This window comes from Rheinheimera aquimaris, from assembly GCF_020531985.1.
Taxonomy (GTDB): Bacteria; Pseudomonadota; Gammaproteobacteria; order Enterobacterales; family Alteromonadaceae; genus Alishewanella; species Alishewanella aquimaris.
On sequence record NZ_JAJAVQ010000002.1, the window covers coordinates 230,686 to 346,028 of the forward strand.

A 115,343-nucleotide genomic window follows, 5' to 3' on the forward strand; every position below is an offset into this window, starting at 1 on the left:
GCGCAGTTTCAAAGCCGCAATAATCAGCTGGCGGCGCTGGCGTATCAGCAAATTGCTGCCGAGGTTGCAGCACTGCGCCAGCAGATGGGCAGTGACAGGATAGCGGTGATTATCGGCAGCAGTACGTCAGGTATTGCTGAGGGTGAGCAGGCGATGCAGCATTATGTGCAGCAGCAGCGCTTTCCGGCAGGTTTTCACTATCAGATGCAGGAGATGATAGCGCCGGCGGAGTTTATTGCGCAGCTGGCTAATGTCAGCGGGCCTTGCTATGCCATTTCAACCGCGTGCTCTTCCAGCGCCAGAGCGCTGATGAGCGCGCGTAACTTAATACTAGCTGATATGGCAGACGCTGTTATTGTGGGCGGTGTCGACTCGCTGTGCCGCTTAACGCTAAATGGCTTTAAAGCGCTGGAGTCCGTATCTGCCGGCTTTTGCCAGCCTTTTAGTGTCAACCGTGACGGCATTAATATCGGTGAAGGTGCAGCACTGTTTGTCATGCAGAAACACCAGCCTGGCATTGCGTTGTTGGGCGCTGCAGCCTCTTCTGATGCGCATCATATGTCTGCACCTCATCCGCAGGGCCGCGGCGCGGTGGACGCTATTTTACGGGCATGCGAAGACGCTGCTATAAAACCGGCCCAGCTCGATTACATAAACCTGCATGGTACAGCAACACCTTTAAATGACAGCATGGAAAGTCAGGCGCTGGTGCAGCTGGCCTTAACGCAGGTTGCCGCCAGTTCCAGCAAAGCAATGACCGGCCATACACTTGGCGCCGCCGGGGCAATAGAAGCGGCGCTTTGCTGGCTTACATTGTCGCCTTATAATAGCGACAACCATTTGATCCCACATTGCTGGGATGAACAGCAAGACCCCGATTTACCTGCGTTGCAACTGGTGCAACCCAAACAGAGGCATAAGGTAACGCACTGCCTGTCTAACTCGTTTGCGTTTGGCGGTAATAACGTGGCATTAATATTAGGTAAAACGCTATGATCACGGGTTACAGCATCGAGCAGGTATTGCCACACAGGTCACCGATGATTCTGCTGGATAATTTTATTGAAGCGGGTGCAGATTACGCTGTTTGCAAAGTAACGATCTCAGAGCACAGCCAGTTTTATGATGCCGCTAGTCAAACGGTACCCGCTTACGTTGGTATTGAATATATGGCACAAACGATTGCCGCCTATGCTGGTGCAAGTAATCTGGCCAAAGGCGGCGCGGTTAAAATTGGCTTTTTGCTTGGTTGTCGTAAGTATCAGCCAGAAGTAACCGCTTTTACGCTTGGTACCGAGCTGACTATTACCGCGACGGAGCTGGTAACCGAAGATAATGGTTTAAGCGTGTTTGACTGCAGTATCATGCAGCAACAACAGTTATTAGTCAGCGCCAGATTAAATGTGTTTCAACCTGACAATCATCAGGCATGGCTAACGGAGTAGTAATGAAAAGAGTATTGGTCACAGGTTCTGGCCGTGGTATCGGAAAAGCCATTGCACTGCAACTGGCGGCACAGGGTTTTGATATCGCCGTACATTGCCGTTCAGACCGCGCCAGCGCAGATGCGGTTGTTGCCGCCATCACTGCACTTGGCCGTCAGGCCAGTTTACTGCAGTTTGATGTCGCCGACCGCAGTGGTGCAAAAGCGGCGCTGGAGCAGGATATTGCGCAGCATGGTGCTTATTACGGTGTGGTATGCAACGCTGGCATTACCCGTGACGGCGCTTTTCCTGCGCTGACTGAGCAGGACTGGGATCAGGTGATCCATACCAACCTTGACGGCTTTTATAATGTGTTGCACCCGGCGGTTATGCCGATGATCCAGCTACGCAGTGGTGGCCGCATTGTCACTATTGCCTCAGTATCAGGTGTTGCCGGTAACCGTGGTCAGGTTAATTACAGCGCGTCAAAAGCAGGTTTAATCGGTGCTACCAAGGCGTTAGCGCTGGAACTGGCAAAGCGTAAAATCACGGTTAACTGCGTGGCGCCGGGCCTTATTGATACCGACATGGTGCAGGATATCGCCACTGAAGAGCTGATGAAAATGATCCCACTGCGACGTGCCGGCACGGCAGATGAGGTTGCAGCAACAGTGGCATTCTTATTTTCTGAACCGGCGGCCTACATTACCCGGCAGGTTATCTCTGTAAACGGCGGGATGGTGTAATGAAGCGGGTGGTTGTCACAGGCATGTCGGTTATTACCGCACTGGGAGATTCCTGGGCTGATTTTAAGCAGCAGTTGTGTCAGGGGAAAAATGCCGTTCGTGTTATGCCGCAGTGGGATAAATTCAGCAGCATGAGCACCCGGCTTGCCGCGCCTGTTCAGCATTTTCAGCGGCCAGAGCATTACTCGCGTAAAATGGTGCGTTCAATGGGCCGGGTATCTCTGATGGCAACGCGCACCACTGAGCTGGCACTGGAGGCGGCAGGTTTGCTCGGCCATCCGGCGCTCAGCGATGGCCGCTGCGGTATAGCTTATGGCTCATCCACCGGCAGTACCGACCCTATTCTTGCCTTTGGCCGCATGATGGATACCGGTGATATGACCGGTGTCACGGCAACCAGTTATATTCAGATGATGGCGCATACTACAGCGGTAAACGTAGGGGTATTTTTTGGTATAAAAGGCCGGGTCTATACCACCAGTTCGGCCTGTACATCCGGCTCGCAAGGTATTGGCTATGCCTATGAAGCCATAAAATACGGCAAGCAAACCCTGATGGTCGCCGGTGGCGCCGAAGAGTTGTGTGCCACCGAAGCCGCTGTTTTTGACACTTTGTATGCTACCAGTACTAAAAATGACACGCCGGATTTAACCCCCCGGCCTTTTGATCAGGCCCGTGATGGTCTGGTAATCGGCGAAGGCGCCGGCACACTGATCCTGGAAGAACTGGAGCATGCGCTGGCGCGTGGCGCCACTATTTACGCCGAAGTAGTAGGTTTTGGCACTAACTCTGATGGGGTGCATGTTACCCAGCCGACAGACAGCACGATGGAAACTGCGATGCGTCTGGCACTGGACGATGCAGCCGTGACTGCGGCAGATATCGGCTACATCAATGCTCATGGCACAGCCACCGACAGAGGGGATGTTGCTGAGAGTCAGGCTACAGCGCGGATATTTGGCAGTAACACGCCTATCAGTTCATTAAAAAGCTATCTGGGTCATACCCTGGGTGCCTGTGGTGCAATTGAAAGCTGGGCCAGCATCCACATGATGCAGGACGACTGGTATGCGCCGACATTAAACCTGACGCAACCTGATATGGCCTGTGGCGAGCTGGATTATATTATGCAGCATGGGCGAGAGCTGCGGGCTGACTATGTGATGAGCAATAACTTCGCATTTGGCGGCATCAATACCTCACTGATTTTTAAACGGTGGCTTGGTTAAATGCGGTTGATTGCGGCAGTAATGCTTTTGTGCCTTGGATTGGCAATCCCGGTATTAGCAGAGGACGTTTCGTGGCAGCTGGGGGCCGGAGTGGCATACAGCCAGCTACCTGATTACCCGGGCGCCTCACAGCGGCAACATTATTTGCTGCCCTTTCCGTACTTTACCTACCGTAGTGACAAAATTACGCTTAACCGTTCAGAAGCCTTAGGTCAGCTTTTTGCCAATGGCAATTTTACGTTGAACCTCAGCCTGGCTGCGGCATTACCAGTGAATAGTGACGACAATGCTGCCCGGCAAGATATGCCAGATCTGCTGTGGTTGACGGAAATTGGGCCCACAGCCGATTATCAGCTATTTCAAAGCGACACCAGCCGGTTGCAGTTGAGGTTGCCTGTGCGCAAAGCAATTGCGACCGATATTCAGCACTGGCAAGATGCCGGCTGGCGCGTTGAGCCGCAACTGCGCTGGCAGCAGAACTTAGTGAGCAATGTGCACTGGACCAGCCAATTCGCGATAAACTGGAGTAACAAGCGCTACCACCAGTATCTGTATGGCGTGGCACCAGTTTATGCGACTGCTGAACGACCGCAATACGATGCCAGCTCCGGTTATGCCGGCTGGCGCTGGTCAAATGGCGTAACCTGGCAGCGCAAGCGTTGGTGGCTGGGCGCTTTTATTCGTTACGATAATTTGCAGGGGGCCAGCTTCGAGCACAGCCCACTGCTGCAACGTGAACACAATGTCAGTTTTGGTGTAGCGCTGGCATGGATATTTAAACAACAAGGACATTACTATGAATAAAGTTATGACGATACTGGCGTTATCTGCAGCTGTGATAAGTGGTGCAGCCCAGGCTCGTAACGATGTACTGACATTACCGCTGGACAGCATTATTGGCACTGAGAAAGCAAAACAGGCGTTGCACGAAGTACCAGTGTACTTCGCTGGTCAGAACCACCCGGCCATCAGCAAAAACTGGGGCGAAGTATCAACCAGCCGGAAAACCAATGCTTTTGGTAAGTCAGACGAAGAAGCTTGCCAGTGGGTATTGTTGTCGGCATTAAAAGTGTTGCAGGAAGCAGCACAACAGCGTGGTTACGATGCGGTAGTGAATATCCGTTCAAACTATCAGAATAAAGAATTTACCAGCGCAACTGAATTTCAGTGTGGCGCCGGCGCCATCATGGCCGGTGTGGCCTTGAAAGGTGATTTAGTTAAGTTCTGAAAAAGGCGCCGTTAAGGCGCCTTTCTTATAACTTCTTATCTGGAGTTACATAGCTGCCACAGTGGCAGCTTTACTATCATTTATAAAGTCGCGCAGAATTTCATCAATCGCAAACTTTGTTGATTGTTGCGTAGCATTTTTCATTGCAAAAGGGCCACCAAAAAACATCTTTCCACCCTGAGACTTTCCTTTGGCGTGGTATGTTTTGTTTAACACTGTTTTACCATTTTGCTCCAGACTGATGTTCAATGAAACATGAGCCATATGATCTTTAAACTCGTAGTTTTCCAGGTTAAAGCGCAGAAGCCCCGGATTTTGTTGAGAGCCATTTGACTTACTTAACTTGCCAAATGCTGCCTGTACATCATCTGACTTTAATGTCGCATCGAGCATATCGCCAAATTCAACTATCCATAAATGAGCATAACCTACTGTAGCTGCGCGAAATTCATATTTATGAGTTTCTGTCGCACTGGCAATCTCGTAGTCTGCTTCAATAGTTGTTTTTGGTAAAACAAACTCGCCTTTATTATTTGCCAGATATTGGGAATAGTCTTTGGCTACCGGGTGTTTAATTGTACAGCCGGTTACCAGGCTTAATGTAAGTAAAACTGCTGACAGGTATATTTTATTCAACTTGATGTCCTTGTTTTTATAGTTCATACAGATACTGTCCTGCTGATACGTAGCAGGTAGTTAGAAGAAAGGCATAAGCTCAGCAATCCTTGCTTTAACAAGTTGTATCCGCTATGCGGCAAGCGCTGTAGAAATGTACTTGAATAACAATATTGTTTCAAGCTGTAGAAAATGGATAAAATTATTGTTTTTCAGGTGTTTCGGCGAAGTCTATTGTTCCAGCACAGTGGCGTAAGGCTGCTGATACTGCGGCAATACTTTCTCCAACCCGGTAAAGGTTTTGAACAGCGCTTTCAGCGCGACTTTGTCGGCAATAAATCGCGGTAATTTGCCGGCGGGGTCTGCCTGGCCCTGATATTGGATCTGCAGTAAACCATTTTCGAGAGGTGTGAGTGTCCAGCTGCCCTGTACCTGCTGCATCCGCACATAGCCCTGTTCAGGCGGGAAGTGCTGGCCCATATCAGACACCGTCATCGTCAGCACACCTGTTGTTGGGTCTTGCTGCCAGCTCGATTGTGTAATCATATCGCGTTTAGATACCGGCCAAATCGCAGTGAAATAAGTGTGTACAACATGGGTTTGACTATCCGGTTGGGCGAGTAACAAGGCTTTTTCAGTGTTCTGCGCCCAGCTACTGATACTCTCCGTATCCTCCAGCAAATGCAAAAATGCGCCGGTCAGTGACGGTACTTTTGTGGTAGCCCGCAGTTGCAACAGGCCGCTTTCACTATGGCGATACTCCACCGTGGTAACGCCGTCAGTTTTGTACTCTTGCCAGTCAGCGGCTTGGGCCACGACAACAAAGCAGAGTAAAACAGACCACAGTAGGGCACGCACCGGTTATACCTTCAGCATCGCCAGCTCAGCCGGCTCCAACTCGCGATATTCACCTTCTGCTAAGTCTTCGGGCAGTTGCAGTTCGCCGATTTTCTCCCGGTGCAACTGCACTACTTTATTGCCGATAGCAGCAAACATGCGTTTTACCTGATGGTAGCGGCCTTCGTGGATGGTCAATAAGGCTTCGTTGTCGGCCACAATTTCCAGCTCGGCGGGCAGGGTGGCGGTTTTCTCGTTACGCAGCATCACGCCTTCGGCAAACTGCGTGATTGCTGACGCCGGTATAGGATCAGCCGTCCAGACGCGGTAGGTTTTCGCAACGTGATGTTTCGGGCTGCTGATGCGGTGTGACCACTGACCGTCGTCAGTTATCAGCACCAGGCCTGTGGTGTCCAAATCCAATCTGCCAACGGTATGCAGGCGCTCGACCAAAGGTTCATCCATCAGTGTGAATACGGTAGGGTGATCGGGATCGTCGGTTGAGCAAACATAACCATCAGGCTTGTGCATGATGAAATAGCGCAGGCCTATCAGCTGCAACTCTTCGTCGTCCAGGCAGACGGTATCGCTGTCCTTTACCTGCAGCGCGGCTTGTTTTACTTTGTCACCGTTTAACGTCACCAGGCCCTGGCGGATCACTTTGCCAGCCTGGCTTCGGGTCAGGCCGGTGCAGTCGCATATAAATTTGTCTAAACGCATAAGTCTTTCATCACCTGTAGTTATGCGCTTTAGTGTAACGAATTTTGCCGGTTTAGTCGCTAGCTCAATCTGGCAGTGCAGAAACGATAAAGTTAGGGTTAAGAAGGTTTTCGCGCTGATACACCTGGCGGCTAATACCGTCAAAGCTGACAGTGGCGCCGGCTTCCTGTGCAATAATGTGGCCGGCACCGGTGTCCCATTGCATGGTCGGGCCAAAGCGCGGGTATACATCGGCACTGCCTTCTGCCACTAAACAGAACTTTAGTGAACTGCCGACCGGCACCATATCATGCTTAACAAATTGCGCCAGATAACCGGCTAACTCGGGGCTGGGGTGGCTGCGGCTGCCAACTACCCGCACGCTAGAGCCGGGCTTAGCAACCTGTATCGGCTTAGTGGTATCAGCGGTTTTTACAAAGGCGCCTTCACTCTTAGCGGCAAAATAGGTTTTGTTCAGCACGGGGGCATATATTACGCCCAGCACCGGTTCACCATCTTCGATAAGCGCGATATTAACGGTGAATTCGCCATTACGCTTAATAAACTCTTTGGTGCCATCTAACGGATCAACCAGCCAGTAGCGTTGCCAGGTTTTACGGATATCCCAGCTGATATCAGCGGCTTCCTCTGACAGGATCGGCAGCTCCGGCGTGAGCGCCTGCAATGCGCTGACAATCAGTTGATGTGAGGCCAGATCGGCGGCGGTCAGCGGTGAGTTATCGGCCTTATCAGTAACATTAAAAGCAGCACTATCTTGTTGATAAATATCAAAAATGGCAGCGCCGGCCTGTTCGGCAATGCTAATTACGGCGTTTAGCAATATCATTTAACTGATAATCCCTTTTAACGTCAGCAGTTGTAATAGCTGTTTCACGCTGTCTTCCAGCGATGTGACAGAGGTGTCCAGCACTAAATCAGCGTGCTCCGGTGCTTCGTATGGGTCGGAAATACCGGTAAAATTACTTATTTCACCGGCACGGGCTTTTTTGTACAGGCCCTTAACGTCACGCTGCTCGCATACCTCTAATGGTGTCGAGATATGTATTTCAATAAAACGGTCTGCCGGGATAAAGCTCTTCACCAGCTCGCGCTGGTTACGGTAAGGTGAAATAAAGGCACTTAACACCAACAGGCCAGCGTCGACCATCAGGCCCGCCACCGCGCCTACGCGGCGCAGGTTTTCGGTTCTGTCCTCGGCGCTAAAGCCCAGGTCCGCGCACAGGCCGTGGCGCACATTGTCGCCATCGAGCAGGTAGGTATGTTTACCCTGCTCGACCAGCGCCTGCTCCAGTGCATTGGCCACCGTTGATTTGCCTGAACCCGACAAACCGGTAAACCAAATCACCGCACTTTTGTGGCCGAACAAGGCTTCACGCTGGGCGGCGTCAGTGGTATGTTGCTGCCATTTAATATCGTTATGTGTCATTGCTCTTAATCACTTAAAACGGATAAATCAGCGGTAAAAAAATCAATACTACCGCACTGTACGCCAGCGCCATAGGTACGCCAAGGCGGATATAGTCGCGCAACTGATAATTACCGGCCGAATACACCATTAAATTAGTCTGATAACCAAAGGGTGAGATAAAACTGGCTGAGGCGCCAAAGGCCACCGCCATAAAAAACGGTACCGGATCAGCGCCAAGGTTTTGTGCAATAGCGTAGGCAATTGGAAATGTCAGTGCCGCGGCAGCATTGTTGGTCACCAGTTCAGTAAACAGCCAGGTGGCGACAAACACGGCGACAAGTGCACCATAAGCCCCCGAGCCGTCAACCAATGCGATTAAAGCATCGGCTACGGTGCCGGCAACGCCGGTTTGGATCATCAGCTGCGCCAGGCCGATGGCTGAGCCGACAATTAACCACAGCTCAAGCGGAAAGCGGTTTTTTAGCTCTTTTATCGTCACCGCACCCATTGCAACATACGCCAGCAGCAGCACCGGCAGGCTTTTGACCAAAGGCACCAGGTTAAACACCGATAATGCCAGTGCGGCAACAAAACCCAGTAATACCCAGTTGCTGGCTTGTTTCGCCAGGGGGGTGGCGATAGACAGACCATTTACATAAATAAATTCCTGGCTTAGTTGGTGCTGGCCGGGAAAGTGTTTGCCGACCGACAGAATCAGTACATCGCCGGCATGCAAAATCAAATCGCCGAGGCCACCCTGCAGACGCTCGTGGCCACGACGCACTGCGATAACCACAGCATCATACTCGTGCCGGAAACGCAGTTGTTTCAGGCTCTTGCCGACCAGACGCGAGCTGTAGCTGATTACCGCTTCCAGCAGCTCGCCTTGTTGCTGATCCTGGCGTAATAACTCTAACCCGGGGAACTGCTGTAAACGTGATACGGCAGCGATATCGCCAACAAAGCGCAGTTCATCGCCTGCTTCGATCACCGTTTCCGGCGTTACCGGGCAAATACGTTCAGGGCCGCGCTGAATTTCAGCCAGAAACAACGCCTGCAGTTCACGCAGCTGGTTTTGTTCGACGCTTTTGCCAATTAACTGGCTGTCATCACGCACATGGGCAGTTAGGTAATACGGTGTGGCATCGGTATCCTGTTCGCGGTTATCCGGCAGCCAGCGGCTGCCAATCACCAGCACAATAATGCCGGCCGTCAGCACCAGCGCGCCTAACAAGGTAAAGTCGAAAAAGCCCAGTACCGGCTCACCGGTTTGCTCAACAAAGCCGTTGACGATAAGGTTGGTTGAGGTGCCGATCAACGTCAGCATGCCACCGAGAATGGCACTGTAAGACAGCGGCAACAGCAGCTTGGACGGCGCAAAGTGGTTATGGTGCCTAAGCGACGACATCAGCGTTGATACCACAGCGGTATTGTTGATAAAGGCCGACATAAAAGCAGTTGATAAGCTTAAACGGGCTATAACGCTGCCTAAACGTTTACCGGCAAAACCACGGCTTAACCAGCTGACCAGCTGCGATTTTTCAATAGCGATAGACACCAACAGTAACAGCAGCAGCGTCACCAGAGACGGGTTAGCGAAGTTTTGCAGCGCCTTTTCCAGTGGCAACCAGCCTACCAGATAACTCAGCAGCAGGGCGCCGCCAAACCACAGCGCCGGTGAGCGTTTACTGAAAATCAGCGCCGCTACCAGCGCCAGCAGCAGCGCTATCACACCATACTGCTGATAGGCCATTACTGCTCTGCCTTCGGCGGTTGTGTATTAAACAGTTCACGCACATCGCGCGCACCCCAGTGCGGGAAATGTTTGCGGATCAGTGCATTCAGCTCCAGCTCAAAAGCGCTGATGTTTGTTGTCGCTTTTTCCTCGGCCAGCACGTTCTGAATTAAACCGGCCGCAACGGTCGCGTTGGTTAAGCGGTCAATCAGAATAAAGTTGCCGGTACCGGGCTGATTTTTAAAAGTATCCAGCGGCAGAGTTTCAGTCAGCTCCAGCTCGACCAGCGCAATGTCGTTCATCGCTACCTGCTCGGCAGCTTCCTGCGCCAGCGTGTTTACGTTCACTTTATGGTTCAGGCGGTTAATGCTGACACTGGTTTTACGTGTCGCCAGCTTTAAATCGTACAAACGGCCTGCTTCTAATGGCTGATCGTTAAACCAGACCACATAGGCCAGTGCACGGTTGGTCAGCGTGACGTTTTCATCTGACGGCACCAGCCAATCGCCACGGCTGATATCAATTTCGTCATTCAGTGTCACTGTAATCGCCTGGCCGGCAATGGCTGAGGCGTGCTCACCTTCAAAGCTAACCAGTTGCTTAATGGTACTTTTTTTACCTGACGGGTAAGCCGTAACGGCCTGGCCTACTGCTAAACGGCCGCTGACCAGGGTGCCGGCAAAACCACGGAAGTTCAGATCCGGCCGGTTAACATACTGCACCGGAAAGCGGGTCGCCGCGCCACCGCGTTGCGGAATAGGTAAGGTTTCCAGTAATGGCAGCAGTGCGGTACCGGTGTACCACGGCATATTGGCCGATAACGTCAGAATATTTTCGCCTTTCAGTGCGCTGATGGGCACGACATCGACAGTAGGCACCTGCAGCTGTGCCATCAGCGCCTGCACATCTTGCTTGATCGCCTGATATGTTTGCTCGCTGTAGCTGACGATATCCATTTTATTCACCGCTACAATTAAATGCCTAATACCCAACAGCGAGCAGATAAAGCTGTGGCGGCGGGTTTGGGTTTGCACACCATAACGCGCGTCAATCAGCAGTATGGCAACATCAGAGGTAGACGCACCGGTGGCCATATTGCGGGTATATTGCTCGTGGCCCGGCGTATCGGCCAGAATAAATTTACGCTCTGTGGTCGAGAAATAACGGTAGGCGACATCAATGGTAATGCCTTGCTCGCGCTCAGCCTGCAAGCCGTCGACCAACATAGCCAATTCCAGCTCGCCTTCACTGTTACGGCCTTTGTGGTCGCGTTTTAACGCATCCAGCTGATCATCATACAGCTGCTGGCTGTCGTGCAGTAAGCGGCCGATTAAGGTGCTTTTACCATCATCGACACTGCCGCAGGTCAGTACGCGCAGCAGGCCTTTGTCCTGATGCTGTTGCAGGTAACCGCGAATACCAAGGGTGTTTAATTGCTCGTTTAACGAGGTAACATTTGCAGCTGACATTAGAAATAACCCTCGCGTTTTTTCAGTTCCATACCGGACTGATCCTGATCGATAACCCGGCCCTGACGCTCAGAAGTGCGGGCGCGTAACATCTCTTCTACTATGCCCTCAAGCGTATCGGCGGTGGACTCAATCGCCCCGGTCAGCGGGTAGCAACCCAGTGTTCTGAAGCGTACCGACTTCATTTGCGGCACTTCACCGCTTTCCAGTGGCATCCGATCATCATCGACCATGATCAGGGTGCCGCTGCGCTCTACCACCGGCCGCGGTTTGGCCAAATACAGCGGGACTATGTCGATATTTTCCTGCAGGATGTACAGCCAGATATCCAGCTCAGTCCAGTTCGATAGTGGGAACACGCGGATACTTTCGCCTTCGTTAATGGCACCGTTGTACAGGTTCCACAGCTCTGGCCGCTGGTTTTTCGGATCCCAACGGTGGTGTTTATCACGGAATGAATATACCCGCTCTTTGGCGCGCGATTTTTCCTCATCGCGGCGTGCGCCACCAAAGGCGGCATCAAAACCATACTTGTTCAGTGCCTGCTTTAAGCCCTGGGTTTTCATAATATCGGTATGCTTGGCGCTGCCGTGTACGAAAGGGTTGATATTCATCGCCAGGCCTTCCGGGTTCTTATGTACCAGCAGCTCAAAGTTGTACTCTTTGGCCAAGCGATCGCGAAATTCAATCATCTCGCGAAACTTCCAATTGGTATCAACATGCAACAGCGGAAACGGGATTTTACCCGGCGCAAAGGCTTTACGCGCCAGATGCAGCAGTACCGAAGAATCCTTACCGATGGAATACAGCATCACCGGCTTTTTAAATTCGGCCGCTACTTCGCGAAAGATATGAATACTTTCTGCTTCCAGTTGCTGTAAGTGCGATAACGCACTGGCTAATTCAGACATCTGTTAATCCTCACTCCATCCGGGTCAGAGCCTGGCCGAATACCGCGCTCTGCGGTTTCTGGCCAAACCAATGTAAATCTTGCTGTAAACTTACTACTTCACCTATCACCAAAAGCGCTGGCGAGCTTACCTGATGCTGTTGCACCAATGCTGCCAGGTTATCCAGCTGGCCGGTGACAATACGCTGCTCACGCCGGGTGCCGTTCTCAATAATGGCGACTGGTGTCTTACCACTGCGACCGGCAATGGTAAGTTGTTGCTGAATATGTGCGGCTTTCATCAAGCCCATATAGATCACCAGGGTCTGATTGCTTTTGCTCATGCTATGCCAGTCGGGCTCGGTACCATCGGGCCGGCAATGGCCGGTAACAAACTGCACGCTTTGTGCATAGTCACGGTGTGTCAGTGGTATACCGGCATAGGCGGCACAACCTGCGGCAGCCGTAACGCCAGGTACCACCTGAAACGCAATGTTATGTGGCAGCAGCGCCTGGATCTCTTCGCCGCCGCGGCCGAAGATAAAAGGGTCGCCACCTTTTAAACGGCAGACTTTTTTACCTGCCAATGCCAGCGCAATTAATAGCTGATTCGTATCCTGCTGTGGCACGGAATGGTCGCCAGCACGTTTACCCACGCAAATCCGCTCGGCGTCGCGGCGCACCAGCTGCATAATCTCATCTGATACCAGGTAGTCATACACCACCACATCGGCCTGCTGCATCAGCTGCAGTGCTTTTAGCGTCAGCAATTCCGGGTCGCCAGGGCCAGCGCCAACTACGTACACTTCACCTGCTTGTTGCTGCGGCTGGGCTAAAAGTTGTTCCAGCCGCTGCTCTGCCTGTTGCAGCTGGTTTGCCTGGACGTCACGTACTACGTCTGAGTCGAACACCTGCTCCCAGAACTGACGGCGGGCGGCAAAACCACTGATTTTGGCTTTTACCTTGCTGCGAAAGCGGCCAACCAGCTGCGCCAGCGGGCCTAAATGCTGCGGCAGCAAAGCTTCCAGTTTCTCACGTAAACGCCTCGCCAGCACGGGGGCTGTACCAAAGCTGGAAATCGCGATAAGAATAGGGCTACGGTCGATAATCGATGGGAAAATAAAGCTGCACTTGGGTTGGTCATCAACGGTATTTACGAGCATATTGCGCGCCGTTGCGGCCTGGTACACGGTATCGTTTAGCTGGTCATCATCGGTTGCCGCTATCACCAGTAACATACCGTCTAGCTGCACCGGGTCAAAACTGCCGTGGATCAGCGTGGCTTTGCCTTGCTGTTGCCACTGCACAAAATCATTGGTGAATTGTTTGGCGACAACGGTTAGCCTGGCACCGGCACCAAGCAAGGTGCCCGCTTTACGCAGTGCCACCGAACCGCCGCCGATAATCAGCACCGGTTTATCGGTTAACTTCACGAAAAGAGGTAAATACTGCACGCTGGCTCCTGCTGTCGGGTCGCTGGCAATTAAGCTTATTGTTCAGTGCGCAGAATAGCCGTCTGTATGGCTTTTATAAAATAGTTAATTACGCTCAGATATAACTAAAAGGAATTAACGGTTAGATTGGAATAAGGCGGTCTGGCCCGGCTATTGCCGGAGCATAAAAAAACGGCAACCGAAGTTGCCGTAAAAGCTCAGAGAGGAGAATGAAAACTAAAATTAAACAGCCTGGCTGTTAATGGCGGATCATATAGTCAAAGGCGCCAAGGGCCGCGTTAGCACCAGACCCCATCGCAATAATGATTTGCTTGTACGGTGCTGTTGTCGCATCGCCAGCGGCAAATACACCCGGCACTGACGTCTGGCCACGTTCATCAACAATGATTTCACCGCGTGGCGATAATTCCACTGCGCCGCGTAACCATTCCGTATTTGGTACCAGGCCGATTTGGACAAAGATACCTGCCAGTTCAATATGGTGCGCGTCGCCGGTTTTACGGTCGGTATAGTTAATACCGGTTACACGGGTACCGTCGCCTGTTACTTCAGTGCTTTGTGCTTCAGTAATAATGGTGATATTGACCATAGAGTTGGCTTTTTTCACCAGTACTGCATCGGCGCGCAGCTCGGCAGCGAACTCCAGTACGGTAACGTGTTCGACAATACCGGCCAGGTCGATTGCGGCCTCGATACCCGAGTTACCACCACCAATAACGGCAACTTTTTTACCTTTAAACAGTGGACCGTCGCAGTGCGGGCAGTATGCTACGCCTTTACCACGGTATTCCTGCTCGCCCGGTACGTTCATTTCACGCCAGCGCGCACCCGGGCTTAAGATCAGGGTTTTACTTTTCAGAACAGCACCGTTTTGCAATTCAAGCTGGATTTTATCCGCTTTGCTCAACTTCACCGCGCGCTGGTTATTCATAATATCAACGTTATATTCGCGGACATGTGCCTCTAAGCTGTTTACCAGTTTTGGCCCTTCGGTGTACTGCACAGAGATAAAGTTCTCAATACCAACAGTGTCAGCCACCTGGCCGCCAAAGCGCTCAGCGACTATACCGGTGTTCAAACCTTTACGGGCTGCATAGATTGATGCTGCTGCACCGGCCGGGCCGCCGCCTACGACTAATACGTCAAAGTCTGCTTTGCTTTTCAGCGCTTCGGCCTGGCGTTTTTCGGCGTTAACGTCAATTTTCTGGATAATTTTCTCAAGCGTAATAGCACCTTGCGAGAACAGCTCGCCATTCAGGTACACACTCGGTACTGCCATAATGTTTTTCGCTGCCACTTCATCCTGGAACATAGCGCCATCGATCATCACGTTGGTAATGTTCGGGTTTATCGCGGACATAATATTCAGCGCCTGGACTACTTCAGGGCAGGTCTGGCAGCTTAATGAAACATAGGTTTCAAATTCAAACTTGCCAGGTAACTGGCGGATTTGCTCAATGGTGTCGGCCTCAACCTTGATTGGGTGGCCACCAGAGTGCAACAGCGCTAAAACCAGAGAGGTGAACTCGTGGCCCAGCGGTACACCGGCAAAAGTAATATTGGTGTCATTGGCGACAGAGCGCACCAGCATAGCCGGTTTACGTGCCATGGCATTGTCATCGCGGCGCAATGACACTAAATCAGATAATTCGGCAATCTCGTTTGCCAGCGTATTTACTTCATTGGCTTTGGCGCTATCGTCTAAAGATACCACCAGCTCAACTTGTGTTTTCAGGTTCTGCAAATAAGTTTTAAGTGTTTGCTTCAGGTTAGTATCTAACATAAAAACTCCATATAACGTAAGACGATGCTTAATCCGATAAGAAAGTTCGGGCGTCAAAAAGCCGCAGCCTGTGGTGTCAGACTGTTCAAAATTACATTTTGGATATACCGGACAGGCACATGCCTGCCCGGTGACCAAACTAGCTTGTTTGGCTGAGGGAAGCTGAGTTACAGCTTCTTATATGAGGGCTGTAATCAGGTTCCGCTGCAGTAAACTGCAGAGCAAAGCACTGCTTAGATTTTACCAACCAGGTCCAGTGAAGGCGCTAAAGTCGCTTCACCCGGAGTCCATTTAGCTGGGCATACTTCGCCGTCGTGGTTAGCAACGTACTGAGCTGCCTGTACTTTACGGAACAGTTCAGCTGCACTGCGGCCGATACCTAAGTCGTGAATTTCAGCAACTTTGATTTCGCCTTCAGGGTTGATTACGAAAGTACCGCGCAGAGCCAGACCTTCTTCTTCAATCATCACACCGAAGTTACGGGTGATAGTGCCTGTTGGGTCGCCGATCATCGGGTAGTTGATTTTCTTGATAGTTTCAGACGCATCGTGCCACGCTTTGTGCGTGAAGTGTGTGTCAGTTGATACTGAATACACTTCTACACCGATTTCCTGGAACTTAGCATAGAAATCAGCCAGGTCGCCCAGCTCAGTTGGACATACGAAAGTGAAGTCAGCTGGGTAGAACACAACAACAGACCATTTACCTGCTAAATCCTGGTCAGAAACTGGTACGAATTTACCCTGATGAAATGCAGTAGCTTTGAACGGCTTGATTTTGGTATTGATAATAGAAGACATAGTCTTACTCCTTTAGGTTAGTTCACACGTCATGTTTCAACTGCGGCTATGTTACCGCGCTCACTTCAATTGTCAAAACGAATAAAACAAATCGGTTTAATCGCTTTAATTGATTATTGCGTTGTTTAACTGTTATTCAGCGGGCATTAGGGTGCTCTGTGTCACGCTGCCGGGCATTGTTACCGCTTTGGAGTGCTGAAATGCCGACTAAATCCCTTATACCCTTATGTTTATTACCTTTGCTGGTTGCCTGTCAGCAGCCGGTGTCTGTGCAGGGTGAATACACACAGCTCACTACTGCAACCGCACAAAAACCACTGCGGCTAAAACTGGAAGACGGCCGCCTGTCTGGCTTTACCGGCTGTAATAATGCCATGGGCAACTACAGCCTAGATAGGGGCGAGCTGGTGGTTTCTCAACTGGCCAGCACCATGATGGCGTGTTCGCCTGAAATTATGCAGCGCGAGCAGCAGTTCAGTCAGCTACTACAACAGCGCCCCCGGGTCAGTGTCGACGGTAAAATACTGACATTAAGTAAAGATGACACCGTGTATCAGTTTAGCCTGCTACCGGATCTGAGTAATGCCAGCACCCGGTTGATTTATGTCGCGCCCGAACGCAAGGCATGCACCGGTGTTGGTAAAATGCAGTGTCTGCAGGTGCGCGACAGCGCTAGCGACGATTGGCAGCTGCATTATGGCGAAATTGAAGGTTTTACGCCTGAGCCGGGTATTGAATACCGGGTGCGGATTAAAGAGTTGCCGGTAGCCAACCCGCCAGCCGATGCGCCGGCAAAACGCTGGATCCTTGATATGGTGGTAGAGCAGAAATTGGTTAAGACAGAATAAACCCGTGTTTATTCTGTCTTCGGGCGGTTAAATACCGTCACCGTCCATATGCAGGCCGCATTCGCGGCCGAAGCCGTTAAAGCGGGTGTCTTCTTCGCTCATGCCCAGCTCCAGTTTGCGGGTGGAATGGGTATCGCCGACAGAGACATAGCCTTGTTCCCACAGCGGATGATAGCTTAAGCCATGTTCTTTTAAGTAATAAAACACGTCTTTGTTGCTCCAGTCGATAATCGGCTGGATTTTCACTACACCACGGCTGATCTCGACAATGGCTTTGTCGGCACGGGTGCTGCTTTGGCTGCGGCGCAAGCCGGTAAACCAAGTGCCCACATTCAGCTCTTTGAGTGCGCGTTGCATCGGCTCAACTTTATTCAGCTGGTTATATTGCTTAATACCCTCTGCGGTTTGCCACAATTTACCAAAACGTGCTTCCTGCCAGGCCGGGCTTAACGGCGAGCTGTATACTTTCAGGTTGAGCTTCAACTGCTCAGTCAGCGTATCGATAAACTGATAGGTTTCCGGGAATAAATAACCGGTATCCGTTAACACCACCGGGATATCCGGCTGTTGCTGCGTGACCAGATGCAGCATCACCGCCGCCTGAATACCAAAGCTGGAACTTAGCATTGGATTTAACGGCAGATGCTGCAGTGCCCAGCGCACACGTTCACTTGCTGACAGTGGCGCCAGCAGCGCATTGGCTTCAGCCAGCCACGCCTGTTGCGTGGCATTGTCCTGCTGCAGAATCGTTTGATACTTACTGTCTGCGGCCGGGTTAAGGGTTTGCTTAGCTGTGGAAGTCATCTTTTGGTACCACTACCGGTGCAACAACACCGGCCCTTATCACAAAATCACCAAAACCTTCGCTGCTGTCGCTACGCTCACTGGCCCAGCGGCCAATTAAGCCATCCAGTGTGGAGAGGATCTCGCTTTCACCAACGTTATCCAGCAGCAGGCGTGGAATACGGGTGCCTTCACGGTTGCCACCCAGGTACAGGTTATACTTGCCAGGCCCGCGGCCAACTAAACCCACTTCCGCCAGCATGGCGCGGCCACAGCCGTTAGGGCAACCGGTAACGCGCAGCACTATATGTTCATCAGCAACATCGTGCTTGCCCAATAAGCCTTCTACTTTAGTAACCAGCTCGGGCAGGTAACGTTCAGCTTCGGCCATCGCCAGCGGGCAGGTCGGGAACGATACACAGGCCATTGAGTTTTTGCGCTGTTCGCTGTGGCTGTCGTCAATCAGGCCGTGAGCGCGGGCAATGGCGTCTATTTCCGCTTTTTGCTCGGCCGGTACACCGGCAATGATCAGGTTCTGGTTTGCCGTCATGCGCAAGTCGCCCTGGTGTATGGCAGCGATTTTGGCCAGGCCGGTTTTCAGCGGCTTACCGGGGAAGTCGAGCACCCGGCCATTTTCAATAAACAGTGTTAAGTGCTGTTTGCCGTCGATGCCATCAACCCAGCCAATACGGTCGCCACGGCTGCTGAAGCTGTAAGGTTTTACCGGTTCAAATGCGACGCCGGTGCGGGCTTCAACTTCCGCGCGAAAGGCATCAATACCGATACGGTCGATGGTGTATTTAGTCTTGGCATTTTTGCGGTTCGAGCGGTTACCGTAATCACGTTGCACAGTCACCACATGTTCGGCCACTTTCAGCACATGCTCAAGCGGTATATACCCCAGGTCGTCTGCCATACGCGGATAAGTGGCGGTATCGCCCCAGGTCATTGCCAGGCCGGCACCCACCAGGACGTTAAAGCCCACCAACTGACCGTTTTCGGCCACGGCAACAAAGCTTAAATCGTTGGCGTGTACATCAATATCGTTATGTGGCGGAATAACCACAGCCGTTTTAAATTTGCGCGGCAGGTAGCTGTCGCCTAATACCGGTTCGGTTTCGGTGGTTTCAACTTTTTCTTCGTCCAGCCAGATTTCAGCATAAGCGCGGGTTTTTGGCAGTAAATGCTCACTGATCTTTGCTGCCCACTGATAGGCCTGCTGGTGCAGCTCAGACTCTACCGGGTTAGAGGTACACAACACGTTACGGTTAACGTCACCGGCGGTGGCGATAGAATCGATACCGATCTGGTTTAAAAACTGGTGCATCGGCTTAATATTGGGCTTTAACACGCCATGAAACTGAAAGGTCTGGCGTGTGGTTAAGCGGATACTGCCATACAAGGTGCTGTCGGCGGCAAATTTATCAATCGCCAGCCACTGCTGCGGGGTAATAATGCCGCCCGGCATCCGCGCGCGCAGCATTACATTGTGCAGTGGTTCCAGTTTTTGCGCGGTGCGCTCGGCGCGGATATCACGGTCGTCCTGCTGATACATGCCGTGAAAGCGGATCAGCATAAAGTTATCGCCGTTAAAGCCGCCGGTAATTTCATCTTTAAGATCGTTGGCAATGGTGCCGCGCAGATGATCACTCTCAGCCTTTAAGCGCTCGTTATCAGACAGGGCACCCGGTGCCACTAAATCTGGATTAATTGGATACTGGCTCATTAATAGACATCCTTCTGATAACGTTTTGCGACGCGTAATTCATCTAAATAGTGTTGTGCTTCATCGGCGGTTTTGCCACCGTACTGCTGTACGATATCAATCAGCGCCTGCTGTACATCTTTGGCCATACGGTTGGCATCACCACAGATATACAGGTGTGCACCTTCCTGCAACCACTGCCATACCTCGGCACCGTGTTTACGCAGCTTATCCTGCACATATACCTTTGCCGCCTGATCGCGGCTGAAAGCCACATCCAGCTTGCTTAGCACGCCACGTTTTAAATAGCTCTGCAGTTCCAGCTGGTATAAAAAGTCCTGGGTGAAATGTGGGTTGCCGAAGAATAGCCAGTTTTTACCGCTGGCACCGCGGGCATCACGCTCCTGCAAAAAGGCACGGAACGGTGCTATGCCGGTGCCCGGGCCAATCATAATAACCGGCGTGTCGTCACTCTGTGGCAGGCGGAAGTTATTGTTGTGCTCAACAAAGACTTTAACCTTTTCACCTTCGGCTAAACGCTCGGCCAAAAAGCCAGACGCGCCGCCCAAATGTGGCTGGCCGTAGGCGTCGTAACGTACCACCGCCACTGTTAAGTGCACTTCGTCTTCTACTTCCGCCTGTGATGACGCTATAGAATACAGCCGTGGTTGCTGCTTGCGCAGTGCATCCGCCAGTTGCTGGGCGCTTAGCAGGCCGGGGTGATCGCGAACAATATCAATAATCTGCCGCTCGTTTAAATAAGCCCGTAGCGCGGTTTTATCAGCAGCCAGGTCGGCTAAGGCAGTGTTGCCGGTAGCAGCGGCATATTTCTCGGCAAAGGCCGGGTAAGACTGCGTCAGTTCCAGCTGCTCGGTCAGTGCCTGTTCAATGGTGAGCGTAGCGCTGCCAACCGCAACCGGTGTGTCGCGGGCAATCGCCGTCAGTAACAACAGTTCACGCACCAAAGCTGCATCATTAGAGAAATATACGCCCAGTGCATCACCCGGCTGATAGCTTAAGCCTGATCCCGCCAGTGAAATTTCGATATGACGTACATCTTTAGTCGAGTCGCGGCCGGTAATTTTTTGATTGGTGTACAGCTCTGCGGCAAACGGGTTTTGCTTATTGTACTGGCTGACACTGCCTGCCGTAGTATCACTGCCCGGCCAGGCAATAACCTGGGCCGAAGGGGCGGCGGATGCTTTTAGCTCCGGCTCCAGTTTAGTAATAACCTCGGTACTCCAGCTGTCTGCCTGCGCCTGATAATCAACGTCTAAATCGGCGCGTGCTTGCACTGATACGGCGCCAAGCTCGGTAAGGCGGCTATCAAAATCCTGTGCAGTTTTACAGAAAAACTCATAGCTGGTGTCTCCCAGCCCCAGCACAGCATATTTTAAGCCCGTCAGTTTTGGTGCTTTTTTACTGAATAAAAAGTTATGCAGGCCAATGGCATTTTCCGGTGGTTCACCTTCACCGTAGGTTGAGGTAACAATCACCAGATACTGCTCGTTTTTCAGTTGGCTGGTTTTGTACTCCGCCATATCAACCACTTTGGCTGTAATACCTTTCCCCTGAGCCTGCTTAGCCAGGGCTTCTGCGACATGACGGGCATTGCCAGTTTGTGAACCGAACAAAATAGTCAGGCTGGCTGCAGCGGCTGCTTGTGCAGGAACCACGCTACCTTGGGCTGCCAGCTGCGCACTTGCTGCCAGATAGCCACTCACCCAGGCTTGCTGAATAGGGTTTAACTGGCTGATCAGCCCCTGCAACTGGCTAACTTGCTGCTCGGACAAAGGGCTGGCCTGCGCAACTAATGACGATAAAAGCATAAAAGATCCTGCACACTAAGATTTCAGCCATTTTAGCCATCTATATGTATATCGGTAAAAGAATGGATCTCTCTTCTTTATTCCAATAAGTAATTAAAAACACCCTTTGGTATCAGCCTGGCTGCACTCAAAAACCTAATAAAAAAGCTAATAAGTGGTCAAAAACACTAATCGGCGAAAATTATATTTTATTGCCATTCAAACTTTTTAATAAATAACAGCAACTTAAATATTGGCATTAAGTTTGTAACGCTACTGGTGTCATGAACACAGGCCATTGCCCAAAGGATAGCAAAATGAAAACTCTACTTATCGCGACCGGTTTTGCATTAACCAGCATCAGCAGCGCAGTAATGGCGCACGAAGGCCAAAGCTGCAATATAAACTTCGATAAAGATTTAGTGATCAACAGCGAGTTAGTCAGCATGAAAGATGCCGGTACTGAGTTGTGGCGCATCAATAATGACGGGCAGCTGTGGCTGGACGGTAAAGTTATCAGCACTGACAGCAATACCCGCGCTTTGCTGCGCGACTATCAGGCCGGTGTCCGTACCCAAACACTGGAAACGGTAGCGCTGGTAGAAGATGCGCTGGTGCTGGCTGCTGATGCGGTAAATTCTGTGTTGACTGAGTTGACCGGCGACTCGCTGGACAGTCATCCGGCATTGCAAAACGCAATGGATAAAATCAAAACCGGTTCAGAGCGTGTTGTTGTGCGCAATGGCGACACTATAGAGTTGTACGGCAGCCGCTTCGACAGCATGGATGATGCGTTTGGTGAAGAATTTGAACAGGCGATTGAAGAAGCTGTTACCAGCTCGATGGGCAGCATTCTGATGTTGGTCGGCCAGGCTATCAGCAGTGGCGAAGGCAATTTTGAACAGCGCATGGAAGCCTTTGGCGAACGTATGGAGCGTTTCGGTGAAGATCTGGAGGCACGTATGGATGTTCAAAGCCAGGCTTTGGAGCAACGTGGCGAAAGTATGTGCGCTAACCTGCAACAACTGGATGTACTGGAGTCGCAAATCCAGCAGGCCATTCCGCAAATGCAAAAGTATGACCTGATTGAAGTCAGCAGTGACAACACTACGGCGTTTTATCTGTACAACTAAATTTTAACCCTATTCGTGTACTATCCCAACCACGACTTTGGCGCGCTGATCTCATCCTGACAGCGCGTCTTTTTTTATGCGTTTTCTGACATGAGTTGTTGCCCGGCTGGCTGGTTATCTGCAGTGGTTCAGGGTAGCCTGTGGCTTTTTAGCTATTCAGGACATGATGTATGACCATGCAACGTATTTTACCTGCTGCCCGCTACTCTGAAGCGGTTATTGTTAACGGACTGATTTTTTGTGCCGGCATGGTGCCGGAAAACAGCAGCGTTGACGCCACGCTGCAAACCGAAGATGTGCTAAAGCAGATTGATGCTTTGCTGGCGCAATGTGGTAGTGCCAAAACCCGGCTGGTTGATGCGACTATTTATCTGGCTGACATGGCCGACTACGCGGCGATGAACCTGGCCTGGGATAACTGGGTTGCGCCGGGCTGTGCCCCGGCACGTGCTACCGTTGAAGCAAAATTGGCTGACCCGGCCTGGAAAGTTGAGATTAAAATCGTCGCAGCCCAGTAACTAACTGTTGGCATTAAAGCCGGCGCGGCGCAACCTGTCGTGCACGGCTAACCAGTCTTCGCTTTGTGGCGGTAGTTCACACCATATCTGACTAACTCCGGCTTTGTCGGCCAGATACAAACTGCGATACAGTGCACTGGCATAGTCTGCTGCGTTCTGTGCCATTGGCATACTCTGTACCTTGCAAGCTTGCGGCAACGGGCTGTAATGCAGCACGGCAATATCAGCTGTGGCGTTGCCAATGCTCTCTGCCAATTGCTTACTATCCAGGCAAATAAGAGGCGCCTCAGGCTGATAATGCGCCTCTACATTCCCGGCAACTTTCACCTGATGCTGTGCTGGCTGAGCGATCTCCCGCTGCAGTATTGCAGCCAGTTGCGATGCCTTAACAGGTCCGGCGCGAACAATTGTCGGCGTATCGCCGGTCAAATCAACAATAGTTGATTCTACACCATGCTGACAAAAACCACCGTCCAGCACTGCAGCTATGCGGCCTTGTAAGCTGGCAAGCACTTGTTCACAACTGGTTGGGCTGAGTTTTTTGTAACGGTTGGCAGAAGGTGCGGCCACTGCCAGCTGATGCTGTCTGAGCAAACTAAGCAAGGCCGGATGCGCTGGCATGCGCAGCCCGATACTATCCAGGCCTCCGGTAATAATGTTACTGACATGATTGGCCTTCTTGAGCAATAGTGTCAGCGGGCCGGGCCAGAATGCCCGGGCCAGTTGCCAGGCACTGTCGGGGATATCACAGGCCCAATCTGTCATAGCTTTCGTACTGTGTAGATGCACAATCAGCGGGTGATCCGCCGGCCGGCCTTTAGCCGCAAAAATGGCGCTGACGGCGTCAGGCTGAGATGCATCTGCGGCCAGGCCGTATACGGTTTCAGTGGGGACCGCGACCAGTTTGCCCCGGCGCAGAAGCTGCCCGGCAAGTGTAATGTCGTTGCTGTGTTGCGCATCGAGTATCAAGGTGTTCATGGGTTACATACCTGACAATATAGGGCAGCGGCGTAACGCTGCTCTGAACCATATGTTTCTGTATAACCGCAGCGCTGACAACATGCCTGGCGCGCCTGAGTCAAGGTGCTGGGCGTGCCGCATTCTTCGCAGGGTAGCCCGCTAATTGGTTTATCCGGCCAAAAGCCGGGCGTGCTGCACCTTGCACACTGATGTTTTATCCGCTGCACCAGATCGGCAGCAGCCAGGCGAATATGTTGCTGTCGCTCCGGGCAACAGTGGGCGCGCAAGTCAAAGCCCAATATGAACTCGCCTCCATTTATCAGCAGACTGCCTGCCTGCTGCCGTGCTTCTGCGGGACTCAGCCCTTTGCGAATGTAGCGATGTTGTTGCACCAGCAGTTTTTGACCTTCAGGCACGCTAGCCAACGCTTGATCCAGTGCTTCATTGTTACTGATAGTCCATTGCTGCACGTTGGTTGGGCCATAAAAACGGCCAGTGACAGCCCAACCGGCACTGATATTGACACAGCAAATGAGCTCGAGATTAAAGGTACCTATACCATAGGGGCCTGGCGCAAAACTGCCCTCGCTGCCGATGCCGGTATCATAGCCACTTAACTCCGCCGCTATTGCAGCTTTGCGTAATGCGCACTCATCAGGCGACATAAAACGTGGCCGTTCACCGGCAAAGCTGCCGAGGCTATCGGTGTCAAAGCTGTCTAGCTCAGTCAGCTGCCAGCCAAGTTCAAGCAACGCCTGGCTGATAAGGCGGCCTTTGTTGTGGCGTGTCAGCACGGCGACGCGGCGCATCATAGTTTGACTTGTTGCCAATGTTGCTGCTGCCAGCAATGTACGCTACCGTCACTGTCGAGCTGATAAAGCCAAAGCCAGTGGTTATTTGCCAGCGCTGCGACATCAGGGGCGCGGTTGATAATATTGGTGATTGCCTGACGCGGCGCCGCGATAATGACGCTCAAACGCACAGGTTGATGCATTAACCTGCTGCCATCGTGCACTGACTGCCAGGCCAGACCGGTGCGTAAATCACCACCATTACCTTCAAATACGCCAACATGGCCCGCGACTACGTTATGCAATAGTTTGTTGCCACTGCCGTACTTCTGCGGTGCCACAACCGATGCGTAATACTGCAGGTTAATCCAGTTTGTGACGATCATCGGCGCAGTCATAATGCTGTATAGCTGGCTGAAATCATCGTCATTTTGCGTGTCATAATCGTGCAGAAAACAACGCCCCTGTAAATCCAGCGCTTTGGTAAGTTGTCTTGGTGCAACAATAAAGGCCGCGTTATTGGCCAAGCCCCACTCCGGTCGCAGCTGAGCCCAGTCGGTGCTGCGCCGGCGGAAAAAGCGCACCAGTGCCTTATCTGACATGTTCTTCTGTGCAAACTGGCCTGCACGTTGCTGCCGTGCATCGCAAGCCGCTGCAGTTAACCAGTTTAGCCAGTCAGCCTGCCTTGGCGGTTGGTACACTTCAAGTTCATCCGTTGTCGTGTGGTGCATGGCGGCAAAAAATTGTGTGTCGGTGGGTACGACTATCTGATGATCGTCCGCTAACAGTTGTCGCACTGCGCTGTTGTTCAGTATCTGAGCCAGTACTTTGACATTAACCTCACCGGTTTGGCCGCCACAGGCACCGCAATCTAAGCCGGCAGCATGTGGGTTGTTACAGCTTTTGCTGCCATGGCCAAACAAAAGTACAACCGGAGCCAGCTGGGTTTTCAGCCCCATTGCCCGGAGGGTAGCCGCTGCCAGTTGCGCCTGCTCGCTGTCTGTCAGTGGTTGGTTATCGCGGCTAAGTTGCCAGGGCTGTGAGTCAATATGTTTATTTAGCGCATGGCGGGCTTGCGGACGCAGAAAAGCGCGTTTTATTAAGCTAATCAATTTAGTTGTACCTGCAGCCTCTACCATACCTAGGCTGGATGATGCCAGGTCAAAGCTCTGTTTCCAGCCTAAGCCAGGCTGGCGGCTAAAGGTACCCTGTTCCGGCCGGATCTGTTGTACCTGTAACACCGGTGCCAGCAAGCCGGGCAACTGTGGCCGGCTGACTTTGCTGTGAGGTGCCTGGTAAGCAATAGGCAAGCCGAAAAAGCCGGCAAATCCGAGGGTCTGAATATGATCATGTTGCCGCTCTAAAGCACGGCGCATTGGTTCTGAGCGCACATCGATGCAAAATGCTGCCTGTAACACCGGCCGGAGAGTCGCTGCTGATTGAGTGCAGCATTGCTGCAGCTTACGTAGTAGCGGCTGCTGTACACTAAGCTCCAGCGCCCTTTGCCATACCTGGCGCAAACTGAGCGCTGCCTGAGTGTGTACCAGTGTCGCGTCGTAGCTACTGGCTTGTTGCTGTAAGGTGGCCAGTATCCCGGTATGTTGGTTGTTATGGCGTTTTGTATGCTGCCATAACACCCAATCCCAGCCGAGCAGCATATACAGCAACTGGCAGACTGCCTGATGAGTGCTGTGCCCCTGCAGTGATTGCTGCCAGTCCAACCAGGCTTGCCAACCGGCCCAGCCGGAAATGCTTTGCAGCAGATTTTCAAAATATGCCTGACGTTGGGCCGGTTTGGGGCACCAGCTATCGAGCCAGGGCAGCATGTGTGCAATTAACGTCTGGGGTGAGTCGGGTAAGGTGCTAAACAAGGTGTTCAGATTGGTACTGGCTAACACCTGCAAGCCCTTATCCTGACGTACGACAGTTAACCAGCAGTGATAGGCATGGTCATCACTGCCTGCATCCGCACTGAAGCGTTCCGGATACTGATAATACAGTGCAAAAAATTGGCTAAGTTGCTGTAACACCAATTGTGGCCAGGGCAATGTGTCGTGCTGGCTGTTCTGTTCCGCCAGCAACTGCGTCAGGCTGTTCCAGCTACGTAACACCACTTGTTGCTCAAGGCCCGCTACTGCCTGCTCTGTGCTGAGCGGTAATTCTGCTTCTGTTAATGCCTGTTCTAGCTGTGCTGGCATAATCTGTGTTTGCCATTGTGACAGATACCAGCGCGCACTCATCAGGCAGTCAGTACCGGCGAGTAGTTGTTGCTCTGCGGCAATTTCTGCAAACGGACGGCTGCGTTTTGGCCACCAGGGGTTTACTGCAATCATCTGATCCAGTGGCCACTGTGGTGCTATCTGGCTTGCTGCTGCCTGCAACAGCTGACAGGTGTCAGCCATTGACAGCGAGGTGTCTGCACTCAGTGCGCTCATGCTTGCGTCTCCTGCTTGGCTAAGGTGGCAATGGTTTTGGCTGCCGGTGGGTTGTACGGCCAGATTTTTAGCGTGATGCGGGTAGCCCATTCATCTAGGTATCCCCCCGCATTCAGCCAGATAAATACCCGGTTTAGCAGCGGTTTGCTGGCGTGATAACGCAATAACACGGCCACAATAAATAAGGTGGCGAACATAGCGCTGGCGAACAGATCTGCTGTGAATGACAGGCTTCCGGTGTCTGGTATCACCTTTACCAGCAGCGTTTTGCCGGCGAGGTAGAGTGCCAGCAGACCTGCAGCATACAGTAGAGCCAGCATCACGCGCAGCCAGCGCAGGTTATCGTTGCGGCCTACAGAAGGCAGTAGCACCACAGTGACGGCCATCATTAACAACATACTGCTGGCCAGACTGGTAAAAGGCAGTAGCAGATGAGTTGAGCCAACCAATACTGCTGCCAGTAAAGCCGCAGCACTCCAGTGCGAAACCGTTGGCTCTGTCGGTTCGGCCAGTTGCGCAGCCAGATAATGGTTAACAGCGTTGCCGCTGTGCAGGAAGGCATATGCTTTGTAGCAAGAGTGTGCCAGCAGGTGCAGCAGAGCCAGCGTATACAGGCCAAGCGCAATTTCAACCAGCATCAAGCCCATTTGTGCAACCGTTGACCATGCCAGCCGGACTTTAATGCTGACACGGGTTGTCATTATCAGTGCGGCCAGTACTGTACTGAACAGCGCTGCAACTAACAGCAATGCACTGGCAATGCCGCTTATTGCCATCAAGGGTGCAAAAAGCAACAGCAGTATGCCTCCAAGATTAATAATACCGGCGTGCAGCAACGCTGAAACCGGCGTCGGTGCCTCGACCACCTGGATCAGCCAGCCATGCAGAGGCAGCTGAGCGCATTTGAGCAGTGCCACTAAGGCCAGTAAGACCGCCGCACCATGCACTAAGGGTGATGCTGTGGTGGTGCCAGCAAGGTGCTGGATGATGTGCTGAATATTGGCGCTATCAAATTGCAGGTACAGCAGTGTAAAAGCGACCGCCAGCAGTGCTTCACCCAAGCGGGCGCTGAGCGCCTTTTTATGTGCCGCCAGCTGAGCCCTTGGCCGGTCGGGATAAAACAGCAATAACTGCTGTAAGCTTAAGCTTATTGCTATCCAACCCAACCAGAACAACACCAAATGATTAGCCAGCAATGTAACGACTACTGCGGCAATAGTGGCGGCTAATGCGCGCATAAAACGTGGTTTGTCAGTTTCACCTGCCAGTGCAACGGCGCTGTAGCGCCAAATCACTACTGCCAACAGCGTTACCAGCGCCAGTAATATTACTTTAACAGCTGAAATATGAAGTAAAGCCTGCATTTGCCACCCCGCCAGATTGAAGTGGTGCTATTGTGCGTAGTGACTTAATATAAGTAAAATACATAATAAATCAGATATCGTTCACTAAAAGAGAACTATGGGCCGGTTAAACTATCATCATCTGTATTATTTCTGGCAGGTCGCCCGGGGCGCAAACCTGACTGAAACGGCGCAACGGCTGCATGTTTCCCAGTCGGCGTTATCTGCACAAATCAAACAGCTGGAGCAGAGTATGCAGGTGCAGCTGTTTCAGCGGCAGGGGCGGCGTTTAGTGCTGACCGACAGCGGCTATCAGACACTGAAATACGCTGAAGACATTTTCAGCCGCGGCCAGGAGCTGGAGCAATTACTGCTAAATGGCATGCAATCGCAGCACAGCCCGCTGCGCATTGGTACCCTGGCGACGATGTCACGTAACTTTATTGAAAGTTTTATCGCCCCGCTTTTGGGTAACCCGGCCAGCCGGTACAGTTTATTTTCGATGACACAGACTGCACTGTTAAATGCGTTGGCTGCGCACCAACTGGATCTGGTGTTGAGTAATATTGCTGTGCAGGGCAATGATAGCCAGCTTTGGCAGTGTCGGCTGCTGGCGCGGCAGCCCGTAGCGGTAATAGGGCCACCAAATAAAGCCGCCGGCAGTGCATTGCCGGCCTATCAGCAGCAGCGCTGGGTATTGCCGCCGGTGCAAAGCCCGGTTCGCACGGCGTTTGATGCGCTAGCGGCTCAGTATCAGTTGCAACCGGAGGTAATAGCTGAAGCAGACGATATGGCGATGTTACGTCTGCTGGCGCGTGATAGCGGCGCCCTAACTGTTATGCCTGCGGTAGTGGTAAAAGACGAGTTAAATAGCGGCCGCTTGCAACAATATTTAACGCTGCCTGAGGTGCATGAAAACTTTTATATTATTACGACTCAGCGGGAACTGGTGCATCCGCAGTTGCAGCATCTGTTACACGCTTTTAGTTAATTTAGCCGGGTGCCCGGCGCTGGCTCTGCAGCCAACTACCGGTGGCGGGCACACCAATAAATAGTGAAAAGCGCTTATTAATGCGGTTTTCTTAATGAAAAAATGGGTAGCGTAAAAATAACATTATGATTTTAAAAGATTATAAAGTTGGCATTAATACTGCTTTATGAGCCTTGCTTATACCAACAATAACGACTGCACAGGACGATGCGATGGCAAATCCGCTTTCTACCATACAACAATGCCGGTTATATGCCGGCTTTGAACTACAACGTTTATGGCTTACCCGCCGTGGCCTGATGACCCTGGCCGCTACCGCTGTTATCTGGTTTTTTCTGCTGCGTTATGCCATAGCGCCTGCCAGCGATCTTATAAGCGCTGACGGTTTTCAGCAGTTTTTCCGTGATGTGTTTGGCAGCGGTGGGCTGACGCAGTTATTTTCCTGGCCGGCACCAGAGCTGGCGGTGTATTGGGTGCTGAGTTTGCTTATTCTGCCGACATTTTGCTTATTCTTTACTGCCAATCAGCTATGTAGTGATTTAGAGCGCGGCACTTTGCGCTTTCTGGCTTTACGTTCCAGCCGCGCCGGTATCGTGCTGGGGCGTTTTTGCGGACAAATGCTGGTACAGGGCAGCTTAATTTTGCTAACCCTGGCGGCCACCTTATCGCTGGCTGCCTGGCGTGAAGGTGGTATCAGCCTGGCGATGCTTACTGCTGCTATCGTTATTGCGGTCAACCTGCTGCTGGTGTTACTGCCCTTTACTGCGCTGATGAGCTGTTTTTCTGCCATGGTGCGCTCAGCCAGGCTGGCAGTCAGTCTGGCTATTGTTAGCCTGGGTTTAGTTTTTGCGCTGCTTAGCTGGTTTATTTTTTACTTCCCTGACTACCTGTTTGTCATGGGCTATCTGCCCGGTACCCAGGTGCTGCAGTTAATCCAGCTGCAGGGGTGGATCACCTTGCAACATGCACTGTTACCGCTGGCGCAAACCGCCGTACTGCTAACGGCAGCAACCTTACTGCTGAAACGGAGAATGTTATGAACACTATTATTCAGTGTCAGGGTGTCAGCCAGGCTTTTGGTAGTAAAAAGGTATTGCAGCAACTTGATTTTACGCTGCAGCAAGGTGAAGTGGCAGCATTGATAGGCCCCAATGGTGCAGGCAAAACCACTCTATTCAGTATTCTGTGTGGTTACTTAAAGCCAGATAGTGGCAATGTGCTGTTGTTCGGCCATAAGCCTGGCAGCGCCGCGCTGTTTGGTAAGGTTGCCGCGCTGCCACAGGATGCCCAGTTCGATCCGGCATTTAGTATAGGCGAGCAGCTGGACTTTTATGGCCGCTTGCAAGGGCTGAGTAGCAAAGCTGCCAGGGCAGAAACCGAGCGGGTGCTGGCACTGGTTGGACTGAGTGAACAGCGCCAGCATAAAGCCGGCGCACTGAGCCATGGTATGCGTAAAAGGGCCGCTATAGCCCAGGCATTTATTGGCGCACCGCAGCTGATTTTACTCGATGAACCTACCGCCGGGCTCGACCCGGTAAATGCGTTGCAAATCCGCCAGCTTATCAGCCGTTTAAGTGCTGAAGTCAGTTTTGTTATCAGCTCGCACAATATTTTCGAGCTGGAGCAACTGTGCAACAAAGTGCTGTATCTGGAGCAGGGGCGATTAAAGACAGAAACGAACAGTAATGCCGACAGTCAGCAGCAATACCTGACACTGCAGCTGGAGCAAGACGACAGTGCCGCTGTGACTCAGGCACTGAGCGCATTGCCCGGCGTGATTAGCATCGAAGCGGTGCAGCAAAAAACACTGTTACTCTGCTATCAGGCCCAGCAAAACGCTGATTTCGATCTGGCGGTATTGCAGTGTCTGGCTGCCAATGGCTGGCGTTACCGCAACCTGACTAAAGGTAAAACCTTAGAGCAGAAACTGTTCAGCAGCGTTTAAAGGCCGCACTGTGCTTTAAGTGCCTGAATATCGTCAGCGGTCAGCCGGCTTTGTTGGGTATTAAGCGCAGCGTGCATTACTGACGCCGGGTTGTCGGTATGGCCGACACCCAGCGCATGGCCAAATTCGTGCGCGATGGTCAGTTGTAAATCGGTCAGTGTTTTATAAGCGAAAATGGTCATCACACGCTGCTTGCCGCGTATTTCCATCAGGCCGACTTCTGTTTTGGCAACTTCAGTAGTTTGCTGCGGTAGCAGGGCATTGCGGTCCGCCACAGTGTCGTTAATGTATTGCTGTTCACGCTGTAATCTTTGTTGTTCAGTATTAAGGTTGTCGGCCTGCTGCTGCAATTGTTGCTGACGCTGGTTCAGCTGCTGCTGCTCGCGTTGCAAGGCGCTGCGATCGAGTGAGGCTTGCTGCACTTTGCGTTCAAAGGCGGCGACGTCGGCGGCAAATTGCTGGTTTTGTGCCTCAAATTGCTGCTGTTGCTGTTGCAGCCGTGCGCTTTGCTGCTGCAAACCGGCTACGCGCTGGTTAATGTTGGTGTCGTACCTGTCTAGATTGCGCTGCAGCAACGCTTGTTGCAGTACCTGTTGCTGACGCTCATCGTAGGCAAAATTTATCGCAAAACCATCAAGGCTGTCGTAACGAAACAGCTCAACACCAAAGGCCTGGTTCCATTGCATAGCGGCACTGTGAGCGGCTTGTTCTGCCTGCTCCAGCGTTAAATCAAATGCCGGGTCCAGCTGGCCTATACGCCAGCTTACCGGGGCTTTACACAGATACTGCTGCATCGCATTGTCGGCGTAGTCCTGCAACACCTTCGGCAGCTGCGGCTTTTTCTGCATCAACCCCGCCAGCAGCTGATAACTGGCGTACACCAATACGGTATAAAACAGCACACGCAATAACAGTTTCATTTACACCTCAATCGACAAGCTGCTGCCTAACATAGCTTGTTACAAAGCCATTTACCGGTTCAGATTGACCACTTTGTATGCCTTAAGTTAATGTGCAGCATAACAATTGTTAAGGAGCAAATTAAGTGAATATTGCTACCCTGTGGATCATTGCCGGTATTGTATTGATCCTGACAGAGTTAATGGCGACCAGTATAGTGGCTGTATTTTTTGGTATTGCAGCGATAGCCGTGGGGTTATTGCTGAATTTTGGCCTGATTGACAGCTACAGCATGCAGTTCTTATTGTTTGGCGTTTTGTCATTGCTGCTGCTGTTTACCGTGCGCGGCCATTTTAAACGCTGGTTTGTCGGTTACACCGCCGACAGCAATGAGCAACCCTCCCGTTTTGCTGATGACATCGGCCGCCGAGTCACTGTGCATACCGATTTTAACCAGGGCGCAGGTCGCGTCGTACTAAACGGCGTGCAATGGGATGCAGAGTCGGCTGATAATCTGCATGCCGGCGATGTTGCCTGGGTAGTGGCCAACCATGGCATTAAGCTGGTGGTATCAGCGGTTAAGCCTGACTAATTTTATCCAACCTGCCATCTGTTTAAGGAGTAAATCTGATGGGTCCAATTGATATTAATACTATTTTAATGGCCGGCTTTGCACTGGCGGTCGTCATTACCATTGTTAAAACCGCCCGGGTGGTACCGCAGAAAAGTAATTATGTAATAGAGCGGCTGGGTAAATATTCGCGCACGCTGGATTCGGGCTTTCATATTCTGATCCCTTTTATCGACAAAGTAGCCTATGTACATAGCTTAAAAGAAGAAGTCATCGACGTGCAGCGCCAGACCTGTGTAACCCGGGACAATATCCAGGTAGGAATAGATGGCATTTTATATCTGCAGGTGATCGATCCCCATAAAGCCAGCTACGGCATTAACGACTACCGTTACGCTTCCGCCCAGTTGGCTCAAACAACGATGCGTTCTGTGATTGGCCAGACTGATCTGGATAAAACCTTTGAAGAACGCGCCAAAATTAATGAAGAAGTGGTAAAAGCATTAGATGAAGCCGCAGCCCCCTGGGGCGTGAAAGTACTGCGCTACGAGATTGCCGACATTGAACTGCCTATCAGCATTAAAGATGCGTTAGAGCAACAAATGCGGGCTGAACGTGAGCGCCGTGCTGCTATCGCCAAATCAGAAGGTGAGCGCCAGTCGATGATTAACGTGTCCGAAGGCCAGAAGCAGGAAGTGATTAACCTGTCTGAAGGTGACAAGATGCGTCAAATCAACGAAGCCGAAGGCCGCGCCCGAGAGATTGAACTTATCGCGATTGCCACGGCAGAAGGCATACGCAAAATTGCTGAGGCCATTAATCAACCCGGTGGCTCTGAGGCGGTAAGCCTGCGGGTTGCAGAGCAATACGTAAAAGAGTTCGGTAACCTGGCAAAAACCAATAACACCATGATAGTGCCGGCAGAGCTGGCCAATATCGGCGGTGCGGTAGCCGGTTTAACGGAAATCTTAAAAGTGGCACAGCCAAAAACGAAGTAGATATCTGTTTTAGTTTGCAGAGCCGGCAGCATGCCGGCTTTTTGTTTATTTTTGCAGGTTACAGTTTAAAGCGGGTCAATAGCTCGTTTAGATCAACTGCCAGTCTGGACAATTCGTGTGCTGAGGCGCTGGTTTGGTTGGCGCCGGCAGCTGATTGCGTTGCTAAATCGCTGATATTGACTATGTTGCGGTCTATATCGCGTGCTACTTTTGCTTGTTGCTCTGCCGCACTGGCGACAACCAAATTACTGTCGCTGATGCGGTTAATCTGATCGCTTATCGTCGCCAGTGCCTGACCTGCCGCCGTCGAGACTTTTAGGGCTTCCTCTGCTGTCATAGTGCTTTGGTGCATCGCATCAACGGCATTCCCTGTCTCGGTGCGTATCTGTGTAATGATTTGCTCAATTTCCCGGGTGGAAAGTTGAGTGCGATGTGCCAGCGCTCTTACTTCGTCGGCGACGACAGCAAAACCTCTGCCGGCTTCGCCGGCTCTGGCAGCTTCAATAGCAGCATTTAATGCCAACAGGTTGGTTTGTTCAGCGATGGCGCGAATCACATCCAGTACAGTACCAATTTGCTGTGATTGGCTGGCCAGGTTTTGCACCAGCTCTGATGTGGTGGCTATCTGTTCATTCATGCGGTGAATAGAGCTTACGGTATTCTCAACCTGGCGTCTGCCTTCATGGGTCACTCTGGCTGATTCTGCAGAGGCCTCTGAGGTTGATGAAGCCGTATGAGCAACTTCATCTACTGCAGAGCTCATTTCTGTTATTGCGGTGGCGGCTTGCTGAATTTCATCATTCTGTCGCTGAATGCCCCGTGATGCATCTTCCGTGACTGAGTTTAACTCTTCTGCGGCAGACGCCAGCTGGGTTGAAGAGTTAGCGATATGACTCAGCGCATCGCGCAGGCTTTGCTGCATCTTAAGTAAAGCCGAGGATAAACGCGCAGCTTCATCGGCACCCGTTACGCTGACAGTGCGGGTCAGATCGCCACCGGCAACCGTTTCAGCCAGCGCAACGGCCTCAGATATAGGCACAGTAATACTGGTTGTAAGCAGCATAGCAATGCCGATACTTGTTGCAGCGACAATAACAATTACAGCGACCACCCACACTTTACCACTTTGGTAGGTAGAAAAAGATCGCCCGCTGATATCTGCGGATATTTTCTGATTAAGTTCGGCCAGACTAACCAGTTCTTGGGTCATTTCGTTGGAGAAGCTGTTCAGGCTGTCCAGTTGCTGCAAAGCGCTGGGTTTGTCGGACAGTAGCAGGAAGTTGACTACCTGCTGCTGGCCGCCTTCATAATTGGCTTTGGCTCGCAAAAATGCATTATATATCTGCTGTTCCTGGTCTGAGCTTATCAGTTGCTCATATTCATGCTGGTAGCGGTTAACGTCTTGTTTAACCTGCTCTAACCGGGCCAGCGTGTCCGTTTCTGCCCGGGCATCCTCTGCTGCCAGTAAACGCAGGGTAAATACCCGTATCCGCATCATGTTCAGGTTAAGGTTCGACAGGGTATTCAGGCTGGGAATGACATTGCCCTCAATCACACCGGCGACCTGCCGCATTGAAGACATACTGTTTAGTGAAAACAGCCCCAGTATCAATACCAGCACAGTTGTCAGAGCAAACCCACTTAGCAAACGGTTACGAATTCCTATCTGGCGTATCATCATATATCCCTCATGTGTCATTGTTTTTATACGAAAGCGGGTTTGTGTCGACGGTCTGCCGTTTTACTTTGTGTGTATTGAGCAAGGCGACAGTAAACCCCAACAGTGATATCGCGACACCCAGGTATTGCGTCAGGCCTGGCAGCTGGCTGTTAAACGGCAGACCGACGCCTAGCGCTATGGTGGGTGACAGCGCCGGAAACATCGCTGCACGACGGGTGCCCAGGTACTGAGCTGCTTTAGAAAAGGCAAAGATGGCAACTACACCAGACAACACACCCTGTACCAGTACTTGTTGCCATAATAGGGTAGAGTCCAGCATCATTAAGGCCCATGGGCCTTTAAAGAATAAATAAAGCGGTATATAAAACAGTGCGGAGTATACCGACACCAGAATAAGTGCTGTCAGTGCGCTGATACGCCACAGTCGCAGCAGTAAAATAAATACGGCCAGCATGGCGCCCGACGTGGCAAACATCAGATCTGAGTTTACTTGGTGCGCCAAAGTGTCAGAGCGGGGTTCGACCACCAGCATCAGGCCAGCGATTAAAATGCCCACGCCCAGCCCCCATTGCCAGCTAAACCATTCTTTTAAAATAAGTACCGATAATATAATACTGCACACAATCAGCGTGACTAACTGAATAAAGGCGCCGTGTACCAGAGGAGAATAATGGTAACCACCCAGTGCAAACCATAACAGCAGCGGCCCGGCCAGCACAGACAAAACCAGGCGCTTTTGCCAGCCAACACGCACGGCAGGTTTGTGTATAACCAGCAGCGGGCTCAGCAGTAAGCCAGAAGTACTGTAGCGGATAAAAGCGATATCCCAGGCCGACATTCCCGCAGCGATACCATGAAATGACATCGCTAACCAGCCACCCCATAACAGCGCCACAATAAAGCCATAATAAACCCCCTCAACCAACATGCTCTGGCTGTTCTCACCGGCAAATCTGTTGTGTGGCATAGTACTTCCCTGCTCCAATCAACATAGTTCCCGAAACCGTAGATCTCGATCAATATTCACAAGTACGATTTTCGTTTGAAATTTACAGAAAAGAGTATCGTAAGTTATTGAAACAGATCAACTTTTTTATATTTTTATAGCTGGTTTTTTGTTTTATTACTACAGCAATTGCATTTGGTCGTGAATTAGGTACTTGCTGGCGCAAAATGGTGCTGGCTGGCATGAAAAAAATTCGTCGCACCAAAATGGTTATTCATGCTTTTTTTCTGTGGGTTGGTCGGTGTCATGGTAGAAACCCAGCAATAATCCCGCCGCAACTATAATGAAACCAAGCCACTGGCTGAGAGCCGGTACCCGGTGAAATAACAACATACCCAGCAACATAGTGATCGCCGGAGCAAAGGCCGGAAATAACACGGCTTTGCGAAGCCCCAGATACTGTACCGCCTTGTTAAAGGCATGCAGGGCGAATACTCCAGATAACACGCCCTGAAACAGCACTTGCTCAACTACCTGATCAAAGTCCAGCATTGAAAGGTATAAAGGGCTGTGCAGCATCAGGTACATCGGGCAATAGAGCAAGGCGGATAACACGGCCACGACGACAGTGGCAGCCAATGCATCGACCCGCCAATACCAGAGCAGTGCCATAAACAGCGCCCACATCACTCCGGCCAGCATAAATAGCAGGTCGCCTTTCCAGACCGCGCTGATTTCTTGCTGCAATGGTTGTAACGGTCCTGCCACTGCCGCCAGGCCGACAAGCAGTACCAGCAATGCCGCCAGATAACTAAACCGTGGCTCAGATTTGCTGCGCCACCATATTAGCAGCAAGCCAGACAAAATCAGCGTTGCGGCTTGCACCACAGTGCCATGAACGAGTGGCGCATATAAAAAGCCATGCGCTGCAAGTACAGCAAACACTGGGCCGGCCAGTAAGGTGAGCAATAGTGCGCGGGTCCAACCCACCTGACGGAAAAGATTACTGAGCGCCAGCAACGGCAGCAACAACAACCCAGACGTCAGATAGCGCAGAAATACCAGATCTTCTGCGCTGAAGCCATCGGCTATACCCTCACTGGATACCGCCATGCAGGCACCCCAGATACAAGAACCCAGCAAGCCGTAAGCCACGCCGCTAAACTCATGGTGCTCAGTGTCAGGTGTTAAGCTAAACCCGCGTGTCATCTGGTTTTCTCCTCTATGCAGGCTATTCAGCTTTGTCCGGATTTCAACTGCACAACCTGTGAGGTTGTCTTCTGATTTGAAAGGGAAAAGTCAAGAAAGGCATCAGGATCCAGAGCCTTGGCATAACAGTAACCCTGTACTTCGTCGCAGCTTCGTGCCAGCAGAATATCTGCAGTGGCGTAGTCTTCGACGCCTTCTGCAATGGCTTTGAGATTAAAGCTGTGCGCCAGCGTGATAATAGATTGCACTATGGCTTCGTCGTCAGCGTTACGGGCTATGCCTTTTACAAAAGACTGATCAATTTTCAGCTTGTCAACGGCAAAACGTTTCAGATACGCCATATTGGAATAGCCGGTGCCGAAATCGTCGATGGATAATTTAACGCCCAACGCTTTTAACCGGCTGATAATTTGCATTACCCGTTCTGAGTCCTGCAATAACATCGACTCTGTCAGCTCCAGCTCCAACAAGTGAGCGGGCAAACCAGAGTCGGCCAGCGCCTGTGTCACTTCTGCCACTAAATCGCCCTGGCGAAATTGCAGTGCAGAACAATTTACCGCCACCACCAGCGGTGCCATCCCCTGTTTACGCCATGCCATAGCTTGCTGACATACGGTCCGTAATAACCAGTTGCTGATGGGAATAATCATGCCGTTGGCTTCGGCTGCCGGAATGAATTCCGCCGGAGAGATTAGCCCCTCTGTCGGATGCCGCCAGCGTAATAAGGCTTCGGCACCTACTACACGACCGGTACGCAAATCCAACTGGGGTTGATACTGAATAAAAAGTTGTTGTTTAACCAACGCCTGGCGTAGCTCTGTTTGCAGTGTCAGACGACGTAAGCCCTGCTCCCCCATAGTATTGTGATAAAACCGGTAGGTATTGCGGCCATCTTCTTTCGCTTTATATAGCGCCATATCAGCTGCTTTAAGTAACGACTCAAAGTCAGTACCGTGCAGTACGTGAACCGCCACGCCTATTGACGGTGTCACCGCAACCTGCTGTGCTTCCAGTTGCAGCGGTTGCTGAATTTCGGTGATGATGTCCTGTAACAGCTGTGTTAATTGCTCATGTTGCTGTGCCATCGGTACCAATAGCAAATATTCGTCGCCACCTAGTCGCGCAACAGTGTCAATACGCTTTTTAAAGCTTAGTAAGCGTTTGGCTACAGCATGTAGCACAGCATCACCGGCGTAATGCCCCAGCGAATCGTTAATGTTTTTGAAATTGTCCAAATCCAGGTATAACAACGCGATATGGCCGTTTTTTCTTTCAGTGTCTGCCATTAGCTGTTCAAACCTGTCTTTTAGAAACCAGCGGTTTGGCAGACCGGTTAGCGCATCGTGATACGCCATGTAACTGATGCGTTGTTCTTGATCTTTCCGTTCAGAAATATCCTGTAATGTCACCACAGCACCTATTAGTTGCTGATTTTTCACATTCGGATAGGCCCTGATCTCTATTTGGATTTGCTGCTGGCGCGCGTCAATAAAACGGTGATCATCGCAGTAAAATTCTTCGCCCTGATGGACTTGATTAAGCAAGCGGGTTATCAAATCTGTATGTTTACCTTGTGGATCAACAAAATGCTTATCCAGCGCGGTGGAGGATAAATCTGTATCTGCGGTATAACCAAACAGCCGTACACAACTCTGGTTGCTGAAAGTGCAAACCCCCTGAAAATTCAAACCAAAAATCGGATGTCCGACGGAATGCAGCAGCAAACGGATATACTCTTCTTTGGCTTTTAATTCTCTGGCAGAGCGCTGTTCCTTATGTCTGGTTTTTTGTAGCCGGCGGCTGAATATCGCACTTAAGGCACAAATCAATAACGACAATATTACCGCCAGGGCTGAGCTTAAGTACCATTCTGCCAAATAATCTGCAGTGGCATAGCCTGTTACCAGTATAAAAGGGTAGGCACCGACTCTTTTGTAGCTATATAGCCGCTTTACCGCATCTACCCTGGACTGCATAAAAAGCGCGCCTTCATTGTGGCCTTGAGCCAGCTGCTGATCGATCAAATCTGCGGCATAGCTTGGTGTTTGGGTGCCGGGTAATTGTGGCTGACGCACCACTGTGGTTGGTGGGTCTATACGACGCAGCGTCAACACGCCAGCCTTACCTAGTTCTACCTGAGCAAATAATTGCTGCACGGTGTCCAGTGGCACCGATGTGGCAATCCAGCCGGTCAGCTCACGCTGGTGATTAATCACAGGCACTGCCAGAGCCAGTTGATTATCTGCAGTTTGCTCAAACAGCAAGCCCGGGAGGTTGTGTTGCTGGATCTGCAATGGAATTTGCGAAAAGTATAGGGCCTGATTGCCTGCTGCAGTGCTGAACAGCGCCGAACCATATTTACTCAGTAGTATTAATGGCGGTAATTCGGGAAATCGGCTCGCCAGATTTTGTAACTGCTGACGCAGTTGCTCCTGCTGCAGCTGACTTTTATCCAGTAAGGCCGGGTCCAGCATTTGTGCCACGCTGTTAAGCTGCATCTGTAGTGGCTGGAGCAACCCGGCATTTAGCCGGGATTCCAGCGTCAGATTTAAATTGTGTAAATCTGTTTTGGCCTGACGCTCGGTCTGCATATAGGAGATTAGCAAAAAGCCCGCCAGTAACACTGCAATACTCAGGCATAATACCGGCCAAAGCACTGCTTTGCTGGGGGGGCGGATGTCAGGTTGCTGGTCTGCCAACTGCCTTAGCTGTGGGCCGGCGTCTAATGTCACGGGAAAGTGAATACTGTTCATAGCAATGTCCTGCTGAGCTGGTGCAGACGCTTGCTGCAAAGCAAGTCTGCCGATCCGGTTCTGAAGTTAAAATGCAAAGCGGTCAACTAACCCCGCTAGGTTGACCGCGAGTTTGGACAACTCCTGGCTGGCTTGTGATGTCTGGCTGGCGCCGGCAGCCGTTTGAGTTGATAGATCGCGAATTTTCAGCAGGCTCAGGTCTACTTCTCTGGCTACCAGCGCCTGTTGTTCCGTTGCCCCGGCTATTGTCAGATTACGTTCATTAATCTGCGATATTGCCCGGGTAATTTGCTGTAGCGCCTGATCGGCAGCTTTAGCCTGTTGCAATGTGGTTTCGGCTTGCTGTGCGCTGAACTGCAATGAATGCACTGTATCAGCAGTTTGCTGCTGTACAGTGTTAATCATGTTTTCAATTTCCAGTGTTGACTGCTGAGTACGTTGCGCCAGGGAACGTACTTCATCTGCGACAACAGCAAAACCGCGGCCACTTTCGCCCGCTCTGGCAGCTTCAATAGCGGCATTTAACGCCAGCAGATTAGTCTGATCAGCTATAGTGCGAATCACTTCCAATACTTTGCTGATATTTTGAGTATCAGTGGCCAGACTTTCGGCTTTGTGTGAAACCGACATGACATTGGTAACTAAGTCTGCAATCAGACTGATAGATTGCGCTACCCGCTGATTACCATCTTTGGCTTCACGGTCAGACAATTGCGATAACTCTGATGTCGAAACGGCATTGCCAGCAACTTCATTTACTGCTGAGGTCATTTGCGACATAGCAGTTGCTGTCAGCTCAATTTCATTACTTTGCTGTTGTAAATCATTGGTACTGGCCCAGATCACGGTATTCATTTCTTCGGTCGCTGATGCCAGTTGCACTGCAGAATCCCGAATATTCTCAATCACATCTTTCAGGTTTTTTCGCATCACATTCATCGCGTGTAGCAGTAATGCCGGCTCGTCTTTGCCAGTGCAATCTATGTTCTGGCTTAAATTGCCGCTGGCAATCGTTTCTGCTGCAAATAGTGCTTTGCGAACAGGTAAAACAATACTGCGGGTTAAAATAATAGCCAGAACTATTGTCATCAACATGGCCAGAAACAAGGTGAACTGCACCAGCTGCGTCGATTGCTGATAGCTTTGCTCATTATCGGCAGCGGCCTGAGCAGAACCTGCTTTGTTAAAAGCGATCAGTTGTTGTAGATGCTGGCTGATACTGGCTCCGCCCTGACTAAGCTGCAAGCTTAATGACTCTGCCTCTGCATCCGTCAGATTGTGTTGCTCAGCCAGGCTAATGAGTTGGTTTAAATCGTCGAAGTATAATGTCAGTCTGCGTTCCAACGCTGTTAGCATTGCTTGTTCAGCGTCGCTCAGATGTCGCTGGTGATATTGTTGTTCAAGTTGCAGAATGTCTGCTGTCGCCTGATTAATCAGAGCTTTGCTTTTTGCTCTTACATTAGTGTCTCTGCTGGCTCTGAAGCGTTGTCCTTCCAGCCTTACAGTGCCAATTCTATTATTCAGCTCCAGCAAGGTGGTGATACCAGCTAGCCAGTGCTGGTCAATCTCTTTGGTAGCCTGATTCAGCTTTTCCAGCTGCGACAAGCTGAAACAGCCTAAAAACAGCATTACAGCGGTGAGTAAGGCAAAACTACTGGCAGCTCTTTTACCGATAGTTATTTTTCTTAGTAGCATAGAAAACTCCTTCATAACATTACACTCCTGGTACCAGTGCCGTCATCGCTTATGGTGAATGGTGGGCCGGCATAGTGAGCCTTGTGACTTTGAGTTAATGTTAGGGTAAGAGGGGAGGCGAAACACTTCTACCAGGGGTAAGGAAAACTAGGGAAATGGTGTTAGCAATTAAAACCTTGGTATAGATGACGGCCGGAATAAGGCCGTCGACATGACGTTACAGCACTGCCTCCAGTGCTTTGAGCATTTCAGCCGAACTGAAAGGTTTGCTGAGAAAGGCAGTAGCACCGAGCGCAAGCGCTTTGCGCTTCAAACAATCTTCAAAAAATGCGGTAAGCAGAATAACCGGCACAGGCGGCTGCATCTGTTGTAACGCAGCCAGCACGTCAAAGCCATTCATCGCGGGCATCTGCACGTCTGAGATAACACAACTGACTTCAACTAAATGCGCAGAGGCCAGTAATTGCCGGCCGCTGGAAAAGGTTTCAACGTTAAAGCCAAGGCAGCGAATATAACTGTCCAAAGCGATACGTACTGAATCGTCGTCATCAAGCACATAGATCAAAGGCGGTTTCACTGCACGCTCCAAACCCGGTAACTAAGCTATACAGGGTTTTATATTTTGACTGACGGGCAGTGTAACTGACTAAACAAAAGAGGGACATTATACCGGGGTATTAGGCTTTATTCAGGCTCAGCTGCTCAGCCATCCGAACCAATTCAGCAAAATTTCGCGCCTGCATTTTTTTCATCATATTGCCACGATGAATTTTTACTGTGATCAGGCTTAAATTCAGCTGATCGGCAATCTGCTTATTGAGCAGCCCGGACACGGCCATCCGCATGACTTGTTGTTCTCTGTTGGTTAGCGAAGCGAAGCAGTTACGTAATGCATCAGAGACAGAACTGGCCGCTAAACGTTGCTCGGCTTTTTGTAATGCTAGCGCAATAGCGTCGAGTAAATCCTGTTCACGAAAAGGTTTGGCGAGAAAATCTACAGCACCAGACTTCATCGCTTTTACCGTCATCGGAATATCACCATGGCCGGTAATAAAAATGACCGGCAGATCAATGCCTTCTGCCACTAGTTGACGATGAAAGTCCAGACCATTGGCAAATTGCAGACGTACATCGAGGATCAGACAACTGGGTACTGCGGCCAGGCTGGTTTGTTGAAACTCCGTAACACTGGCGAACACGCTCGCCTGTAAACCAACAGAACGTAGTAAGCTGCTTAGCGAGTCCCGCACGGCCGGGTCATCATCCAATATATAGACAATGGGTTGTTTAACGCCAGGCATTGACTTAATCACAGCACTATCTCTGTTAGTTGCGGCAACTGTAAGCAGAATGCTGCACCGGGTTCTGCCCGCTGTTCTGCCCACAAGCTACCATGATGTGCCTCTGCTATGCTGCGGCAAATGGATAAACCCATGCCCATTCCCTCTGCTTTGGTGCTGTAAAATGCATCGAATAATAATGGATGGTCGGCCGGTGTAATACCAGTGCCTGAGTCGGTTACTGTTACCTGCCAGCTTTTTAGCACCGCAGTTAAGCTAATGCTTAATTGTCGCTGTGTTAAAGCGCTGTGCTCCATCGCCTGTATGGCATTGACCAGCAAATTAATCAGGATTTGCTGCAGCTGAATTTTATCTCCGGCAATCCAGGCTGGTTCTTGAGGCAGCGTCAGATGGCTTTGAATATGATGTCGATGCAATTCTTTGTCAAGCAACAATACCGACTCGGAAATGACCTCGCGTAAATCCAGTTGAGTTAAAGTGATAGTGCCTTTCTTTGACAGTGTGCGGATCCGTTTTACCACTTCAGCGGCTCTGTGTGCTTCTTTGACAATAGCACTGATGCAGGAATTAATTTCAACCTGGTCCGGTTCAGGCCGGTTCAGCCAGCGTAATGATGCTTCAGCACTCATACTGATAGACGCCAGTGGCTGATTAATTTCATGTGCCAGTGACGCTGACATCTGACCTAAGGTACTGAGGCGGTTTGCTTGTTCCAGAGCTGTCTGCAATACCCGTAACTTGTCGTCGGACTGACGGCTTTCTGTCAGATCATTGTTGCTGATTAGTATTGAGCGAGCCTTCCCTTTGGCATCCCGTGCGACAGACCAACGGCTGGCCACTATTACTTGTCGCCCTGACTGATGCTGTTCGGTAAGCTCGCCTTCAAAATGACCGGTTGCCAACAACTGTTGCATAGCGCACTCAGGTGTCGCAATTAACTGATACAGAGACTGGCCTACGGCTTGCTGTCTGCTCCAGCCGTACAGCTTACAGGCCCCCTGATTCCAACTGGTTATAACGGCGTGCATATTACAGGTTAAAATGGCATCGTGAGTTTGCGCCAATAAATACACTTGTTGTTGTAACTGGGCTTTTGCTGTTTGGCTTTTCAGAGCCAGTACTGTTGTTATGGCGATAGCCGCCAAACTGACCAGGCAACGGGCAAAAGCCGCACTTTCCAGTACAGCGCCATGCGACATAAAAAACGCGGTGAGGGTCAGTGCCATACACAATACACTGACCGCTATCACCCCCTGTTTTGAAAGCAGTTCAACAGCCATCAGCACGACGATGACATAAAGCACCGCAACCGCTATTTGTAAGGATGTAAGGGTATCTGCGATAAAAATAACCGTGGTGATAACAACAGCAATAACGTACATCAAGGCACTGGCGGAACGATGATTGACCAGCATTCGATTTTTTTACCCTCTACTTTGCAGAGTATCTTAAATATTAAATGGCCTGTACGGAACCGCTACTATCTGCAAAACTCCGACAAGATACCACTATACCAAGGTATATAGATAAAGCGTGACACTGTTGTTTGTAGCAAACTTGTGAAACCAGGTAGTTTCAGTCAGACCACGCCGAAAGTCTTATACTATTTAAGATTCAAGCTGAGTATTCAACATTACGACTTCGTTGTTGACGGTTTTTGATAGTGGCTAATCTAATCTGGTAAAGTTTATTTAAGCTCACAGGAGGTCAGGTGCAGTCTGTTATTCAGGTTAATCAATTAAGTAAGACCTATCCGTCAGGTTTTCAGGCGCTGCAGAATGTGCAGTTAGAGATCCGGCGCGGCGAAATTTTCGCGCTATTGGGGCCAAACGGCGCCGGAAAAACCACGTTAATCAGCATCATCTGCGGTATTGTAAATCCGGGCACAGGCTCTGTGTTGGTTGATGGTCTGGATATTGTTAAACAATACCGGCAGGCCCGGCAGCGTATCGGGCTGGTACCGCAGGAGTTGTCGGTCAGCATTTTTGAAACGGTCTGGGATACAGTTAGTTTCAGCCGTGGGTTATTTGGTAAACCGGCCGACCCGGCCTATTTACAGCAACTGCTAAAGGACTTGTCGCTGTGGGATAAAAAAGACAGCAAAATTATGGCGTTGTCTGGGGGCATGAAACGGCGGGTGTTAATTGCCAAGGCATTGGCGCATCAGCCGCAGATCCTGTTTCTGGACGAGCCTACTGCGGGTGTCGATGTTGAACTGCGCCGGGATATGTGGCAAATGATCCGCCGGCTGCGTGACAGTGGCGTGACTATTATTCTGACCACGCATTACATTGAAGAAGCAGAGGACATGGCTGATCGCATCGGCGTCATCCGGGCCGGTAAGCTGGTGCTGGTCGATGACAAAAGCAGCCTGATGCAAAAGCTGGGTAAAAAGCAACTGTTGCTGCAGTTGGTTGAACCGCTACCTGAAATTCCGCCTGCGCTGGCAGCGTACCAGTTGCAACTGTCTGCCGACAACAGGCAACTCATCTACACCTATGACGCACAGCAAGAGCAGGCCACCATTACTACCTTATTGCGTCAGCTCAATGGCTTAGGTGTAGAGTTCAGCGATTTGAATACGCAGGAAAGCTCACTGGAAGATATCTTTATTGGCCTGATAGGAGATGCTGCATGAACTTTTACGCTATTAAAGCTATTTACCTGTTCGAGCTGGCGCGTACCTGGCGTACTCTGATGCAGAGCATTGCCTCGCCGGTATTGTCTACATCGTTGTACTTTATCGTGTTTGGCTCAGCGATTGGTTCGAGAATGGTCGCTATTGACGGTATCAGCTATGGTGCCTTTATTGTACCCGGCCTTATCATGTTGACCGTACTGACGGAGAGCACCTCTAATGCTTCTTTTGGCATTTATATGCCAAAATTCTCCGGCACTATCTATGAGATTTTGTCGGCGCCGATTTCAGCCATCGAAATTATCCTTGGTTATGTCGGGGCAGCTGCCAGCAAAGCTATTTTGCTTGGATTAATTATTCTGCTGACAGCAAGATTTTTCGTCGACTTCAGTATTGAACATCCACTATGGATGCTGGCATTTCTGGTGTTAACCGCCATTAGTTTTAGTTTATTCGGCTTTATTATCGGTGTGCTGGCAAACAGCTTTGAGCAACTGCAGATAGTACCGCTGATGGTGATTACACCGCTGACATTTTTAGGCGGCAGTTTTTACTCGATCAGCATGCTGCCGCCACTGTGGCAGCAAATAACGCTGTTTAACCCTGTGGTATACCTGATTAGCGGCTTTCGCTGGAGCTTTTATGGCGTGGCCGATGTTAACGTAGGCCTGAGCCTGGCGATGATTTTATTGTTTATGGCACTGTGTATCGGTGTGATCTGCTGGATTTTCCATACCGGCTACAAAGTTAAGGTTTAACTGGTGGTGTCTGCAGGGCGATGTTCAGTTGAAGTTGCAGTGCGGCAATAACGGTGTGTTCACGCCAGTACTGGTTATGCGACAACGGGTTCCAGCTGGCGGCCAGCCAGCCGAAAAAGCCACCTGCGGCATTTACGTCGATATCCGTAACCAGTGCTGCATAGCTGTCAGACAAGTCGGCCAACGGCCAGCCTAACACATCGTCTTTATCGTAGTAGTTATGCCAGATAAAGTCGTGGCGGGGGTTGGTAAAGGGCACAATTTGTTCAATGGCGTGGGCGGCAACAAAAATCGGGATATTACAGCCGGTTGTAATCAAGGCTGTTAGCCGATCGCCACGTAAAAAAGAAATATCATCATCGGTTAATGGTGTATCGCCGCTGATACCCGCCTGATAACGTTTTATATCCCGCCAAATACCGGCGGCAGGTTTAACGCCGGCTTTGGCTTGTTGCGCATCCCATAAATAGCATGACAACACATGACAGCCCAGCGAGTGTGCCAGTAATACCAGTTTGCCATCTGCGGTCAGTTGCTGTTTGGCCAGATACAAGGCGCGGGCTATTTTCAATTGGCTGTAATGGTACAGGCTGTGCGGCTGTTCTTTGCGATGTTCCAGGGCGGCAGCGTCGGCAAAACCGAATAACATAAAGCGGCGCAGCTTACTCCAGCGCAGCCTGAACCCCGTGGCTTGCCACACCCGCTGTTCGTTATATTGCAGTAAATCCTGATAATACACTGTGCCGCAATACAGCTGCGCAGGCTGCACCAAGCCCTGTTGCACCGTCTGGAATAACATTGCCGCGTAGTCGGGTTCAGTTTCGCCCATACCGTGTATCGTTACCAGTGCAACCTGCTTCATACGTCAGTTTTCTCTGTGCTATAGCGCTGCTGCAGGTAGGCATACAAGTGCTCGGTAAAAAAACCGTGCATTAAAAAACGCTGGCCCAGGTTCCAGGGCCCGACCAGATAATGCGGATATTTGTTATAGGCCATTTCAGTCAGAGTGTTATCGCCAACTAAGTGGCCAATACGGATGGCAATAGACTGATCGAGGTTAAAGCCATTAATCGCATCGCGGTATTCTTCACGCGTTAGCAGCAAACAAAATAAGCACATAAACAACGCATGCGAGGTTTCAAAATCCAGCTTTTGTGTGCGTTTTTCCTGCAGCTGAAACTGCGCCATATCAAGCGGTTGCCAGTGTTGCCAGTTAAGGCCTGCATTACTGAGTGGCATGGCTGGTTTTTGATGGCGGCCAAGTTCAGCAAACAGGCGAAACAACTCCTGATCGTGCTGCACAAAGCTGGCATGCTGCATATCGGCAATGCATTTGGGGTAGAGTTGTACCGGTGTTGCGCTGTCTGCCCCGCCGTTGGCCGCCAGAAAATTCAGGATATTCGATTCTGTGGCGTAGTGACGTAAAATCAGTAAGTTCGCTTCTTTGCTGACAAAATGTGTACAAAACCAGCAAATCAGCCGCTGCAGCGTGGTGTGGGCACTGAATTGTGGTAGCGGCAGGCGCTTAAACAGCCAGGTAAGATGCAGCAAAATGGCGAAAATAAACTGCAGCAGCGGGCGGATACTCCAGCGCAGCGGGTTCTGTAGGTCTTTTTGCCATAAATCCAGTGCAGCTTGTTCAATTGGCAACGAATTGTCATTGGCGATAGCTTTTATATAGGCGCTGGGGCCGCGATTTGGCTTAATACTCATTATCGGTTTCCTCCAGCTGCAAGCAGTACAGTCTCGCGGTGACACGGGCGGTACGCACTATAGCGCTTAGCTGCTGAGGGCTTTGGCATAAACGGTCAATCAGCTGATACAGCTTTTGCATATGGTCGTCGTCGTTGGCGCCGTGGTAGCGCATAAAACGGGTATAGCTGCCGTCGCCGCTGGTGCAGTTGTCTATCTGGCCGGCCCAGCCGCTGGCCATTTTTTGCCCCAGGCCTTCGATTATCCACATAGCGCCAATTAAATCGACCGGGTTAGGCTGGCTTGCACGGTACATTAAAAAACCATGTAATGCCTCAGTGCCAACATTACGCGCTGCACCCTGAATATCGCTTAAGCTGCCACCTGCAGCCAGATAATCCTGCTCCAGCATTTCGTAGTCGCGGTGCTCTTCGCGGGCATGACCGATGATTACCGAGCGCACATCGCTGTAATCGCGGTCAAAACTTGAGGCACAGCGGCTGATCCAGCGCGAGCCTTCAATAACCTGCTGGCGCCAGTTTAGCAGCAGCTGACAATAATCGGCTTTGCTGAACTGGCCGCGTTCAAGCCGTTGCAGCAAAGGTACCCGGCCAAGCTGCCGTTCAAATTCAAACCACACCCGCATCAGGGCTTGTAAACATTGTTGCCCTTGCGGGCTTAACAGCTGCTCGGTCATGCTTCCACCACTGTCAGTTGCATATAAGCATTATTAAAACGGCCGCTTTCGGGCACCATACATAAGATAGTATCGCCAACACTGTATGATTGAGTGCGGCGAAACTCGTCCAGCATAATAAAAATGGAGGCGCAACCGGTGTTGCCGCGGCTATACAGGTTGCTGTACCACTTATGTTCGGCTACGCCGACACCGGCGCGCTGCATCATGTCGAAAATTTTGCCACGAAAATAATGTGACGAGTAATGGCATAACACATGGTCGATTTTATCCGCCTGCACCCGGCCTTCGGCGATCAGGCGCAAATAACCATCAACCCCCAGCTTGACAATATTCTCCAGCAACCTGACATCTTGCCGTATCAGCAGGGCGCCATCAGCTTCGGCGGCGGCATAGGTTGGGTAATCCTGCCAGCTGCGGTTGATACTGTTGTCTGTCGGGTAACCAACGCTCATGCATACCGGGTAAGCATCGGCATGGGAAAAACTGCGGATCCAATCAATGCGAAAGCACTTATTCCGTGGCTGGTTTTCCAGCAGCAGGGCGCCGGCGCCGTCTGACAGCATCCAGCGCAGAAACTCGGCGTTAAAATCCGGTGTGCTGCCCGCCGCCTCATAGCGGCTGGCTTTAAACAGGCGCGAAGTCAGTTCACTTGCCACTACCAGCGCATTTTGCTGCTCACCGGCTTTCAGGTTAGTAAAAGCGGCTTTTAGCGCCATCATACTGCTGGAGCAAATACCGTGGCTGCTGTGCAGCTCTATATCGTTAAGCCCAAGCTCGGCCTGCAGCATAGAACCAAAGCCAGGCAGCACAATATCGCCCTGGCTGGTGGCTGCGCTGAGCATTTTTACCTGACGTTTGCCGATAAAACTCTGACTCAGGCAATGCTCAGCGGCTTTAGCTGCCATAGCGGCATTCGAAATGGTCGTGTTGTGGTTGGCATCTATGGCGTAGTGGCGGAATTTAATACCGTTTGACTGCAAAATACGCCGTTTCAGCCGGCTGGGTTTGCCATGTACATAGCCCAGCAACGGTTCCATTTCGTCATTACTGATGGCCGGTCCGGGTAAGAAGTGGCCGCTGGCGGTAATATAAACACTCATACTTTTACCTGCCGCTGTTTTAATGCTGCCAGCAGGCAGCGCAGGTTTTCTTCCATGTAAGGCAGTACACATACCAGCGCCATAAAGCCAAGGTAATACGGCAGGTAAGTGTCACCGCCGTGGGCGTATGGCATGCGGGCAAAGTAAAACTCGCCCTGCCAGTCAAAGCTGATTAACTTAATAAACACCGGATAATTAATCACGATGATCAGCAGCAGCATATAAAGCGGCAAAGTGGCCAGATAATTGTGGGCATGCATTTCCCAGATACTGATATGCCGTTTCGGTGCGGCATAGTGTACGTCGTAATGCGCCACGGCCTCATGCGCCAGCCAGGCGGCTATACAGATCAGCATAATCAGTACATTTACCTGAAACAGCAGGCACAGCAAAATAGGTATCGCCATCTGAATACCCATTAACGAGTGCACCAGCGATTCTTTTAAGCCGGAGGTATGTTCAATGCGGGTGGCGCGGTGGCAGCACCAGTCAATAAAACCGGCGATACCCCAAAGAGGCAGAAACACATAAAGCATTAACTGGATCAGTAACTGGTTGGTTTGCAACACCTTACTCCTGTTGGTGCGAATACTGCGCCGTACTATAGCTTAAGGTTAATGGTTTGTAGATGAATTTATGTGATTTGACTGCTCAATAAAGGGTGTTGCCGGGTACTTATCTTAAAGCGCCAATGCCTGAATAACATCGTCATTAATTTTTGCTATGCGCGTTGGCGCACCGACAGTTGCGCAATATCAGGTTAGATTAGATTTTCAGCCAGTACAGCTTTGTATTGGTGGTGTTACAACGAGGTTTATATGAACAAGTTCAGTGAACAAAATCGTATTGAAAAGTCAAACCGGATGGATAAAGCAGACAAAGCCAACAAAGCTGAGATGGCAGATAAAATGGAAGCGACGCCAGCTACTACAAAAACTATAAAAGTCACCCCAGCTGCCGGCATGAAAGGTAAATGGCCTCAACAGGTCAAAGCGGCCAAAAGCCAGTGGGGTAAGCTGAGTGAAGCCGAGATCCTGAAAAGTGACGGTAATCCGAAGCAGCTTAGTAGCCTGGTGCAACAGCGCTATGACATTAGCCAGGATGTAGCTGAAAAGCAGGTTAATAGTTTTCTGGACAAATGTAACCTGGCACACCCTTGTATAAGTGAAGGAAGAGAAGATGAACAGGTTACCTAAAACACTATTATTAGCTGCCGCTGTCGCTCTGGTACTTGGCACTAATCCGGCCCTGGCTATTGACAAAATGTCGGCGAAAGACCAAAGCGGCTCTGTTGTTAATGCGCGGCAGGAAGCACAAATATGGACCACCTATGCGCTGAGTCCTTATCTTAGAACCAATGATATCACTGTGACTGTCGAAGATGGCAAAGTGACACTCAAAGGTAATGTGGAAGAAGATGTGCATAAAGACCTGGCCGCTGCTATTGCTGCAGGGGTGGATGGGATCAAAGATGTCGACAACCAGATAAAAGTAGATGCAGATTATAAAAAGCCTTATGACAGTAGCAAACGCGGGTATGGAGATATGGTAGACGATGCCACTATTACCGCAGCGGTAAAATCCAAGCTGTTGTGGAGTAAACATACTGAAGGTATGGATACCAAAGTAGTTACTCATAACGGCAAAGTCACCCTAAATGGGAATGTCGCAACTCAGCAGGCAAAACAGCAGGCAGAAAAGCTGGCGAAAAATACCGATGGTGTGCGCTCGGTAGACAACAGGCTGCAGATAAATGACAAAATTGCGTTTGTGAACGGCGATAGAGAGCAGGGAGCCAGCAAAAGTAACGTTATCTCAGACAGCTGGATCACCGCTAAGGTGAAATCTATGTTTTTGTATTCCAGTAATGTGGCAGGTACAGACATTTCGGTAAATACCAGTAAAGGCATAGTGACTCTGGCCGGCAAAGTAGACAGTGGCGCAGAACAGGCATTAGCCATTGAACTGGCACAGAACATTCGCGGTGTAAAAAGTGTCTCGTCAAAGCAGCTTATTTTCTAAGCAGGCAGCTAACCATACTAATGTGTGACAACGCACATTAGTGCATGTGGTGAAGGGCCTAAGCTACGTCCGTGTACGAACCTTTGTAAAAAGGAGCTTATGATGAACGAACCTCAGGATTGTGATCCATATCAACTGCGCAACACAGTATTGCAGTTGCATACCAACGATTTGCAGGCCGAATTGGTAAGAATGCGCTGCGACCTTATGCTGCAGCAAAATATATGGCGCGAGCAGCAACAACAAGTATTGCATGACAATCAATTATTACTGCTGGCATTGTTTTATGCCGGAGCGGTTAATGTCAGCACCAGCGCCCAGCTAAAGAAGTCGGTGCACGATGGTCAGTGTGATCCGCTGACCCAAATGCTTAACCGCAATATCATGCAAGACCGTATTCATCAGGCCATAAGTCTGGCCAAAAGACAGCACACCGCTTTTGCGCTGTTATTTATTGATTTAGATAACTTTAAACCAGTAAACGATCAATTTGGCCACAGTGCCGGAGATGCCGTGTTGCAGCAAGTCAGTTGCCGGTTAAAAACGGCAATTCGTGACAGTGATGCGGTTAGTCGCCATGGCGGCGATGAATTTTTATTGCTGCTGAATAATACAAAGCACCAACGGGATGCCAATGTGTTCGCGAACAAGCTCTGTCAGTTACTGGCGCAGCCCTATCAGCTGCCGCAAGGTACAGCACAGCTCTCTGCCAGCATTGGTATCGCCCGGTTTCCGGCCGATGGTGACTGTGCCCAGGCGCTTATCAGCTATGCGGATGCCGCTATGTATCGGGTAAAGCAAGCTGCGGCGGTTAACACGCTATAAAGCATCTGCAACAGACATAACAAACATATCGCCTTATGCGCGCCAGCGCACCGATAACAGCGGTGTGCTGCGTCATAGTATGCTTAGGGCGCACCTTGGCTGCTGCCCTTCACCAGCAGGAGCTGCAAATGAACATAGCCACTCTTTCCGCCCGAATAACGTCTTTATACCATCCGGCCAGGCGCGCGCTGCTACTCAGCACTGCCGTACTGTTGGCCGCCTGCGCGTCTGCTCCTAAAGCTCCCTCAGCTGAATTGATGGCTGCAGAGCAGGCTATAGCAAATGCAGAGCGGGCACAGGTTATTCGCTATACCAGTACCGAACTCAATATTGCCCGCAATGAGCTAACAGCGGCCCGCAGTGCTGTAGCCGCGAAAGATATGCTGCGGGCGCGCCAGCTTGCACTGCAAGCCCAGTTAAGTGCCGAACAGGCTATGGCCAGAGCTGAGTTTATTAAAGCGCAGGCGATAAACCAGGATATGCAACAAAGCATTGAGGTGTTGCAACAAGAAGCGCAGCGTAATCAAGCAGGAGTGAAACCATGAACATTATCATCCCCTTTGGCAAGACACTGCTGGGTCTTAGCTTGTCTGCCTTTTTACTGACAGGCTGTGCCAGTGCGCCAAAAAGCCCGCTTGCGGCAGCTAATGTGCGCCAGCAACTGACACAGCTGCAGGCAGATCAACAGTTGGCGCTGTTAGCACCGCTGGCAATTAAAGATGCTGAGCAAGCCGTCAGGCTGGCAGAGCAACCGGAAAGAAACACTATGCTGGTTGCACACCGGGTAACGATGGCCGAGCGCAAAGTGACGCTGGCAAGTACCCAGGCACAAACCCGGCAACTGGAGCTACAGCGCGATGCATTAAGCCAAAAACGCGATGATGTCCGGCTGAACGCCCGCACCCGCGAGGCTGCCAATGCCCGCGCCGATGCCGTTGATGCCCGCAGTGATGCGGAGTTGGCCCGTGCGCAGGCCAATAGTGCCAGAGCCGACGCCAGCAACGCACGACAGGCAGAGAATGCAGCTTTATCAGCCGCCGCTACAGCACGGCATCAGGCCGAACTGGCCGCACAAACTGAAGCAGACTTAAGAGGACAAATTGTTGAGTTAAATGCCAGACCTACAGAGCGGGGGTTGGTTGTCACGCTGGGGGATGTACTGTTTGATAGCGGAAAAGCGAGCCTGAAAAATGGTAGTAGTAACTATCTGGACAAGCTTGCATTATTTTTAAATGCCTACCCCGAGCGTACCGCCGAAATTGAAGGGCATACCGATGATGTCGGCTCTGACGCAGCTAATATGCTGTTATCACAGCGCCGGGCAGACACAGTAAAAGCTTTTTTACTGGCGCAGGGGATCGAGGACCGCCGGCTGAGCGCATCTGGCAAAGGTGAAGCTGTGCCGCTCGCTGCCAATACCACTGCAGATGGACGCCAGCTAAATCGTCGGGTAGAAGTTATTATTGCCAATACCTATGAGTAAACAACGCTCCAGGGGAGAGTTGCGCTTACAGCCTGTCTGAACCGCCACCCAATTCGCCCAGCACTGAATGGTAATCATCGAGTGCAGACTGATAGCACTCGCAAGCAAGGCGCTTTAGCGCCTTTCTGTCCAGAATGCTAATTATGCCTCTGCTGTAGCTGATAAGTTGCTGCTGCTGCATTATGCCGGCAGCTACCGTTACGCCACTGCGCCGTACACCCAGCATGTCAGCCAGAAACTGATGCGTCAGGAAGAAATCGTTGCAATGGGCACGGTCATGGCTCATTAACAACCAACGGGCCAGACGTGGGCTTAACTGGTGAAAGTGAGCGCAGGCCGCACTTTGCGACAGCTGCGACAATTGTACAAACAGGTATTGTTGCAAAATATGTCTTAAGTGGGGGGTGTGCGATAGCACGTGCTGTAAGTCAGTTATCTCAATACGCCAGGCTGTCCCCTGGCCCTGCACTACGGCTTGCATAGGCGCCTCGCTAATACCAAGTGCCAGTGTGACGCCCAACATACCCTCGCTGCCAATCAAGCCCATCTCCAGTGGCTTATGACCTGCCAGTTTCGTTACCAGCGAAATAAAACCACTCAGAGGAAAGTACAGATAACGGTATGGTATTTGCGGTTCACACAGAATGTCAGCGAATTTAAGCTGCACCACATCGCAGTGTTGTAGCAGAGTATGGCGATCTGTGTCGGCTAACAATTGCAGTAAGTGGTTAGTAATGAGTGGTGTTCGCATGGTGGGCATAGTAAAACTCCCAGCACTGGCAACGCCGCTATGGCACAAGACGGGTGCTGTGCAGCCTTGAGCGCTAATAGTGCGCTTGATTTCGGTTGCCGTCTGTGCGGTCAGACACTGACAGGTCAGGATCTGGCCTGGATGGGTAACAAGCGGTCTGTTTCTGCTTTTACTACTGCGTAACACTCACAACTCAGCTGTTCCAGCTTGGCGCGGTTGGTTACCAGTATATGGCCTCTGCTGTAGTCGATAACGCCCTGCTTGTGCAAGCGACCAGCGGCTTCGGTCACGCCTTCCCGGCGCACACCGAGCATATTGGCAATCAACTCCTGGGTCATCACCAGATGGTTGTCTTTTAACCGATCCAGAGACAGCAATAGCCAACGGGACAGCTGTTGTTCAATACTGTGATGGCGGTTACAGACCGCGGTTTGCGCCATCTGGGTGATTAATGCCTGTGAGTAACGCAGCATCAAGTGCAGTAGCTCACCATGGCGGTTAAACTCATCCTTCAGGCGCTGGCCCAGCAGGCGATAGGCAAAACCGGCACTTTGCACTATGGCACGGCTGGTGGTGCTTTCGCCGCCCATAAATAAGGCGACACCTATTAAACCGTCGAAGCCGACGACAGATATTTCCGCCGAGGAGCCGTTTTCCATCACATACAGCAAAGACACAATACAATCGGTAGGAAAATACACATAACGCATCACATCACCGGACTCATATAATACCTTGCCCAATGGCATTTCTACCCGCTCCAGGTGTGGAAATAACCTCTGCTGTACTTCCGCAGACAACGCATTCAATAGCTGGTTTTGTGTTGGTGTGTGGTTGGCGACAATCGCTGTGCTGTTTTGCAATGGCTGAGAGTGCCCTTGCATGTTAATTACCTTTTAGTTTCGAAATGGCCGTTAAGTATAGTTAACTTAAAGGTTAACTCTGTGCGCTATCGTACATAGCAGCAATGATAGCCTTATTTCTGCTTAAGAGTGTTTTTGCTGAGGTAACGCTGCGCGTATAGCCGTGTTAAGCAACACGTGCTAAATACGCTAAGAAAAAACCTATAGATATTGCCGTTCTGTGTTGCAACGCACAGAGCAGTCGGTTGTATTGAATTAGACTGAGATCAAAGCTGCTGCGACAACTTTGTTTGCCGGCAGGCTTTTAAGCAGGAGCAAATATAATGAGAGACGAACAACGCAGTACTATAGGTACTCTTAAAGGTACTTTGCATGGGCCGGGTCCCCATCTTATGGGAGCGAATACCCTATTGGGTAACGATGTTTTTAACCACAAAGAGGAAAGCCTGGGCGATATCAAAGAAATTATGCTGAATGTTGGCACTGGCAAGGTTAGCTATGCAGTGTTGTCATTTGGTACTTTTTTGGGAATGGGAGAAAAGCTGTTTGCGGTGCCTTGGGATGCGCTGAAACTGGATACGCAAAACAAGCGCTTTGTGTTGGCAATTGAAAAAGAGCGATTAAGTAAAGCGCCGGGGTTTGATAAGCATAAGTGGCCAAATATGGCCGATCAGGCCTGGGCGAAGGGCATTGATGATTACTATTCTGGGCTCTGAACATACCAGTACTAAATACTGAATAACCTGGCCCGCTTATCTGCGGGTTCTTTTTATGTGTTACCCAGCGCACATACAAGGTGTAGATACTGCGGCATAGTTAAGCTCCATACATCGTTAACAGGCATAACCTTATGTTGGAAACCATTGTCGTACTGCTGATTGTTTTATGGTTACTTGGCCTGGTGTCTTCCTACACTATGGGTGGTTTTATTCATTTGTTACTGGTTATCGCACTGATAGTTATCGTAATACGTTTAATACGCGGCAGGCGTATTTGACTCCGGTAGACAAGGAGGATTTATGCAATACAACAGAGGGGGCATCGTTCAAATTTATGCCGAGGCTGCGTTGCCACGGAAGATAATGTCATCCCCCAGACGCAGCTATGCCCAATTGCAGCAGGCGTTAGCATTGGCTGAAGCAGTTACCGAAAGAACCTTATGTGAGATGCTGGCATTGCGACAAAGCCAGCAGGGTCATACCAGCGATGTTGCTGACAAGCAGCAAACTCAGCAACAGTTCCATCAGCTGATTAAACAGTCACAACGAACCAGCAAGGGTTTTGCGGTGCTATTTGTGCAATTAGATCAGTTCCGCGCCATTTATCAACAACATGGAGCAGGAGTAGCAAAGCAGACCAGTGATTTGGTGCTAACGAAATTAGTAGCAGCAGTTCGGGCCTGTGACCTGGTAAACCAGCGAGCCAATGGTCAATTTCTTATACTGATAACAGATGTCAAACGAATTTATGATGCGGTATTGGTCGCAGAAAAGTTAATGCAAAAACTGGGAACGTTTGAAGATTTATGTCCGCAACCCCAGCCTATTTCAGTCAGTATTGGTATCAGCCGCTATCCGCACGATGGTCTTGAGGCAGGGTTGCTTATAGAACGCGCTGCGGCCGCTATGTCGCATGCTGAGAGTCGTGGCGGTAATCAATATTCTTTGTTGCGCTGATTTTCTCAATACAAAAGCTGTTGTACTTATCAGCAGCCGGCGGTTATCTGATATTGCAGTAACAGGCAGGCAAACAGCTGATTCTGATAACCGTCGCTGGTTTTATACTCGCGGTAACCTTTAGTCGGTGCAATGGCTACCAGATAGCGCTGACCGCCCAGTTCGCACTGTCGCGTCAGTGCTTGTTGTAATGCCTGTTGATAAAACGCTGCCGGTAGTGGCAGCACTGTACCGGCCTGCCATTTAGCGTTTACGGCGGAAATAACCTGGCCGCTGGCATCGGTAAAGCAGGCACTGTAGCCGGCTTTTATTCCGCCGTGCTCATCTTTGGGCAAAATATCGCTTAGCATGGCGCTGAACTGCGGTGTGCTGTCAAACACCAGGCCAATACCACCAATAACCTGTTCGCTATGGGATGGGTGAAATAGCGCTGCATTGTAGATGTAGGTGGGTTGCTGCTGATACAGCTGGCTTGGCACAAAGTCGCTGACGGCATATTGCTGCGGCTGTGACAGTTTAAGACAGGCTTCAGCAGCGCTGCCTGCTTCCATTACGCCGCCCGCATCGCCGGTTGAGCTGGCGACAAGCTGTAACCTGGCATCATATAAATAAATCGTCTGGTAAACCGTATACAGGCCATTGATGTAGGCCAGTTGTTGCGCCAACGCCTGGCGCTGTGCATCCGTAATGTCAGGCTGGGCCAGTGCCTGACGGAAACTGGCATTTTGTGCCCACCAACGACAATCATTGGCCCGCTCGTATAAATTGCGGTCCATGATATCGGCAGCCAGTTCAGCCAGAGTCGTCAGCTCAAGCAACTGGCTGTGCATAATAGTGGCAGCCAGTTCATCGATAGAAGATGAGAACACCTGATAGATATCCTGCCCGATGCCTCTGATGGCATTCAGTACCGGAATAAATTCAATTGCATGTTTGCGCGCTGCCGCTATTTCGCCGTTTAGTACAATCAGGCTGAGTTCGTCATTAACCTGCATCGACTCGAGTTTAATTGCTGACAAGGCCGGGAACAGGCCGGTCTCGGCCAGTGTGTTGTCAGTGACCGGCAAGGTAGACGTTTGTGTCAGCGTATCCAGCGGCGTCCACATCTGTACCTGCCAGCCGGGGCCGTAGTACTGCTGATAACCACGGCTGCTGGCAACGCTAATCAAATAATTTTTCTGTTCATGCCGGTGCAGCTTCAGGCGCTGTACTGTTTCAGCCTTACTCAGTACAGGCAGTTTTGTTTGATCCGAGCTGAAGGCAACACTGCCATCGGCAGTAACCAGCGCCATCATACTGTGCTGATTGGCTATAAGGAGTTTGCTGAAAATGGTGTGCAGTTCATCAGCGATATTAAAGCACAGGCATAATACTCCCAGTACTTGTTGCTGTGCGTCGTATACCGGTTGTGAGTAAATCAGACTTAAGGCTTTATCCGGCTGTAAATCAGAATAGCGGCAGGTTTCGGTATAGCTGCTGCCCTGGGTCAGGCTAAGTTGCAGCAAAGGATCATTCGAGTGCGTTGCGCTATGCTGCTGGTTAAGCCGCAGTAAAATACGGCCATCTGCAGCCAGCAGCACAACATCGTCATACACCGAATAGTTTGCTACGTAATGCTGCAGATGGCGCAGCAAAACGGCTTGCTCTGTCTCCTGCGTATCAGCTTGCGCCATAAACTGACAGATTTGCTGATCGGTTGCCAGAAAGCCAATATCTGCAGTGCGCTCAAACAGGTTGCGTGTTAGCACATCCATCGCCATCTGACAGCAGGCTTTGTCGTACAGCAGCACTTTGCGGGTTTGTTCCTGCAGCAGGTTGTCTATCAGTGTATGTTGCAACAGATTAAAACGCTGTTTGGTGACATCCATACTGGTTAAAATGTCGGAGCCCAGCCGCAGGCTATTGATTTTGCCGATCAGGCTGACTTTGCCCCACCAGTCATCCAGTTGCTGCAGTTTTACTTCATGGCCCTTAACGCCAGGCATGGTGGCTTTAAGCACTTCTTTATGTTGTTCAACAAACTGCTGCATAACCTGTTACTGCTCCCTGCTTTGCCATTAACGGCCCGGCAGGTTATGCAAACAATTTGCCAATTCAGGGAAAAAGACGCGCAGTGGCTGCGATAACGGCCTAGCGCAAGAACTTCTGCACATACCAGCAGCTGGCAGTTATCTGGTATTGCTGGGCTTTGGCCCATGCCAGGCCGTGGCGTACCAACTTCTCTGCAAGGCCTTTACCGCGAAATTCAACCGGCACAAAGGTGTGGTGAAAATTGATGACCTTGCCCGTTATTACATAGTCCAGTACAGCTTCTGCACCATCCAGGTGCAATACAAAGCGCTGCTGCTGTGGTTGATGTTGCACTTCTGCGGTTGTCACTCGTCATCTCCGAGCCAGGGCGTTTCAGGCAGTTGTGCCAGGTGGGCAGCATAACGTTCTAAATTAAAACTTTGCTGATGTTCAATCACATCGATCATTTCCGGTGCCAGGGCGCAGGCGATAAGCTCAATAGCTTCATCCCGGCTGTGGCCTGTCATGCGCAGGCGCATCAGGGTTTCGGTTACCTGCTTCGGGTAATTGTCGGCCAGCTGGTTCTCGACAACTTCAAATAACATGGCCTGATCAAGCAGTTCTTCGCTCATAAATACCTCAGTGTTGTAGCGGCATGCGGCCAGTATGGAAGAATTCGGCAGCATTGCCAATGTACAGCAGAAAAAACCGCCTACCCAATAGTAATTAGACGGGGCTTTGGCTAAGCTGGACGCAACAAAAATTACCATACAGAACAATAACTATGCAGCAACATACTGGCTGGCGTAGCCGTTTTCAGGCATTAGGGCCGGGTATTCTGATGGCAACTGCCGCTATCGGTGGTTCGCATTTGGTAGCATCAACTCAGGCTGGCGCCTTATTTGGCTGGCAACTGGCATGGCTGATTCTGCTGGTCAATGTGCTGAAGTATCCGTTCTTCCGCTTTGGCGTAGAGTATACGTTAACCCGCAAAGAAAGCCTGTTACACGGCTACCAGCGCAAAGGCCGCGGCTATTTTTATAGTTTTATTGTGCTGAATGTTATTGCTGCTGTCGTCAATACAGCAGGTGTACTGTTGCTAACCGCCAGCTTGTTGCAATACGCGTTGCCTGGCAATATTTCAGTGACACTGTTGTGCTGGCTTATCCTGGCACTATGTTTGTTTATTTTGCTGTTGGGCCATTATAAGGCGCTCGATAGTGTCTCGAAGCTCATCATGACGTTACTGACGGTTACTACGGTAATAGCAGCGGTGATTGCCTGGCATAACGGTGCTCAGGCACCGGCCGGTTATGTTGGCCCGTCGCCGTGGACATTAGCCAGTTTAGGTTTTCTGGTTGCGCTGATGGGCTGGATGCCTGCACCGATTGAAATTTCTGCTATCAGCTCACTGTGGTTACAGGCGAAGCAACGGCAAACACATATTACCCGCGCTCAGGGCCTGTTTGATTTTAATCTAGGTTACTGGCTGACAGCGGCGCTGGCGCTGGTGTTTCTGTCACTGGGCGCGCTGGTACAGTATGGCAGCGAGCAGCCAATAGCCTTGGCGGGCACTGCTTTTGCGCAGCAGTTGATGCAAATGTACGCCAGCACTATAGGTAGCTGGGCTCAGCCACTGGTGGCTTTTATTGCCTTTTTATGTATGTTTGGTACCAGCATTACGGTGTTGGATGGCTATGCCCGCACCTTACATGCGTCTTTTGAGCAGCTGGGGGTTATCAAACACAAAGCGGCGCTAAATTACTGGTTATTGGCACAGGCTGCTGCCGGTATGGCATTGATCCTGTTTTTTAAAGCGGCTTTGGCGCCAATGCTGACGTTTGCTATGACACTGGCGTTTTTAACCACACCGGTATTCGCCTGGCTAAACTACAGCCTGATGCGTGGCGACGGCGCTATAGTGCTCAGTAAACCGCTGAAGCTGCTGAGTTGGCTGGGCTTAGCCTATCTTATTGGCTTTGCACTATTATTTTTGCTTTGGTTTGCCAAAGTGCTGTAATTGAGCAGCGCCGGTTCACATAAAGCTTATGGTGATGTTCTCAAGCTGACTATCTCCTGTCTCGGAGTACAAGGCGCTGACTTCAATCTGATCACCGTAGTAAATCAATTTTCCCAACGCGTCAAAGGCGTCGGGAAATTGTTGTAAAAAGGCAGCTTTAGAGCTAGGCATACTCAGGTTTTTCAGCGTTTGCTGCAATTGATCACTGCCTTGTCCCTGATAAACCGGTAGCAGTTGTATCTCTTTTAACTGTTGCAGGTGGAATACCGCCGCTAAAGACGCATTGTAAATTGTTAGAGCATAGCCGTCAGACCGCACAGCGCTGTTTAGGACCGGCACAGCTTGCAGCGTAGTTTGCCAGTATTGTCGGCTAAACGGATTGGTCGAGTCATTTTGTAACTCATCCAGCGGTAAAGCGACAGCCAATTCCAGTTGCTTGGGCGGGGTTAACTTAACCGATTGCAGTCTGAGTTGACTAAGTACCGTCTGCTGTGTCCCGGAGCGGATATCCAGATAATCGGCAAATTCCATCTTTAACTGATTATCGCCATGCTGCAATGAAAACAGGTTGTCAGCCAACGGTTTAAGTTGTTGGTACTGCGCTTTAAGTTCTGTAAGCGGTGTTCGTTGTTCAAAATGGCCGTCCAGTTGCCATGCCAGGTGGCTAAATGCCTGATTATCATTTATCTGGCGCGTGATATCTGCCGACAGCAGCGAATGGCGGGAATCAATTGAAACAATTTTGTCCTGATATAACAGCAGCCAGTATTGCTTACCATAAGCCAGTGCTTGATAGCCTTGCTGTTGCAGCTGAAATTCTGCGTCAGGCTGGCCCCAGATAGCTTTAAGCTCATCTGACGTCATACCCGGAAGCACACCGTGAAAACCCTGCTGCAACGAAACAAGAGGTTTTAACGGCTGAGCGGGTGAACCTGTATCGATGTTGGTAGTGAGCGTGAACGCTATAGGGATATTAATGCTTTGGGTGCTTAGCACTGCATTGCGATTGCCCCGCTCATTAAACGGCGTTGCTTTTAGTGGCAGCTTTGGGTCTTCATCACACAATGTTATGGCGTCGGCACGGGCATTTAGCCTGAGTTCAAAACTACCTGTTTTACGCCGCACAGAGTTTTTCAGCATCAGTTTATCGCCATTCACATATTGCAGAATAATGGCTTCGGCGCCGGCATCTGCGGAATTTCTGCGTATTAAATGTAAGACGTCAGCTAATAGCTTTTGCTGATCCTCTGGTTCAGATGCTTCATCTGTCGAGCGCTGCTGTGTAATATCAAACTGCTGAACTAACTGATAATCGCAGCGTGGAAAGGTATCCAGTATTGGTAAGTCTGCTGCAGCCGCTGCAGACATCGTAGCCCAGCAAATTAGCAGGCAGTAAAACGGGCTACTGGTTTTCATTGATCTGTCCCTGATAACGTGAAATTACTGTTAATCTCGTATATTTTCTGGTGCAGGTCAATTGTTTATTTAATGTTCAATGGCGTAAAGGGCATGACGGCCTAAGCTAACATGCCCGATTATAACCGACTAAAGCGCCAGGGTTTTTTCACCACGGGCGATACCTGAAGCGCCGCTGCGCACCACTTCCATAATGGGGGTAGTGCCCAACGCCTGAAGAAAGGCATCCAGTTTGTCGCTGGTTCCGACCAGTTGAATGGTGTAAGTGGTGGGGGTGACGTCAATAATCTGGCCGCGGAAAATATCGGCGCAGCGTTTTACTTCTTCACGCTGATTACCACTGGCTTTTACTTTGACCAGCATCAACTCGCGTTCAATATGTGCGGCTTCGCTGATGTCCGATACTTTTACCACCTCTATCAGCTTATGCAGCTGCTTACTGATTTGTTCGATAACCTGATCGTTACCGTGGGTGACCAGTGTCAGGCGTGATAAAGTTGCGTCGTCAGTTGGCGCCACGTTCAGCGAGTCTATGTTATAGCCGCGCTGGGCAAACAAGCCTACCAAACGGGCCAGAGCGCCGGACTCGTTTTCCAGCAGAACAGAAATAATATGCCGCATGTTAAGTCCTCTCTGTTTTGCTTAAAAACATGTCATTCATCGCACCACCAGGCACCTGCATCGGGTAGACGTGTTCTTTCGGGTCGATATGAATATCTAAAAACACCAGTTGATCTTTCAATGCAAAAGCACGTTCTAACGCCGGTTGCAGCTCTTCCGGTTTGGTTACCCGAATGCCGACATGGCCATAAGCTTCAGCCAGTTTGACAAAGTCTGGTAGTGAGTCCATGTAAGAGCTGGCATAGCGACTTTCATAATTCATGTCCTGCCATTGCTTTACCATGCCCAGGTAACCATTGTTCAGGTTAATGATTTTTACACCCAGGCCATACTGTTTGCAGGTCGACAGCTCCTGAATATTCATCTGGATAGAGCCTTCACCCGTTACGCAGACGACATCGGCGTCCGGGTAATTCAATTTAACGCCCATAGCGGCAGGCAGGCCAAAGCCCATGGTGCCCAGGCCGCCAGAGTTAATCCAGCGGTTGGGCTGATTGAATTTATAGTACTGGGCAGCGAACATCTGATGCTGGCCAACGTCACTGCACACATAGGCTTCGCCTTTGGTAATTTTACTTACCTGCTCAATAACATACTGTGGTTTTAACAGCGGGGTTTCAGTATCGTAGCGGCCACCATGTACGTTACGCCAGTGTTCAATTTGCTGCCACCACTGCGTTAAGGCTGCTGCATCCAGCTTTTTCTTTTTCTGTTTCAGCAAAGCCAGCATGTCGGCCAGCACTGGCTGTACCAAACCGACAATAGGAATATGCGCATTCACCGTTTTACTGATACTGGCCGGGTCGATATCGATATGAATTATGGTGGCATCCGGGCAGAACTTTTTAGTGTTGTTGGTCACCCTGTCATCAAAGCGGGCGCCGACCGCCAGGATGAGATCAGCATGGTGCATGGTCTGGTTAGCTTCGTAGCTACCGTGCATACCCAGCATACCAATAAATTGTTTATCATCAGCCGGGTAAGCACCTAACCCCATCAGGGTATTGGTGACAGGCAGGTTTAGTAATTGTGCCAGTTCGGTCAGCTCTGCTGACGCTTTACCTAAAATTGCACCACCACCGGCGTATAACACAGGCTTCTTCGCTGCCAGTAATGCTGTAACGGCTTTTTTGATCTGGCCAGCATGGCCCTGTTGTTTCGGCTGATAAGAGCGCAGGCTAACATCGCTGGGGTAATGATACGGAAACTTCTGATCAGGCATCGTCATGTCTTTTGGGATGTCCAGCACTACCGGGCCCGGGCGGCCACTTTGGGCGATATGAAACGCCTTTTTAATTAACAGCGGGATGTCTTCCGGCCGGCGTACCGACATATTGTGTTTGCAGATAGGCCGTGAAATACCCAGCATATCTGTTTCCTGAAAGGCGTCGCCGCCAATCAGATGACTCATGACCTGGCCGGTTAACACTACCATTGGAATAGAGTCCATGTAGGCGGTCGCAATGCCGGTGACGGCATTGGTGGCACCGGGGCCGGACGTCACCAGGACGACACCGGCTTTACCACTGGCACGGGCATAAGCATCGGCCATGTGCGTGGCAGCTTGCTCATGCCGTACCAGCACGTGTTTGACTTTATTTTGCTGAAACAGCGCGTCATAGATATGTAATACAGCGCCACCCGGGTAGCCGTACAGATATTCAACGCCTTCATCGGCAAGGGCGCGAATTACCATGGCGGCACCGGACAACATCTCGGTTGTTCTGGCTAAGTCGGCTGACTTGGTCTGGCTGGTCATCTTGATTTCTCATAGTTTGCTGTGGCAACGACAACACACCACGGCTTTGCTGGCAAAGTCGCGGGTGAATGGCTTAAACAACACTTCTGTGCTGTTTTATTCTGTTTGCTACGTGGACTGGTTAAACAGGATAAGCTGTTAACTCAAACTATGGCGCTATGGTTATTTGCTGCTTTGCAGTCATTCTTTTATGCGCCTGATTAATTTACGTGATAGCCAGCCCGATGTCGATGCTTTTTCTGACGATTTTGCTGCTTTTATCAGCATTTACAAGGCTTGCAAAGCCAGTGTTATGCCCACATAGTAGCTAACATAGCGATATAAACCACTAACACAGGATTTCAGGTTTTATGTTACAGCCGATAGTTGACGTATCTTTGAGCAACGCCCGCGAAGTACTGGATGCTTCCATGCAGAAACTGGTGCTGTTTCAGTTCTGGTCTGCCCGCAGTGAGGGCTGTAAACAACTGAGCCCGGTGTTAGAGCGTATTGTGCAGCAGTATCCGCAGCAGTTGCTACTGGCCAGGGTTGATTGCGACAAAGAGCAGGACCTGGCGATGCAGTTTGGGGTGCAGTCACTGCCTACCGTGATGTTTATTAAGCAAGGCCGCCCGGTGGATGGCTTTGCCGGCGTAGAGACCGAGCAGGCTATTCGTACTAAGTTGGCGGCTTATTTGCCAAAACCGGAAGATGACTTGCTGGCAAAAGCTGAGCCGCTGCTGGCTGCACAGGATTATGCCGCTGCTTATCCGTTATTAAAAGACGCGCTGGCGTTGGCGCCTGAGCGCAGCGATATTAAACTGTGGCTGGCTGATACGGCGATAGGTCTGGGGCAGTTGACTCAGGCTGAGGCTATGTTGTCGGAGATAAAGCTGGCGCAACAGGATGCGCTGTATAAGTCGGTACTGGCCAAGTTGCAACTGGCAAAGGAAGCAGCAGACACCCCGGAAATTCAGGCATTGGAAGCGGCACTGGCTGCTGCGCCCGATAACAATGAGCTAAAAGAAAAGCTGGCTGTGCAGTATCAGGCAGTACAACGCAGTGAAGAGGCATTAGCGCTGTTATTCACCGTATTACAGCAGGATTTGAATTTTGGTGGCAGCAAAAAGCTATTTCTGGATATTCTGGCTGCGCTGCCAAAAGGTGATAGTGTGGCCAGTCAATACCGGCGCAAGTTATACAGCCTGCTGTACTGAGAACGTACAGCAAGGCGCTGCTGATACTAACTGTGGAAATCGCGCCAGATTTGTCGGATCTGTTCGGATAATGTCATAGGGTCAAAAGGTTTTACCACTACATCAGCCGCACCTAATGCTTTATACGACGACACTTCATTACTTTGCACTTTTGCAGTCATAAAAACAGTCGGTATACCGGACAGATCATACTTCTGCTGCAGTTGCTGTAAGGTTGTCGGGCCGTCCATGCCGGGCATCATCACATCCATCAGGATCAGCTGTGGCGTAAAGGCCTGGTAATCATCCAATGCCTGTTGGCCGCTGCTGCAGGTATGCACGGTAAAACCGCCAACTGCTTCCAGAGCAATTTTGGCAACCTGTTGAATCGACGGGTCGTCTTCAACATGCATAATACGTTGTAATTCTGTCATAACTTAACCTCGCTGGGTTCTGTTTCACTGACCAGTGGCAGCAACAGGTAAAACTCGCTGCCGTTACCGACTTCAGAATGAAAACCTATACTACCATGCATCCGGGTCATCAGCTGTTTGCTGATAGCCAGACCCAGGCCGGTGCCGCCTTTACTCTTGCTGTCAGAGCTATCAGCCTGGGAAAAGTGACTGAAAATATCTTTTTTAAATTCATCGCTTATGCCACAACCTTTGTCTATTACCCGCACCAATGCCTGTTGTTGCTGACATTGCACCAGTATATCGACATCGGCACCGGCGGGAGAAAACTTGGCCGCGTTAGACAGTAAGTTAGTCATCACCTGTTGCAGGCGCATGCTGTCGACATTGACCCATAAGTCGGTGGCGTCGGCCTGCAGCCGATATCGCACCTGATACTGCTGAGCATAGCTTTGGTTATCACGCACAGCAGTTTCTATTACGGGCAGCAGCGGTTGCGGTTGCATATCAAACTGCATTTTGCCGGCAATAAGTTTATCCATATCCAGTAAATCGTTTATCAACAACTGCAGTTTCTTCACATTTGCCTGTGTCAGTTCTGCCATTTGCATGGCCTGAGCCGGCAGCCGGCCAAACACCTGGCCATGCAGCAGACCAATGGCGCCGCTGATTGCTGTCAGTGGTGTACGCAACTCATGGCTGACGGTAGAAACAAACTCATCTTTTAACCGCTCGATTTTCTTACGCTCGGTAATATCGCTGACAAAACCATGCCACAGTATGCTGCCGTCTGGCTGACTTTCCGGTACGGCGCGGCCAGCTAACCACACTACCTCACCGTCGCTATGCTGAATACGATGGTCTTGTTTCCACAGCGACAGTGTCTCTGCAGATTGATGAATGCCCTGCTGTACTAAATCCTGATCATCAGGATGAACTAATGCAAATAAGGGTGAGGCATCCTGCTTTACCTGCTCGGCTGTCAGATGGAACAAGGTACGAATGCCTTCACTGCAATAAGGGAAGCTGAATTTACCATCAGCTGTTTGTCTGAATTGAAACACCATACCCGGCAACTGGCTGGATATTTTTTTCAACCGCTCAGCCACTTCAATCTGTGCTTCCAGATAACGGCGCCGTTCTATATTGCTGCCCACCCAGCGTGCCAGCAGGCTGACAAAATCGCGCTCTAGCTGACTAAATGGCCGCACTCTTGGTTTGGCTGATGAAAAACTGATGGTGCCAAATGGGGCGCCCTCTACCTGCACTGCTGCGCCGATATAACTTTCCAGCGCAAAAGCACTGAAGCATGGATGGCTGGCGTATTTACTATCGCTCATATGATGCACGGCAAATACACTGTTGCCCGCCAGCGTTAAACTACAGTATGTCTGGCCAAGCTCAAAATGCGAGTCATCCTGCAGTAAACCAGCCGGCGCGCTGTGAACGATTACCTGATAGTCGTCACCGTCTATCTTACTCAGTATGGCGATCGGCAGGTGCAGATAATCAGCCGCAACTAACAGGGCCTGGCGTAACTGTTCACGCCAATCCGGGTTGAAGCTGGCGGCAATATTGTTCAGTGTACTCAGTGCCTGCTGATACTGTTTATTCTGCTGGGTTTCACGCTGTTGTTTTAGCTCCTGCGATTGCTGCAGTTCACGCATCAGCCGCCGCGTGACGCGCTGCATATCTGATAACAACAGCAATAGCAGCAGTTCACTGACCAAAAACGCCAGCGCCCACTTTTGCAACACATCAGTGGTTTGATGCTGCTGATAGTCCTGCCAGCCAAGCCAGCCAAAAAATGTCAGCAGCAACAAGCTGCCAAACCAGGTAATAAAATTGCTGGTACTGCTAACGCGTTGAATTATCATAGCGGCCTTAGATTTAGTGACAGCCTTACTATAAAGCACAAGCTTCAGTGTGGCAAAACGGCGGGCAGCTATTTATGCAAATCTCTTTATCGCAGCAGTTCGGGCAGCTAACAGCTGTATTGCAGCAGTACCGGCAATACTGGCAACTGTTACCTTTTGCCTGCGATGCACTGCCGTGGCCCGAACAGCGACTACAACAGTGTTTGCAGGTGCTTGATGAGCAACAGCTAAAACACATTGATAATAGCAGCGAGTTGCAGCAACAGGTGTTCGCGCCATTTTTCCCGGCGTTGTTTGCTTTGCCGCAGTTTACCCGCTCTGCACCGGAGCGAACATTGGCACCTTTGCCATTCTGGCTGGAAAACGGTATCGGCGGGCGCAAACTGCAGCAAATAGATGCTGTCTGCCAACAATGGCCAGAGCAGATGCTGCCGGTAGTGGAATGGTGCGCCGGTAAGGGGCATCTTGGCCGGATCCTGGCACACCGCTTTACCGCGCCGGTTACCAGCATTGAGTGGCAGGCTGCATTGTGCCGGCAAGGCGAGGAGCTGGCTGGTAAGTACAAGCTGGCGCAACAGTTTATTTGCGCTGATGTGCTGAACGATTCATTGCAGCAGGTATTGCAACCACAGCAACAACTGGTCGCGCTGCATGCCTGCGGGCAGTTACATATTTCGATGCTGCAGCAGGCAGTGCAGGCAGGGTGTCAGCAGTTACTGCTGGTACCCTGCTGTTATCATTTGATCCCACAGCCGTGCTACCAGCCGATGTCTGCTATGGGTACTGCACAGGATCTAAAACTGGCCAAAGATGATTTAAAGCTGGTTGTACAGGGGCAGGTCACGGCGGGCGGCCGGATTGAAAAACTGCGTGGTACTGAAGTGCTATGGCGGCTGGCTTATGATGAGCTGCGTGCAGATCTCAGCAGCCAGAGGGTATACCGGCCGCTGGCATCGGTAGGCAAGCACTGGTTCAGCGGCGATTTCGCCGGTTTTGCGCACTGGGCTGCGGCTCAGCATCAGCTTACGTTACCGGTCAATACCGACTGGACACATTACTTGCAGCGGGGGGCCAGGCGGCTGCAGCTGGTGCAGCGCATTGAGCTGGTACGCCACCTGTTCCGCCGGCCGCTGGAGTTATGGTTAATGCTGGATAAAGCACTTTATCTGCAGCAGCACGGTTACGAGGTTCACCTGACACAGCTGTGTGACTATCACATTACGCCCCGTAACCTGCTACTTAGTGCGATAAAGCAAAGTTAACTGCCCTGTGTCAGTGACTGACGTGAGCCGATACGCTGGAAAGCAGCCAGGTCAAATACCGGCAAGATGGCAAACAGTTTATCGAAAATATCCGCCTGTATGGCTTCATAGTTCAGCCAGTTTTTATCTGCACTGAAACAATAGATCTCAACAGGCAGCCCGACTTCAGTTGGCTGCAGTTGCCTGACCATCAGGGTCATATCCTGATTGATGCTTGGGTGGTGACGTAAGGTCCAGCGCACGTAATAACGGAACAGCGCGATATTGGTAACATCATCACTGCTTAATAAATCACGCACATCCTGTTGCTGAAAAAAATCGTGTAACCGTTGGCGTTGTTGTAGTTTTTCCAGCTCCGGGCTTTTAATAAAGCGGATAGTATTAATATCGATATTGATTGCGCGCTTGATACGCCGGCCGCCGGATTGCTGCATGCCACGCCAGTTTTTGAAAGAATCAGAAATCAGCGCATAGGTAGGAATGGTGGTAATAGTGTTATCCCAATTCCGCACTTTTACCGTTGTCAGCGCGATTTCTGTCACATCGCCGTCAGCGCCGTACTTGGGCATTTCGATCCAGTCACCGACATTGACCATGTTATTAACTGCGATCTGAATACTGGCGACAAAGCCGAGAATAGCGTCTTTAAACACCAGCAATAACACTGCTGTTAGCGCACCCAAGCCGCTGAGCAGTAAGGTTGGCGATTTACCCAGCGTGGTACTGATAATTAGGATGCTGAACACAATAAAGGTCAGCAGTTTTAGCAGTTGTGAAATACCCTGATACGGAATGGTAGGGTTCGGCACCAGGTGGGCGTAGCTTTTGGCGATCAGCGTAATAGCTGCGGCTACAGCCAGGCCAAGGAACAAATACAGGTAGAGCCAAACCAGCACACCGAGCACGGCAGACAAATGTTCGTTTTGACTAAACAACACCGGCAGTAGCGCCTGTAGCACCAGGGCCGGAAGCAAATGTGCCAGATGGCTGGCCAGGCTGCGGCGCTCGCGTTCAGTTTCGTGTGTTAAGCGCCCATCCAGTTTATCCAGTATGCGTGCCAGAATCGGCCGCAGCCAGGCCCGAACCAACATAAAGCACAGTGCTACCACAAACACAGCAATCAGAATGTTACAGCCAAGGATAAAGATATGGTGCCAACGCTCAGGCAGCATGATGCTGTTGGCCAGCAGGGTAAGCAGTTCATTTAGCATGGCAACTGCTCCGCTGATGTCCTTAAGGTTTCAGACTGATAAAACTGTTCGATAAGCTGCTCCTTGTGTTGCCAACGCTGGTTCAGCCAAAGCTGAAAGCGCTCGCGGAACTGCTCATCGTTAAAGTAGTCGCCGATCACCTGCTGGTCGACAGGCAATACCTCTACCTGCACCACGACGCGCTTCAGCTTTCCCATTAACATATCCAGTGCGACATTATTCGGGTTATCCGGATACATCAGGGTGAAGTCTAAAATCGCGTTAAACTGCTCGCCCATGCTGGCGAGTGTAAAGGCAATACCGCCAGCTTTGGGTGGGAGTAAATAGTGGAATGGGCTGCGTTTTTGTACTTTTTTGTTTTCAGTAAAACGGGTGCCTTCAACAAAGTTAATAATAGTTGTCGGTACAGTTTTAAATTTCTGGCAAGACTGGCGGGTAGTTTCAATATCTTTCCCCTTTAAATGCGGGTATTTAGCCAGCTGAGCAGCGCTGTAGCGTTTCATAAAGGGCATATCCAGTGCCCAGCAGCCTGTACCTAAGAACGGCAACCATTTAAGCTCATCTTTTAAGAAGAATTTGGGTTCGGGAATACGGCTGTGTGCAACGGTACTCACTACAGGAATATCCAGCCAGCTTTTATGGTTTGATATCAGCAGATACCAGCTGGCTTTATCCAACGCCTGCGCACCGGTAATTTGCCAGTCTGCGCGGTTAAATAAATTAATCAGTGCCGTGTTGCCTGACGTCCAGCCACGGTAGCAACCTTTACCTGCCAGCGCGGTAAGACGATGTATGGCCGGAAATGGTAATAGCAGTTTGATTAAGCCAAGCGGGGTTACCAGTATGCCCCACAGGGCCAGGTTACAGCTAAACAGGGTAAAACTGAACGGCAGTAACAGCCAGCCGGGTAGAAAACTTAACATTACTGCTTAACTCCTTGTTTCAGTGCAGTCAGCTGCTGATCTTTTTGCTGCCATAACTGGTTAATCCATTGCTGGAAACGTTCGCGGTATTGGTTGTCGTTATAGTCGCCCAGCAAATCGGGTGTTATTGGCAGCACGTTAACCTGCACTGTTATATCACGAACTTTGCCAGAGATATAATCCCAGAAGGTTGGGATACCTTTAGGGTAATGAATCGTAATATCCAGAATTTTATGCAGTTGCTCACCCATGGCGCCGAGAACAAAAGCGGCACCGCCGGCTTTGGGTTTTAGCAGGTTTTGATAAGGAGCTTGCTGTTTATCGTGCTTTTCGCGGGTAAAGCGGGTGCCTTCAACAAAATTCATGATGGCGGCTGGCTTAAAGCGAAATTTGCGACAGGCTTTGCGCGTTGTCTCAATATCTTTACCTTGTAAATGCGGGTTACGCTGTAAAAACGCTTTGCTATAGCGTTTCATAAAAGGGAAATCCAGCGCCCACCAGCAAAGGCCGATAACAGGGACGTAAATCAGTTCTTTTTTCAGGAAAAACTTAATAAAAGGAGTTTTTCGGTTGAATACGTTTTGTAGCACCAGGATGTCGGCCCAAGACTGGTGGTTGGCCAACACCAGATACCAATCTTTGCGCGACAGTCTGTCCAGCCCGCTGATATGCCAGCGTATACGGGTAAATAAACGGGTGGTGAAGTTATTTACACTGATCCAGGAGACAGCACAGGCGTCCAGCAGATACGTCATCCAACTTTGCCAGCGCGTCAAAGGTGGCAGTTTTAACAGTGCCAACAACATAATAGGGATAGACCAGAATAGGGTGTTCAGAACGTACAACAGCATCGACAAGGCACCCGTAAGCGGGCGCGGTAAAAAATGTAGCATAGCAGCACCTGATAACAATGACCGGAAACAGTACCGGTAAAAATGATAACAGCAGGCGAGCCTGCTGTTAACACATCGGATCAGTGGCTAGTGTACCTTAATCTTCAAAGTAGGTGTAACCATAAACACCGGCTTTCAGCTCGTCCAGCAACTCGTCTTTACGCCCATCCGCCATATCCAGTTTAGACAGCTGCTTGGTGTAAGATGCGATCAGCTTTTTGGCATCAAACTGCACGTAACGCAGCACATCGGCCACGGTATCGCCCTTGATGATGTTCGTCAGCTTGTAGCCGCCGTCGTCAGTCAGTTCAACATGCACAGAGTCGGTATCACCGAACAAATTGTGTAAATCGCCAAGAATTTCCTGATAAGCGCCAACCATAAACATACCCAGCAGGTATTGCTGATCTTCTTTATACAGCGGCAGTGGCAGGCTGGGTTCTATACCATTGCCATCTGCGTAGCTTTTTAGCTGGCCGTCTGAATCACAGGTAATATCCTGAATAATAGCGCGGTGATCCAGTGGTTCATTCATCCTTTCCAGCGGCATCACCGGGAACAATTGATCAATACCCCAGGCATCCGGCATCGACTGGAATAAAGAGAAGTTAACAAACAGCTTGTCTGCCAGCTTTTCGTTCAGTTCGTCATGAATTGAACGGTGTGAGCGGGCTGTCATATCCAGGTTTGCTTTTACTTTGTTGATAGTAGCGAAGTAAATTTGCTCAAGCAAAGACCAGTCCTGCAGTGTCAGCAGGCCATGCACATATTGCGCGTGCGCATCGGTGAAGTAATGTACCGCGTCATGGTAGGCTTCAATAGCAGTGCGCGGGGTGACATTCTGATAAGCTTCCCACAAGCCAAGAATGACGGTAGGCGAGTCTTCACCCGGCTCCGGCAGATTTACCAGGCCCGGAGCGCGCTCAATATCAATCGCATCGGTAACCAGCACCGCGTGGTGCGCTGTCATCGCCCGGCCAGACTCGGTAATAATATTCGGGTGTGGTAGGTCGTACTCGTCGCAGACTTCTTTTAAGCCATTCACGACGTTACGGGCGTACTCGTACATGGTATAGTTCATCGAACAGGCTGAACGCGATTTTGAGCCTTCGTAGTCCACGCCTAACCCACCGCCGACATCAACTGTGCTGATGGGGACGCCCAGAGTGCGCAGCTCGGCATAATGGCGCGCACATTCACGGATGGCGTTGTGAATATCGCGGATATTGGCGATTTGCGAGCCGATGTGAAAGTGCACCAACTGCAGTAAGTCAAGCTTGCCAGCATCACGCAATATATCAATTGCCTGCAGCACCTGGGTGGCCGTTAAACCAAACTTGCCTTTCTCGCCGCCGGTATTTTGCCACTTACCTTTACCGACAGAATTCAGACGGATGCGAATACCAATGCGCGGAGCCGCGCCCAGATTGTCAATTTCGCGCAGCAGTGTTTTCAGTTCTGACAGCTTTTCCACCACCACGTAAACGGTGTGGCCCATCATCTGGCCGATAGTTGCCAAACGCAAAAACTCGCTGTCTTTATAGCCGTTACAGACAATTTGCAGCGGTTGTTCGGTGACGCCTAAAATGGCCATTAATTCGGGCTTACTGCCGGCCTCTAAGCCGACTTTACCGCTGTCGTGGCTGATAAGGCGTTTAACCACAGAAAACTGCTGGTTAACTTTAATCGGATAAACCGCGGTGTATTGGCCCTGATAGTCTTTTTCCGCCTTAGCGCGCATAAACGATTTAATCAGCGTGTCGACCCGATGCTGCAGAATATCGGTAAAACGCACCAGTACTGGTAAGGTTAAGCCTTCTTCTTTAAAGCGTGCTGTCAGTTCTGGAAAACTGATACCGGTTTTACTGTGATCCTGATCCGGGAAGGCGATCAGATCACCATTAGCATTGACGTCAAAATACCCTTCACTCCAGACAGCTACATTGTATATAGAGCGCGCTTTTTCAGTACCCCAGTCGGCCATTGTCGTTCCTTTAAAATTGAGATGTGCATAGTTTAAGGCGAATACTGCTCAGGTGCAGCAAAAAACACGAAATATTTGAGTGTAGCCGTAGTAAAGGGCACAATACGCGCCCTGTTACAGTAAGGGAAAGAGATATGTCGGGTTTTAACAACAATTGGTACACAGAAGTTTTTGCAGCAAGCGGCAGTGCTTTTGGTTTGCAAGTTACTAAAAAGCTTGATGAAGTGCAGTCGCCGTTTCAAAAAATTGAGATGTACGAAACCACACATTTCGGCAATCTGATGGTAATTGACGACGTTATCATGCTCAGCAGCCGGGACAATTTCTTATACCATGAGATGCTTAGCCATCCTGTATTGTTTACGCATGCTAATCCGAAAAATGTTGTCATCATCGGTGGCGGCGACTGCGGCACCCTGCGTGAAGTATTGAAACACCCGGGTGTAGAAGCCGTGACCCAAATCGATATTGATGAACAGGTTACGCGGATGTCAGAAAAGTACTTCCCGGAGCTGTGTGCGTCGAACAATGATCCGCGCGCCACACTGAAGTTTGATGATGGCATTAAATATATGCGCGAAGCTGCAGCGGAATCAGTCGATGTGATCATTGTTGACTCAACCGACCCTATTGGCCCAGGTGAAGGTTTATTTAACCGCGCTTTCTATGATAGCTGTCGTAAAGCGCTGCGTCAGGGCGGTATTTTGGTGCAACAAAGTGAATCACCGCTTATCCATATGCCATTACTGAAAGACATGCGTCAGGCGATGCAGGACGCTGGTTTTGATGCATTGCAAACGTTATTGTTCCCGCAAATGGTGTATCCGTCAGGTTGGTGGACTTGTACCTTAGCCCGCAAAGGTTCTGGCTTTGACGGCTTCCGCGAAGCAGATGCTGCTGCGGCGGCGTTTTCGACAGAATACTACAATGTAGCTGTGCACAAAGCGGCATCAGCCTGGCCTAACTTTATGCAAAAAGCTTTGGCTGACGAAGCGGAATAACTTAGCCCATACTGAACAGAAAAATAAATGTACAGCCATACTTGCTTAACTGGCAAGCTTTCTGTACATTTATTGTTCATGTGTGGGGTGCCAAAATGATGAAATATAGTTATCTGCTGTTTTTCAGCGTATTTTCTGTACAGGCTGCGGTATATAAGTGTGAGCAGAATGGCGTAGTTGAGTTCAGTCAGTTCCCATGCGCAGAGGAAGCTGAACAGGTAGACATGCGCCCGCTTGGCACAGCCATGATTGGTACCCGCAGCGAGTTTAAGCAGCAAGTTGATGCTGTAAAGCGACAAAGCCGCTTTGTTGAGTTTCAGATCAGTAAATTAGAGCAGGAAAAACAGCAACGCCTGGATGAGCTGAAAGCTGATTTATATAAGCTTCGGCGCAGTTTTCCTAAATCTGAAGAATTAGCTGCACTGCAGCAGAAAATAGATCGCTTAACTGAGTTGTATGATGAAAAAATCGGTGCTGAACGGGGTAACCTGATGGCACTGAAGTCAAAAGTGGTGAGCCTGGAGCGGCAATACGCACAAAACAACTGATTATAGCCTGATATTTTTTAAACCCCCGCAATGCGGGGGTTTTTCGTTTCTACTATCACAATTTAATTTCAATATTATCAAGATGATAATTTTGCAATAAGCATGTTAGTTTTTTGAATTTGTGCTACACATTTATTGCTGCTTAAGCAGTGAATGACAACACAAATAACAAAAAAGGATGCTTATGAATAAGTCATTTAAATACTCTCTTTGTGCGCTGGCGGTCAGTTCTGTGGGTTTTAGTCAATTAACATTTGCTCAGCAAGCTGATGCGCAAGCGCAGCAGGTTGAGCGGATCGAAGTAACCGGTTCACGTATTAAACGAAATGATCTGGAAGGGGCTGCCCCTATTGATGTGATTAACAGGGACGAAATTGCCAAGTCTGGTTTTTCTAACCTGCAACAATTACTTGAACGTACACCGGTGGCGGGTACCGGTACCTTCTCTACCCGGGGTAATAATCAGGACTCAACGGCAAATGGCGGCGCAGCCATCAGTCTGCGCGGCTTTGGTTCAGATGCTACTCTGGTGCTTATCAACGGCCGACGTGTAGCGGTCAGTGCTTTTGCCGAAAATATCGCTAACTCTTTTGTCGATATCAACTCTATTCCGGTAGCGGCAATAGAACGTATCGAAATTCTGAAAGATGGTGCTTCTGCAGTGTATGGGTCTGACGCTGTGGCTGGTGTGGTAAACATTATCATGCGCAAAGATTTTGATGGGGCTGAGCTGAGCATAAGCCATGGTAGTACAACCGGCCCAACTTATGACGAGACTGCAGCCAGTATGGTGTGGGGAACGCAGACCGATGATGCTAACGTTACACTGATCCTGGATTACTTTAAAAACACCTCTATCACCGGTGCAGAAATGGGACGTTTTGGTACAGCAAACCAGGAACCCTATGGTGGCGGAGATAACCGTTCATCCCGCGGTTTTCCGGGCAATTTTATTGTCAACGGTGTACCAACCATCGACCCGGGCTGCCCAGCTGACAGCGTCTTTGGCCAGACTTGCCTATTTGACTACGGTCCGTATGGTTTTGCTAATCCCCCCGCAGAACGCATAGGTGCAATGCTGCAGGCTAGCCAGAATCTCGGAAATGACATGCAGGCTTATATAGAGCTTGCAGTGCAGCACAACAGTTCCAAAGCATCAGGTGCTGCAACACCACTTGATCGTGATGCTGGCCTGACCGTACCGGCCAGCCATCCGAATAACCCCTTTGGCGTTGATGTTGGTATTAACCGGTTTCGTACTGTTGACGCCGGGCCGAGGCAATGGGACATCGAGTCTGACACGCTAAGGATGGTTGTTGGTCTGCGTGGCACTATCAATAATTGGGACTGGGATATCGCAGCCCAGAAAGGCCGCAGTGAAGCCATGCAGACAGGTAGCAAACAGCAGGGCTGGGTGCGGACGGATTTTCTGCAGGAGCAGATTAATCTTGGTAACTATAACCCGTTTGGTGGCACTTATAACTCGCCGGAAGTGATTGATGCTATAACGACCTCTCTGGTTCGTAGGGGAGAGTCTCACCTGACATCTTATGATGCGAGTATCAGTGGAGAGGCATTTGCTTTAGGCGATCATATGGTATCGGTTGCTGCAGGTGTTGAATATCGTGAAGAAGACGCGCTCGATCAACCGGATGACCAGTTTCAACGCGGCTTGATTTATGGTACTGAGTCCGTTTCAGCACAGGCAGATCGTGATCAGCATGCTGCTTATGTAGAATTATTGATCCCTGTAGCGGATGAACTGGAATTTACAGTAGCCGGTCGTTATGACCACTACAGTGATTTTGGTTCGACGACGAATCCGCAACTGACAATGAAATGGCGGCCGCTGGATAATTTTACTATGCGTGCGTCTTTCGGGCAGGGTTTCAGAGCACCTTCTTTAGCCCAGATTGGTCTTGGGCCATCACAAGAATCGATTTTTTTTACTGATACTTACCGATGCCCCACGCCTGATGCGGCAAACCCTGCATGTGCTTCTACCGATTACACTATAGTGTTCGTCGGTGGTGAAGGTTTGCAGCCGGAAGAGTCTGAAACCTTTAATCTGGGGGCTGTATGGCAAGTAACAGAAGAATTTGATATTACCGCAGATATCTGGAGCATTACCCAGGATAACAAGATAGACAAAAATGATTATGAGAATGTTTATGACGCAGAATGTGGTAATCAAAGCAGCACCGTCTGTGTTCGCCTGGCTCCGCTGCCCGGACAGACGCTTGGTGAGTTATCCCGTTTGTACAACAGCTATGTGAATGTCAGCTCGCAGGAAGCGACAGGTTTAGACTTATCCACATCATACCGCTTAACACTTCAGGACATGGGGTTAATACGCTTCAATCTTGATTGGTCTTATATCAGCAAGTTTGAGAAAAACAGCATTGATTATGCTGGAGAGTACAACTACCCCAAAAATCGCTGGTTGGCGTCCGCAGACTGGACTTACGGTGACTGGGGCATAATAACCAGCCTGAGTTACATCGGCGAGTTTGAAGATTATGCCGCACCGAGTGATGTTGAATCAACGACAACCCGCACTGTAGATTCGCAGATGTTACTGGATATTCAAGCCCGCTACAGTGTCAGTGAAAAGCTGCAGCTGGTGCTTGGGATGAATAATGCCCTGGATGAAGACCCGCCATTTGCTATCGGTGATGGTGACGCCGATCTTTATGGCTTCGCTTCAAAAGTACACAACACCCGTGGTCAGTACGTCTATGGCAAAGTGACTTACCGCTTCTGACAGTGAAAAGTGGAAATAAAAACAGCGCCCTCGGGCGCTGTTTTTTAGGGTGAGGACTCTTTACTCTACAATCGGTTCTATATGGATCTCTACCCGACGGTTTTGCGCCCGGTTCGCTTCAGACGTGTTCGGCACTATCGGATAGTTAGGGCCATAACCTTTAGTTTCCAATCGGATAGCCTGCACATTTTGTGCGATTAGGTATTGTTTCACACTGTCAGCGCGCGCTTGCGACAGATTCATATTGTATTGATACGGGCCGGTATCATCCGTATGTCCGGCGATGACCAGCATGGTTTTTTCATAGTCACGCAATACTTTGGCAATATCATTGAATACCGGATACAGGCTTGAGCGGATGTCTGAGCGGTTAATTTCAAAGGTTAACTGCGCTGGGATATCCAGCCTTAATTTGTCACCGTCCCGCACCACTTTAACGCCGCTGCCACTAAGCTCCTGGTTCAGTGCTTTTTCCTGCTTATCCATATAGCTGCCTACAGCCGCTCCTGCTAGCGCACCCACAGCTGCACCAATAACTAAACGCTTATCTTTATGGTTACCTGTGGCTTTACCTGCTACGGCACCCACCACAGCGCCAATGGCAGCACCTTTACCAGTGTTAGAATATTCATTTGACGCACAACCTGCGATGGCAAGGCTGGCAGAGACTAAAGAAACAATTAAGACAGAACGGCGCATAAATAAAGCTCCTTAAAACATATTGGGCAAAGCTTAGTAAGAAACAACTGAATTGCTGCTGAACTATATCAGTGCTGTATTTACAATTTTGTTGAGTTTTTGTTTATTTTATCGCCTTTGTTCACTTCGGCTTATTTTTTAAGTATTGTAGGCGGGTTTCGTTGCCAGCTCGCACAGCTGTGCCACAGGGAAAGGATTACATAATGAATAAAATATTGCGCTTTTGGTTAGTGCTTAGCTGTACATACATCATGCAGCCAGCACAGGCTGATGTGTACAAATGTACTGATGCCACGGGCGAAGTGGTGTTTCAGGGAGAGCCTTGCCGTAAGGGTGATGAGGTAAAGTTAGATATCCGCTTTTCTGAGCAGCAACAACAGGCTGTAGAGCAGCTGATATCTGGCAGCTGGTGTGAAGTAGGCACTTCCAACGTGCCTGATGGCACTGTGCAGCAAGACAATGCTTTGCGTAAAACCTGGATTTTCAGTGAACGGCAGATGGTGCAGCATATAAGCCAGGGCAAACGACTGGACACATTTAAATACCCGATACGGCAATCCCCTGGCTCTTTTGTTATCGATCACCCGGCTTTTGGTAGCGGTCAGGTGAGTTGGCAGGTAAAAAAGCTGACAGATGATCAACTGGTGATCGCTGCCTACGGTGGCTTTACTCACTTAACCGCAGGAAATTGCGAAATAGCCATGGCCAGTGCACAGAATTAATTAGACATATAGATGCCCAAACTTTAAGCTGCTGGCAGTGCTCAGTTTAAAGGTGTGTCTATGTTGAATTCTGTTTGGCGGCGCATTGTCATTAAAGTCGGCAGTGCGCTGATCTCTCCTGATGCCAGAGGGTGCTCTACCCGTTATCTGTTGGCGATAGCCCGCTTTATCAACGAATGCCGTCAGCAGGGTGTCGAAGTGGTACTTGTTTCGTCAGGCAGTGTTGCTGCCGGGCGCAATGCTATCGCTTTTACGCATCAGCCGTTACCAATCAACGTTAAGCAAGCTATGGCCGCAGTGGGCCAAACCGAGATGATGGCGGCCTGGAGCCATCTGTTCGATTTTCGCTGTGCACAGATTTTGCTGACGCACGATGATCTTTCCAACCGGCGTCGTTATCTGAATATTGATAATACCTTGCGTACTTTACTGGCAAATCAGGTACTGCCTATCGTCAACGAAAATGACAGCGTCGCGACAGCTGAGCTGAAAGTGGGTGATAATGATAACCTGGCGGCTATGGTGGCTATTTTGGTCGACGCTGATGCGCTGATTATCTGCTCTGACATTGATGGCCTTTACACTGCTAATCCACGCACTAATGCAGAGGCCCGTTTTATCCCGCGTGTAGAACAGATAAATGCTGACATATACGCTATGGCCGGTGGTAGCCACCATGCTATCGGAACCGGCGGCATGCTGACGAAAATTCAGGCGGCTGATAAGGCTACCAGACAAGGGGTTGATACGCTGATTATCAATGGTCAACAGACTACCAGTTTTGACGCTTTATTGCGCGGTGAGGCCGCTGGCACCTTGTTCGTACGCCAGCAGGACCGGTTGAGTGCGAAGAAACACTGGATGCTACACAGCCTGAAGAGTCAGGGCAGCATTACGCTCGACAGCGGCGCGGTGCAGGCACTGTTGCACAAAGGCGCGTCTATACTGGCAAAAGGCATTACCGCGGTGGAAGGACAGTTTGATAAAGCCGATGCCATCTGGTTATGTGACAGTGCCGGCAAGCAGCTGGCTAAAGGCATTTGCCAATACAGCGCAACAGAGCTGCAGCTAATCAAAGGATTACACAGCCAGCAAATTGCAACGACGCTGGGTTTTTGCCCCAGTGAAGTTGTTGTGCACCGGGACGATATTGCCCTCTTAGCATAAAAACAGGTGGCAGATGAAAATAGCGGTAATCGGTGGTGGTATAAATGGCTTAAGTTCGGCCTGGCAGCTGGCACTGGCCGGTTACGATGTTAGTTTGTTTGAACGTGACGGCGTAATGCAGGCAACGAGTATAGCGTCGTCAAAACTGCTACATGGCGGCTTGCGTTATCTGGAGCAGGGTGAGTTCAGGCTGGTACGCGAAGCGCTGCAGGAGCGGCGCTGGTGGCTGAAAAAGGCGCCGCGTTTAACCCGGCGTTTACCGATTTTATACCCTTTGTATGCTGACTCGCGCCGTGCCCGCTGGCAATTGAAAATCGGTTTATGGCTGTATGACAGTTTTGCCGGGCGCAAGGGCATTGGCCGGCACCGTTGGCTGAGCGCAGAGCAGGCAAAGCGCTGCTCGCCGCTACTGAAAGCTGAAGGCTTAAAAGGCGCTTACCTGTTTTTTGACGGCCAGATGGATGACGCCAAGCTGGGCCTGTGGATGGCACAGCAGTGTACTAAAGCAGGCGTTAAAATCCACGAACAGAGCCCCGTATTGCAGGTTCGCAGCGATGCTCAGCTTGAGCTGGCCGGCGGCTGGCAGTCGTTTGACCGTATAATAAATGTAGCCGGCCCCTGGAGCCAAGAGTTGCTACAGCAATCCGGTCTGCCGCAGCAGCCGCTGGATTTGGTGCGTGGCAGCCATCTGGTGCTACCGCCCACCGGAGCTTATGGCCATATGCTGGAGGTACCGGGTGAGTCGCGTATAGTGTTTGTATTGCCGTATCAGGGCAATACTCTGCTCGGCACAACTGAGGTACGCCAGCAGCTGTCAGAGCCTATCCGCTGCTCTGTGGCTGAACGTGACTACTTACTGGCGACCTATAATCATTACTTTGAACCGCAGCTTGGCGTCGACGATGTACTGGCAGATTTCGCCGGCGTCAGGCCATTACTGAGTGGCAGTGCAAATGCCAGTAAGGCCAGCCGTGAGTACCAGCTAAACTGGCAGGGTAAACTGCTGACAGTATCCGGGGGTAAATGGACAACGGCAAGGGCGCTGGCAAAAAGCGTGGTTAAACAGGTTATGCTGAAAAGCCAGTCAGATGACTAACTGGCATTCATTAACATTCAGAGTATTTATAACGTAATCGCCAGAATCTTTGAACGGCGCTGATAGTTATACAGCTGCTTTTTCTGGGCAGGTAAATCATCGACCGTCAGCAGCTCAAAGCCGTGCTCAAGGAACCAGTGAATACTGCGGGTAGTCAGCGCAAACAGTTTGGCATATTTACGCTGACGCGCTTGCTGGATCACGGCTTTTAGCAGAATGCTGCCGCGGTCGGCATCGCGGTAATCAGGATGCACCGCCAGACAGGCAAACTCACCGACGTTTTCCTCAGGAAACGGGTATAGTGCCGCACAACCAATGACCAGGCCGTCGCGTTCAATGAGCGTAAACTGATTGATTTCCATCTCCAGCTGCTCACGGGAGCGGCGCACCAACAGGCCTTGCTGCTCCAGCGGGCGGATCAGATCCAAAATACCACCAATATCAGAGATAGTTGCCTGACGCAGTTTCTCTGCCGATTCGGTAACAATTTGCGTGCCGATACCATCACGGGAGAACAGTTCCTGCAACAGAGCGCCATCTTCATCGTAACTGACTAAGTGGCAGCGCGGCACACCAGCCCGGCAAGCGGTAATCGCAGCATGCAAAAATGCCAGCGTACCCGGGCAGGCATCCTCATCCTGCTGTTCCATTTGCAGCATAATTTTTTCTGCGGCATTAGGCATTAACTCAGCTGTTATCTCGCCATTTTCGCCAATGATGCCGCCAATTTCGCTAAAGCCGATCATCTTGTCGGCTTTTAGTTTGACAGCAACCTGAGTGGCGATATCTTCTGCTGTTAAATTAAAGCTTTCTCCGGTAACTGAGGCGGCTATTGGTCCCATCAGTACTATGCCGTTGTTATCCAACTGGCGACGGATACCGGCAACGTCAATGCGGCGTACTTTGCCGCTGTGATGATAATCAACGCCTTCATCCACGCCCAGTGGCTGGGCAATAACAAAGTTGCCACTGACTACGTTTATCTGTGCGCCCTGCATAGGCGTGTTACTTAAACTCATCGATAAACGGGCAGTAATATCAAGCTGTAATGCGCCGGCAACCTGCTTAATAAGACGGAAAGAATCATCGTCTGTTACCCGTACACGGTTATGGTAGGTCGGCTCCAGTCCGGCTTGTTGCAGTGCCGAATTAATCTGTGGCCTGGCGCCGTATACCAGTACTACTTTGATACCCAGGCTGTTCAGCAAGGCGATATCGTTAATTATGCTGCGAAAGCCTGGCTGAGTAATGGCCTCACCACCCAGCATCACAACAAAGGTCTTACCGCGGTGGGCGTTAACGTAAGGGGCAGATTGACGAAAACCGGAGACAAGTTCAGTAGTGCGCACGGGTTGTGAGTTTCCTTCTGACAAGACAAAGTACAGATAAGACATAAAGATGGCAGCAAGATGACAAAATGCCAACTGTTGCTCAGATAAAGTCGGCATTTTATGTGATTAATGGTTTTGTATCCACTTTTTAAGCATATTTATTCTGTTGGCGCTGCGGTTAACAAATAGTTGCCTCTGCAGCAGTGCTATTGTAAAACAGCTGCTAAACAGGCAATCCAACAGAATCTTAGACGGAGAACAGGATGCGCAAACAGCGACACACGGAACTCAATGACACAGGTTTGCCCTGGTTCGGCCTGGTCTTTTTAAGTGTATTTATGCTGGCCGGCATCGCAGGTGGTGTGGCTTTTTTCCGCGATGGTCAGCCTGGTGCCGGGCTGATTTTTATGGCGATGTTTTGTGGTATTGCCGGTTTGATGATGTTTCTGCTGTTGCTGGGTCATAAAAAAGCACAGGCTGAAAAGGCGATGTTGCTTGGCAATAAACCTGTAGAGGGCATTGTTAGCAACAACAAGGGTAGCTATCAGCTGATGTTGGGCATGGGAGGGCTATTTGTATTAATCGGTTTGCCGGTAAGTTATCTGGCTGTTGTAGAGCAATTACCCAAAGGCAATTATGCGGTATTGCTGGTGCTGCTATTTCCGCTAATAGGTGTCAGTTTGTGTTGGCACGGCCGCAAACAACTAAAACATTGGCAAAAGATTGGTAAAACGCCCTTTTTCCCTGACCCTTTTCCGGGTACTGCTGGTGGCCAGATAGGTGGTTACTTTATGCTGCAGCGGGGCCGGTTCGTGCAAATGCCGCAAGCGGAACTTAGTTGTCTGCATGTATATCAGAGTGGCAGCGGCAAAAACCGCACCACCCATCGGCAGTCTTTATGGACTGAAAAGTGTAGTGTATCCCGCAGCATAGAAGGTAAACACTGGCTGGTAATGGATGTGCCCGCAACCTTGCCGGCAACCGGCAAAGATGAGCGTTACAAAGGCCGCATTGAGTGGCAACTAAGCAGCAAAGGCCAGTTGCACGCTGGCAGTGAGCAGTTGGAATTCAACCGCCAGTGGACATTGCCGGTTATCGCCGGTAGCGCGCGGTGTGGCTGGCAGCCGAGTGCTGCTGAGCTTGAGTTACAGCAGCAACAGCGGCAGGTCGCGGCCTTTGATGCCGCCGCAAGTCAGATCCAGCAGAGGGTGCTGGGCAATACTCTGTATTTAACCAGCCGTGCAGGCCGGCATACTGTTGCCGCTTTATCGATGCTGTTATTCGGCGGCATTTTTACCACAGCTGGCATCTTTCTCGGTGTTGAGGCACTGCAGCAGGGCGGCATGCTCTGGCTTATGGCCCTGTTATTTGCGCCCATCGGCGGGCTGATTTTATGGTTCGGTCTATTCTGGCTTGGTCGGAGTCTGGAAGCCAGTATAGCGCCTGGCGAAGTGAGGATGCTGCGCGCTATGTTCGGTATCCGGCTGTATCAGCGCAAAGCATCACTGACTACCCCTGAGCAACTGCAGATTAAACAGACTATGGTGTCAACCAACGGCGAAGGCGAACGTACGGAATATTATCGGCTGCAAGCCGATGCCGGCGATGGCAAAACGCTGACCCTGGCCGAAGGTATTACCGGGCGCGATGCTGCCGAGGCATTAAAGCAACAAGTGCTAGAGGCATTGCTGCCTTGATTATGGCATAGCGGAAAGGCCGCTGTAGCGGCCTGTGTTTTTTGATGTCAGGTAATGCGCTACCAGCTACACAACTGGGTCCAGCTGTCATCACTGCCGGGGATGGACTGCGTCCACCAGTTGGCCTGATACAACGCATTCTGGTATATCAGCTGGTCGCCTTGGGCAGCATGATCCAGCTGGCCCTGCCAGTTAGCTTGTGGCCAGTTGGGGTAGGTATTGGCCTGCGTTAAATCGTAGCCTGGACAATTGCCGGGAGTACCGCCGCCATTGTCACCACCGTCATCAGCAGCCGGGCGCAAGTCTAGATTATAAAAGTAGCTGTGATCAGTGGTATAAGCGCGGTTGGTTGCCACATCGCTGCTAAATACCACATTATCACTGCTTAATATGCCAATTTGCAGCAGATGAGCATATTGCGTATTCACCTGTGCTGCCAGCTCTGTTGCCCAGCGCGTATTATCGATATTGCTGGCGGTGATCTGCCAGCGTTCATCAACCAGTTCCTGACCATTGGCATCAAATAACCGTAGCCGGGCATAGCCACCCACTTCAGCTGGCGTTTGCAGGTTTATGAAAGCGCCTTTATCAAACCAGGCCTGCGGTGGTGGTTCAGCGCCACTGCCTATCAGCTCGATATCAGAGCAGTTGTAAAAGCCCTCACCGACCACATCTACCCGCTGCCAGCGGGTATAAAGCACGGCCGGGCCGGTTCGGTCAGCAGGCATTGGCACCTGTAAGGTGTAATAGCCAGCCTCTGCCGGTACATCATCCTGCTGATGAATTAACTGCAGCTGGTCCCAGCTTAGCGGCGCTGCAGCGGTATCAAAGCCGGGCTTGCTTAGATAAATTTGCCAGAAGCTGGGGTTATGTGGCGTAGTGGCGCGAAAACGCAGCGTCAGTGTCTGGTTTTGGCTCAAGTCAATGGCGGTGCGTTGCCAGTCGGCAGAGGGGATATCCATACCGCTTTTATTGCTATCACCGGCAGCACATAAGCTACCGTTGGCAACAACACTTTGCACCGCTGCCATATTGCGGTAATCGGCAACATTGGCCGAGAACTCATGATGCTGGGTTAGCATATAGCCACCGGACTGCAGATAGGCTGCACGGCAGGCGGCATTGGGAATGCCGCTGCCATCTTCTGGCCACCAGTAGCCGCCATCGTCTTTGCAGATTTGCTGACGGGCTTTGGGGTATTCAACATAGCCATGGCTGTTCGCTTGCAGGCTGTTAAGCAGTGCAAAACAGGCAAGCAATATAGGGAATAGATTTTTACTTTGCATAGTCGTTTCTCTTGTTTAGGCAAGGTGCTCCGAGCCGGAACCTTCTCAGGCTCGCCACAGCGACTCGTTCGCACTAGCGTGCTCACTCAGACACTCTGTGGCGACCTGATAAGGCCCACGGCTCTCGCAGGAAAAGCATCAGAGCATAGACAGTGAGTGTTGAATGCACCGTCCAAGCACTTTTTGATTACTATAAATTACAGATAAAGCTCCAGCTGCCATCACTACCGGGCACTGAATTGGTCCACCAGTTGGCTTTGTACACGCTGCCCTGATAAGACAGGTGGTCACCGCCGACGGCATGGCTTGGTAAGCCTTGCCAATCGGTTTGCGGCCACTGCGGGTAGGGATAAATAGTGGCTGTCACACCGCCACAGCTTTCACCATTAGCATCGCCATCACCGGGCCCACCGTCACCGCTACCAATCGCCACAACGGGTAATTGTGGGTACTCTTGTGCGAAGGCGTAGTCAGCACCATTGGCACTCAGTATCCAGTTTGACGGCATTGGCATCGGCAGGTGATAGTTCAGTGTCACTGTGACACTTTCGCCACTGGCAACACTCAGATAACCAGGCAGATTAAAACGAACACGATGAAAATCGCTGCTCAGGCCGCCGATGTTATTGCCACTGGCGTTACGGCCACTTTCAATCACAGTTAAACCAAAGCCACTCTGGTCGCTGATGGTATCCGGTATCGCTGTGGGGACATCAAAGCTGATGCTGGCGCCGCCCGGGATAGCGCCTTCGCTGTGGTTGGTCAGTGTAAGTTTGGGGTTGATGGGGAAGTTTTGATCGCCCAGTTTAAAGTCACTGATGCTCAGGCGGATATCTGCCGCTTGCGTTGGCATAGTGCGGTTGGCTTTTACGGCGCCATAAGGGCTGGCATTTCTGAAGCTGTTGTAAAACTGTGTTGTCAGTGTATCACCGATAAAATACTCACCGTTGGCTGCATTCCAACCATAGTCACCAGCCAGCTCCCAGAACATTACACCACCAATGCCGTTTTCAATCACATATTGCGCTTTGGCGGCAATGCTCTGTTCAGTCTCTACCGACAGAAACACCTTTTTCTGCGCATTCCATAACCAGGGGGCGACGGCGGTAGCATCGTAATGTTCGCTGTAAGTGCCGGTCAGTTGATGCTCCGGGTTGGCCGGATCCAGGCCGTACACCGGCGCGTAGCTGCCAACAATGCCTTCAGCCAGATTCATGGTATGCCACAGCGGGTTAGAGCCGGCCGGCATTTCGCCACCCTGGGTGTTTTTATCGTGCCACAGGTTGTCTATGCCCACAGCACCATTGCCACATTTGCTAACCGTGCTGCCACCGGTGCCTGGCGGACAGGCATTCTGGTTCGGCAGAGCAGCTGTGCCCCACAAACCGTTGTTGCCGCCCTGCACATCTTTCCAGCCGCGGCTGTAGTACGGGATACCAATATTAATGCGGCCAGCCGGCATGGTGCCGCGGAAGTAATGGCAAGCCCAGTCGGTGTTGAGATAGCCAATATTCTGGTATTGCGTGGTGTTGTAGTAATTCCAGGCTGCCAGTTCTGCATCCATGCCGGTATCAAACAAAGCGGCATTGTGACCAACAAACTGGTTCCAGGCGCCATGCAGGTCGTAGCTCATGATGTTTACATAATCCAGATACTGGGTAACCTGGAATGCTTCCATGCCCCTTAGCAGATAACCAGAAGACGGCGAAGCAATAGTCAGCAGGTAGTGTTTGCCGTCTGCCGCGCCGGCGGCATCCAGTTTCTGCCGCAGCACTTTCATCAGCTCGATATAAGAGCGCATTAAGCCACCACGCAGGCTGTTGGCCAATGCAAAATCATCCGGGTTGCCTGCATCATTCATACTGGTCGGGTATTCGTAATCAATATCGACACCGTCGAAGCCATACTGGCGGATAAAGGCGACAGCAGAATCGGCAAAGGTGTTAATGCCCTGATTATTAATGCTCAGATCGCTGTTGGTGGTCATGCTGTAAAAGCCGCCGCTGGCGACACGATCACCATTGCTGTCAAAATAGCCGCCGGTCTCAGCCCAGCCGCCAACAGAGATCAGCGTCTTTACGTGCGGGTACTGCTGCTTATACTTTTGCAGCAGGTTAAAGTGGCCTCTATAAGGCAGGTTAGGGTCAAGCTCTGCACCGGCAACCCCGGGCCATTCCATGCCGGTGGCAGCGTTATTGCTGGCTGTGACATCGCCGACCGAAATCTGATTAGCCGAATTAACGTGGGCAAAAGCATAATTAATATGGGTAATTTTGTCCCACGGAATGTCTGACGCTAAATACGCCGGCTGGCCATTCTTACCATGACGCCAACTGGTAAAGTAGCCAATAATACGTCGTGGGTGATCAGGGCTGATAATTTCGCGCCCTGTAGCATCGTATACGGTGCAGTAGGGAACATTGATGCCGGGGGTTTGGTACAGGCCATCAGGCCGGCAACTGTTATCAGTAGTTTGCTGAGCAAATGCCACACCGCTCAGCAGTGCCAACAGCGGCAAAGTAGTGATTAATTTCATTGTGAGTATCCTGCAAAGGGCCGCAGCGCACGTCAGGTGGTTTAAGCGGGCAGCAATGGCTTGCCCGCTGTTTCGCCTAACCTGACAGGGTCAGACTGCGGCAGAATGGGTTATTGCTGCGGATGGCCTAAGCCTTCGTGCATCGCGTTCAAAATATGGCCGTTGTCGGCGTCTATTTCCCAGGCAAAAATACCGCCCAGCTGATGCTGCAGAATGTAGGCACCTTTTTCGCGTACCGAACGCTTGGTATCAATACTGATCAGCGTATTGGTTGCCGGGTTCCAGACATAGCTCGCCTTGGCAGTGTCATCCCAGCCTACGGTAAAGCCGTTAACGCCGTTGGCTTCCGGCCCGCCCATATAGTCGGTCTGGATCTTTTTGTAATCCATGATGCCGCGCTCCCAGCCTCCGCTGATGCCGTCACCACCTGTACCGGTAAACGGATTATTGCCACTAACGCCGCTGACATTTTGCCAGCCCCGGCCATACATAGCGGCACCGAGTGATATCTTGCCGGCAGGTACATCGCGATTTAGCAGATACTGCACCGCTTCGTGCGCGCTAAAGCCAGTAGTCGGTGAGTTAGTTGAAGGATACAGACCAGTCTGGTGGCCCAGCACTCCGTTCCAGGCGCCGTAATAGTCGTAGGTCATCAGGTTGATAGAGTCCATATACTGGGCGGCATCTTCCCAATCGACGACACTCAGTTTTTCCACACCACCGGACATCGCGGCTGCCAGCTCATAACTGCGGCCGGTTTCAGTGCTTAACGCATCCAGCGCAGCACGAAGCTCCTGCATCAAAGTGGCAAAACCTGCGCCATCCTGTGCGGAACCCAGCACTGGGTTAGCGCCACCGCCTCCGGGGAATTCCCAGTCAATATCAATACCATCGAAGAAATCGTAAGTGCGGATAAAATCGATAACTGAATCAATAAAAACCGCACGCGCTGCCGGATTAGTGCCCACATCGTACAAGGGGTCTGACAGTGTCCAGCCGCCAATGGAAGGCAAAATTTTGATATGTGGATGGGTCTGTTTCAGCCGGTACAACTCGGCGAAAATACCGCGGATTGGCTGATCCCAGACATCACCGGGGTAGCTCTTTTCCAACGCGGCGAATTTATCATGTACCACCACCGAGTAATCCGGTTTGCCAGCACATTGGCTGTTCAGCGCAGCATAGCCTTCCGGGTTGGCCTGACGCAGGCCTTCATTTGGGCCACACACCGGAATAAAACCGTAATACAGGTGTGTCAGGTTCTGCGCCGGAATATCAGCTGCATGGAAGGCCCGGCCATAAATACCCCACTCAACAAAGTAAGCACCTACTTTCTTGCCTGTCGTGTTCTGATAGGGCAGATTACTTTGCTTCAGCGGGTGTGGCCAGGCGGTCAAATCTAAATCAGTCCAGGGATCAAAGGCGCCATCACCTCCGCCATTATCACCGCCACCGTTATCACCACCAGAGCCGCCACTAACGTTAATAGTGGTGACGCTGCTTTGCGCGCATTCTTCATTGCTGCCATTAACCTGGCACAACTTTACCTGCAGTTGATAACTACCAGCAGTGGTGAACTGCAGCGTGGTGCTGCCTGTCTGCGCATTCTGGCCATTTGGGGTTAGCGCTGCAGTAAAGACAACGCTGTCATTTTGTAGCAAATACCACTTATTACCATTAGTGCCCCACCACATATCCCAGCGTACCGGTACCTGTGCACTGCCATCTTGCAGGCTATAGTCTGTCGGCATCCAGCTGATCACCGGTGCATTTGGGGTGGCGGCATTCACGCCACCTGCAGCAAGTAGAAGACTAACTCCTACGTACTGCATAACTTTTTGTTTAAACATAACTTCCTCCAGTTTTGTCGCTTATATTTTTTTAGTCGTTATTCATTGCTTTAAGCGCAGACAACCTAAAATTGCGTTGTCAGCTACTGCATTATTTCCGCCTTGCCTGCCCGGCATTACGGCTCCCTGTTGTTTGGAAAATAAGCGGTACTGACTATGGCAAAAATGACAGCGTTGTCAAAAAACTGTCTTAAGATTTAAATGATATTTTTATGATCTGGCGTTAAGCTATTGAAACTTGAAAGTAAAATTATGCAGAAAACTGTCGGCTTGTTTTACACATTTTAGAGCCGGATTAACCTGAACAGGTAAAAGTGTAAATAATGCTGCAGCAACTTGTAGGTAGCCGCAGCGGTCGGATCGGATAATGCGGATGCTGTTATCCGAGAATAAGGTGGGGCAAAAAGCGTGAACTATCCTTGGTGATCAGGCTGCTGTCTTCGCGGATGCAGATACCTGCTGCAGCGTCGCCGACAACCCAGCTGCCAATTAGCGTGTAGTTACCTGCAAATTCCGGCAACGGCGCTAATTGTTGGCGGATATAGCCACTGTCTGTATAAGGGCCGCTTTGTGTCAGGCGTTTGCCACACATATCAACCAGTTCGATATTTGCACCTTCACGCGAAAACAAAGGCTTACGTACCCAGCCAGGTTGTAATGGGCCGCCATCATCAAAAAACGCTGGTAACAGGTTGGGGTGGCCCTGATACTTTTGCCACAGCAGTGGCAAAATACCTTTGTTCGATAATACCGATTTCCATAGCGGTTCGATAAACTGGGTCTGACTGGTTAAAATTGTGCCGGCGAAATCTTCCTGCAGCATAAACTCCCACGGATAGAGCTTGAATAAACCCTGCACCGCAAAGCCATCCAGATCAACCAGTTGGCCGTCGATTTCTCCGAGTTGTTCCAGCGGTATGTAGCGGCAGTCAAGTCCGGCCTGTAGCGCAATATCCATCAGATAGTCGACTGTGCCTTTATCTTCAATACTTTCTGCCACACTGGCAAAGTAAAACGGCTTAGGCAAGTTAAGTTCGCTAAAGGCCTGTTGCAGCTTGTCCTGCAGTGAGTTGAACTGGTCGGCACCCTGGGGTATTGCCCCGCGCATCAGTTGGTCTTCCAGCCATACCCACTGAAAAAAACCGGTTTCGAACAGTGACGTCGGTGTGTCGTAATTCAGCTCCAGCAGTTTAGCGGGGCCGCTGCCGTTGTAGCTGAAATCCATCCGGCCATACAGGTGCTGTTGCTGGCTTTGCCAGCTACCGCGAACGGCATCCCAAAACTTTTCCGGGATAGCCAACTGTGCCAATTCCTTTTCATCCCGGACAATATCAGCGACTAAATCCAGCGCCATCTGGTGTAGCTCTTCGGTTGGCTCCTCCAGATCGCGCTCTATTTGTTCCAGGCTGAATTGGTAATAAGCGCTCTCGTCCCAGTACGGCTCGCCGTCGAAAGTATGAAAATTAAAACCCACGCTCTCGGCAAAAGCTTTCCAGCCTGGTCGGGGTGTGCTGCTGATCCGCTTCATCGTTGCTTAACCGCCATAGCTACTGGTATTGCGGCTGGCAGCCTGAGCACCAAAGCCACCGCGGCGGGCCAGCATTGCTGGCTTCGGCTGCACAGCTGATGGCCGTATGCTGGCAGGGCCGGGCTGTGTCGCTACTGCGGTATTAGTGGCCGTGCGGAAGGTTGTGCGGTCATCGCGTGATTTATACAGCGGCTGGCTGGGTACCGGGTTACGGCTGGCGCTTGCTGTTTGCTGTGCCGGGTTGGCAGTCATACCGCCGCGGTTTAGCATTTGGCCGGCCATAAAGCCCATCATCATTGGCATAAAAAAGCCGCTGCTTTGCTGGCTCTGCTGCTGAGGTTGCTCTGATGTATTGGCCGCCAGAACCGGAGCGGTTTCGCACTGGCCGCTACCAAAATCGGCTTCGCATTCAGTCTTGCTGCTGTAACGCGGTGCTACCTGAGGGTGTAGGGCTTTGGCCTGTTCAAAAGCCGCTTTACATTCGGCGGGTGGGTTGTAGTATGCCGCACATTCATCCGGCGTGTTAAATACCTGCACTTCGACCGGTTTCTCGCCACAACCAGCCAGTATCATGCCGGCAGCAGGCGCCATCATAATCAGGCGGGCAGTTTTACTGCGTTTAAAGGTTGTCATTTCTGGCTCCTTAATATGTCATCGCGGCAGCATTGAGCATACCAATGGCAACTGAACAACAGGCAGAAAAGAGACCTGCGCTGAGCTCGCCGTCACGAATACGTTGCGGCAATGGTTTGAGCGCAATGCAGCTAAAGAAAAAAGCAATAAGCTGCACGACAAGTGCTACTGCACCCCAGATCGCGCAGTCCAGCAGCGACATAGAATGCGTTATAGCACTGGCCAGTGGCCAGGCAAAACCGAGCAGCGCGCCGCCAAACGCAATGGCTGCTGCGGCGTTATTTGCCCGGATCAAACCAAACTCGTCGTGCGGCGTTACCCAGCTGTAAATTCGGATAAACAGCAGCAGTAAGATAACAGCCAGTGCGAAATAGGCTGCGAAAGCGGGTAAACCGGCTAAAGAGGTCAAAGCGGTATCTAACATACTGGGCCCTTCGAAATTAAGACTGCGCTGATCCTGCGCAAAAGCGCACATTTTTACAAGTCTTATCGCCACTGATGTTGCTTAAATGGAAAAGCCGCGGTCAGCGCGGCTTTTGCTTTAGGATGTTATTGTCGTGCGGTGCGTATTTCACTGATCATCTGCTGTACATCAGGCTGCTGCAAAATAGCATCAATATTGTCGCTGAGTTTACGTCGCCAGTTCGGGTATTCGCTGCTGGTGCCCGGGATATTAACCGGCGTTGTCATTTGCAGTAAATCTTCCAACTGGAAGGCAAACAGCCTGGCTGGCTGGCTGGCAGTAAACAAATGGCTGGCACGGATAAGCTGGCTGAAGTTACCTTCTTCAAGCTGCAGTTTGTCCCGCATCAGCTGTTTTTCATCTGTACGCAGTTGATACAGGCTTTGTGCTACCTGCGGGTTGGGGAACAAATCCAGCTGATGGCGTAGTGCCAGATCATATTCCTGCCAGTAACCGACCATGGTAGGCATGTCATGCGTGCTTACTGTGGCAAGGGCGAGTTCTGGATACGTCAGAGCGGCGTGATCGTAGCTACCGGCTTTTTGCTCCAGCATAAATACGCGATAAGACAGTACCTGATATTGTGCCATCAGATGGCTGATCTCAACCGGCACTGTGCCTAAATCTTCGCCGATAACCACACAGCTGTTACGCTGGCTTTCTAACGCCAGAATGGCAAATAAATCGGCGGCCGGAAAGCGGATATAAGCACCGGCAGTGGCATCGGCACCGAGCGGACAACACCATAACCTTAGCAGCGCCATAACATGGTCTAATCGCAGTGCGCCGGCATAACGCATATTGGCCTGAATCAGCTGAATAAAAGGCTGGTAGGCTTTCTGACGCAAGGTTTGTGGGTTATACGCCAGCAAGCCCCAGTTCTGGCCTTTGGGTGCCATAATATCTGCCGGTGCCCCCACGCTTAAATCCAGCAGATAATCTTCCGGTGCGCCCCAGCTTTCAGCACTGCTGCGGCTGGTACCTACTGCAACATCACAGTACAGGCCTATCGCCATACCATGTTGGTGACATAAGCGTTTCACTTCAGCCAACTGCTGCTGCGCCTGCCACTGCAGATAAAGCTGCAGTTCAATCGCATCGCTGTGTTCACGGGCAAATGCGGCCACTGCTGCGCTTTGCGGGTCCTGCAGCTCAGGCGGAAAACTCTGCCAGGCTGCCATATTCCAGTCCTTTGCAAACATCTGGCCTTGTAATACCTGATGTATGGCTAGCTGGCGTAAGCTGTCACCGCTGGTCGCAACAAACTGATGATACTGCTGCGCCCGGGTGGTATTTTTTGCCAGATGTTGCTGCTTGAACTGTTGCCACAGCAGCTCTGCAACGCTTTTTTTCAGTGCTGCAACGCCGATATAGTCTACATCGCTGCAATTGCGCAGCTGTTGTAACTGCTGCTGAAAGGTTTCACTGGCGACCAGCTTTTGTGCTGCGTCACAGTGTTTGTATTCATCGGTATATTCCAGCGCAACATACTGGGTGTTTAACCATAACCGGCTGTTAGGGCTGTATGGGCTGCAATCTTGCGGCAATTCAGGGTATAGCGCATGCAGTGGGTTCAGCCCAATAAAATCAACACCTTGTGCAGCAAGCGGGGCTACCATTTGCTGCAAATCGGCAAAGTCCCCCAGGCCCCAATTGCGCGTCGAGCGCACAGCATACAGTTGAATAGCCGGGCCGAAAGTTTTATGCAAAACCGCTTTGTCGTGCAGCTGAAAACAGCGCTGTGGTGTGATAATTAATTGCTGGCTGTACTGTTGGGTGCCATTACTCAGCTGCAATTGGTGATACCCAAGCGGCAAGCTGACATCCAGTTTCATCTCTGCCAGCAACACTTCACCGCGGCTGGTAGGCTGGCGCACACTGATATCACTGGCAGCGATACTCAGGCTACCGCTGAACTGCTGCTGTTCTTCGGTGATAATCTGCCATTGCCAGTCACTGACTGCTTGCTGTTGCAACTGTTGCAGGCGCAGTACAACTGGTTGATCCTGTTGACAGACATTGACCGGTGCAACGACTTCAAACCAGTGTTGCTCACTGAGTTGGCTAATCTGTTGTTGTATTATTTCGTCGCCGGACAGGTCATAGCCCATGGCTTGTAAAATAGCCTGCTGCTTATCCAGACCAATCACTTCGGTATGGCCTTGCGCATGTACATAGCTGTCTTGCAGCCCCGCCAAAACAGCGAGTTGCTTAATTAGTTCCATAATTCACCTGTAACACCGGCCGGGAAAAGCCGGATAAAGGATGGCATCTGCTTACGGCCATCATCTGTCTGCGTTGACGAAATATACCCGGAGAACAGCCCTGCCAGCTTTTAAATGCTTTCTGAAAGCTGCTTTGTTCTTCAAACCCAAGCTGGAAAGCAATCTGCTGCAAGCTCAGGCTGGCATCCTGTAAATACTGCTGCGCCAGTGTATGACGGCAGTCAGCGAGCAACTGGCGAAAGCTGCTATCAGTGCAGCGCAGTTCACGCTGCAAAGTGCGGCAGCTCATATTCAATGCGCTTGCAGCGTCACTTAGCCGGGGTACCCTGGGTAGTTGCTGCATTATAAACTGACTAAGTTTGTGCAGCATGGCGTGTGATGCTGCCTGTCGTTTGCTGTGACAGCTGGTTTGCCTGCTGTCTGTGACACTCTGGTTTTTCATTGGTTGCTCCGCGCGGTAACAAAGCAAAACCGCAGATCGCTTCAGGTTGCCATATGGTGGTGCAAGCATAAATCAGCCTCTGCCATTTATTAAACCTGCTGCATACGTATGCAGAGAAAATTTAATCTATTCTGTTACCTGATGAGCTGAATTTGTTTGCGGTACGTAATATGAACATCGCGGCTTAAGTTGGCGCTAACCCCATAAAAATAAAGGCGCCCACTATTGGTGCAATGCAGGTAGGCTTTGCGCCACCTTCGTGCAAATTGTTCAGTATGAATACGTATTCATATTGAGCTGTTGCCCTAATAAGTTTAATAAATACGCTAAGACAAAAGTCTGGTTGTACTGCTCCAGTTGCGCTTACAGCTGACAGACGACACAAACAACACACCGGGGATGAAGGACATGAATAAATTTAAACTCAGTATGCTGACGCTGGCTATAGCTGCTGGCACAGGTAGCAATGCTATTGCTCAAACAGCTGAACAAGCCACTGCGGATGAGCAAATCGAAGTGATAGCTGTTACTGGCTATCGTGGCAGTCTGCAAAAGGCGCAGGCAATCAAGATGAGTGAAAACTCTATTGTTGAAGTGTTATCAGCGGAAGATATCGGTAAGCTGCCGGATACCAGCGTTGCAGAATCTCTGGCGCGATTACCAGGTCTGGCCGGTGAGCGCCGTAACGGTCGTACCAGCGGTTTATCTGTGCGTGGCTTCAACGAAAACTATGTTGGTACGTCATTGAATGGCCGTGAGCTGTTAGGTATGGGTGACAACCGCGGTGTGGAGTACGATTTATACCCTTCTGAAATTGTTTCCACAGCCATCGTTTATAAAACGCCTGAGGCTAGCCTGATGGCGCAGGGCATTGGCGGTACTGTAGACCTGCAAACTATTAAGCCTTTAGCAGCAGAACGCACACTTGCTTTTAACGGCAGCTATGAGAAGAATGATCAGGATTCAGGTAACCCGGACTTTGATAACACCGGTCACCGTTTGTCGTTCAACTATGTTGATAAATTCCTGGATGACCGTTTAGGTGTTGCGTTAGTGGTTGCATCTCTGGAAACCCCGCGGCAGGAACAACAGTTCCGTGGCTGGGGCTATGCTGGAGCTAATCCAGACCGCGCTGCAGACGGCGTGACGGTGCCAGACGGAACCGTCATTCTGGGTGGCCATGATTCTTTTACCCGTTCAGCAATGCTGGAACGTGATTCTATTGCCTTGGTACTGGAATACATTGTAAACGATCGCTTAAAAGCGACATTTGATGCATTGTACATCGACTTTAATGAACAGGACGCCCGTCGTGGTCTGGAAGAAGGTGGCGCGGAATGGGGTACTGGTGCTTACACCATTACCGGCGTTGATAACGGCCTGGTTACTTCTGGCTATTATGATGGTTTCTATTCTGTAGTACGCAATGACGTGCGCGAGCAAGATGCAGACCTTAAAACGTTTGGCCTGAACCTGGAATATCAAATCAACGATAACTGGAGTGGTCAGTTAGACGTATCTACCGGTAAAGTGACTAAAACCATCACTGATATTGAAAGCTACTCTGGCGTTGGCCGTGCTAACACACCTAACCGTCCTATCACTGCCCGCTCTTGGGTTATGACATCAAATGGTGCCTTTTATTCTGATCATCCAACCATAGCGCCGGTCGATTTAACCGATCCAAGTTTAATCCGCCTGGCTGGCCCGCAGGCTTGGGGTGGCTCACTAAACCCTGTTACTGACTTTCAGAACGTACCGGGTTTTGGTCCGGATACTGCGCAAGATGGTTTTGTAAACAATCCAGACTTTGAAGAAACACTGGACAGCGTGCGTTTGCAAGCAAATGGCTATGTCGAGTGGGGTATTTTCAATGAGCTCGAGCTCGGTGTGGTTCATAAGAAACGCAGCAAAACGAAGATTAATAATGGTGCATTCTTAACCGCGAACGATTGGCCAGATGCCAGCCCTATTCCGAATGTACTGGGTGTGGCAGATTTAAGCTTTATCGGTATAAACGGTGTTTTAGCTTATGACAGCCTGGGTTTATACAGAAGCGGTTTTTATACTTCTACTGACGCCGCTCTGCTTGAAAATGGTCGTTATGGAGATACTTATAGCATTGATGAAAAGCTGACTACGCTATACGGTATGTTGGATATCAGCACTGAGATTGGCGATATCGCTGTTACCGGTAATGTCGGTGTGCAAATTGTCAGGGCAGATCAGCAAGGCGATGGCTTTAGCGCTACGACTAATGCCCAAGGCTTTACGCAGGCAGTACCTGTATCTGCGGGCACCGATTACACTGACGTGTTACCAAGCCTGAACCTGAGCTTTGAAGTGGCTGACCGCCAGTATGTTCGCACCAGTTTATCGAAAGTGATGAGCCGGCCACGTATGGACGATATGCGACCAAACTCTCAGGTTACCTTTGCTTTTAACGACAATAATATTCTGGACGATGACCCGCTGAATAGTGCCTGGGGTGGCAATGGCGGTAACACTGAGCTTAAGCCGCTGGAAGCAGATCAGTTTGATTTATCGTATGAGAATTACTTCCACGACAATGGTTTCTTTGCTGCAAGTTTCTTCTTTAAAGATTTGAAAAACTGGCACCGCAATATAACCCTGATCAATGACTTTTCATCTAACTATATTCCCGGGTTCCATCAATCGTCTGATGCAACCGGCAATTTACCGCCAGCGACGTTCCTTGGTCGTTTAGATATCCGTCAGGATGGCTTACAAGGCTTTGTTCGTGGCTATGAGTTCCAGGCCAGTATACCGTTTGACATTATTCACGAGGCTCTGGATGGCTTCGGTATAGTAGCCAGCGCAACCTTTATGGATGGTAAGTTAGACGATGGTGGCCGGGTACCGGGTTTGTCTGAAGAAATTTACACTCTGACGGCATATTATGAGTACAAAGGTTTTGAGTTCCGTATTTCAGGGACCAAGCGTGATGAGTTCCAGACCGAAGAGCGCGGTTTAAGCTTAGCTTTGACACCGGTAACCCGTCTTGGCAATGAGCTGTGGGATGCACAGATTGGCTATGATTTTAGCGAGTCTGGCATAGAAGCGCTGGATGGTTTACGCGTAACGCTGCAAGCTCAAAACTTGACTGATGAAAAAGATGTGACCACAAACGGTGCTGACAACCGCCAGATAGTCACCTATCAGAGCTATGGCCGTAACTATATGTTAGGCTTAAACTACAAGTTCTAAGCTTGGCAGCTTCTGAGCTGTAAAGCGCTCAGATTTACTTACTAACAGCCCAACCAAGCGTCATCTGGTTGGGCTTTTTATTGGTTAAAGGTGCAGCGATGCAAACTGTGCGTAAAGTCGTTATTTTAGGTGGTGGTACATCAGGCTGGATAGCGGCAGCGTTATTGAAGAAAGTGTTGGGCGCTACTATCGATATAGTGTTAGTCGAGTCTGACAGTATTGGAACTATAGGCGTAGGCGAAGCGACTATACCGCCAATTCGTTTACTGAACTCCGTACTTGGCATTAACGAAGCCGAGTTTCTACGCGAAACCAAAGCGACCATAAAGCTTGCTATTAAGTTTGATAACTGGCGTGTTCCGGGTGAAGGGTATTTTCACACTTTCGGTGCACCGGGCAAAAGTCTGGCGTTTTGTCAGTTTCATCATCTGTGGAAGCGGGCTCGTCAGCTTGGGGATACCACTTCGCTGTGGGAATATGATTTAAATTACCTTTGCGCACGTGACGGAAAATTTGCACCAATAACGGCTAAAGATACCATTCTTGAATTGCCTTACGCGTTTCACTTTGACGCTGGCCTGTACGCACAGTATCTACGTAAGCTGAGCGAGCAGTGGGGCGTGCAGCGTATCGAAGGCCTCGTCAATGACGTTATGCAACATCCAAACGGTGACATTAAAAACCTGGTATTGGATGGTGGGCGCGAGGTTAGCGGCGATCTGTTTATTGATTGTTCCGGTTTTCGCGGATTGCTTATTCAACAAAAGCTGGGTGCTGGCTATGATGACTGGAGCCATTGGTTACCTTGTGATCGTGCTGTCGCTGTACCCTCTGAACGGTTTGATAAAACCTTACCTTATACCCGTGCTATTGCGCATAGTGCTGGCTGGCAATGGCGTATCCCGCTACAACATCGCAACGGCAATGGATTGGTTTACAGCAGTTCTCATTATACAGAGCAACAAGCAGCCGATTTATTACTTGGCAACTTGGATAGCAAAGCTCTGGCTGATCCTAAATTTATTCAGTTTAAAACCGGTCGGCGGCGTAAACAGTGGCATCGGAATGTGGTGTCAGTGGGTTTATCCAGTGGCTTTCTTGAGCCGCTGGAATCTACCAGCATCCACTTGATCCAGTCTGCGGTGGTACGCTTGCTGCAGTTATTTCCGCATCAGGGCATAGTGTCGTCTCAGGTTGCTGAATATAACCGGCAGTCGCAACTTGAGTTTGAACAGATCCGCGATTTTATTATTCTGCACTATCATGTAAACCAGCGCACAGACAGCCAGTTCTGGCGTGATATGCAGCAGATGACAGTTCCTGACAGTTTACAGCGAAAAATACAGATATTTGCTGCTAATGGTTCGTTATTCAGGGAGCAAAACGATTTGTTTCTGGAAAGCTCCTGGCTACAGGTGATGATGGGCCAGGGGATAATGCCAAAAGATTATCACCCTATCGCTAATAGTTTTACTGAGCAGAAGCTAAAAGAAATGTTGGCTCAGTTTAGGGCTATCAAGCAACAACCGTTGAGCAAATTGCCTTCACATGATGAGTTCCTGCAAAAAGTCTGCGCACAGTAAGCACACAATAGGCTGCGATTGACATAGTTTTCGCTAACCCTGAAACGTTCCTTAAGCAGTGTAAGGCTTTGCCTGCACTGCTTTATTGCATTTCTGTTTCCCGCTGCGCTGTTTTGGCGCGGCTGAATACGTATTCATATTGCACCCTGCCCCAATAAGGTTAATAAATGAACACTGATAAAGCAGGCTGCAAGTGTTCATGCCAGTTGCATGGATCGCGCAACCAACAATAAAAAACAAACGGGGATACAGGGCATGAATAAGTTCAGGCTTAGTCTGCTCACGCTTGCTATGGCAGGGGTGGGTAGTCTGGCGTGTTCTGCTGCTGCACAAACGGCACAGCAGGCACCACAATTAGCAAATCAACAAGCAGCAGAAGATAATGCCGCTTCCCAGCAAGCGTTAGACAGCGTTGAAGTAATTCAGGTACGTGGCTTTGCCAGCAGCCTGTTCCGCTCGCTTGATGCCAAGCGCTTTGGCGATACCGTATCAGAAACCATTTCCGCTGACGATTTAGGCGCCTTGCCAGACGTATCGATGGCCGATGCGCTGACACGCTTACCCGGTATTTCCGCGGTACGTACCGGTGGCCAGGCGGCTGAGATTAATATCCGTGGTATGTCGGGTGGTTTTGTATTTTCTACCTTAAATGGCCGCGAGCAGGTATCCACCAGTGGCAAACGGAATATCGAGTTTGACCAGTACCCATCAGAGTTAATCACATCTGCAGCAGTATATAAATCGCCAAAAGCGTCACTGATTGAAGGTGGCGTGGCCGGTACTGTTGAGCTGCAAACCGCCAGCCCGCTGCGCAACGAAAAACAGCATACTTTTACCGTTAACGTGCGGGGTATGTACAACGACCGCGCAGACGAAGTGCCTGATGGCGTCGACTTTGGCCACCGTTTCAGTATGTCTTATCAGGGTAAGTTTCTGAATGATACCTTAGGCTTTGCTGCCGGCTATGCCCGTTTGTATCAGCCCAGTGTGGCGACTCAATTTGTCGGGCTGGCCTATAACGGCCAAAAAGACACCAATGACGATGGCGTTAATGAATACATCAGTGAAGGCTTTGAGCTACAGCATAAAGGCGGTGAGGAAACGCGCGATGGTTATATGGCTGCGCTGGAGTGGACGCCGCATGATGCCTTTACCTTAAAAGCCGATGCGTTTTTATCCAAGTTTGATAAAGAGGCGTTTGCGCGCGGCTTCCGGGTGAAGTTTGGCGGCCCGACGGCTGCACTTGGTAACCCGGTATTAAATGGCAGCTCGGTGATTGGCGGTACCTTCAACCGCACCGGCAGTAGTTTTACCCGGGTTGAAATTGTTAACGATGACAACCGCGATTTTGACGAAGTGCGCAGTTTCGGCATCAACGCTGACTGGGATGTGACCGATACCGTAAATCTGGCGTTTGACGTATCGCACTCTTCAGCCAAGAGTGATTTCCGCAACGGCCTGTTGTGGTCGCTGGTCGCCGAAGATGCCAATGCGGCTGTGCCGGTATTGGATACCAACGTATCAATATCTTATCTGTTAAATGGTCTTAACTTGCCAAGTGTCGGTTTTAACCAGGCGGCAGCATTTTCAGATATCGATAAAGTCATGCTGAGCAAATATGGCATTTATCCGTATGTGAACGAAGATGAAGTGACCGCCTACCGTTTCGATGCTAAATGGCAGTTGGAGATGCCGGTCGTGACATCACTGGAAGCCGGTGTGCGTTATTCCGAGCGTACTTATAAGAACGACCGCTCAGTGTTTGAATATGGCAGCGATGGCGCCTTTTTAACATCACAACCACCGCTTAAGCTGACCGACGATATGGTGGAAGTGGTGAACTTTAGCGGTGACTTTGGCATTTACCCGAGCTACCTGTCGATTGATTTGGATAAGGCGCTGGCGGCCTGGTTTCCTGATGGTGTACCACAACCGGTACAGACCTGGGGTAGCGGCAACCCGGACGTTCTGGAGTCGCAGTTTAACCCGACGGGGCCTAACACTGCCTGGTCAGTGTTAGAGAGCGGCGAAGTCTACGAAGATGTGCTGGCTGGCTACGTTATGGCCAACCTGGATGCGGAACTTTTTGGCATACCGCTGACAGGCAACTTTGGCGTGCGTGTGGTGCAAACTGACCAAAGTGCTACCAACCTGGCAGATGTCAACGGCGATGTATTACGCGGCGCACAGAATCTTACTGACGAAGCCGGTTTGGTAAACGGCCGTTATGCCCCGGGTGTGCTGGGTGAAAAATACACCGATGTACTGCCGCAACTGAACCTGAATTTTGGCATTACTGACAATTCGCAAATCCGTTTTGCCGCGGCTAAAGTCATGTCGCGCCCACCGATTAACCGGCTGGCATCCAATACGTCTATTAACATCAGCGACGACGGCGAAATAACCGGCTCCAGTGCCAACAGCCCGTTTTTACGGCCGTTTGAAGCAACACAGTATGACTTATCGTACGAATACTATATCCCGTCTGGCGCTATCGCCTTTGCATTGTTTTATAAGGATATTAAGTCGTTTGTGAACGATTTTACTATCCAGCAATTTGATTTTGCTGCTGCGGGTTTTGACGTACCGGCAGAGATTATCGATGAAGACGGTATACCGCGAGCAACCTTTAACGGTGCTTTTTCAACAGCTGTCAATAACGGTGCAGGCGGGTATATCCGAGGTGCTGAGCTGGCCTTTACCAAGGTGTTTGATTTCTTACCCGAGCTTTGGTCAGGCATGGGGGTACAAGGCAGTTACTCCTACACCGAGAGTGAAGTCAGCCTGATTAACAGCTTAGGTGGTGAGCCGATAGAAACCACTTTTGAAGGTTTATCACAGGATGTGTTTACCGGCACAGTGTTCTGGAACTATCAGGGCTTTGATGCCCGTATCAGTGCCCGTTACCGCTCGCCTTTTGTGTCGTCGCAGGTAGGTATTGATGAGCAGATCACCAACTTCGACAGTGAAACGGTGATTGATATGCAAACCTCATACGACCTTAACGACAACTTTAAGGTGCTGTTTCAGGTGAACAACCTGACAGACGAGCCCACCAAGAGTTATTTCGGTGACAAAGCGCAAACCGGCACGCTGCAATTCTTTGGCCGCCAGTTTTATCTCGGCGCGGTTTACACCTTTTAAGCGGATTATGGAGCAAGAATAATGACGATAATGATAAAACTGCTAAAGCCCGCGTTGTTGCTGCTGGCGCTTAATCTGTTAGCGGCTTGTGGCGGTGGCGACTCGACAAAACCCGGTGAAGTATTACTGACCTGTAATGTACCGCAAATACCCAATGCTGCCGGTACAGAGTGTATAGACCCGCCACCGATATACTGCCCGCCACCAACGGTACCGGACGCTGCTAACGAGAGCTGTATCATCGGTAAAGACCCGAATGCACCGGTGCCGTCGGTCATGGCTGGCCCGAACCAGGCGATATTGTTTTACAAGCGCTCGGGTGCTTATGAAGGTTACCGCCTGCATACCTGGAATAACGAAACCTGTGACGCTTATCAGCCATCATCACTGGCATCCTCGTGGGATAACGGCTTGGTTCATGATGGCGTTGATCAGAACTATGGTGCGTACTGGATTTTAGATTTGAAACCAGGCTATGCCGGCACTGCAGGTGCCTGCGGCAACTTTATAGTGCACATTGGCACCGATGATGCTGGTAAAGACCCGGGGCCGGATATGCAGATGCCGCTGTCGCAGGAGGATCCTGAATTTGCCCGTATGAACTGGATTTTCTCAGGTGTGAACGGTGTGTTTGAATATCCGGTGGTATCGCTTGGCGTATCAGTACAGGGTGCTGCCGCACACTGGATTGATCAGAATACCTTTATCTGGAATGCCAGCCTTGACCCCTCTGCCCGGGTGAAACTGCATTATTCAGCAGAGGCAGATTTGGCCATTGGCCGTAACAGCCAGTTAAACGGCAGCAGTATAGAGCTTATGCCGGTCGATTTGACCGATGCGCAAAAAGCGCTGGTACCGCATCTGGCAGATAAACCCGCATTCAGCGCTAATTTTACTGCTGACGAAGCCAAAGCCATGCTGAAAAACCAGCTGGTGCTGGCAGCGAGTGATGTTGAAGGCGAGCTACTGGCCGCTACCTGGGTGCAGGCAGCAAAAGTGCTGGATGACTTATACACCAAAGGTGATGCTGATGCGGACGAAGCGACATTGGGTATTCAATATCAGGATGGCAGTATTATTGCCAGTGTCTGGGCCCCTACGGCGCGTAGCGTAAACCTTAAGGTGTATAACGCGGCTAAAAGTCTGACAGCTACCCATGCGATGACAGCAGACAGCGCAACCGGAGTTTGGCGTTACAACGGCAGCAGCGCGCTGGACCGGCAGTTCTATCGCTATGAAGTGACGGTATATCACCCTCTGACCCGCAAAGTGGAAACTATTGAGTCGACAGATCCCTACTCACTGAACGTGTCGTTAAATGGCCGTTACAGCCAGTTTGTTAATCTCGCTGATGCCGACTTAGCGCCCGAGGGCTGGGCAGAGCGCACTGTGCCAACGGTTGCTAAACCGGAAGATATCGTTATTTACGAAGGCCATGTGCGCGACTTCTCTGTTCGCGATCAGAGCGTCACCGAGGCGAACCGCGGTAAGTATCTGGCCTTTACCGAAACTGACTCGGTGCCGGTGCAGCACCTGAAAGCGCTGGCTGACAGTGGCTTAACCCATTTTCACCTGTTGCCGCTAAACGATCAGGCCAATATCAACGAAGATACCAGTAAGCGTATTGCGCTTAGCGATACTGTCGCTAAGTTATGCCAGCTGAAAGCCGATGCGCCGGTATGCGGCAATACCGATGCAAACACAACCTTGTTATCACTGCTTGAAAGCTACTCACCTTTTGGTGAAAAAGCACAGGAGTTGGTGCAGGCGATACGCAGCATCGACGGCTTTAACTGGGGCTACGATCCACAGCACTTTATTGCACCTGAGGGTAGCTATGCCTCTAACGCTGAAGGGGTGGCCCGCATAAAAGAAGTACGGGCAATGAATAAGGCATTGAATGACCTGGGCCTGCGTACCGTGCTGGATGTCGTGTACAACCACACCAGTGCATCAGGCCTGAATACCACGTCGGTGTTTGACAAGATAGTGCCGGGTTACTACCACCGCTATAACGAAACCACGGGTGCGATAGAACGTTCTACCTGCTGTGAAAACACCGCTACTGAACACCGTATGTTTGATAAGTTTATGCAGGATTCGTTACTGATCCTCGCGCGTGACTTTGGTTTTAATGACTTCCGCTTTGACATTATGGGCCACTCACCCAAAGCCAGCATTCTGGCAGCACGTGATGTAGTGCGGGCGTTCGATCCTAATGTGTACTTCTACGGTGAAGGCTGGAACTTCGGCGAGGTTACTGATAACCGCTTATTTGTGCAGGCCAAGCAAATTGATATGGCGGGTACAGAGGTTGGCACATTCAATGACCGCCTACGTGATCCGGTGCGCGATGCTGTGTTGTTTAGTGATAATGCCAGTGAAGAAAACCTGCGTAAGCAGGACCTGATCCGCATAGGTCTGGCCGGTACATTAAAAGACTATGTGCTGGAAAGTTATCAGGGTATTGCCGGCCCGGCATCGAGCTTTGGTGGTGCTGGTTATGCGGCTGATCCGGCTGACATTATTAACTATGTGTCCAAGCATGATAATGAAACCCTGTGGGACAAACTGCAATATGGTTTGAACGCCAGCCTGACAACAGCTGAGCGCGTAAGAGCGCAAAATATTGCTATAGCCATTCCGCTAATGAGCCAAGGCATTCCGTTTATGCAGATGGGCAGTGATATGCTGCGATCTAAATCGATGGACCGCGACAGTTACGATTCCGGTGACTGGTTTAACTATGTCGATTTCACTATGCAAAGTAATAACTTTGCAGTTGGCTTGCCGCTGGCAGAGAAAAATGCCGACAACTGGGCCGCAATCGGTGAAATTCTGACCAATCCCAACGCTAAGCCAGCAGCAGATGATATCCGCTTTGCCAGTGAGGTGTTTAAAGAGTTTTTAAGCATCCGTGCCGGCAGCCCTTTGTTCCGCTTAACCACAGCGCAGGATGTGATAGACCGTGTTGGCTTTCATAATATCGGCAAAGGCCAGACACAGGGCTTAATCGTGATGAGCCTCGATGACGGCATAGGGTTAACCGATCTTGACCCGGCATACGATGCCTTAGTGGTGGTGATTAACGGCACCTCGCAGCAGCAATCCCATACGGTACCTACTGCTGCCGGGTTCGATTTACACCCAATACAACAAGCGTCGGCAGACACTAACGTCACCACGGCCAGCTTCAGCGCTGGTGTCGGTGATGGCACCTTCACCGTGCCGGCTTACACTATGGCGGTGTTTGTTAAAGCGCAGGGTGCTATGCAGGGCGAAGGCCTGGCGGCAGATGCCACCAGTGGCGCACCGGATATTCCGCCTTATGAAGCGACAACGGTATTTGTACGCGGCGCTATGAACGGTTGGGGTGAGGTCGATACCTTCAGCTACGAGGGTGACGGTATCTACATGGCGACAATCGATATTGCTGCAGGTAACTACGAGTTTAAAGTAGCCTCGGCAGACTGGTCGACAGTCGACTTCGGTGCTGGTGCTGATGGCCAGGCAGTAACACTTGGCCAGGCAAAAACACTGGGCCGCAGTGGTGCAAACCTGCAGCTTAATCTGGTAAACAGTGCGACTTATGTGTTTGTATTAGATGCCAATAATAAAGATGCACCGCTACTAACGGTACAAGAGTTACCACCTTACGGTGTTGACACTGCAGTGTACTTAAAAGGCAGTATGAATGGCTGGTCCAACAATAGCCCGATGATGTACGCCGGCGGCAACATTTACTCGATAGATATCAGTCTGGATGCGATACCTTATGAGTTTAAATTTGCTGATGCTAACTGGGCGGCGATTAACTATGGTGCTGCCAATGGTGCCTTCACACTGGGCGAGGCCAAGGCGCTGGAGTATAACGCGGGCAACTTGTCATTGAATGTGACAGAGGCTGGTACTTACCGCTTTAGTGTCGATGCGACCGTGCCGGATGCACCGGTGATGACGATTATGAAGTTGTAATAGCGCTTGACGTAAAAAGCCGCAGCCTGACTGCGGCTTTTTTATTGCAGCCATTTGTTAATACTGCTCATTGAAGCAGAATCAGTTTGCGCTAAGCCAACCGTCTCAGCCCTGGACGGGCTGAGAGGAGCTCCCAGGGATGGGTTTACAGTGTGTTGGTGTGAGCAAACTGATGACGTTAGACTGTTTGCTACTTTTAGTTAATTTTACTCTGAGCGTTATTCCACAGGTTCTGGTGTTCGCTTTGGCTGAAAAACTGCTGCGGCTGCCAGCAACGTGGCATATAACGGCGGATTTGGCCCGGCTCCCAGTCGGCGCTGAGTTGGGTCAGAATTTCCTGCAACCGCTGCGGCGGGATCACGGCTAAACGGTTACGCGCCGGTTTAAAATACAGATTGTGGTCAACACTGACCTGGCAGTTGTGGCCGCCACGGCGGTATTGCAAATTGCGGCTGACAATACGGCACAACGGCTCTGCCAGACTCGGTGGATAAAGCTGATTAACGATGGCCAGCTCATATTTTTCGGCAAAAGCGCTATCCTGCTTAGCCGGAATAAAAGCGATGCCAAACCCTTGCGGGAAAATGCCGGTAATAGTCAGCAGGTGTTTTACCCAGATGGCCGGAAACTGGCCGCGGCTGACACTGTCTTTTAATAACAGGCTGGCTTTGGGCAGCGCTTCATACTGATAACGGTGCCGGCCAGGCAGTACAATAGAGCTGTACACTTGTGGCAGGCTAAGCAGCGGTGTCAGCGCGCCCGTTTCGCCGCTGGCAGAACTAAGAAGCTGTTTAATAAACTTTATTTGTTGTTGCTGCTGCAGCTGGTGCTGCTGTTTTTCCTGTTTGCTATTGCCACGGTATGACACCAGTTGCAGTGCATCGGATAGCAGCCGGTGCATGGCTACTTTACTTACCGCCAGATAACGCTGGCGCTCATCTGCATCCATATTGCGACTGGCGTCCTGCTCGCCGGCATAACCGGTTAATAACGTTACGGCATCAACATCCAGTAAGCCGCAATCGAGCAGCATCACAGCAACCACCAGGGGTAGCTGCACATGTAAGCGGTAGGGGCAATTATCGTCGGCGAAGCGGCGCTGCTGATAGTGCTGCTGTAACACTGTGTCTTTCAGTAATTGATGCTCTAAGGCGTTATCCAACAACCGCAGCGTCAGTGTGGCGCGGTACAGTAATTTATAGCCAAACTGCAGCTCACGCCAGCGTCTGGGTGACTCAGGAGCGGTCAGCTGCAGGCTGCCAAGCATGCGGGCTGAACGCGTCAGGCTGTCTGCTGCATTACTACCTTCGGTCAGGCGCAGAATTTTTTCTGCCAGAAACCATAACTGTGGCATCAGAGCTGGCCGGGAAATCTGGGCATCGCCCGCAGGCGTGCTGGCGGCAAAGCGCAGATACCGGTGCGTGTCGGTAAGCAGGCTCACCAGACTGTCGGCATCGGATACCGAGGTCAGTGCGTGCAGCATACGCTTAAGTTCACGCATAAAGCTGCTGTCAGCTGGTTTAGTTGAGGTTTGCAAGCAGGAGTCTCCGACGCCAAGATAGCTTCCACAATACCTGATCCGGCAGGTTGAATAAAGCATGCACTGCGGCACACAAAGCTCGCAGTAGTAGCCGTTTTACTGTAAGCTCTGCGCCCCTCCATCAGGGAGGCCTCTGCAGCTGCGGCAGATTATTCTCGCAGCATTAACTGCGGGATCTCGCATGCAATTTACTGATTTAAAACTTTCACCGGAATTACTAAAAGCCATTACCGATAAAGGTTACACCACGCCTTCACCTATCCAGCAGCAAGCTATTCCAGCCGTGTTGGCCGGGCGTGACTTAATGGCCGCAGCCCAAACCGGCACCGGTAAAACAGCCGGCTTTACCTTGCCGATGCTGCAACTGCTGGCAGACAGCCAGAGCCAGGGCCGCAAAGTACAGTCGAATCATATCCGGGCACTGGTATTAACACCAACCCGGGAGCTGGCAGCACAGGTGGCGGAAAGCGTCGCGGTATACAGCAAATATTTGCCGCTGCGCAGTGCGGTAGTGTTTGGCGGGGTCAAGATAAACCCGCAAATGATGGCACTGCGCCGCGGCGTCGATGTACTGGTTGCGACACCGGGCCGTTTGCTGGATTTATACCAGCAAAATGCAGTGAAGTTTGGCCAGTTGGAAATACTGGTGCTGGACGAAGCTGACCGTATGCTGGACATGGGCTTTATTAATGACATTAAAAAAGTGCTGGCGCTGCTGCCGAAAAAACGACAAAACCTGCTGTTTTCCGCCACCTTCTCGGATGAGATCCGCAAGTTGGCTAAAGCGCTGGTGAACGATCCGTTGGAAGTGTCGGTCAGCCCGGCCAATACCACTGCTGAGCGGGTTGAGCAGCTGATTTATCCGGTAGATAAAAACCGCAAAGCGGCGCTGGTGACCAAGCTTATTACTGACAACAACTGGCAACAGGTGCTTATTTTTACTAAAACCAAGCATATGGCAAATAAGCTCAGTATGCATCTGGATGCTGCCGGCATTAAAGCTGCGCCTATCCATGGCAATAAAAGCCAGAACGCCCGTACCAAAGCGCTGGCTGATTTTAAATCAGGCGCAGTACGCGCGTTAGTGGCGACAGATATTGCTGCGCGCGGGCTGGACATTGACCAACTGCCACAGGTGGTGAATTTCGAACTGCCGAATGTCGCTGAAGACTATGTGCACCGCATTGGCCGCACCGGCCGGGCCGGCGCAGCGGGTCATGCTATTTCACTGGTATGTGCTGATGAAGGCAAAGAACTGTTTGGTATCGAGCGGCTTATTAAGCAGGCGATCCCGCGTCAGTTAATGCCAGGCTTTGAGCCGGTTAATGCGGTGGCGGAATCGAAACCGAATGCCAAGCCGTATAAACCGAAAAAGCCCAAAGTGGCGAAAACCGGCCACCGTGATGGCCAGCGCGCACCTCAAGGCCGTGCGCCGAAGCAAAACACTGCTAATTAAGGCTGTAGCAACTATCGGTTTGCCCACGTCAACGCTACCCTTAAAAAAATAATGCAGGCCTGCACCTGCATTATTTTTATCTGATTGACGCAGCGCAGTTTAACTGCCGATCACACCGCCATCATCTTTGGTCACAATCACAGTAGCAGAACGTGGCCGGCTGTTGCCGCCATCCGGCCAGTTGCTGGTGAAGTTGCCCGGTTCTGAGCGATCGCCCGGGTGCTGAATATTAACAAACAGCGTCTTCATATCCGGTGTAGCACTGATACCTGTCACTTCGCAGTCGGTTGGGCCAACCAGAAAGCGCTTAATCTGGCGTGTAACCGGATCGGCCACCAGCATCTGGTTATTACCGTAAGGGCCTTCGCCTTGCTGAGAGCCGCTCATGTCAGTTTGGATCCACAGCAAGCCGTTTTTATCAAACCACAGGCCATCCGGGCTGGCCAGATGATTATCTGCCGTCAATGTCAGCTCAGTGCCAGGTGTTTCGGTACCCACATCACCGGCCAGCAGAAAGATATCCCAGTCAAAAGCTAAGGCAGATTGAGCTTCACGCTCGTTCCAGCGGATAATATGGCCGGTAGCGTTGTTTGCCCTTGGGTTTGGCGCATCAATTTGTGCATCTGTGCGGCGGGTATTATTGGTCAGTGTAAAATACACTTCACCGGTTTCCGGGTGCACCGCACCCCACTCCGGCCGGTCCATTTTGGTTGCACCCGCTACATCGGCAGCCAGGCGGGTATTTAGCAGAATATCCGCCTGATCAGCAAAACTGACACCGGCAGCCGCCGCTTTGGCCATGAAGTCGGCATTGTTAATATCCAGCGGCAACCAGTCGCCACTGCCATCTTCGTTGAAACGGGCAACATATAAGGTGCCGTCGTTTAACAGGTGACCACCGGCAGTATTTTTGTAATAAGGTGCGCTGGAAACAAATTTGTAGATATATTCGAAAGTGGAGTCATCACCCGAGTACACCACCACTGGCTTACCTTCTTCCAACTTGCCAAAAATCACGCCTTCGTGGCCAAAACGACCAAGTGCTGTGCGCTTTTGCGGCACGCTGTCCGGGTTAAACGGGTCAATCTCGACTATCCAGCCAAAGGTGTTAGGTTCGTTACGGTAATCACCGCTGGCATCAGCGGCAAGCGTAGACGCATTAAAACGTTGGTAGATATCTGCAGTGGGCGTAGCGGTTTCCCAGAAATAACGGCCATTACTGCCCGATACACCATAGCGGCTGTGTTCACGTGGCTTGGTAGCATCGGTATTGGCAAAGTACCCCGCCCAGTTTTCTTCGCAGGTTAAATAAGTGCCCCAGGGTGTATAACCATTTCCGCAGTTATTCAGCGTGCCACGGGTGCGGCTGCCGTCCGGGCTGTATTTTGTTACGACTTTGCTGCTACCGCGCACCGGGCCCGCCAGTTCCATCGGGGTAGCGCCGGTAATGCGGCGGTTGAACGGGCTGTTGTTCACCAGCGCCCAACTGCCATCAGCCTGTTGCTGAATATGGGCGACTGATACACCGTGGGCGGCAATTTCTTTGCGCGCTTCATCAGCAATGCGAGGTACCGTATCGATGCCGTTCGGGTGGATCAGGTTGTTATCGATATATTCATGGTTAAACACCAGCAGACCTTCTGTCGAGCTGTCGCCACCGCTGCGGGTATCAATTGGGAAAAAATGCATGCCGTCATGGTGCATACCAACCTGTTGTTCCTGATCTGCGCCACTATTAGTGGCATCAGCCAGATATGCCGGATAGCTGCCGGTCAGTGGTGTACCCCATGGCAGAAACGCACGGGCAGTGTAACCCTGTGGCACGACGATACCATCAGTGCGGCTGGCGGCGACTGCAGTAAAGCCCAACAATTCCGGGCCGGCAACCGGTGGTACTACCGGTGTTGGTTCGCCGTCATCACTGCTGCTGCATGCTGCCAGATTACCGCCAATAAAGGCGGCTACGGCTGCACCGACACTGCCTTTTAAAAACTTACGCCGTGCCATGCGCGCATCGACAACAGCGGCAAAGGTTGGGTTAAGTGAAAAGTTGGTTTGCGGGTCTATACCCGAGTTATCAATGCTGATGGCGGTTTTACTGTCTGACATTATGCTTGGCTCCGTATTGGCGTTGTTTTAGTTGTTGCAGTATTTAACGCAGGCTTAATGTCAGAGGCGTTACATTTGTGTAGCAGTTTTATGATGCTGTGATGACACTAAGATGGCGAAGCCGGTTTTTCAGGCTGTGCGGGACGCTTTTACCTCTGGTATAGTGGTGCTTTACGTAGCCAGGGAACCAGATTAGATGCAGTGGCAGGTATTAACCTTTGATGAGTTAGACACATACACGCTATACAGCATGTTGCAACTTCGGGTAGATGTGTTTGTGGTAGAGCAAAACTGCCCATATCCGGAACTGGATGACAAAGATCTGCATCCGCAAACGCGGCATATTATTCTGAAAAAAGGGGAAAAGGTCATTGCCTATTCCCGTGTGCTGGCGCCGGGTGTCAGCTTTGAAGGCTACCCGGGTATTGGCCGGGTATGTGTGTCGCAAACGGCACGCCGGCTCGGCTTGGGTCAGGTGCTGGTTGAGCGCACGCTGGAAGTGGCAGCCGCGCTGTGGCCTGATACCGATATTCATATTTCTGCCCAGTGCTACCTGCAGCAGTTTTATCAGGACTTAGGTTTTAAAGCGGCCAGCGA

98 protein-coding genes (2 of these 98 only partly in view) are annotated in these 115,343 nt (G+C 50.7%); 40 read left to right on the forward strand and 58 right to left on the reverse strand.

Features of this window, described 5'->3' with window-relative positions; genetic code table 11:
* The 6 genes in view from LHL18_RS05990 to LHL18_RS06015 are tightly spaced (at most 2 nt apart) and all read left to right on the forward strand, a layout consistent with a single transcriptional unit that may run on beyond the window.
* Nucleotides 1–996, forward strand: the 3' portion of a protein-coding gene (locus LHL18_RS05990; protein WP_226766192.1) for a beta-ketoacyl-[acyl-carrier-protein] synthase family protein. 189 nt of this gene lie to the left of the window's left edge; the window shows 996 of its 1,185 coding nt (coding positions 190–1,185); the start codon falls outside the window, past its left edge; it ends in the stop codon at nucleotides 994–996.
* Complete coding sequence (locus LHL18_RS05995) at nucleotides 993–1,445, forward strand: hotdog family protein (RefSeq protein WP_226766193.1); 453 nt, start codon at nucleotides 993–995, stop codon at nucleotides 1,443–1,445. Before LHL18_RS05990 ends, LHL18_RS05995 begins: the two co-directional genes overlap by 4 nt.
* Before the next feature lie 2 nt (nucleotides 1,446–1,447).
* On the forward strand, nucleotides 1,448–2,170 hold the full coding sequence (locus LHL18_RS06000; protein ID WP_319004165.1) for a 3-ketoacyl-ACP reductase FabG2: 723 nt from the start codon (nucleotides 1,448–1,450) through the stop codon (nucleotides 2,168–2,170).
* Entirely contained in the window at nucleotides 2,170–3,399 is a 1,230-nt protein-coding gene (locus LHL18_RS06005) for a beta-ketoacyl-ACP synthase (protein WP_226766195.1), read from the forward strand. Before LHL18_RS06000 ends, LHL18_RS06005 begins: the two co-directional genes overlap by 1 nt.
* Complete coding sequence (locus LHL18_RS06010) at nucleotides 3,400–4,203, forward strand: MipA/OmpV family protein (protein ID WP_226766196.1); 804 nt, start codon at nucleotides 3,400–3,402, stop codon at nucleotides 4,201–4,203.
* Nucleotides 4,196–4,627 carry an excinuclease ABC subunit A gene (locus LHL18_RS06015; RefSeq protein ID WP_226766197.1) on the forward strand — a complete coding sequence of 144 codons (432 nt, stop codon included), beginning with the start codon at nucleotides 4,196–4,198 and terminating at the stop codon, nucleotides 4,625–4,627. The genes LHL18_RS06010 and LHL18_RS06015 overlap by 8 nt, the downstream gene beginning before the upstream one ends.
* A gap of 45 nt (nucleotides 4,628–4,672) precedes the next feature.
* On the opposite strand, the gene LHL18_RS06020 is transcribed toward LHL18_RS06015, so the two are convergent.
* The 11 genes from LHL18_RS06020 to ahpC form a co-directional block, all read right to left on the reverse strand.
* Nucleotides 4,673–5,290 carry a hypothetical protein gene (locus LHL18_RS06020; RefSeq protein WP_226766198.1) on the reverse strand — a complete coding sequence of 206 codons (618 nt, stop codon included), beginning with the start codon at nucleotides 5,288–5,290 and terminating at the stop codon, nucleotides 4,673–4,675.
* 183 nt (nucleotides 5,291–5,473) lie between these two features.
* Nucleotides 5,474–6,100, reverse strand: coding sequence for an START domain-containing protein (locus LHL18_RS06025; RefSeq protein WP_226766199.1), 627 nt, complete (start codon nucleotides 6,098–6,100; stop codon nucleotides 5,474–5,476).
* A gap of 3 nt (nucleotides 6,101–6,103) precedes the next feature.
* Entirely contained in the window at nucleotides 6,104–6,799 is a 696-nt protein-coding gene (gene rsuA, locus LHL18_RS06030; protein WP_226766200.1) for a 16S rRNA pseudouridine(516) synthase RsuA, read from the reverse strand.
* Nucleotides 6,800–6,863: 64 nt separating this feature from the next.
* Complete coding sequence (cysQ, locus tag LHL18_RS06035) at nucleotides 6,864–7,625, reverse strand: 3'(2'),5'-bisphosphate nucleotidase CysQ (RefSeq protein WP_226766201.1); 762 nt, start codon at nucleotides 7,623–7,625, stop codon at nucleotides 6,864–6,866.
* Nucleotides 7,626–8,225 (reverse strand): adenylyl-sulfate kinase, encoded by a 600-nt coding sequence (gene cysC / locus LHL18_RS06040; RefSeq protein WP_226766202.1) that lies wholly within the window; start codon nucleotides 8,223–8,225, stop codon nucleotides 7,626–7,628.
* Nucleotides 8,226–8,238: 13 nt separating this feature from the next.
* The gene (locus tag LHL18_RS06045; RefSeq protein ID WP_226766203.1) at nucleotides 8,239–9,960 is read right to left on the reverse strand and encodes an SLC13 family permease; all 1,722 of its coding nucleotides are present in this window, start codon (nucleotides 9,958–9,960) and stop codon (nucleotides 8,239–8,241) included.
* Entirely contained in the window at nucleotides 9,960–11,411 is a 1,452-nt protein-coding gene (gene cysN, locus LHL18_RS06050) for a sulfate adenylyltransferase subunit CysN (protein ID WP_226766204.1), read from the reverse strand. Before cysN ends, LHL18_RS06045 begins: the two co-directional genes overlap by 1 nt.
* Entirely contained in the window at nucleotides 11,411–12,322 is a 912-nt protein-coding gene (gene cysD / locus LHL18_RS06055; RefSeq protein WP_134053166.1) for a sulfate adenylyltransferase subunit CysD, read from the reverse strand. Before cysD ends, cysN begins: the two co-directional genes overlap by 1 nt.
* Before the next feature lie 10 nt (nucleotides 12,323–12,332).
* Nucleotides 12,333–13,754: a siroheme synthase CysG gene (cysG, locus tag LHL18_RS06060; protein ID WP_226766205.1), complete on the reverse strand. Its 1,422-nt coding sequence runs from the start codon at nucleotides 13,752–13,754 to the stop codon at nucleotides 12,333–12,335.
* Between the two features lie 238 nt (nucleotides 13,755–13,992).
* Nucleotides 13,993–15,537, reverse strand: a complete 1,545-nt coding sequence (gene ahpF / locus LHL18_RS06065; RefSeq protein ID WP_226766206.1) for an alkyl hydroperoxide reductase subunit F — start codon at nucleotides 15,535–15,537, stop codon at nucleotides 13,993–13,995.
* 233 nt (nucleotides 15,538–15,770) lie between these two features.
* Complete coding sequence (gene ahpC / locus LHL18_RS06070; protein ID WP_134053160.1) at nucleotides 15,771–16,337, reverse strand: alkyl hydroperoxide reductase subunit C; 567 nt, start codon at nucleotides 16,335–16,337, stop codon at nucleotides 15,771–15,773.
* Nucleotides 16,338–16,537: 200 nt separating this feature from the next.
* Between ahpC and LHL18_RS06075 the strand changes: the two genes are divergently transcribed.
* Entirely contained in the window at nucleotides 16,538–17,185 is a 648-nt protein-coding gene (locus LHL18_RS06075; protein WP_226766207.1) for an META and DUF4377 domain-containing protein, read from the forward strand.
* 27 nt (nucleotides 17,186–17,212) lie between these two features.
* Here the strand turns inward: LHL18_RS06075 and LHL18_RS06080 are convergent, their stop codons facing one another.
* From LHL18_RS06080 to LHL18_RS06090, 3 genes are read right to left on the reverse strand one after another with little or no spacing between them, the layout of a single operon-like run.
* Nucleotides 17,213–17,989 carry a phosphoadenylyl-sulfate reductase gene (locus LHL18_RS06080; protein WP_226766208.1) on the reverse strand — a complete coding sequence of 259 codons (777 nt, stop codon included), beginning with the start codon at nucleotides 17,987–17,989 and terminating at the stop codon, nucleotides 17,213–17,215.
* Nucleotides 17,973–19,694, reverse strand: coding sequence for an assimilatory sulfite reductase (NADPH) hemoprotein subunit (gene cysI / locus LHL18_RS06085; protein ID WP_226766209.1), 1,722 nt, complete (start codon nucleotides 19,692–19,694; stop codon nucleotides 17,973–17,975). Before cysI ends, LHL18_RS06080 begins: the two co-directional genes overlap by 17 nt.
* Nucleotides 19,694–21,502: an assimilatory sulfite reductase (NADPH) flavoprotein subunit gene (locus LHL18_RS06090; protein WP_226766210.1), complete on the reverse strand. Its 1,809-nt coding sequence runs from the start codon at nucleotides 21,500–21,502 to the stop codon at nucleotides 19,694–19,696. The genes cysI and LHL18_RS06090 overlap by 1 nt, the downstream gene beginning before the upstream one ends.
* Nucleotides 21,503–21,798: 296 nt before the next feature.
* Here LHL18_RS06090 and LHL18_RS06095 point away from each other — a divergent pair, with 296 nt between their 5' ends.
* Nucleotides 21,799–22,614, forward strand: coding sequence for a YggN family protein (locus LHL18_RS06095; protein WP_226766211.1), 816 nt, complete (start codon nucleotides 21,799–21,801; stop codon nucleotides 22,612–22,614).
* Between the two features lie 170 nt (nucleotides 22,615–22,784).
* Complete coding sequence (locus LHL18_RS06100; protein ID WP_226766212.1) at nucleotides 22,785–23,132, forward strand: RidA family protein; 348 nt, start codon at nucleotides 22,785–22,787, stop codon at nucleotides 23,130–23,132.
* Here LHL18_RS06100 and LHL18_RS06105 read toward each other — a convergent pair whose 3' ends face one another.
* Genes LHL18_RS06105 through LHL18_RS06120 form a run of 4 tightly spaced genes read right to left on the reverse strand, consistent with a single transcriptional unit; the run spans nucleotide 23,133 to nucleotide 28,682 of the window.
* Nucleotides 23,133–24,110 (reverse strand): L-threonylcarbamoyladenylate synthase, encoded by a 978-nt coding sequence (locus tag LHL18_RS06105; protein ID WP_226766213.1) that lies wholly within the window; start codon nucleotides 24,108–24,110, stop codon nucleotides 23,133–23,135. It abuts the gene before it with no gap.
* On the reverse strand, nucleotides 24,107–24,922 hold the full coding sequence (locus LHL18_RS06110) for a DUF6671 family protein (RefSeq protein ID WP_226766214.1): 816 nt from the start codon (nucleotides 24,920–24,922) through the stop codon (nucleotides 24,107–24,109). Before LHL18_RS06110 ends, LHL18_RS06105 begins: the two co-directional genes overlap by 4 nt.
* On the reverse strand, nucleotides 24,901–27,318 hold the full coding sequence (locus LHL18_RS06115; RefSeq protein ID WP_226766215.1) for a DUF2309 domain-containing protein: 2,418 nt from the start codon (nucleotides 27,316–27,318) through the stop codon (nucleotides 24,901–24,903). Before LHL18_RS06115 ends, LHL18_RS06110 begins: the two co-directional genes overlap by 22 nt.
* The gene (locus tag LHL18_RS06120; protein ID WP_134053143.1) at nucleotides 27,315–28,682 is read right to left on the reverse strand and encodes an NADH-quinone oxidoreductase subunit L; all 1,368 of its coding nucleotides are present in this window, start codon (nucleotides 28,680–28,682) and stop codon (nucleotides 27,315–27,317) included. Before LHL18_RS06120 ends, LHL18_RS06115 begins: the two co-directional genes overlap by 4 nt.
* Nucleotides 28,683–28,779: 97 nt before the next feature.
* On the opposite strand from LHL18_RS06120, the gene LHL18_RS06125 reads away from it, so the two are divergent.
* The 3 genes from LHL18_RS06125 (at nucleotide 28,780) to LHL18_RS06135 (ending at nucleotide 31,597) form a co-directional block, all read left to right on the forward strand.
* Nucleotides 28,780–29,652 carry a LysR family transcriptional regulator gene (locus LHL18_RS06125; RefSeq protein ID WP_134053141.1) on the forward strand — a complete coding sequence of 291 codons (873 nt, stop codon included), beginning with the start codon at nucleotides 28,780–28,782 and terminating at the stop codon, nucleotides 29,650–29,652.
* Nucleotides 29,653–29,864: 212 nt separating this feature from the next.
* Entirely contained in the window at nucleotides 29,865–30,692 is an 828-nt protein-coding gene (locus LHL18_RS06130; RefSeq protein WP_226766216.1) for an ABC transporter permease subunit, read from the forward strand.
* On the forward strand, nucleotides 30,689–31,597 hold the full coding sequence (locus tag LHL18_RS06135; RefSeq protein WP_226766217.1) for an ABC transporter ATP-binding protein: 909 nt from the start codon (nucleotides 30,689–30,691) through the stop codon (nucleotides 31,595–31,597). The genes LHL18_RS06130 and LHL18_RS06135 overlap by 4 nt, the downstream gene beginning before the upstream one ends.
* On the opposite strand, the gene LHL18_RS06140 is transcribed toward LHL18_RS06135, so the two are convergent.
* Nucleotides 31,594–32,517: a matrixin family metalloprotease gene (locus tag LHL18_RS06140; RefSeq protein ID WP_226766218.1), complete on the reverse strand. Its 924-nt coding sequence runs from the start codon at nucleotides 32,515–32,517 to the stop codon at nucleotides 31,594–31,596. The genes LHL18_RS06135 and LHL18_RS06140 overlap by 4 nt on opposite strands.
* A 125-nt stretch (nucleotides 32,518–32,642) precedes the next feature.
* Between LHL18_RS06140 and LHL18_RS06145 the strand changes: the two genes are divergently transcribed.
* Together LHL18_RS06145 and LHL18_RS06150 are read left to right on the forward strand one after the other, a co-directional pair.
* Entirely contained in the window at nucleotides 32,643–33,089 is a 447-nt protein-coding gene (locus LHL18_RS06145) for an NfeD family protein (RefSeq protein WP_134053135.1), read from the forward strand.
* A gap of 38 nt (nucleotides 33,090–33,127) precedes the next feature.
* Nucleotides 33,128–34,066 carry an SPFH domain-containing protein gene (locus tag LHL18_RS06150; RefSeq protein WP_134053133.1) on the forward strand — a complete coding sequence of 313 codons (939 nt, stop codon included), beginning with the start codon at nucleotides 33,128–33,130 and terminating at the stop codon, nucleotides 34,064–34,066.
* A gap of 58 nt (nucleotides 34,067–34,124) precedes the next feature.
* Here LHL18_RS06150 and LHL18_RS06155 read toward each other — a convergent pair whose 3' ends face one another.
* The 8 genes from LHL18_RS06155 to LHL18_RS06190 form a co-directional block, all read right to left on the reverse strand.
* Entirely contained in the window at nucleotides 34,125–35,747 is a 1,623-nt protein-coding gene (locus LHL18_RS06155) for a methyl-accepting chemotaxis protein (RefSeq protein ID WP_226766219.1), read from the reverse strand.
* 7 nt (nucleotides 35,748–35,754) lie between these two features.
* The gene (locus tag LHL18_RS06160; protein WP_226766220.1) at nucleotides 35,755–36,714 is read right to left on the reverse strand and encodes a DMT family transporter; all 960 of its coding nucleotides are present in this window, start codon (nucleotides 36,712–36,714) and stop codon (nucleotides 35,755–35,757) included.
* Between the two features lie 249 nt (nucleotides 36,715–36,963).
* On the reverse strand, nucleotides 36,964–37,902 hold the full coding sequence (locus LHL18_RS06165) for a DMT family transporter (protein WP_226766221.1): 939 nt from the start codon (nucleotides 37,900–37,902) through the stop codon (nucleotides 36,964–36,966).
* A gap of 26 nt (nucleotides 37,903–37,928) precedes the next feature.
* Complete coding sequence (locus LHL18_RS06170) at nucleotides 37,929–40,655, reverse strand: bifunctional diguanylate cyclase/phosphodiesterase (RefSeq protein ID WP_226766222.1); 2,727 nt, start codon at nucleotides 40,653–40,655, stop codon at nucleotides 37,929–37,931.
* A 66-nt stretch (nucleotides 40,656–40,721) separates the two neighbouring features.
* A complete protein-coding gene (locus tag LHL18_RS06175) occupies nucleotides 40,722–42,350 on the reverse strand; it encodes a methyl-accepting chemotaxis protein (RefSeq protein ID WP_226766223.1) in 1,629 nt (542 codons plus the stop codon).
* Between the two features lie 217 nt (nucleotides 42,351–42,567).
* On the reverse strand, nucleotides 42,568–42,927 hold the full coding sequence (locus tag LHL18_RS06180) for a response regulator transcription factor (protein WP_226766224.1): 360 nt from the start codon (nucleotides 42,925–42,927) through the stop codon (nucleotides 42,568–42,570).
* A 100-nt stretch (nucleotides 42,928–43,027) separates the two neighbouring features.
* Complete coding sequence (locus LHL18_RS06185; protein ID WP_226766225.1) at nucleotides 43,028–43,663, reverse strand: response regulator transcription factor; 636 nt, start codon at nucleotides 43,661–43,663, stop codon at nucleotides 43,028–43,030.
* Nucleotides 43,660–45,066 carry a PAS domain-containing sensor histidine kinase gene (locus LHL18_RS06190; RefSeq protein WP_226766226.1) on the reverse strand — a complete coding sequence of 469 codons (1,407 nt, stop codon included), beginning with the start codon at nucleotides 45,064–45,066 and terminating at the stop codon, nucleotides 43,660–43,662. The genes LHL18_RS06185 and LHL18_RS06190 overlap by 4 nt, the downstream gene beginning before the upstream one ends.
* A gap of 296 nt (nucleotides 45,067–45,362) precedes the next feature.
* On the opposite strand from LHL18_RS06190, the gene LHL18_RS06195 reads away from it, so the two are divergent.
* Both LHL18_RS06195 and LHL18_RS06200 read left to right on the forward strand, forming a co-directional pair.
* A complete protein-coding gene (locus tag LHL18_RS06195; protein WP_226766227.1) occupies nucleotides 45,363–46,289 on the forward strand; it encodes an ABC transporter ATP-binding protein in 927 nt (308 codons plus the stop codon).
* Complete coding sequence (locus LHL18_RS06200) at nucleotides 46,286–47,047, forward strand: ABC transporter permease (protein WP_226766228.1); 762 nt, start codon at nucleotides 46,286–46,288, stop codon at nucleotides 47,045–47,047. The genes LHL18_RS06195 and LHL18_RS06200 overlap by 4 nt, the downstream gene beginning before the upstream one ends.
* Here the strand turns inward: LHL18_RS06200 and LHL18_RS06205 are convergent.
* Genes LHL18_RS06205 through LHL18_RS06225 form a run of 5 tightly spaced genes read right to left on the reverse strand, consistent with a single transcriptional unit; the run spans nucleotide 47,037 to nucleotide 51,108 of the window.
* Entirely contained in the window at nucleotides 47,037–47,909 is an 873-nt protein-coding gene (locus tag LHL18_RS06205) for a hypothetical protein (RefSeq protein ID WP_226766229.1), read from the reverse strand. The genes LHL18_RS06200 and LHL18_RS06205 overlap by 11 nt on opposite strands.
* Entirely contained in the window at nucleotides 47,906–48,760 is an 855-nt protein-coding gene (locus LHL18_RS06210; RefSeq protein ID WP_226766230.1) for a DUF6999 family protein, read from the reverse strand. The genes LHL18_RS06205 and LHL18_RS06210 overlap by 4 nt, the downstream gene beginning before the upstream one ends.
* Nucleotides 48,750–49,436, reverse strand: a complete 687-nt coding sequence (locus LHL18_RS06215) for an iron-containing redox enzyme family protein (RefSeq protein WP_226766231.1) — start codon at nucleotides 49,434–49,436, stop codon at nucleotides 48,750–48,752. The genes LHL18_RS06210 and LHL18_RS06215 overlap by 11 nt, the downstream gene beginning before the upstream one ends.
* A complete protein-coding gene (locus LHL18_RS06220; RefSeq protein WP_226766232.1) occupies nucleotides 49,433–50,539 on the reverse strand; it encodes a beta-ketoacyl-ACP synthase III in 1,107 nt (368 codons plus the stop codon). The genes LHL18_RS06215 and LHL18_RS06220 overlap by 4 nt, the downstream gene beginning before the upstream one ends.
* Nucleotides 50,536–51,108, reverse strand: coding sequence for a diguanylate cyclase (locus tag LHL18_RS06225; protein ID WP_226766233.1), 573 nt, complete (start codon nucleotides 51,106–51,108; stop codon nucleotides 50,536–50,538). The genes LHL18_RS06220 and LHL18_RS06225 overlap by 4 nt, the downstream gene beginning before the upstream one ends.
* 249 nt (nucleotides 51,109–51,357) lie before the next feature.
* Between LHL18_RS06225 and LHL18_RS06230 the strand changes: the two genes are divergently transcribed.
* The 5 genes from LHL18_RS06230 (at nucleotide 51,358) to LHL18_RS06250 (ending at nucleotide 54,869) form a co-directional block, all read left to right on the forward strand.
* Nucleotides 51,358–51,735 (forward strand): CsbD family protein, encoded by a 378-nt coding sequence (locus LHL18_RS06230; protein ID WP_226766234.1) that lies wholly within the window; start codon nucleotides 51,358–51,360, stop codon nucleotides 51,733–51,735.
* Entirely contained in the window at nucleotides 51,719–52,561 is an 843-nt protein-coding gene (locus LHL18_RS06235) for a BON domain-containing protein (protein WP_226766235.1), read from the forward strand. The genes LHL18_RS06230 and LHL18_RS06235 overlap by 17 nt, the downstream gene beginning before the upstream one ends.
* Before the next feature lie 99 nt (nucleotides 52,562–52,660).
* Nucleotides 52,661–53,386, forward strand: coding sequence for a GGDEF domain-containing protein (locus tag LHL18_RS06240; RefSeq protein ID WP_226766236.1), 726 nt, complete (start codon nucleotides 52,661–52,663; stop codon nucleotides 53,384–53,386).
* A 128-nt stretch (nucleotides 53,387–53,514) separates the two neighbouring features.
* Nucleotides 53,515–53,931, forward strand: a complete 417-nt coding sequence (locus LHL18_RS06245; RefSeq protein WP_226766237.1) for a DUF4398 domain-containing protein — start codon at nucleotides 53,515–53,517, stop codon at nucleotides 53,929–53,931.
* Nucleotides 53,928–54,869, forward strand: a complete 942-nt coding sequence (locus tag LHL18_RS06250) for an OmpA family protein (RefSeq protein WP_226766238.1) — start codon at nucleotides 53,928–53,930, stop codon at nucleotides 54,867–54,869. Before LHL18_RS06245 ends, LHL18_RS06250 begins: the two co-directional genes overlap by 4 nt.
* A gap of 25 nt (nucleotides 54,870–54,894) precedes the next feature.
* Here the strand turns inward: LHL18_RS06250 and LHL18_RS06255 are convergent, their stop codons facing one another.
* Together LHL18_RS06255 and LHL18_RS06260 are read right to left on the reverse strand one after the other, a co-directional pair.
* Nucleotides 54,895–55,629, reverse strand: a complete 735-nt coding sequence (locus tag LHL18_RS06255; protein ID WP_226766239.1) for a Crp/Fnr family transcriptional regulator — start codon at nucleotides 55,627–55,629, stop codon at nucleotides 54,895–54,897.
* A 116-nt stretch (nucleotides 55,630–55,745) separates the two neighbouring features.
* Nucleotides 55,746–56,504: a Crp/Fnr family transcriptional regulator gene (locus LHL18_RS06260; protein WP_226766240.1), complete on the reverse strand. Its 759-nt coding sequence runs from the start codon at nucleotides 56,502–56,504 to the stop codon at nucleotides 55,746–55,748.
* A gap of 302 nt (nucleotides 56,505–56,806) precedes the next feature.
* Here LHL18_RS06260 and LHL18_RS06265 point away from each other — a divergent pair, with 302 nt between their 5' ends.
* The 3 genes from LHL18_RS06265 to LHL18_RS06275 all read left to right on the forward strand — a co-directional run bounded on the left by LHL18_RS06265 (nucleotide 56,807) and on the right by LHL18_RS06275 (nucleotide 58,159).
* Nucleotides 56,807–57,199: a PRC-barrel domain-containing protein gene (locus LHL18_RS06265; RefSeq protein WP_226766241.1), complete on the forward strand. Its 393-nt coding sequence runs from the start codon at nucleotides 56,807–56,809 to the stop codon at nucleotides 57,197–57,199.
* 134 nt (nucleotides 57,200–57,333) lie between these two features.
* On the forward strand, nucleotides 57,334–57,480 hold the full coding sequence (locus tag LHL18_RS06270; RefSeq protein WP_226766242.1) for a lmo0937 family membrane protein: 147 nt from the start codon (nucleotides 57,334–57,336) through the stop codon (nucleotides 57,478–57,480).
* A 22-nt stretch (nucleotides 57,481–57,502) separates the two neighbouring features.
* Complete coding sequence (locus LHL18_RS06275) at nucleotides 57,503–58,159, forward strand: GGDEF domain-containing protein (protein WP_226766243.1); 657 nt, start codon at nucleotides 57,503–57,505, stop codon at nucleotides 58,157–58,159.
* Between the two features lie 29 nt (nucleotides 58,160–58,188).
* On the opposite strand, the gene LHL18_RS06280 is transcribed toward LHL18_RS06275, so the two are convergent.
* The 3 genes from LHL18_RS06280 to LHL18_RS06290 all read right to left on the reverse strand — a co-directional run bounded on the left by LHL18_RS06280 (nucleotide 58,189) and on the right by LHL18_RS06290 (nucleotide 60,801).
* Nucleotides 58,189–60,189: a cache domain-containing protein gene (locus LHL18_RS06280; protein WP_226766244.1), complete on the reverse strand. Its 2,001-nt coding sequence runs from the start codon at nucleotides 60,187–60,189 to the stop codon at nucleotides 58,189–58,191.
* A 100-nt stretch (nucleotides 60,190–60,289) separates the two neighbouring features.
* Nucleotides 60,290–60,538 (reverse strand): GNAT family N-acetyltransferase, encoded by a 249-nt coding sequence (locus LHL18_RS06285; RefSeq protein WP_226766245.1) that lies wholly within the window; start codon nucleotides 60,536–60,538, stop codon nucleotides 60,290–60,292.
* The gene (locus tag LHL18_RS06290) at nucleotides 60,535–60,801 is read right to left on the reverse strand and encodes a hypothetical protein (RefSeq protein WP_134053111.1); all 267 of its coding nucleotides are present in this window, start codon (nucleotides 60,799–60,801) and stop codon (nucleotides 60,535–60,537) included. Before LHL18_RS06290 ends, LHL18_RS06285 begins: the two co-directional genes overlap by 4 nt.
* Before the next feature lie 152 nt (nucleotides 60,802–60,953).
* Between LHL18_RS06290 and LHL18_RS06295 the strand changes: the two genes are divergently transcribed.
* Complete coding sequence (locus LHL18_RS06295) at nucleotides 60,954–62,189, forward strand: NRAMP family divalent metal transporter (RefSeq protein ID WP_226766246.1); 1,236 nt, start codon at nucleotides 60,954–60,956, stop codon at nucleotides 62,187–62,189.
* Nucleotides 62,190–62,204: 15 nt separating this feature from the next.
* Here LHL18_RS06295 and LHL18_RS06300 read toward each other — a convergent pair whose 3' ends face one another.
* From LHL18_RS06300 to LHL18_RS06310, 3 genes are all read right to left on the reverse strand, one after another.
* On the reverse strand, nucleotides 62,205–63,605 hold the full coding sequence (locus LHL18_RS06300) for a hypothetical protein (RefSeq protein WP_226766247.1): 1,401 nt from the start codon (nucleotides 63,603–63,605) through the stop codon (nucleotides 62,205–62,207).
* Between the two features lie 129 nt (nucleotides 63,606–63,734).
* Nucleotides 63,735–64,226 (reverse strand): acetolactate synthase small subunit, encoded by a 492-nt coding sequence (gene ilvN / locus LHL18_RS06305; protein ID WP_226766248.1) that lies wholly within the window; start codon nucleotides 64,224–64,226, stop codon nucleotides 63,735–63,737.
* Nucleotide 64,227: 1 nt separating this feature from the next.
* Complete coding sequence (locus LHL18_RS06310) at nucleotides 64,228–65,985, reverse strand: acetolactate synthase 3 large subunit (RefSeq protein ID WP_226766249.1); 1,758 nt, start codon at nucleotides 65,983–65,985, stop codon at nucleotides 64,228–64,230.
* A 350-nt stretch (nucleotides 65,986–66,335) separates the two neighbouring features.
* Here LHL18_RS06310 and LHL18_RS06315 point away from each other — a divergent pair, with 350 nt between their 5' ends.
* Nucleotides 66,336–67,181 (forward strand): co-chaperone YbbN, encoded by an 846-nt coding sequence (locus LHL18_RS06315; RefSeq protein ID WP_134053101.1) that lies wholly within the window; start codon nucleotides 66,336–66,338, stop codon nucleotides 67,179–67,181.
* A gap of 26 nt (nucleotides 67,182–67,207) precedes the next feature.
* Here LHL18_RS06315 and LHL18_RS06320 read toward each other — a convergent pair whose 3' ends face one another.
* Together LHL18_RS06320 and LHL18_RS06325 are read right to left on the reverse strand one after the other, a co-directional pair.
* Entirely contained in the window at nucleotides 67,208–67,594 is a 387-nt protein-coding gene (locus LHL18_RS06320; RefSeq protein ID WP_134053099.1) for a response regulator, read from the reverse strand.
* Entirely contained in the window at nucleotides 67,591–69,450 is a 1,860-nt protein-coding gene (locus LHL18_RS06325; RefSeq protein WP_226766250.1) for an ATP-binding protein, read from the reverse strand. The genes LHL18_RS06320 and LHL18_RS06325 overlap by 4 nt, the downstream gene beginning before the upstream one ends.
* 74 nt (nucleotides 69,451–69,524) lie before the next feature.
* On the opposite strand from LHL18_RS06325, the gene LHL18_RS06330 reads away from it, so the two are divergent.
* The gene (locus LHL18_RS06330) at nucleotides 69,525–70,712 is read left to right on the forward strand and encodes a methyltransferase (RefSeq protein WP_226766251.1); all 1,188 of its coding nucleotides are present in this window, start codon (nucleotides 69,525–69,527) and stop codon (nucleotides 70,710–70,712) included.
* Here LHL18_RS06330 and LHL18_RS06335 read toward each other — a convergent pair.
* The 4 genes from LHL18_RS06335 to speA all read right to left on the reverse strand — a co-directional run bounded on the left by LHL18_RS06335 (nucleotide 70,709) and on the right by speA (nucleotide 75,723).
* Nucleotides 70,709–71,923 (reverse strand): mechanosensitive ion channel family protein, encoded by a 1,215-nt coding sequence (locus tag LHL18_RS06335; protein ID WP_226766252.1) that lies wholly within the window; start codon nucleotides 71,921–71,923, stop codon nucleotides 70,709–70,711. The two genes, LHL18_RS06330 and LHL18_RS06335, sit on opposite strands and share 4 nt — an antisense overlap.
* Nucleotides 71,917–72,846, reverse strand: coding sequence for an acyltransferase (locus LHL18_RS06340; RefSeq protein WP_226766253.1), 930 nt, complete (start codon nucleotides 72,844–72,846; stop codon nucleotides 71,917–71,919). Before LHL18_RS06340 ends, LHL18_RS06335 begins: the two co-directional genes overlap by 7 nt.
* Nucleotides 72,846–73,739, reverse strand: a complete 894-nt coding sequence (locus LHL18_RS06345) for an acyltransferase (protein WP_226766254.1) — start codon at nucleotides 73,737–73,739, stop codon at nucleotides 72,846–72,848. Before LHL18_RS06345 ends, LHL18_RS06340 begins: the two co-directional genes overlap by 1 nt.
* Before the next feature lie 97 nt (nucleotides 73,740–73,836).
* A complete protein-coding gene (gene speA, locus LHL18_RS06350; protein ID WP_134053086.1) occupies nucleotides 73,837–75,723 on the reverse strand; it encodes a biosynthetic arginine decarboxylase in 1,887 nt (628 codons plus the stop codon).
* Nucleotides 75,724–75,857: 134 nt separating this feature from the next.
* Here speA and speE point away from each other — a divergent pair, with 134 nt between their 5' ends.
* From speE to LHL18_RS06365, 3 genes are all read left to right on the forward strand, one after another.
* The gene (speE, locus tag LHL18_RS06355; protein WP_226766255.1) at nucleotides 75,858–76,724 is read left to right on the forward strand and encodes a polyamine aminopropyltransferase; all 867 of its coding nucleotides are present in this window, start codon (nucleotides 75,858–75,860) and stop codon (nucleotides 76,722–76,724) included.
* A gap of 95 nt (nucleotides 76,725–76,819) precedes the next feature.
* Entirely contained in the window at nucleotides 76,820–77,272 is a 453-nt protein-coding gene (locus LHL18_RS06360; RefSeq protein ID WP_226766256.1) for a DUF4124 domain-containing protein, read from the forward strand.
* A gap of 184 nt (nucleotides 77,273–77,456) precedes the next feature.
* Nucleotides 77,457–80,036 carry a TonB-dependent receptor plug domain-containing protein gene (locus LHL18_RS06365; protein ID WP_226766257.1) on the forward strand — a complete coding sequence of 860 codons (2,580 nt, stop codon included), beginning with the start codon at nucleotides 77,457–77,459 and terminating at the stop codon, nucleotides 80,034–80,036.
* A 60-nt stretch (nucleotides 80,037–80,096) separates the two neighbouring features.
* On the opposite strand, the gene LHL18_RS06370 is transcribed toward LHL18_RS06365, so the two are convergent.
* Nucleotides 80,097–80,735, reverse strand: a complete 639-nt coding sequence (locus LHL18_RS06370) for an OmpA family protein (RefSeq protein ID WP_134053078.1) — start codon at nucleotides 80,733–80,735, stop codon at nucleotides 80,097–80,099.
* A gap of 203 nt (nucleotides 80,736–80,938) precedes the next feature.
* Between LHL18_RS06370 and LHL18_RS06375 the strand changes: the two genes are divergently transcribed.
* From LHL18_RS06375 to LHL18_RS06385, 3 genes are read left to right on the forward strand one after another with little or no spacing between them, the layout of a single operon-like run.
* The gene (locus tag LHL18_RS06375) at nucleotides 80,939–81,457 is read left to right on the forward strand and encodes a DUF4124 domain-containing protein (RefSeq protein ID WP_226766258.1); all 519 of its coding nucleotides are present in this window, start codon (nucleotides 80,939–80,941) and stop codon (nucleotides 81,455–81,457) included.
* A gap of 60 nt (nucleotides 81,458–81,517) precedes the next feature.
* On the forward strand, nucleotides 81,518–82,624 hold the full coding sequence (proB, locus tag LHL18_RS06380) for a glutamate 5-kinase (RefSeq protein ID WP_226766259.1): 1,107 nt from the start codon (nucleotides 81,518–81,520) through the stop codon (nucleotides 82,622–82,624).
* Between the two features lie 13 nt (nucleotides 82,625–82,637).
* Complete coding sequence (locus LHL18_RS06385) at nucleotides 82,638–83,720, forward strand: glycerol-3-phosphate dehydrogenase/oxidase (protein WP_226766260.1); 1,083 nt, start codon at nucleotides 82,638–82,640, stop codon at nucleotides 83,718–83,720.
* Between the two features lie 26 nt (nucleotides 83,721–83,746).
* Here LHL18_RS06385 and argA read toward each other — a convergent pair whose 3' ends face one another.
* Complete coding sequence (gene argA, locus LHL18_RS06390; protein WP_226766737.1) at nucleotides 83,747–85,069, reverse strand: amino-acid N-acetyltransferase; 1,323 nt, start codon at nucleotides 85,067–85,069, stop codon at nucleotides 83,747–83,749.
* A 245-nt stretch (nucleotides 85,070–85,314) separates the two neighbouring features.
* Between argA and LHL18_RS06395 the strand changes: the two genes are divergently transcribed.
* A complete protein-coding gene (locus LHL18_RS06395) occupies nucleotides 85,315–86,748 on the forward strand; it encodes a hypothetical protein (protein ID WP_226766261.1) in 1,434 nt (477 codons plus the stop codon).
* Between the two features lie 59 nt (nucleotides 86,749–86,807).
* On the opposite strand, the gene LHL18_RS06400 is transcribed toward LHL18_RS06395, so the two are convergent.
* From LHL18_RS06400 to LHL18_RS06435, 8 genes are all read right to left on the reverse strand, one after another.
* Nucleotides 86,808–88,034: a lytic polysaccharide monooxygenase gene (locus tag LHL18_RS06400; RefSeq protein ID WP_226766262.1), complete on the reverse strand. Its 1,227-nt coding sequence runs from the start codon at nucleotides 88,032–88,034 to the stop codon at nucleotides 86,808–86,810.
* Nucleotides 88,035–88,224: 190 nt separating this feature from the next.
* A complete protein-coding gene (locus tag LHL18_RS06405) occupies nucleotides 88,225–90,570 on the reverse strand; it encodes a glycosyl hydrolase family 18 protein (protein WP_226766263.1) in 2,346 nt (781 codons plus the stop codon).
* A gap of 110 nt (nucleotides 90,571–90,680) precedes the next feature.
* Nucleotides 90,681–92,420 carry a glycosyl hydrolase family 18 protein gene (locus LHL18_RS06410; protein WP_226766264.1) on the reverse strand — a complete coding sequence of 580 codons (1,740 nt, stop codon included), beginning with the start codon at nucleotides 92,418–92,420 and terminating at the stop codon, nucleotides 90,681–90,683.
* A 379-nt stretch (nucleotides 92,421–92,799) separates the two neighbouring features.
* The gene (locus LHL18_RS06415; protein WP_226766265.1) at nucleotides 92,800–93,948 is read right to left on the reverse strand and encodes a glutathionylspermidine synthase family protein; all 1,149 of its coding nucleotides are present in this window, start codon (nucleotides 93,946–93,948) and stop codon (nucleotides 92,800–92,802) included.
* A gap of 6 nt (nucleotides 93,949–93,954) precedes the next feature.
* Complete coding sequence (locus LHL18_RS06420) at nucleotides 93,955–94,581, reverse strand: DUF1190 domain-containing protein (protein WP_226766266.1); 627 nt, start codon at nucleotides 94,579–94,581, stop codon at nucleotides 93,955–93,957.
* A 10-nt stretch (nucleotides 94,582–94,591) separates the two neighbouring features.
* On the reverse strand, nucleotides 94,592–95,005 hold the full coding sequence (locus LHL18_RS06425; protein WP_226766267.1) for a DUF350 domain-containing protein: 414 nt from the start codon (nucleotides 95,003–95,005) through the stop codon (nucleotides 94,592–94,594).
* A gap of 125 nt (nucleotides 95,006–95,130) precedes the next feature.
* Nucleotides 95,131–97,269: a 4-alpha-glucanotransferase gene (malQ, locus tag LHL18_RS06430; protein WP_226766268.1), complete on the reverse strand. Its 2,139-nt coding sequence runs from the start codon at nucleotides 97,267–97,269 to the stop codon at nucleotides 95,131–95,133.
* Nucleotides 97,256–97,711 carry a helix-turn-helix domain-containing protein gene (locus LHL18_RS06435; protein WP_226766269.1) on the reverse strand — a complete coding sequence of 152 codons (456 nt, stop codon included), beginning with the start codon at nucleotides 97,709–97,711 and terminating at the stop codon, nucleotides 97,256–97,258. The genes malQ and LHL18_RS06435 overlap by 14 nt, the downstream gene beginning before the upstream one ends.
* 408 nt (nucleotides 97,712–98,119) lie before the next feature.
* Here LHL18_RS06435 and LHL18_RS06440 point away from each other — a divergent pair, with 408 nt between their 5' ends.
* The 4 genes from LHL18_RS06440 (at nucleotide 98,120) to pulA (ending at nucleotide 109,641) form a co-directional block, all read left to right on the forward strand.
* Entirely contained in the window at nucleotides 98,120–100,939 is a 2,820-nt protein-coding gene (locus tag LHL18_RS06440; RefSeq protein WP_226766270.1) for a TonB-dependent receptor, read from the forward strand.
* A gap of 98 nt (nucleotides 100,940–101,037) precedes the next feature.
* Complete coding sequence (locus LHL18_RS06445; protein WP_226766271.1) at nucleotides 101,038–102,522, forward strand: tryptophan halogenase family protein; 1,485 nt, start codon at nucleotides 101,038–101,040, stop codon at nucleotides 102,520–102,522.
* A 255-nt stretch (nucleotides 102,523–102,777) separates the two neighbouring features.
* On the forward strand, nucleotides 102,778–105,666 hold the full coding sequence (locus LHL18_RS06450) for a TonB-dependent receptor (RefSeq protein WP_226766272.1): 2,889 nt from the start codon (nucleotides 102,778–102,780) through the stop codon (nucleotides 105,664–105,666).
* Nucleotides 105,667–105,687: 21 nt separating this feature from the next.
* A complete protein-coding gene (gene pulA, locus LHL18_RS06455; protein ID WP_226766273.1) occupies nucleotides 105,688–109,641 on the forward strand; it encodes a pullulanase-type alpha-1,6-glucosidase in 3,954 nt (1,317 codons plus the stop codon).
* A 196-nt stretch (nucleotides 109,642–109,837) separates the two neighbouring features.
* Here pulA and LHL18_RS06460 read toward each other — a convergent pair whose 3' ends face one another.
* Nucleotides 109,838–111,142 (reverse strand): hypothetical protein, encoded by a 1,305-nt coding sequence (locus LHL18_RS06460; RefSeq protein WP_226766274.1) that lies wholly within the window; start codon nucleotides 111,140–111,142, stop codon nucleotides 109,838–109,840.
* A gap of 220 nt (nucleotides 111,143–111,362) precedes the next feature.
* On the opposite strand from LHL18_RS06460, the gene LHL18_RS06465 reads away from it, so the two are divergent.
* Nucleotides 111,363–112,637: a DEAD/DEAH box helicase gene (locus LHL18_RS06465; RefSeq protein ID WP_226766275.1), complete on the forward strand. Its 1,275-nt coding sequence runs from the start codon at nucleotides 111,363–111,365 to the stop codon at nucleotides 112,635–112,637.
* A 99-nt stretch (nucleotides 112,638–112,736) separates the two neighbouring features.
* On the opposite strand, the gene LHL18_RS06470 is transcribed toward LHL18_RS06465, so the two are convergent.
* Nucleotides 112,737–114,746: a PhoX family protein gene (locus LHL18_RS06470; RefSeq protein ID WP_226766276.1), complete on the reverse strand. Its 2,010-nt coding sequence runs from the start codon at nucleotides 114,744–114,746 to the stop codon at nucleotides 112,737–112,739.
* Between the two features lie 196 nt (nucleotides 114,747–114,942).
* Between LHL18_RS06470 and LHL18_RS06475 the strand changes: the two genes are divergently transcribed.
* A protein-coding gene (locus LHL18_RS06475; RefSeq protein ID WP_226766277.1) for a GNAT family N-acetyltransferase crosses the window boundary here: on the forward strand, nucleotides 114,943–115,343 show its 5' portion. The gene runs 55 nt beyond the window's last position; 401 of the gene's 456 nt are visible here — the first part of the coding sequence; it begins with the start codon at nucleotides 114,943–114,945; its stop codon lies off the right edge, out of view.

What these genes read in the sequence shown, in the direction of transcription:
- LHL18_RS05995 (WP_226766193.1), top strand. Translation starts at nt 993, where the DNA reads ATGATCACGGGTTACAGCATCGAGCAGGTATTGCCACACAGGTCACCG.
- LHL18_RS06000 (WP_319004165.1), top strand. Translation starts at nt 1,448, where the DNA reads ATGAAAAGAGTATTGGTCACAGGTTCTGGCCGTGGTATCGGAAAAGCC.
- LHL18_RS06005 (WP_226766195.1), top strand. Translation starts at nt 2,170, where the DNA reads ATGAAGCGGGTGGTTGTCACAGGCATGTCGGTTATTACCGCACTGGGA.
- LHL18_RS06010 (WP_226766196.1), top strand. Translation starts at nt 3,400, where the DNA reads ATGCGGTTGATTGCGGCAGTAATGCTTTTGTGCCTTGGATTGGCAATC.
- LHL18_RS06015 (WP_226766197.1), top strand. Translation starts at nt 4,196, where the DNA reads ATGAATAAAGTTATGACGATACTGGCGTTATCTGCAGCTGTGATAAGT.
- LHL18_RS06020 (WP_226766198.1), bottom strand. Translation starts at nt 5,290, where the DNA reads ATGAACTATAAAAACAAGGACATCAAGTTGAATAAAATATACCTGTCA.
- rsuA (WP_226766200.1), bottom strand. Translation starts at nt 6,799, where the DNA reads ATGCGTTTAGACAAATTTATATGCGACTGCACCGGCCTGACCCGAAGC.
- cysQ (WP_226766201.1), bottom strand. Translation starts at nt 7,625, where the DNA reads ATGATATTGCTAAACGCCGTAATTAGCATTGCCGAACAGGCCGGCGCT.
- cysC (WP_226766202.1), bottom strand. Translation starts at nt 8,225, where the DNA reads ATGACACATAACGATATTAAATGGCAGCAACATACCACTGACGCCGCC.
- LHL18_RS06045 (WP_226766203.1), bottom strand. Translation starts at nt 9,960, where the DNA reads ATGGCCTATCAGCAGTATGGTGTGATAGCGCTGCTGCTGGCGCTGGTA.
- cysN (WP_226766204.1), bottom strand. Translation starts at nt 11,411, where the DNA reads ATGTCAGCTGCAAATGTTACCTCGTTAAACGAGCAATTAAACACCCTT.
- cysD (WP_134053166.1), bottom strand. Translation starts at nt 12,322, where the DNA reads ATGTCTGAATTAGCCAGTGCGTTATCGCACTTACAGCAACTGGAAGCA.
- ahpF (WP_226766206.1), bottom strand. Translation starts at nt 15,537, where the DNA reads ATGTTAGATACTAACCTGAAGCAAACACTTAAAACTTATTTGCAGAAC.
- ahpC (WP_134053160.1), bottom strand. Translation starts at nt 16,337, where the DNA reads ATGTCTTCTATTATCAATACCAAAATCAAGCCGTTCAAAGCTACTGCA.
- LHL18_RS06075 (WP_226766207.1), top strand. Translation starts at nt 16,538, where the DNA reads ATGCCGACTAAATCCCTTATACCCTTATGTTTATTACCTTTGCTGGTT.
- LHL18_RS06080 (WP_226766208.1), bottom strand. Translation starts at nt 17,989, where the DNA reads ATGACTTCCACAGCTAAGCAAACCCTTAACCCGGCCGCAGACAGTAAG.
- cysI (WP_226766209.1), bottom strand. Translation starts at nt 19,694, where the DNA reads ATGAGCCAGTATCCAATTAATCCAGATTTAGTGGCACCGGGTGCCCTG.
- LHL18_RS06090 (WP_226766210.1), bottom strand. Translation starts at nt 21,502, where the DNA reads ATGCTTTTATCGTCATTAGTTGCGCAGGCCAGCCCTTTGTCCGAGCAG.
- LHL18_RS06095 (WP_226766211.1), top strand. Translation starts at nt 21,799, where the DNA reads ATGAAAACTCTACTTATCGCGACCGGTTTTGCATTAACCAGCATCAGC.
- LHL18_RS06100 (WP_226766212.1), top strand. Translation starts at nt 22,785, where the DNA reads ATGACCATGCAACGTATTTTACCTGCTGCCCGCTACTCTGAAGCGGTT.
- LHL18_RS06105 (WP_226766213.1), bottom strand. Translation starts at nt 24,110, where the DNA reads ATGAACACCTTGATACTCGATGCGCAACACAGCAACGACATTACACTT.
- LHL18_RS06115 (WP_226766215.1), bottom strand. Translation starts at nt 27,318, where the DNA reads ATGAGCGCACTGAGTGCAGACACCTCGCTGTCAATGGCTGACACCTGT.
- LHL18_RS06120 (WP_134053143.1), bottom strand. Translation starts at nt 28,682, where the DNA reads ATGCAGGCTTTACTTCATATTTCAGCTGTTAAAGTAATATTACTGGCG.
- LHL18_RS06125 (WP_134053141.1), top strand. Translation starts at nt 28,780, where the DNA reads ATGGGCCGGTTAAACTATCATCATCTGTATTATTTCTGGCAGGTCGCC.
- LHL18_RS06130 (WP_226766216.1), top strand. Translation starts at nt 29,865, where the DNA reads ATGGCAAATCCGCTTTCTACCATACAACAATGCCGGTTATATGCCGGC.
- LHL18_RS06135 (WP_226766217.1), top strand. Translation starts at nt 30,689, where the DNA reads ATGAACACTATTATTCAGTGTCAGGGTGTCAGCCAGGCTTTTGGTAGT.
- LHL18_RS06140 (WP_226766218.1), bottom strand. Translation starts at nt 32,517, where the DNA reads ATGAAACTGTTATTGCGTGTGCTGTTTTATACCGTATTGGTGTACGCC.
- LHL18_RS06150 (WP_134053133.1), top strand. Translation starts at nt 33,128, where the DNA reads ATGGGTCCAATTGATATTAATACTATTTTAATGGCCGGCTTTGCACTG.
- LHL18_RS06155 (WP_226766219.1), bottom strand. Translation starts at nt 35,747, where the DNA reads ATGATGATACGCCAGATAGGAATTCGTAACCGTTTGCTAAGTGGGTTT.
- LHL18_RS06160 (WP_226766220.1), bottom strand. Translation starts at nt 36,714, where the DNA reads ATGCCACACAACAGATTTGCCGGTGAGAACAGCCAGAGCATGTTGGTT.
- LHL18_RS06165 (WP_226766221.1), bottom strand. Translation starts at nt 37,902, where the DNA reads ATGACACGCGGGTTTAGCTTAACACCTGACACTGAGCACCATGAGTTT.
- LHL18_RS06170 (WP_226766222.1), bottom strand. Translation starts at nt 40,655, where the DNA reads ATGAACAGTATTCACTTTCCCGTGACATTAGACGCCGGCCCACAGCTA.
- LHL18_RS06175 (WP_226766223.1), bottom strand. Translation starts at nt 42,350, where the DNA reads ATGCTACTAAGAAAAATAACTATCGGTAAAAGAGCTGCCAGTAGTTTT.
- LHL18_RS06190 (WP_226766226.1), bottom strand. Translation starts at nt 45,066, where the DNA reads ATGCTGGTCAATCATCGTTCCGCCAGTGCCTTGATGTACGTTATTGCT.
- LHL18_RS06200 (WP_226766228.1), top strand. Translation starts at nt 46,286, where the DNA reads ATGAACTTTTACGCTATTAAAGCTATTTACCTGTTCGAGCTGGCGCGT.
- LHL18_RS06205 (WP_226766229.1), bottom strand. Translation starts at nt 47,909, where the DNA reads ATGAAGCAGGTTGCACTGGTAACGATACACGGTATGGGCGAAACTGAA.
- LHL18_RS06210 (WP_226766230.1), bottom strand. Translation starts at nt 48,760, where the DNA reads ATGAGTATTAAGCCAAATCGCGGCCCCAGCGCCTATATAAAAGCTATC.
- LHL18_RS06215 (WP_226766231.1), bottom strand. Translation starts at nt 49,436, where the DNA reads ATGACCGAGCAGCTGTTAAGCCCGCAAGGGCAACAATGTTTACAAGCC.
- LHL18_RS06220 (WP_226766232.1), bottom strand. Translation starts at nt 50,539, where the DNA reads ATGAGTGTTTATATTACCGCCAGCGGCCACTTCTTACCCGGACCGGCC.
- LHL18_RS06230 (WP_226766234.1), top strand. Translation starts at nt 51,358, where the DNA reads ATGAACAAGTTCAGTGAACAAAATCGTATTGAAAAGTCAAACCGGATG.
- LHL18_RS06235 (WP_226766235.1), top strand. Translation starts at nt 51,719, where the DNA reads ATGAACAGGTTACCTAAAACACTATTATTAGCTGCCGCTGTCGCTCTG.
- LHL18_RS06240 (WP_226766236.1), top strand. Translation starts at nt 52,661, where the DNA reads ATGATGAACGAACCTCAGGATTGTGATCCATATCAACTGCGCAACACA.
- LHL18_RS06245 (WP_226766237.1), top strand. Translation starts at nt 53,515, where the DNA reads ATGAACATAGCCACTCTTTCCGCCCGAATAACGTCTTTATACCATCCG.
- LHL18_RS06250 (WP_226766238.1), top strand. Translation starts at nt 53,928, where the DNA reads ATGAACATTATCATCCCCTTTGGCAAGACACTGCTGGGTCTTAGCTTG.
- LHL18_RS06255 (WP_226766239.1), bottom strand. Translation starts at nt 55,629, where the DNA reads ATGCCCACCATGCGAACACCACTCATTACTAACCACTTACTGCAATTG.
- LHL18_RS06260 (WP_226766240.1), bottom strand. Translation starts at nt 56,504, where the DNA reads ATGCAAGGGCACTCTCAGCCATTGCAAAACAGCACAGCGATTGTCGCC.
- LHL18_RS06265 (WP_226766241.1), top strand. Translation starts at nt 56,807, where the DNA reads ATGAGAGACGAACAACGCAGTACTATAGGTACTCTTAAAGGTACTTTG.
- LHL18_RS06270 (WP_226766242.1), top strand. Translation starts at nt 57,334, where the DNA reads ATGTTGGAAACCATTGTCGTACTGCTGATTGTTTTATGGTTACTTGGC.
- LHL18_RS06275 (WP_226766243.1), top strand. Translation starts at nt 57,503, where the DNA reads ATGCAATACAACAGAGGGGGCATCGTTCAAATTTATGCCGAGGCTGCG.
- LHL18_RS06280 (WP_226766244.1), bottom strand. Translation starts at nt 60,189, where the DNA reads ATGCAGCAGTTTGTTGAACAACATAAAGAAGTGCTTAAAGCCACCATG.
- LHL18_RS06290 (WP_134053111.1), bottom strand. Translation starts at nt 60,801, where the DNA reads ATGAGCGAAGAACTGCTTGATCAGGCCATGTTATTTGAAGTTGTCGAG.
- LHL18_RS06295 (WP_226766246.1), top strand. Translation starts at nt 60,954, where the DNA reads ATGCAGCAACATACTGGCTGGCGTAGCCGTTTTCAGGCATTAGGGCCG.
- LHL18_RS06300 (WP_226766247.1), bottom strand. Translation starts at nt 63,605, where the DNA reads ATGAAAACCAGTAGCCCGTTTTACTGCCTGCTAATTTGCTGGGCTACG.
- ilvN (WP_226766248.1), bottom strand. Translation starts at nt 64,226, where the DNA reads ATGCGGCATATTATTTCTGTTCTGCTGGAAAACGAGTCCGGCGCTCTG.
- LHL18_RS06310 (WP_226766249.1), bottom strand. Translation starts at nt 65,985, where the DNA reads ATGACCAGCCAGACCAAGTCAGCCGACTTAGCCAGAACAACCGAGATG.
- LHL18_RS06315 (WP_134053101.1), top strand. Translation starts at nt 66,336, where the DNA reads ATGTTACAGCCGATAGTTGACGTATCTTTGAGCAACGCCCGCGAAGTA.
- LHL18_RS06320 (WP_134053099.1), bottom strand. Translation starts at nt 67,594, where the DNA reads ATGACAGAATTACAACGTATTATGCATGTTGAAGACGACCCGTCGATT.
- LHL18_RS06325 (WP_226766250.1), bottom strand. Translation starts at nt 69,450, where the DNA reads ATGATAATTCAACGCGTTAGCAGTACCAGCAATTTTATTACCTGGTTT.
- LHL18_RS06330 (WP_226766251.1), top strand. Translation starts at nt 69,525, where the DNA reads ATGCAAATCTCTTTATCGCAGCAGTTCGGGCAGCTAACAGCTGTATTG.
- LHL18_RS06335 (WP_226766252.1), bottom strand. Translation starts at nt 71,923, where the DNA reads ATGCTAAATGAACTGCTTACCCTGCTGGCCAACAGCATCATGCTGCCT.
- LHL18_RS06340 (WP_226766253.1), bottom strand. Translation starts at nt 72,846, where the DNA reads ATGTTAAGTTTTCTACCCGGCTGGCTGTTACTGCCGTTCAGTTTTACC.
- LHL18_RS06345 (WP_226766254.1), bottom strand. Translation starts at nt 73,739, where the DNA reads ATGCTACATTTTTTACCGCGCCCGCTTACGGGTGCCTTGTCGATGCTG.
- speA (WP_134053086.1), bottom strand. Translation starts at nt 75,723, where the DNA reads ATGGCCGACTGGGGTACTGAAAAAGCGCGCTCTATATACAATGTAGCT.
- speE (WP_226766255.1), top strand. Translation starts at nt 75,858, where the DNA reads ATGTCGGGTTTTAACAACAATTGGTACACAGAAGTTTTTGCAGCAAGC.
- LHL18_RS06360 (WP_226766256.1), top strand. Translation starts at nt 76,820, where the DNA reads ATGATGAAATATAGTTATCTGCTGTTTTTCAGCGTATTTTCTGTACAG.
- LHL18_RS06365 (WP_226766257.1), top strand. Translation starts at nt 77,457, where the DNA reads ATGAATAAGTCATTTAAATACTCTCTTTGTGCGCTGGCGGTCAGTTCT.
- LHL18_RS06370 (WP_134053078.1), bottom strand. Translation starts at nt 80,735, where the DNA reads ATGCGCCGTTCTGTCTTAATTGTTTCTTTAGTCTCTGCCAGCCTTGCC.
- LHL18_RS06375 (WP_226766258.1), top strand. Translation starts at nt 80,939, where the DNA reads ATGAATAAAATATTGCGCTTTTGGTTAGTGCTTAGCTGTACATACATC.
- proB (WP_226766259.1), top strand. Translation starts at nt 81,518, where the DNA reads ATGTTGAATTCTGTTTGGCGGCGCATTGTCATTAAAGTCGGCAGTGCG.
- LHL18_RS06385 (WP_226766260.1), top strand. Translation starts at nt 82,638, where the DNA reads ATGAAAATAGCGGTAATCGGTGGTGGTATAAATGGCTTAAGTTCGGCC.
- LHL18_RS06395 (WP_226766261.1), top strand. Translation starts at nt 85,315, where the DNA reads ATGCGCAAACAGCGACACACGGAACTCAATGACACAGGTTTGCCCTGG.
- LHL18_RS06400 (WP_226766262.1), bottom strand. Translation starts at nt 88,034, where the DNA reads ATGCAAAGTAAAAATCTATTCCCTATATTGCTTGCCTGTTTTGCACTG.
- LHL18_RS06405 (WP_226766263.1), bottom strand. Translation starts at nt 90,570, where the DNA reads ATGAAATTAATCACTACTTTGCCGCTGTTGGCACTGCTGAGCGGTGTG.
- LHL18_RS06410 (WP_226766264.1), bottom strand. Translation starts at nt 92,420, where the DNA reads ATGTTTAAACAAAAAGTTATGCAGTACGTAGGAGTTAGTCTTCTACTT.
- LHL18_RS06415 (WP_226766265.1), bottom strand. Translation starts at nt 93,948, where the DNA reads ATGAAGCGGATCAGCAGCACACCCCGACCAGGCTGGAAAGCTTTTGCC.
- LHL18_RS06420 (WP_226766266.1), bottom strand. Translation starts at nt 94,581, where the DNA reads ATGACAACCTTTAAACGCAGTAAAACTGCCCGCCTGATTATGATGGCG.
- LHL18_RS06425 (WP_226766267.1), bottom strand. Translation starts at nt 95,005, where the DNA reads ATGTTAGATACCGCTTTGACCTCTTTAGCCGGTTTACCCGCTTTCGCA.
- malQ (WP_226766268.1), bottom strand. Translation starts at nt 97,269, where the DNA reads ATGGAACTAATTAAGCAACTCGCTGTTTTGGCGGGGCTGCAAGACAGC.
- LHL18_RS06435 (WP_226766269.1), bottom strand. Translation starts at nt 97,711, where the DNA reads ATGAAAAACCAGAGTGTCACAGACAGCAGGCAAACCAGCTGTCACAGC.
- LHL18_RS06440 (WP_226766270.1), top strand. Translation starts at nt 98,120, where the DNA reads ATGAATAAATTTAAACTCAGTATGCTGACGCTGGCTATAGCTGCTGGC.
- LHL18_RS06445 (WP_226766271.1), top strand. Translation starts at nt 101,038, where the DNA reads ATGCAAACTGTGCGTAAAGTCGTTATTTTAGGTGGTGGTACATCAGGC.
- LHL18_RS06450 (WP_226766272.1), top strand. Translation starts at nt 102,778, where the DNA reads ATGAATAAGTTCAGGCTTAGTCTGCTCACGCTTGCTATGGCAGGGGTG.
- pulA (WP_226766273.1), top strand. Translation starts at nt 105,688, where the DNA reads ATGACGATAATGATAAAACTGCTAAAGCCCGCGTTGTTGCTGCTGGCG.
- LHL18_RS06460 (WP_226766274.1), bottom strand. Translation starts at nt 111,142, where the DNA reads ATGCGTGAACTTAAGCGTATGCTGCACGCACTGACCTCGGTATCCGAT.
- LHL18_RS06465 (WP_226766275.1), top strand. Translation starts at nt 111,363, where the DNA reads ATGCAATTTACTGATTTAAAACTTTCACCGGAATTACTAAAAGCCATT.
- LHL18_RS06470 (WP_226766276.1), bottom strand. Translation starts at nt 114,746, where the DNA reads ATGTCAGACAGTAAAACCGCCATCAGCATTGATAACTCGGGTATAGAC.